The following is a 102602-nucleotide window of genomic DNA, read 5'->3' on the forward strand; positions in this document are numbered from 1 at the left end:
CTGCCCTGACGCATAACTTTTTACAAGATATAGCTTAAGTTCTGCACTATATTTAGCCATAGAAAAACCCCAAAAGGTTGGAAGGGTGTCCAACTTCTTGGGGTCAGTTCAAATTGGGACTGGATGCTTTTAGCTCCTGTCCTTTGGGTTTTACTGTGCCTATTATGGCCCAACTTTACAGTAGAGCCCGTCTGGCGTGTGCTTGCCTTCACTCTCATCGCTACCTTTTATTTACTCTTTGCCCTAAGAGAAATTCAACCGTTTTGGCGAAAAAACTCCCAGACAACCTTGCCTCTGACTATGGTGTTAATTGGCATTATCCTTTTTTATAACTATAGATTAGCCTTAACCGTTGGCGATTTTCAATTTTGGTCACTGGATCCCGATGCGGAAATCACCCTTTTCGTAGCGATGATTATGTTCATCTGTCTAAGTTTTACCACCTTAATGCTAGTACGCGGCCGAGAGGAGTATCAGCACAAGCTAGCCGCCCTACAAGATAGCCTAACCCAAATCCCCAACCGACGCGCATTATTTGATCAGGCTCCCATCACTATCCAAAAAGCAGTTAATCAACAAAAATAAGTGGCTTTGTTAATGTGTGATCTAGATAATTTTAAAAAAATTAATGATCAATATGGACATGATATTGGTGATCAAGTATTGAAACTCTTTGCTCAGGTGTTAAAAGATGTTATAGCTGAACAGGGCTATTATGCTCGTCTCGGTGGTGAAGAATTTGTTATGCTCTTTATGGCCAAAAGTCTTCCAGAGATAAACGAACTCGCTTTGAATGTTCTGCAAGAACTAGCGTGCCGTAGTAAACGTGAGCTATCAATTTGCGTAACCTCTAGTATTGGGATTGCTACCGCAACCCAGGCAGGCTATAACCTACACAAGTTACTTATCTGTGCCGATGAGGCCTTATATCAAGCAAAGGCAGACAACCGTAACTGCGTACGCATGTGGTCGTCTGATGGATTAAGTGCGTAAAGGCAACACGCAAACCACGCTATAAAACGTAAGAATTAAAGCAATTAGCGTAATAGCACTTGCTTTATTTTTATAGGTAGGCTATATTAATACTTCTGACGCGGGATGGAGCAGCATGGTAGCTCGTCGGGCTCATAACCCGAAGGTCGTTGGTTCAAATCCAGCTCCCGCAACCAAATTTGAAAGCCTCGAATATTAATTTATTCGGGGCTTTTTTTGTTTTTGCAGGCATGGCCCCACCCCCTACAAGGGTTACAAACAGTGGCTATTCGCGTCCCTTTCTTCTCTGCACTCGTAAGACCCCATTTCAAATTCTCTACAAATCCACGGACGATTTTCGTAAATAGTGCACATAAAGGTGCTACGGTCTATGGCTGAGCACCAGCCATCTTCTAAACGCAACATGGTTTCTGAACCCCACTTATCTACGGCGATATGCTCATCGGGTACTCCCGTATCACTGATGAGCAAAACCTCTAAACGACAACAATACGCTTTACAGTTTGTGCAACTGATTTCGTTTTTGAGAATATTTTTGATAGGGATGGTGCTCATAAAATAATTATTGAATCACAAAAGCCGTAAAAAACAAGTCTTGAATACGAGGAGTAGTTAAAGGGCTATTATCGTAGGATTGACTTAACGAATTTAATAAAGAATCAACTAGCTGCTGACGCCCTTCAGGTGTTTGTACATGTACGGAATTTTGCTCGGAAAGAATACGTAAAATCCGATCACGTACAAGAGGTTTATAGTTCTCTAGCAACTTCAAAGAAGCTTCATCCGCTACTTGCGGAGTAATAGCCACGTGAATAATACGTGAGCGCGATCCATCAGTAATAGTTGCTGTAAAAGGCTCTAATGTAAAAAACAACGGTTTTTCTGAAGGTATGGGTACTGACCTTGCTTCTTTTTCAATAGGCTCTATTACATTTTTTTGCGAATTTATGCCTAAACCCATAAACTCAGCACTCGCGGGCCATGTAAAATAAATGGTAGTTCCTATGCTCATTAACATCACAATAACAATAAGTAAAAGCAGCATAAGAATCCGTTTAAAACTAAATCGCTTGGCTGGCTGTTTAGATAAAGAAACTTGTTCCGTATTATTACTCGCATTACGGCCTGTTTTCGCCCTAGGCATAGATTTAAATGTAGGCATAATTGTTTTTCTAGAAACGCATAAGAAAAAGGTATTTTTAACTGTAAATAAAATTCGTCAAAGATTAGAGGAAGTTTTTTGAAAAAGCATTAAGCAAACAATGAGTGTAGAGGTGATGGAAGCTCACCCTACACTCATTGTTAAAAAACACATCATTAATTATTGCTGAAAGTGTTCTCTCAATAAATTATTAACTTGCTCAGGCAACTCTACCTCAGGAAGATGACCAATATCTTTAAAAACCTCAAGGCGACCATTAGGCAAATACTCTAAAACCGCCTCGGCCCCTTCAAGAGAATTCACACGATCCACATCGCCATGGATCAACAAAACAGGAAACGTCAGTTTAGGGCCGGAAAGCTCTGGTTGATAAGAGGAATCAAGACCTAGCCCTATACCTCCCAGAAACCCTTCCGGATTCGTCGCGCGCAATACATGACGTACTTCTTCAACAGTTTCAGGAGTAGCATTAGGCCCTAATAACGCATTTACCCGCTCGCCGAAACCGTATCCTCCACTGGATACTTGGGCCCGTCGCTGCACCATTATTTTATTCACTTCTTCCTCAGGAACGTTTCGCCCAAGGCCTGTTCCAGTAAAGGCCATTCTAATTACTTGCTCGGGATAATGCATACCAAAACATTGGGCGACGCGACTTCCAAACGAATTACCCACAATATTCACGCGCTCTAACTCTAAAGATTTAAGAAAATCTTTTAAGCTATCGGCATAATCTTTGCAGCTAGGCCGCTCTGATTTAAAACCATCTGTAAGCATATAGCCTGGCGCATTCCAACCTATAACTCGAAAATCATCACTAAGCCCATTATATTGATGACGCCAATGCATGGAATTTGCACCCACCCCGTGCAAAAAGATAATAGGAGGAGCCTCTGCGGAACCTGCCTCCATATAACTCCAGCGGTCACCTGTGTAGTTGCTCTGAGATTCTTTGGGTATTTCAGAAAATTGAAGCTCTGGTAGAGTTGAAGCTTCTACCGCTTGAGCTTGCCCTACAGCTGAAAAAGCAAAAACAACTGATGCGGTCAAAGTAGCAAGCGTTTGGAAGGTGTACGTCGTCATTTAAATCTCCTTCGTTTATGATTGACGAAAACGAAACGGAGAAATGATTAATTAATTTATTTTTCTCCGCTCCCTTCACGAGTCTAACGATTAAAATTAGCTCTCACAAGAAAAAACTGCCAAATACATATCCTATACGTAACCACATCAAAACTTTCTATATAAATCCGGACAAAATCATCATTGTAGCTAGAAACAATCTGTATTACTGAGTCTATACTGAGCTGATGAAATCTTTTTACTTATTTCTAGCTAAATGGCGCACCCCTACCACAAAGCGTTTTTCGGGTAATACCACTGAAATGTCAGCTCAACAGGCTAAAAAAATAATACAGATATTTAATCAACTAGCGATTGAAAACTACTTAAGAGACTCCTCTATTTCTCTTTTAGCTCAACAAATTAATCCATTTATAACGTGTTATTTAAGAGAAAAATCAAAGTGGCATGAAGTTCTTGACGTCATCACAGTCTATCAAGTAGAGCAAATTGTGCGGTATACGCCTATTGAGCAACATGTAGATAAATTAAGAGCACACTATGAAAAAACCACTTTAGATAAACGTCAACATTTTCACGATCAAGTCGAATCAAATCCACTTACCGAAGAACAACGTCTAGCTGTCATACGAAATAATGATCGTAATCTAGTATTAGCGGCAGCAGGCACGGGGAAAACCTCGGTGATCGTGGCTAAAGTGCTGGATTTAATTGATAGTAACAAGGCCTCTGCTACCGATATTCTTGTACTAGCTTATAACACCGCCGCAGCCCAAGAACTTAGAGAACGACTTAGCCAGCGTGCACAGCAGTTAGGTCTAGAGATGAAAAGCAAACCCCACATCATGACTTTTCATGCTTTAGGTCGCATGATACTGCAACAAGCGCAACTCCCTACCTACCTCTCTGTATTCGTCAATGATTCTTTGAAACGTGAAATATGGCTTTCAAACTGGCTTACTGAACGATTAAAAACCGACTCAAAAACCTTACTTAGTTTTATTGAAGTTTCTACAAAACCCACCAATCCTTTTAATTTTCAAAATGAAAGTGAATACCAAAAGTACATACGTGACAACGAACTTCGTACCTTACAAAACGAAAAAGTAGATAGTTATGAAGAATTATTTATAGCAAATTGGTTATTTTTGCACTCCGTTAACTACCGCTACAAACCACGTCTTATTTCAACAAAAGAAGGCACAAAAATCGGTATTCATAATACGGCTAATTTTCATTTACTAGATGGGAATAATCAAAATACATACTTCATAAAACCACGGCATTTCAAGGGAGATGAAGCTAGACTAGAGAAAAGATTGAGTTTCATAATAAAAAAAACAGGTATTAAAACGGCACCTAAACCCAGTGAGGAAGTTTTTCAAACTCTCAACAAAAATGGTTTTATTTTAGAAGGTGTGCAACTCTACCTGAAGTGCTTACAGGCCATTCGTACCGAGCAACTTAACCCCGAAAGCATCTTAGAAAGACTGCAATTAGCAAAAGTTAATAAAGCCAAGAAACAAGCGGCTTTTTTATGGGAAATAGTTGAGGCTTATAAAGCAGAGCTTTTACGCCAAGAAACCATTGATTTTGATGATATGATTCTTCGCTCTATAAAGACCCTACAGACCCAACAGTTCACCCCTGTTTGGCAACATATATTAATTGATGAATTTCAAGATATTTCTGGTGCTAGGATGGAGTTAATTAAATCGTTAATTAACTTTGGGCCAAAGCCACATCTAACTGCCGTAGGCGATGATTGGCAAGCGATCTATCGCTTTGCTGGTGGTAAGCTCGAGCTCACTACGCAGTTCGATACGTTAGTAGGCTCTAATACGAAAACCATGCTGCAAAAAACCTTTCGCTATAACAATAACATTGCGGAAGTGGCAGGCCATTTTGTAATGCAAAATCCCCAGCAATTTAAAAAACATATAAAAACCCATCATCAGGTTTCTGAACCTCAGATTTATCTGCTAGATAGCCGCACCAAAGAAAATGAAAATAAGATCGAACAGCGTGCCTTGCAAGTGATAGAGACCATTCGTAAACATGATCCTACAGGCTCTATCGCTGTACTGGCACGTTATCGATACCTTTTAAAAAATACACAAACATACATTGCTACTAAATATAGGGAAAATATGAACTACTGGACCTTTCATGGTGCTAAAGGTTTAGAGGCCGACTATTGTATTTTACTTGGTTTTTTTAAGGGTAAGGTAGGTTTCCCTAATCAAAGTAGCAATGATGCGCTGCTAGAAGCCTTATTACCTAGCTTAGATAACTTTCCGCACTCGGAAGAAAGACGCTTATTCTATGTGGCGCTCACAAGAGCCAAGAAAAAATCGTATATTATTGCCGATTCTACAGCACCTTCTGCATTTGTAGATGAACTGCTTGCGGCAGATTATGAAATTCATGTAGCGCCGCCATTCTTGAAAAAAAGCGCTCAATAGTGAGATACTCTACTAGATTAATAGCTTCATAAATTAAATACGACAAGGAAAGAGTGATGGGTTCATATTACCAATTAATAGATAAAAAAACTGAACACAAGGATAAGGGTACTGTAGTTAAAGCGCATTACCGCTCTACCCATCACGCACAAGGTGCCTGGAATCCACATGAACAACACATGGGCCCAGTCAGTGGCATCATAGCTACTGAATTAGATGCTTTTTCACCCCGCTCTGATATGCGTTTAGCTCGTCTGAGTTTTGATATTTTTGGTCTGATTCCTGCAGGTGAGTTCACCATCACAACGCGTATTATTCGGCCAGGAAAAACCATAGAATTGCTGGAAGCAGAAATGCAAGCGAATAACAGAATATGTGTGGTCGCTAGAGCGTGGCGAATGCGTGTTCAAGACAGTAAAGAAATAGCCGGTCTAGAAGATCAGCCGGTTTCTCACCCCGACAGCTTAAAGTACTGGGATGGTTTGAAACATTGGCCCGGTGCCTATGTTGAAAGCCTTATAGCAAAAACTGATGAAAATCATCGTGCAGGAAAAGGGATCGTGTGGTTAACTAATGACAAAGAAATGCTGGATAGTCAAACAACCAGTGATTTTTCTCACCTTATGGGGATGGTGGATGCCGCTAATGGCATCGCAGCTAGGCAGCAAAAGGAAATCGCATGGGGATTTCCAAATCTGGACTTGCAAATTCATATGCACCGCTACCCCACGGGTAAATGGTTAGGTTTAGAAGCTGTACAGCAATATGGCGCTGATGGTATAGGTCTCACCAGCGCCATATTGCATGATACTCAAGGGCCTTTTGGCCGCAGTGAGCAAATTTTAACCTTAAGGAAGGTTGAGTAATTAACCAAACACTTTCAAACGCTTTTCAATTGGCTCAAAAGTTTTTTCACCAGCAGGCTGCGCAATGCCACCAAATACCATTTGTGCCACTAAGCTCCAATTTGCATCCACTTCCCACGTGCTGGCTACTTGCTCGTCAATCACCGGGTTATAGTGTTGCAAGTTAGCACCAATATTTAAACTCGCTAAAGCAGTCCAGAGTACATATTGGTGCATACCACTGGTGTGATCTGACCAAGAAGGGAATTTATCAGCATAGAGTGGGGCTTGCTCTTGTAAAGCTTTGACTACGCTTTGGTCTTCAAAGAAGAGAATAGTACCTGCTCCGGCTTTAAAGCCATCAATTTTTTGCTGAGTAGGTACAAACCTCTCTTCATCATTAACGATACTACGTAGTGTGTCTTCAGTGATTTGCCATAGTTTTTGATGTTCATCACCAAATAAAACAATAATACGTGAAGACTGTGAGTTAAAAGCAGAGGGCGTATGCAAAATCGCATGCTCAACCACTTTTAAAAGCTCTTCTTTAGATACCGGTAATTGATCGTTCAGCGCATAAATGGAACGACGGGTTTCAGCAACTTGTTGTAATGTTTGTAATTTAGACATAATAATTATTCTTAAATATTAAATATTGATATATGTTAATGATTAATGGTTAATGGTTAACGGTTAATTAGTTTATTAATTTACTTATTCTTTGAAGCCTGCGGGTAACGGAGGCGCCACCAAACGTTTGAGATCAGAATCAACCTCCCCAAAACGCGGGTGGTAATTATTCCAATCAAGAATAGATTGCTCAATTTCAGCCTTGTTATCAGCAACAAAATTCCACCATAGCAATACCTTTTGTCTTAAGGGCTCACCACCAAGGAACATCAATCGGGTACCTTTTTTGGCCGTAATTTTTATGCTTTTTTGATCGCTAATATCAGCTTCGTCAAAACGCAGTAATTCATCTTGTTGATAACTCTGATCAGCAAAATCTAAAGCTCCCTGCACAACTAATACACCATACTCAAAACCCGTTTCTAAACTTAGAGTGATGCTAGCATCTGCTAAAAAATGCACATCAATACCTACCAGCTTTGAATATTGCAATGTGGGTGCCGTGTGACTCTCTCCTGAGGCCGTAGTGTAGCTGCCAGTGGTTAAAGTGAGAGCTACATCTCCTTCAGTCCAACTCGGTAATTCAGGATAATGATAGAAGCTCGCCTCAATGTCTTGATCACTGGGCAACGCTATCCATAACTGCACTCCATGTAAATCCCGTCCGGCCTCAGCAGAACCGCCTGCATTCGCAAAAGCACTTTGCTCGGTATGACTAATGCCTTGCGTGGGCCCGGTGCCTGCTGTCATCAAATTGACTTGGTTTTTGCTAATAATTTGCTCATTGCCTAAGCTGTCTTTATGCAATATTTCGCCTTCCAAGACCCACGTAAATGTTTGTAGATTAGTATGAGGATGACTACCTACTTGCATACCTGACTCTTCTCTAGCAAAGCTAGCGGGACCTATGTGATCTAAAAAACACCATGCGCCGATCGGCTGCTTGCCTTTATTGGGTAATAGTCTGGCAATAGGTATGCCACCTACATCTGCCAAGCGTGGTTTTAAGGTTTGAATACTCATGGTTTTTGCTTTATGTACTGGTATCTAGATACTAGATACCAGATACTAGATATTAAATGCTTAGTGGAACTTCCATTAATAACACATGTGCTTTCTCTACTATATCCATGGTGATATCCTCTGTATTCCATATCCCTAAACCATCTCGGGTATCTAGGGTTTGACCATTCACCACAACTTGACCGCCAATCACAAACACATACACACCATTGCTTGCATCGCGAAGCTGATAGCTTGGCGTTAGACCCGCATCAAACTCACCTAGACTAAACCAAGCATTTTGATGAATCCATACCCCCGCATCGTCCGGATTAGACGAAAGTACCTGATTAAACTGATTAGGCTGCATAATATCTGCCAAGCTCACCTGCTGATAACGAGGTGCTACATTCATCTTATTTGGAATTACCCAAATTTGTAAAAACTTTACTGGCTCAGTGGCATCGCCATTCATTTCAGAATGCGTAATACCCGTACCTGCAGACATCACTTGGATTTCACCGGTTTCTATTACCCCTTTATTGCCTATGCTATCGCCATGGCTAAGCTTACCGGATAAAGGGATACTGATGATTTCCATATCCCGGTGCGGGTGTACACCAAAACCTTGGCCACCAAGCACCTGGTCATCATTAATTACCCGTAACGCACCAAACCCCATGCGATCAGGGTCGTAATAGTTAGCAAAACTAAAGGTATGGTTGCTTTTTAACCAGCCATGATTTGCAGTACCACGAGAATTGGCAGCATGATAAATTGTTTTCATAATAAGATATCCTCAACTTGTTATTTTTATTGTTTTGTTATTTTGTTAACTCTAAACGATAAAGATATCTTAACTGTTGACCACTCATAGACAAACCGCAATAATTACAAATAATAGTTCTAATTTGGAGAACAATGATGGGACAACTAGAAGATATGGCGTTGTTTGTACGTATTGTGGATGCTGGCAGTATCACCAAAGCAGCCGAACAATTAGATATCGCAAAATCTGCGGTGAGTCGACGCCTCAAAGCGCTAGAAACGCGTCTAGATAGTCAGTTATTAAGCCGAACGACTAGACAATCAAATTTAACGGAAGCGGGTGAATACTACTATCAACGTGCAAACAGTATTTTAAGTAAGGTCGACGCGTTAAATGAGCAAACCAGTGGCTCACCTACGCGCGTTGAAGGCACATTAAGAATGACCGCACCGCTATCATTCGGCTTGATGCATCTGAATGAAATCATTCATGAATACGCGAACCAGCATCCTAATTTAGACTTTGAGCTGGATTTTTCTGATCGGTATATTGATTTGGTAGAAGAAGGCTATGAACTTGCTATTCGCATTGGCGAGCTACAAGATTCAAGTTATCAAGCTAAACGTTTGGCGCTGATTCGTTTTGTACTCTGTGCTAGTCCCGAGTATTTAAGCAAAATGGGGACGCCTAAAACCGCAGAAGACTTAGAAAACCATAAGTTTTTACAATACGGATTGAGTAAGCAAAGTACGCTAAGACTGACTGACCCCCAAGGAAAAAAACACACTGTAGTAACCAGTTCAAAAATAAAAGCCACAAATGGTGAGTTTTTAGTTGATATGGCGGTAAAAGGGCATGGTATTACTTATATGCCCACGTTTATCGCTTATCAAACCTTGGCGCGTGGTGAATTAGTCCCCTTGTTACAGCAGTATCAATTCCCCACCATAAATGCCTACGCCGTTTACCCAAAAAACCGTTTTTTATCTCAACGTTGCCGGTACTTAATAGACTTTATTGCAAAACGTTTTGGGGATAATCCGTATTGGGATCAGCTTTAAAAGCTTTTGTGTTGTTTTGTGCTGTTGTTTTTCAAAAAATGGCAAATTTTTGCAACTAAAGGAGCAACTAAAGTTGCCGTAGGAAAAGCAATTAAAAAAGCAATACCCCATGAATAAAGCCATTCTAATAAGAGACCATCCACAAACCCCATATAAATCACTGTCAACACAAATGACATGATGCACGACATAAATAATGCCATAAAAAATGGGAAGCAGAATCGATCAATTATTGTCATACAAACTCCTAATATTCCTAAAATAAATTATTCAATTATTACATTGCTCTATAAATCGTTACTATTTACGCTGTTCAATGTGAGTGAGGCGTTCTGATAAGGCTTGTAGCTTTTCCATTATTTGTTGATTACTTTTATTTTGTTCACTTTCTCTTTTTTCTAAAACCATTAACATTATTTTTTCCCGTCGAGCGATATCGTTTAGCATTTTTTGCTCCCGCTTTTCCTGCTCAGCACGTAAGGTTTTTACTGTGTCTTCTAAGAGCCTTTCTATTTCAGTCATTTATTCACTCAGTTTATTGATTAACAAGGACTTTCAAATGTTTAAAGCTAATACATTGACACGAACTCTCATGGCAAGCGTAATGGCAGGAGCCATTGCATTACCGAGTATCGCTCATGCTTGTACTTCATTACTCTATACCGATGCCAACGGCGCGCCTTATGCCGGTAGAACCATGGAGCTGCCTATGGAACTACCCTATGAGGCGACTTACTTTCCTAAAGGAACAGATTTTAGCTCTAAAGCCGACGATCAAGCTGCTTTAAATTTTCAGAGTAAATTTGGTTTTATGTCATTGACCGTTCCTGATCCAATCACTAAAGATCTAAAAGTTGTGGAAGGTTTGAATGATCAAGGGCTCAGTTTTAGTGTGCTTGCTTATGCTAGCACTGAAGGCCCTAAAGATATGCTGAAAAAAACCACTGATGTGCTAGCAGCCATTGATTTGGGAGCTTGGGCTTTATCTCAGTTTGGTAGTGTAAAAGAAGTTAAAGCCGCGCTTGAAGAACAGCCGGTATTAGTCACAGCCTTATTACCGCTGGGTATATTGAAAACTCCTTTTCATTATACGCTACACGACGCTAATGGTGACTCTCTAGTTATTGAATTCTCTAACGGCGAACAAAACGTGATTGATAATCCGATTGGTGTGATGACTAATGGTCCTGAATTTGCTTGGCACATGACCAATCTCAATAATTACACCTTTTTGAATAATAAAGATCAGTCTAAGCTTGAACTTAATGGCGTGCATTTCGAACAACCCGACTCAGGCATTGCCACCGTTGCTCTACCGGCCTCAAACACTTCCGTGGGCCGATTTGTGCGCGCTGTTTATTATTCTCAATTTGCTGAAAAAGCTAAGACTCCTGAGAAAGCCCTTAGCACCTTAGCACATGTGATGAATAACTTTGACCGCCCGCGTGGTATCACCATGGATAATCGTTTCACCGGTGAAATAGCCAACATCACTGCACCCGGTGTGGAAGGTCATCCCGTGTACACAACGGAATATACGTCTTGGACCGCCTTGTCAGACCTGCGTCAATTACAGTTCAGTGTACGCAGCTACGCTAACATGAATTATATTAATTTCGATTTGGCGGCTTTAGCGAATGAAAAAGAGAAGAAATCCATCAAGTTAGATAAGATTCCGGTAGAAATGACGGCAGGCAATCAGGCGCTACTGGCAGCAAAATAAACGCTTAGAAGCTTCACAAAAAAAGCGCTCTATATCAAGGAGCGTTTTTTTTAATCAGTAAATTTAAAACTATACTTGCAAATAAGAATCATTCGCATATCATATATCATTCTCATCTCTAATCACTCAAGGAATTCATGATGCGTTTGAACTTATCCACCGTTTTTCGAGTACTCCCTTCGGTACTAAGTCTACTCCTAGCCAGTGCCGCCTTATCAGTACAAGCAGAAGAGCTATTAACTATTAAACATGCCCAAGGAGAAACTCAAGTACAAAAACACCCTAAAACTGTGGCGGTACTCGATTGGTCTACCTTAGACACCATGGCAGTGTTAGGGCTTGAAGCCCAAGGCATCCCCAATTCTAACGTCCTACCGCCAATGTTAGAACAATATGCGGACGATCGTTTTGTAAAAGTAGGGACATTATTTGAGCCTGATTATGAAGCACTACAAAACCTTAAACCCGATTTAATTATTTTGGGGCGCCGCGCGGGTGGGAAATATAACGAAGTGAGTAAATACGGCCCTACCCTTGACCTCACCCCTGACCCAAGCGATATGCTAAATAGCGTAGTTCGTAATACGGAAATTTTAGGTCAAATTTTTGATCGTGAAGAACAATCCCATGCGTTAACGGAAAAATTGCAAAACTCAGTGCAAGAGTTGCAGACTTTAAGTGCTGATCAAGGCACAGGATTAACCTTACTGACCACTGGTGGCAAAATGAGTGCGTTTGGCATGGGGACACGGTTTGGCATGATCAATGATGTGTTTGGCGTTCAGCCTGCCGTGGCCGATTTGAAAGTCGGTAGGCATGGTCAAGCCGTGTCGTATGAGTTTTTGTTAGAAGCGAATCCTGACTGGTTATTTGTCATGGACCGAGATGCAGCCATTGGTCGCGAAGGGGTGGCATCACAGCAAATGATGGATAACGAGTTAGTGGCAGCCACAAAGGCCGGTGCCAAGGGGCAAATCGTTTATCTTGACCCTGTTAGCTGGTATTTATTAGATAACAGTGGTTTAGGCGTTATGCAAACCAGTGTGGATCATTTGTTGCAGGTGTTTGCTAAATAAAAAATCAATGCAAAACATGACGTCTTCCCCTGCACAACCCCGTTTATTCTGGTGGTTATTCGGCTTCATACTACTTGTTTTTGTACTGTCTATTATCAGTTTAAATGTAGGTGCCAGCCGTATGAAGTTGCTGCACTTGTTTACACAACCTGATGATAGGGTAACGCAGTTGCTATTTGTAAGCCGGTGGCCGCGTACCTTGGCCTTAATTTTAGCGGGAGCGGCTTTAGCAGTGTCGGGGTTAATTTTGCAAATGCTAGCTCGTAATCGATTGGTTGATCCTTCTATGGTTGGCACCGTGGATGCAGCTACGCTTGGCCTCTTGCTCTGCACACTTGCTGCACCCGGTATGGTCTTATGGCTTAAGTTTAGTGTGGTGACAATTTTTGCTGTGCTAGGCACCCTACTCTTTTTATCGGTGCTTAAACGCATCCCTTTACGTTCAGCACTACTAGTACCTTTAATAGGATTGGTGCTGGCGGGTGTAATTAGCGCAGGCAATCAGCTATTAGCGCATCAATTTGAGCTAACCCAAGCACTTAGATCGTGGAACAGTGGTGATTTCTCCGCTATTTTACGGGGTCGTTACGAACTGCTTTGGGTGGCTGCAGGCATCACGCTACTCGCTCTATTTTTGGCTGATCGTTTTACAGTGATTGGCATGGGAAAAGATTTTGCCACCAATGTAGGCGTGAACTATCAAGGACTATTAGCGGTAGGCATATTGCTGATAGCCATGATTAGCGCCAGCGTAGTTGTTATTACAGGCGCCCTACCCTTTATTGGTTTGATCGTGCCTAATGTCATTCGTTTCATTACAGGCGATAATTTGCGTAGAGCTATTCCCTTGGTGGCATTAGCCGGTTCAGCGCTCATGTTAGCCGCTGATTTACTCGGTAGGCTTTTAATTCATCCTTATGAAATCCCTTCTGCAAATATACTTGCTATCGCCGGTAGCCTCGTCTTTTTGGTTATTTTATTACGAGGGCGCAAGCAATGGGCTTAACTACACGCGGTAAATTACTCGTCGGCATCACGGCAGTGTTGGCTTTGCTCAGCATGGTGAGTTTTATGACGCTCAATGTACAAAGTGAATGGGGTTTTATTGTGCCCTATAGAGGTAGCCGCTTGCTTGGTATGGTGCTTGTGGCAGTCACCATGGGCTTAGCCACGGTGGTATTCCAATCCATTACCCATAATCGCATTTTAACGCCATCACTCATGGGCTTTGATGTGTTGTATGTATTAGTGCATGCCATCGCTTTACTATTTTGGAGTACTAAGTACGGCGCTGCTGTACCTATGGAGCTTCGATTTATCGTTGAAGTGGCCACAATGGTAGCCATTGCATTACTGCTATTTCGTCTACTATTTAACGATTCGGTACGCGGCCTGCATATGCTTATCTTATTGGGGATAGTGGGTGGCTTGTTATTTCGTGAATTAGCCGATTTAGCCTTACGTGTGTTTGACCCTAGCGAGTTTTCCATACAACAAGGCAGTGGCATCGCCAATTTTAATCGTATTAATCTCAAGTTGTTATGGATCGGTGGGATAGGTGCTATTTTATGCAGCGCGTTGTTATTTCATTGGCGTCGCCAGCTAGATGTGCTGAACTTAGGCCGTGATGTGGCGATTAATCTGGGCATTCCCTACACGAAAACTGTGACGTGGATGATGTTACTGATCTGCGTATTAATTTCCATTAGTACGGCTCTGGTGGGGCCTATGCTGTTTTTTGGTTTGCTGGTAGCAAATGTGGCGTATTGGTTAACGGGTAGTCATCTACATCGTTGGACCTTACCCACCAGCGTACTAGCGGGCATTGTTTTCCTCGTAGGCGGCCAGGTGGTGTTTGAGCATCTACTTAGTTCTAGTTTGCCGTTAGCCATGGTGATCGAGCTGTGTGGTGGTGTGTTATTTATTGTATTGCTATTACGTGGAGCCAAATAAACGATGATTGAAACGCATGCAGTAAGCAAAAAATATCAAAATACATTAGTCGTGGATGGCGTGAATCTACAAATCGCCGAAGGTGGACTGACCGCCATTATTGGTCCCAACGGCGCAGGTAAATCCACCTTATTATCGATGATAAGCCGCCTAACGCCCATGAGCGCAGGCAGTGTGGAAATTGATGGCTTGGATGTGACTCGTACTCCCGGGCCTGAACTGGCTAAACGTTTAGCCATACTACGCCAACATAACGAATCCACCTTGCGGCTAACCGTTCGGGATTTGGTTGCTTTTGGTCGTTTTCCTCACTCTGCAGGACGTTTAACCGCGGAGGATCAACAGCATATAAATGATGCCATTCATTATCTGGAGCTGGGTGAATACCAACATAGACATTTGGATGAGCTGTCGGGTGGACAACGCCAACGCGCCTATGTGGCCATGGTGTTATGCCAAGACACGCATTATGTGCTGCTCGATGAGCCCCTGAATAATATTGACATACACCATGCAGTAGGCATGATGCAATTACTACGCCGTGCAGCAGATGAAAAAGGGAAAACCATAGTGGTAGTACTGCACGATATCAACTTTGCCTCTTGCTATGCCGATCAGATTGTGGCTATGCGACGTGGCCAATTAGCCTATCAAGGCACAACTGAGGAAATTATATGTAGTGAGGTGTTAAGCGATCTTTATGAAATTCCTATGCAGGTGCATGAGTTAGATGGGCAGCGAATTTGTGTTTATTTTCGTTAAACAAAAAAGGCCTCACCATCAATTTTGATAATGAGGCCTATAACCTAAAACCGTTAATAATTATAAAACCAAGCGGTTAATTCCTAGCTTTTATAGCTGTTTTGTGCAGTAGTAAAAATCTACACACTCGTATTCACCGGACTCCATACGTTTATTCGCTTCAGCGGCTGTTGCTGCTGGTGGAACAATCACACGATCACCAGGCTGCCAGCCTTCAGGTGTGGCCACATTGTGCTCATCACTAGTTTGCATGGCATCTAGCATACGGATGAACTCAGGAATGGAACGACCATTGCTCACTGGGTAATACACCATCGCGCGCAATATGCCTTCTGGATCAATCATGAAAGTAGCGCGAACAGCTGAAGTATCATCAGCGCCTGGGTGAATCATGCCGTAAGCACGTGCTACATCCATTTTCAAATCCGCAATAATGGGAAAAGGAATATCTACACCAAACTTCTCTTTGATGTTGCGCATCCATGCAATGTGGGAATGACTGCTATCTATAGATAAACCTAATAACTCACAATTACGTTTATTGAACTCCGGTGCCATTTCAGCAAAAGCAATAAATTCAGTGATACACACTGGCGTGAAGTCAGCCGGATGAGAGAACAGCACCAACCATTTACCTTTGTAGTCATCTAAACTCTTATTACCGTCTGTAGTAGGTGCGTTGAAATCAGGGGCTCGCTCATTTAGACGGGGTAAACCATAGACCATAGTATCTGTTGTTTGCATATTCTTTTTCCTCGTTGTTTGTTTGATAATTCAATGTAACAAGATAACATCAATTAGTTAAATTCTATTTATCTATTACACTAATAGTCTCCTGCTATAACGCCTTATGCTTGACCCCGCCTACCACCACCCTGCCCTCTGCCCTGGCCTTGACCTCGACCTTTCCCCAGCCCTTGGCCACCCCTACCGCCGCCCTCTTCACCGCGGGCAACACAGCGCTGAAAAGCGGGTAAGTGACGTTCTAAGAATGCCTGTTGTAAGTTACGCAACACCTGTAAAAATATCTTCTCTGTTGGTGGCTTTAAAAAGCTCATCATACATATCACCATTGGCAACCTCACCAAAATCTCGAATCACCTGATCATACGTAGTCCATGATAAATACTCATCATCTAGGGCCGTATGGAGCGCCTTTATTTCAGCTTCAGTTAATTGTTTCATAGACATAAGAACTCCTATTCGTTTATTACTCATTTTTATGCTGCCAAATATCATTATACGTTTTTATATAATAATAGAAATGATGTGGGCATTGCGGTGATGATTAAGTTAAGCTACGGGTAGACTTTTACTATGATTTGCAGTGATTACTTCTATGTTTAAAACAACAATTAACAATATTGTGAGTGCTGTGCGAGATACACTATCGAGTCGATATCATTCCAAAGACTTCATTTTTGCCCGCAGCGAATACCTGCGCACGCGCTTAGCGACTATTTGTTTAATCTTTGTGCTCCTAACCCCTTTTTGGGCTGTTTTTGATTGGTTTTTACTCCCTAAACAAGCGTTTAATGTGGTTTTACCAGCCCGAGGAGTTATGTTTATAGGGCTTTTGCTCACCCTATGGGCTAGTAAAAAGACGAATGCATCCACTAAAATGAATTTATTTTTAAGTGGGATGACCTTAGCTTTACCTGCGTTGTTTTATGCCGTGGTGCTCATTAGCCTCTCTTTTATTATTCCCCATTCATTAATAGGTTATAGCTTCATTCCCTTTTTACTGGTGGGAATGCTCAGTATTTTTCCATTTACTTTACTCGAGTCATTGACTTTAGGCTCTGGGTTACTGCTCTTACAATTACTGTCGGGTTTTATTACTGGATCCCCTTTTGGCGCTCAAAGCCTACAAAACCTTTGGCTGCTATTTGCCTTACTCAGTGTGGTTATGACCAGTAATCATTTTCACCTGAGTTTATTACTTCGTCTTTATAGGCAAGCAACGCATGATCCATTAACAGGCTTATTAAATCGAGTTGCCCTAGATCGGCATACGATGCAAATTGAACAGCAAACTCCTCGCCCTAGCACAGCGATAGTACTGCTTGATTTAGATAAATTTAAACAGATTAACGATACACACGGCCACTCCGTAGGCGATCAGGTTTTACGCGGATTTGCTGGCATGTTAAAAGACGAAGCCCAAGAAAATGAAATGATTTGTCGTTATGGCGGTGAGGAATTTCTCGTTATCATCGTTAATATCAATAAAGAAGCGGTGATGGCTGAAGCAGAAAGAATTCGGCTCATCACAGAAAATCTAACTTTCCATACCTTGGAGGGTGCGCCTTTTCACATTAGTGTCAGTCAAGGTATCAGCATGTTACGCGCGCAAGAAACAATAAAAGACGCCATAAAACGCGCCGATGAACGACTTTATATAGCAAAAAGAAAGGGGCGTAATTGCGTGGTAGCAAGCGGATAATGGGAATGTCATTCTATAATAGTGTATTGCACTATGAAATTTCTCCTTTATGAAGCCTCAAAACGTTTATGCAGCTAACCTTACAAACTGACTATGCCATTCGCATTTTGCTTTATACGCAAAAGAACAATGAGCGTTTAGTAAATATCACAGAAATCAGTGATTTCTACCAAATTTCACGTAATCACGTAGCTAAAGTGGTAGCCAACCTAACTCAAAGGGGGTATTTACAAGGGGTACGTGGTAAAGGCGGAGGCGTCAAACTGGGGCAAGCGCCTCGAGATATTAATATAGGTATACTCGTTGAGGCGTTAGAACCCTTAGAAATAGTGGAGTGTTTTGGCTCCAACAATAACTGTGTTATTGCCCCCCAGTGCAAATTAAAGAAAGCACTTCATGAAGCCAAAAAAGCTTTTTTAGATGTACTTAAAACATATACCCTAGAAGATATTCAACTGAATGAACAATCTTTGAAAGTGTATTAAACAGCTAAATTTTTTGCTGTGATTTCCATCCCATCATAAGCAATAGCCACATGATCTGGAAGGTGGTGTTTATTTTCAATAAGCCATGCATCCATTTCATGGCCAATATGAGTAAAAAGTAATTGATCTATGGCTAAGCCTGTACACATGGCTAAGGCACTATTTACATCATTATGGTTGCGTGGTGTGGTGGGTTGCGGAGGAAAAGAGCAATCCACAATGCAGTAATTCATTTTTTTCGTCTTTAACCATTCATACGTACTTGCAGGTAAACCCACCGTATCGGTTAAATAAGCAAGACAAAATGACTCTTTTTCTATTACATAACCAAAACAAGGCCTGGAGTGATTTAAAGGGACTGCAGTAATAGCGGTATCTTGAATCATGCGTGTCTCAAATGCTTGCCAAGGTCGGGAAAAATCTAAAATACCCGGGTGCTTATAGAGATCAGCAAAGCCTACTGGATCATCGGGCCCCCACACCGGTATAGATAAATTCACACCCCAGCGCAAATGCAGTAAACCTTGAGCATGATCCGCATGATAATGCGTTTGTAAGATCCCATCTAAACTGGGAGCTGGAAACAGCTCACATAAGTCCATACGACCACTGTCAATGAGCCACTGCTGCTCCTCTAAAATTAATACGGCACTACAAGGTCGACGTTTAAATTTCTCGTTTTGTTGTGCTAAAGTGCAAGCAGGACACGAGCAATTATAAACGGGTAGCTGCGCTGAATCTCCTGTACCTAAAAAAGTTAACTTAAAGCTCATTTTGCTTCTCCTTACGGTGGTGATACTCGAATCCAAGCTTGTTTCGCCGCACTTTCCATAGAAGCCCAGCGCAGTAAACGCGCAACCACGCGTACAAAAGCGGTACGTCTTATTATGCCTACGGAGGATGGAGAATACTTAAATATAGATTGTCCCCACTTCGGAACCAAATCGAGAGCTGAGTTCAAAAAAATCGTGCCTGTAACAGAGGCATTTTTTCCTTGGCGCGCTTCCAAACAAAGAATTTTATAGACTTCCTCAACTCGGTGCCCGCCCTCTAGTAAGTGAGTTTTCGACTCTAAATAAGCTATCAAATCGGCCCAACTTTTCCATTGCACTTCTTCACCCCCTAAAGCACTGAGTACTTGTTGATATTCCTTAAGGTATTGGGCAATTTGTTTTTCTGTTAAGGCATGGGAATGGTAGCGTTGATAGGCTTGAAGGTAACCAAAACACTGTGTGGCATGTACCCAGAGTAATAATTCAGGGTCATTGGCCTGATAAGGTTTACCTTGCTCTGTAACCCCTACGACTGACTGATGAATAAAAGCAATTTTCCTCAGTAACCGTTCAGCTTCTTTTTTGGGCCCAAAAGAAACCACTGACACAAACTGCGCTGTACGCTTCAGGCGGCCAGATAAATCGTCTCTAAAATCGGAATGATCCCACACTCCAGCTAATACCTGAGGATGAATCATTTGCAAATATAAGGCGGTGATTCCACCCACTAGCATCGATGAAAAATCACCATGCACCTTCCAGACCATGGAAGTAGGGCCAAACAAGCCCTTATCACCACACGGTTCTAAAAAATTAACCGGATTTTCTTTTAAACCAACAATATTTTCTATCTTTTTTTGCAGGTGTTTTTTCAGCACGGCTACCCTTCACCTTAATTAACGTCTCATTATGGGACATATTGCTAAAAGATACAGTATTGTACCTCTCTATGGATTTTCTTTTTATTAGAGATTTTAAGCTTTAACTGATAAGATAGTAATCAATTACTATCTATTTATAAGTGTTTTTATGATAAGTCATGCCAAACACCTCCCTGCGGATGAACGCCGTGCTGTAATTGTACAGTCAGTCATAACGCTTGCTGCCACAAACAACCCGAGTGAAATCACCACAGCAGCTATTGCTAAACACATGGGACTCACTCAAGGATCTATCTTCAGACACTTTCCAAATAAAGAAGCCATTTGGCTGGCTGTGATGGAATGGGTGGCTGAAGAGTTATTACAACGAGTCGATAATTCAGCTAAAGGCATAGACTCCCCTTTAGCTGCCATGGAATCTATGTTTATGAGCCATGTGGAATTTGTATCGGCTTATTCTGGAGTGCCAAGAATTCTCTTTGGTGAATTACAACGCGCAGAAGCCACGCTAGCTAAAAACAGAGTGCAAGCCCTCATTAAAAGCTATAGTCAGCGCCTTTATGCGCACATTGAAAACGGAAAACGCTGTGGCGAGCTAGGTAGTTCACTGGATAGCTCGGCGGCGGCCCTACTATTTTTAGGCATGCTACAGGGCTTAATTATGCAGTCGCTCTTATCGGGTGATCCTGAGCATATACGTAACAACGCTCCCGGTGCTTTTACTATTTATAAACGTGGCCTAGAGAGTTCATCATGAAAAAATTACCCATCCGCGGTCGCACCTTGGCGCTTTTTGCCATCCTTTTGCCGCTACTCGCCCTTTTCATTTACACGGGATTACGCTCAGGCCCCTTAGCACCTGTAGCCGTAACGCTAATCACCGTAGAAGCGGATGAAATCCAACCAGCCCTCTTTGGCATTGGCACCGTAGAAGCCCGTTATACCTATAAAATTGGGCCCACAGTAGCGGGACGTATCAAGCAATTAGACGTACACGTAGGCGATACAGTTACCGCGGGGCAAGTCATTGGAGAGATGGAACCCATTGATCTGGACGATAAAGTACGCTCCCTAGATGCAGCCTTTAAACGAGCAGAAGCCATGTTGAGCGAGGCCAAAGCCCGCCAGGTTTATGCACAAACCCAAGCCCGGCGTTATGAGAAATTAGCAGCTGAACGCGCGACCAGTCAAGAAAATGCCGTCACTAAAAAGCATGAACTACAAATTGCCACTGCCGCCTTAACGGTGGCACAAGAGGATTTAGCACGTATTGAATCTGATCGTGCTGGTCTTGAAGCGCAACGTCATAACTTACGTCTCATTGCTCCCACTGATGGCATTGTGGCCCTACGCGATGCCAATCCTGGCACCACCATCGTTGCTGGTCAAAGCATTGTGGAAATTATTGACCCTAAAACCCTTTGGGTAAATGTGCGCTTTGATCAAAGCAGTGCTACGGGCCTGGCGGCTAAGCTACCCGCGCAGATTGTTCTGCGCTCAAGAAAAGACCACCCCTTAGCAGGTCAAGTATTCCGCATAGAACCTAAAGCCGATGCGGTCACTGAGGAGCTACTAGCCAAAGTCATCTTCAATGCCATTCCCGAACCCTTACCCCCTTTAGGTGAACTGACCGAAGTCACTGTTGCCTTAGCGGCTGTTGAGGCGATGCCTGTGATTACGAATAGCAGTATACGCAGTTATGAAGGCAAGATGGGCGTATGGAAAGTGGTGGATGGCGATACTATTTTTACACCCATTAAACTGGGTGCCAGTGATTTAAACGGCTTAGTACAAGTGCATGAGGGGCTAGAAGTCGGCGATAAAATTGTTCAGTATAGCGAAAAAGCCTTAGGTGCGAACAGCCGCATTAAGGTGGTGGATCACATCAAAGGGGTTGCACCATGATTAGTTTAGCTGGCCGCGATATCTTGCACACGTGGGGGAAGTTTGTTTTCACGGGCATAGGTTTAGGTTTGCTAATTGGCGTCACCTTGGTCATGGCAGGTGTGTATAGAGGTATGGTGGATGATGGCAAGGTGCTACTAAATAATAGTGGGGCCGATATTTGGGCCGTACAACAAGAAACCTTAGGCCCCTATGCGGAACCTTCTAGTATTAATGATGATACGTATAGATCTATTCTCACGACTCCCGGCGTAGCCAACGCAGCGAATGTTACCTACCTCAACATGCAAGTGGCTCAAGGCGATAAAGACGTACGCGCTATGGTGGTGGGTATTGCACCGGGGCAACCCGGAGCCACACCTGGTTGGCCTCCTTACCTTATCACTGGGCGCCAAATTGCCCGCAGCCATTACGAAGCCGTAGCAGACATTAGTGCTGGCTTTCAACTAGGCGATAAAATTCGGATTCGTCGTAATGAATATACGGTGGTGGGTTTAAGCAAGCGCACTGTTTCCTCCAGCGGTGATCCAATGATATTCATTCCGCTCAAAGACGCTCAAGAGGCGCAATTTCTCAAAGATAATGATGCGATTTGGCAAAGTCGGCGTCGTACTGAGGCAAATCCTGCATTAAATAGACCCAATGTGCCCGGTTTATTGGATGCCATTATCGCTTCACAAAGCACAAATACTTCTGTGAATGCCGTATTGGTGACTTTAAAACCAGGCTATGATCCTGATGAAGTGGCAACCGCTATACAGCGTTGGCAGCGCTTAACGGTTTACACTAGAGCAGAAATGGAAACCATTCTGGTCGATAAACTCATTGCCACTTCGGCCAAACAAATCGCTATGTTTTTGGTGATATTAGCACTGGTCAGTACCGCTATTGTGGCTTTCATTATTTATTCTTTGACCATGGATAAAATACGTGAAATTGCCGTATTGAAACTAATAGGGACTCGTAACCGCACCATTGCCGCTATGATTATGCAGCAATCCTTAGCCTTAGGCGTGATCGGCTTTGTGGTGGGTAAAATCAGTGCCACATTGGCCTCACCTATTTTCCCGAAATATGTACTCCTCACGCCCATGGATTCGGTGGCAGGTTTTTTTGCAGTGCTAATGATCTGTATTTTAGCCAGCGTGGTTTCTATACGTATTGCACTCAAAGTGGATCCGGCTGATGCCATTGAAGGATAGATACGATGATAAACAGTAAAAACTTTGGCGCAGGCATTCATATTGAAGGTCTAAGTAAACGTTACGGCCAAGGCAGCACCGCCGTAGATGCCCTAAAAGATGTCAATATGCACATAGCGCCCGGCGAAGTGGTTGGGTTAATTGGGCCTTCTGGTTCAGGGAAAAGTACGTTACTGAAATGTCTAGGTGCGGTGACAGATCCTACCAAGGGCCGGATGAGTTTAGGCGGTGAAGTGATTTTTGATAATGGTTGGAAGGTGCCTGATTTGCGCGCGTTAAGACGCGATAAAATTGGTTTTGTGTTTCAGTCGCCTTATCTGATCCCATTTTTAGATGTCACGGATAACGTGGCGTTACTGCCGATGTTAGCGGGGTTCTCAAACGCGGAATCACGCGCCAAAGCCTTAGAGCTACTTACCGCCTTGGATGTACAGCACCGCGCCAGTGCGATGCCCGCTCAACTTTCCGGTGGTGAGCAGCAGCGCGTGGCTATTGCACGTGGCCTCGTAAATAGACCGCCGGTGATTTTAGCCGATGAACCCACCGCCCCCCTAGACTCTGAGCGGGCGATGGTGGTCATACGTATTCTGAATGATATGGCACGTAAATATGAAACGGCAATTATTGTGGTCACTCACGATGAAAAAATCATCCCCACTTTCAAACGTATCTACCATATACGGGATGGCATTACCCATGAAGAAGTGGGGCAAGGGCTATTGCCTTGATCTTTAGGGTATAGCACTATATTTTTCCAAACTTGTCGGTGGTCAATTTCAAATGTAGCGGTTTCACCTATGATGAAACTGTTACTTCATTACTAGGAGAAAGAAATGAAAAAAGCCGTGTTTACGATGGAACCGTTTAGCTGTCCTTCTTGCATCAAGCAGATTGAAAGTACCTTAAATAGAATAGATGGTTTGGACGAAGTTAAAGTCATGTTTAACTCAGGCCGCATACGGGTGAGTTTTGATAGTAACCAAACCAACCCAGAGGTAATAGAAAGTGCTCTGACTCGCCTTGGCTACCCAGTTTTATCAACCAGAGTTTCATAATGTTTAGCTCCTAATCACTGACTCCCTCCTAAGAGTCAGTGATTACCGCCTTAGAACTATAATTAATTATCTGGGGATACATCATGTCTCAAATCAAAAACGCTTATATTGCGAGCGTGACGGGGGTCCTGTTGCTGCTTGCTCTGGCCTTTCATTTTGCTGATCTTTCGGCATTGAAAGATTATTCACTCATAGCTGGTACATTGATTGCAGGCTATTTTATCGCCATTAAGGCTTATCAGGCCTTACGCATGAAAGCTTTCAGCATTGAGTTACTTGTAACTATCGCCGTCATTGGTGCTCTTATCATTGGTGAATATGTGGAGTCAGCAGCGGTGACTTTTCTATTCATCTTTGGTGCTTATCTTGAAACACGCACCTTAGAGAGAACACGATCCTCACTGCGTGATCTAATTGATATGACACCCGTAGAGGCTACGGTGATACGACCTGAGGGTAACGTCACAATTTCAGCCGATGACTTAGTCAAGGGCGATCGCGTATTAATACGCTCCGGTGAACGTGTGGCAGTAGATGGCACCATTGTTTCGGGACAGGCCCTCATTGTTGAGGCCGCCATTACGGGTGAGTCAGTACCGGCAAATAAAGCCATTGATGATCAAGTCTACAGTGGCACCATTGTGGACAATGGCTACATAGAAGTTTTAGCTGATCGTGTGGGTGATGACACCACCTTCTCCAAAATCATTGAGATGGTAGAAGACGCGCAAGAAACAAAAACCCGCGCCCAAAAGTTCTTAGATAAATTTGCCAATATCTATACCCCATCCATTGTGGTGATGTCTGTATTGGTTTATTTATTTTCAAAAAACGTAGAACTCGCTCTCACCTTTTTAGTGATTGCTTGTCCTGGAGCTTTAGTGATCTCTGTGCCGGTATCTATGGTTGCCGGTATTGGTAACGGCGCGCGCCATGGTGTACTCGTTAAAGGTGGTGAGATTATGGAAAATTTATCAAAAATTAATCTAATTATTTTTGATAAAACAGGAACACTCACCCAAGGTAAGCCCACAGTTACCGATATCAAAAGCTGGGAAATGAACGATGATGAATTACTTCGTCTAGTGGCACAAGCTGAAACCGCTTCAGAACATCATTTGGGTCAAACCATCGTAGCAGAAGCCAAAAAACGTGAATTAGTTTTAAATGAAAAACTAGAAAATGCCCGCATCATCAAAGGCAACGGCATGGTGGCAACGGTAGCTGGTGATTATTGGGTCATTGGTAATCGTAAGCTCATGGCAGATCAAAACATCATTATTGATGAGCACATTGAATCCTATGCCACTCAACGTGAAAAAGCCGGTAATACTGCCATTTTTGCGGCCACCAATAACAAGGTAGCCGGGATCATCTCCATTGCAGACCAGATCAAACCCGAAGCCAAAATGGCACTGAAGCAGTTACGCCGTGATGGTGTAGAAAAAATGATTATGCTCACTGGCGACAACCGTCACACTGCTAAACTAGTAGGCGATGAACTGGGTCTAGATGCAGCCCACGCTGAGCTATTGCCCCAAGATAAAGTAAGCTGGGTTAATCAATTCAAAAAAGAAGGCTACCGGGTGGCCATGGTAGGCGATGGTATTAATGATGCTCCTGCCTTAGCTACCGCAGACGTTGGTTTAGCTATGGGAATTGGTGGTGCCGATATTTCTATGGAGACCGCCGATATTGTTCTTATGTCTGATCGTTTAGATCAATTTGCTCATGCTTACTCACTGGCTCAGGCCACTGTGCGCAACATGAAACAAAACACCGTAATAGCAGTAGGCACAGTGATCGTCCTTTTAATTGGGGTACTATTAGGAAAAGTATTTTTAGCTTCAGGTATGCTCATTCATGAACTTAGTGTTTTAGTTGTGATCCTGAATGCAGTAAGGTTGGTGCGTTATCGTTCACCTCAGAAAAAACTCCCACAGAGCGCAGATTCATTAAAATTAAATCATCATGAATCATAATAACTCCACTTCTCACTTTGAAAAAGCGACAGATACTACTGTCGCTTTACATTCTTTATGCGTCTCACGGGTACCCATTTTCAATCATTTACCCTATGAAGAGCTAACAGTAATCGCCGAAAAAGCCAACATGCGCACCTATGAAAGCGGGCAGTTCATACACCGCAGCGGCGAACGCGCTGAACAATTATTCATTGTGCATAAAGGCAGAGTTAAAGTTTACCGTTTATCTAAAACCGGCAAAGAGCAATTAGTACGTATTTTGCTTCCGGGTGATTTTAGTGGTGAGCTGGCGTTATTTTCAGAAACCAAGCACGACTCCTATGCGAAAGTCACTGAAACCTCACATATTTGCACCATTAATCGCGCTGACGTGAGCCAGCTTCTGCTGCAATTCCCAAGCATTAGTTTGCATGTGTTGAAAGAAATTTCAAAGCGTTTAAACACCAGTGAAAGCCAAACCACAGCGATTGCTACAGAAAGCATTAACACCCGCATTGCGCAATATTTGGCGGATTTGGTCGAGAAAGAGAACGCTTATACCTTTTCCCTGCCCATTTCCCGTAAAGATTTGGCTTCTTATCTAGGCACCACGCCCGAAACGCTAAGCCGCAGATTCAGTGAATTTGAAGCCGCGGGATGGATTGAGCAAACAGGACAGAGACAAATCACGGTTTTAGATCTAGATGCCTTGTTATTAACCTAAAAACACATTCTCATCGAAAAACTCTTCGTAATTAAAACCTTCTATTTGCGCCTCTTTAGCAAGATTATGAGTATACAAACGCCAAGCGGTGTTTTGATTAATCTCCTGTAACGCTTCACGAATGCGATCTGCCACCACTTCATACGCTAAGATTTCACCGTCAACCCGATTTTTTACTTGTAATATATGGAAACCAAAGCGAGTTTCTACTACGGCTGAATGTACCTGCCCCACCTTGGCACGGAATATCGCTTCTTCAAATTCCGGTACCGTTTGCCCTTTAGTTAAGGTGCCTAAATACCCTCCCTCTTCTGAGGAAGGACAGTTTGAGTATTGGCGTGCAAACTGAGCAAAACGTTGCGGTTCAGCTTGCACTTTTTCTAAGAGCGCTTCTGCTTTTTTTTGCAATAAATCTAAATCAATAGCAGGTGTGGACTGCAGCAAAATATGATCTACTTCTGCCGAGGCGCCTACTCGAAAATACTCTGGATTTTGCTCATAATGCCGTAGGCATTCGTCTTCGGTTAAGGTAGGCAGACTAACTTCCTGCTGCAAAATCAACGTAAAAAGCTCCTCTTCTGAGGCTGCACTTAAACCCAAGCGCTGTGCTTCATCAAGCAATAAACGTCTAATTACCAAGGTACTTACTGCCATATCCCAAGGATCTGCCGCCTCTTGATGATTTGTGAGCTCACTTAAGATATCCATCTCATGGATAGTCGTGCCATTTACTGTTATGGGTTGTATTTGCATGTTTTACCTTTATGCCTGCCTATATGCTTAATAATTAACGTGTCCTGACCAGCTGCCAAGCCCTGCCTAAATAAAACACTGTAGCAAAACCACTCCAAGCATGCACTAAGCGCGTGAAAGGAAAGATTAAGAAAAGTGTCATGCCCATAAACAAGTGGGCTTTAAATAAGAACGGTACCGCCATTAAATACTCCGCCCCTGCAAAACCACGGAAGGTCACTACATGCTGGGCCCACTGCATAAGCAGCACCATCACTCCCCCATCAGAATGCTTTGCAGATAAAAAGATAGTAGATAAACCCAATAACAACGTAATTAAGATCCAGATTAAAAGTACTTTATCCATGGGTTGAGTCACAGCAGCTAAACGTGGATTCGTTAAACGTCTATGCAGTAACAAGCCCAGTCCTACTAAACACAGGATGCCTAAAAAACCTCCAGACCAGATAGCAATGGCTTGCTTCGTACTATGAGAGATACCCAAGGTATCCCAAACAATGACAGGAGTTAACAGCCCCACTAAATGACCAAAGAACAAACCAATAATACCCACATGGAATAAAATATTACCTAAGCGCAGTGAGCCCGTATACAGCAACTGTGAGCTCTGACTTCTCCATGTGTACTGCTCTCTATCAAAACGCAATAAACTGCCCAGAAAGAATACAGTGAGGGCAATATAGGGATAAATACCAAATAAAAATAAATTAACTGTTTTCATGGCTGCTCTCCCGCAGGTTGCTCTTTAGGTTTTGGATAAAAACGTATGGCTTGCTCTCCAAATTGACCATGTAATAAGGGTTCCGTGCCTTCCTCATTGACCCCAAAGCGCTCCATCGCCTCATCCATATCGCGCACGGGCGCAATCTCTAGCTCTACCGGCTCTACGGTGGCTAGCTGCCTTAGCACCACAAAGGGTGCGGCATAGACGCTTTCGCTTTCTTCCAAGCGTATACCTATGGCTGCCATAATATGAATGGCTTCATTCAGTAAAGCTAGGGCTTCGGCTTCTGGTAATTGACTTAAAAATTCCAAAAACAAAGGAATGTAATCCGGCAATTCCGCCGAAGTTACTTCAAAACCATGGCTTTTGTACTCCTCCATTAAATCCACCATGGCCTGCCCACGGTCACGGCTTTCGCCATGAATGTGCTCAAACAAATGCAAGGAGTTCGAGGGTGTTCTATCAAAGGTGGCGACGTAATTTTCTTGCAGAGCAATTAAGCGGTTTTGCTCTAAATAATCCAATAACTCAGCTAACTCCTGTTCCGCCTCGGGCACGGTAGTTAAATGCTGCCGAATCTCCGGTAAGGCTTGTATTAAGGCCGCTTGCGGATAATCCATCAGCACAGAAAGTATTTTATAAAGAAACATGCTTCACCTCCGCTCTTACTCTATTCGGTTTGTTTGGATTAGGCTGAAGTTTAATCTCACGTGTAATCACTGTAGGCCCGGATTTCCCATCCTTAGGGCCCGGATTAGCGTGATGACGAGGTTTGCCAAATAAATTGGGCGCTGACACCCCACCACTGCAATTATTGCCAAAGGTAAAGCCACAACTACCCTGATCTTCCAAACTGTTTTCCACTATCTCTTTATGGCTGGTAGGAATCACAAAACGATCTTTGTAATCCGCAATCGCCATGATTTGGTACATGTCCTCTACGGTGCGTGCGTCTAAGCCCACATCATCAAGCACAGCCTGATCGGGCTCCCCATGCACCACCTCTGAACGTTTATAAGCGCGCATGGCTAATAAGCGTTTCAACGCATGGGTAATGGGCTGCTCTTTACCGGCGGTGAGTAAGTTCGCTAAATAACGCACCGGAATACGTAAGCTCTCCACATCAGGAATCATGCTGGCTTTACCAATGGTGGCATGAGGCATTTTGCCTGCTTCTGCCGCTGACTGAATCGGTGATAATGGCGGGATATACCAAACCATGGGCAAAGTACGAAACTCCGGGTGTAAGGGGAAAGCCACTTTCCATTCGCAGGCCATTTTGTAGACGGGTGACTTCTGCGCGGCTGTTACCCAGCTTTCCGGAATGCCTTGCTCTAGCGCCTTAGCGCGGATCTCAGGATCATTCGGATCTAAAAACACATCCAACTGCGCTTCATATAAGTCTTGCTCATCCGGCACAGAAGCCGCTTCAGCAATGCGGTCCGCGTCATAAAGTAATACGCCCAAATAGCGAATACGCCCTACACACGTTTCCGAACAAACCGTGGGCTGACCGACTTCAATACGGGGGTAGCAAAAGGTACATTTTTCTGCCTTACCACTTTTCCAGTTGTAATAGACTTTTTTGTAGGGGCAGCCAGAAATACACATACGCCAGCCTCTACACTTGTCTTGATCCACCAAGACAATGCCATCGTCTTCTCGTTTGTAAATAGAGCCCGAAGGACAACTCGCCACACAGGTGGGATTCAGGCAATGCTCACACAACCTGGGCAAATACATCATGAAGGTATTTTCAAAGGTGGAGTACATTTCCTTTTGTACATCTTCAAAGAGGTGATCTTTACTACGTGCGCTAAACTCACCCCCTAAATCATCTTCCCAGTTGGGTCCCCAATGGATTTTCTCCATTTTATTGCCGGTAATCACGGAAACTGGACGCGCGGTAGGGGGGGTACGACTTAGAGGCGCATTTTGTAGATGCTGATAATCATAGGTAAACGGTTCGTAGTAATCGTCAATCTGTGGCAGGTGCGGATTAGCAAATAAATTGGCTAAGATGCGTAATTTGCCGCCTTGTTTTGGCTTCAAGCGCCCTTTGTTATCACGCACCCAACCGCCCTTCCATTTGTTTTGATTTTGCCAATCTTTGGGGTAGCCCACGCCCGGTTTGGTTTCTACGTTATTAAACCACGCGTATTCCACGCCTTCTCTACTGGTCCAGACGGTTTTACACGTCACCGAGCATGTATGGCAGCCAATGCATTTATCCAGATTGAGCACCATACCTATTTGTGCACGAATTTTCATTAGAGCGCTCCTTCTGTTGTCTCTGTGGGATTCAGTGGCTCTTCCATCCACTCCACTTTATCGAGTTTACGTAACACCACAAACTCGTCTCTATTACTGCCTACGGTGCCGTAGTAGTTAAAGCCATAGGCTTGCTGCGCATAACCCCCAATCATGTGCGTAGGCTTTAATACGGTGCGGGTGACGGAGTTATGAATACCCCCGCGCTTTTGACTTAATTGTGAACCGGGCACATTGACGTTTTTCTCTTGAGCGTGATACATCAAACACACACCGGTAGGGATACGCTGACTCACCACCACACGAGCCGTAACCACACCATTCAGGTTAAACACCTCAACCCAGTCGTTATCCACTAAACCCGCGCGCTTGGCCTCAATTTCTGAAAGCCATACGTTGGGCCCGCCTCTGCCTAGCGTAAGCATATGGAGGTTATCGGAGTACGTACTGTGAATACCCCATTTCTGGTGCGGCGTCAGCCAGTTTAAAACCAATTCCGGATGGCCATTCGAGTGCTTATCCATCATGGGTTTTACGGATTTCATATCTACGGCGGGCTTATACACACAAAAGCCCTCGCCAAAATCCAGCATCCAACGATGATCTTGATAGATTTGCTGACGCCCTGTAATGGTGCGCCAAGGAATGAGCTCATGCACGTTGGTATAACCGGCGTTATAGCTCACCTCTTCACTTTCTACACCAGACCACGTGGGTGCAGAAATAATTTTCCGAGGTTGTGCTTGAATACTAGAAAAGTGGATTTTTTCGTGCGCGCGGCCTTCAGCAAGGTGCGTGTGCTTACGCCCGGTGATTTTCTCTAAGGCCTGCCACGCTTTCACGGCCACATGACCATTGGTTTCAGGCGCTAAGCCTAAGATCATTTCTGCCGCATCAATAGCGCTATCTAAACGCGGACGCCCTTTACTGATGCCTGCGTCCAATACGGCTTTATTTTGTTTGGCTAATTGGCCTATTTCCTCTTTGGTATCCCAAGTAATACCTTTACCGCCGTTACCCAACTCATCCAAGAGGGGGCCAGTAGAAGTGAATTTACGGTAGATTTCATTGTAATCGCGCTTCACTACTGTCATAGACGGCGCAGTTTTACCCGGAATCAAATCGCATTCGCCATACTTCCAATCCTTAGGCTCAAAGGCTTGACCTAATTCACTAGGCGTATCATGCATCAAAGGGGTTAAAACAATGTCTTCGCGCTCACCTAAGTAAGGGCCACCAATTTCAGTGAATTTCTTTGCTAAGAGTTTGTATATTTCCCAGTCGGATTTACTCTCCCACAAGGGCTGCACCGCTTCACTTAAAGGGTGAATAAAGGGATGCATATCGGAAGTATTTAAATCATCTTTTTCATACCAAGTTGCCGTAGGTAAGACGATATCACCGTACAAGCACGAGGTGCTCATACGGAAATCGAGTACCGTTAATAAATCGAGCTTACCCTCATTTTCTTCATCACGGTAGGCCACTTCTTTAGGACGAATACCGTCTTTCTCCTCGCTGAAAAGGGCATTTTGCGTACCTAAAAAATACTTCAGCATGTACTCATGACCTTTGCCACTGGAACCAAAAAGGTTGGAGCGCCAAACGAACATATTACGGGGAAAGTTAGCCGGCTCATCGGGGTCTTCACAACTCATGCGTAATGAGCCATCTTGTAGAGAATCAGCGGTATATTGCACCGGATCCATGCCCTTTTCACGGGCTTCAGCCACCACATCTAAGGGGTTACGCTCTAGCTGTGGCGCAGAGGGCAACCAGCCTAAACGCTCAGACTTGGCGTTGAGATCAATCATACTCATGCCTTCATAGGCAGACAGATCAGCCGTGGGGGATAAAATCTCATCCACATTGAGCTGCTCATGACGCCATTGGCCAGTGTGTGCATAAAAGAAGGAGGTGCCATTCATTTGACGTGCGGGACGTGCCCAATCTAAGCCAAATGCCAACGGTATCCACCCAAACTGCGGCCGTAATTTTTCTTGGCCTACATAATGCGCCCAACCGCCACCACTTTTACCCACACAACCACACATCACCAGCATGCCGATAATGGCACGGTAGGTCATGTCCATGTGATACCAGTGGTTTAAGCCCGCCCCCACGATCACCATCGAGCGCCCTTTGGTGTCGTGCGCATTTTGGGCAAATTCGCGTGCCACTTGGATGACTAAATGACGCGGTACGGTAGTGTGCTTTTCTTGCCAAGCCGGGGTGTAAGGAATGTCGTCATCGAAGCTCGTGGCAACATTATCACCACCTAAGCCGTTATCTACACCGTAATTAGCCATTTGCAAATCATAAACGGTGGCCACTTGAATGGTTTTACCATCACTGGTTTGCAGCGTACGCACTGGCACCTTGCGTAGCAATGTATCGCTATGCTCACCACCAAAATAAGGGAAAGCCACTTCGGCGACGGTATCGTGTTTTTCTACCAAACTGAGCTGTGGGTCAATCTCCCGCCCAGAGCTCACATCACGCATTTCTAAGTTCCAACGCTGCGGATGACCATCTGTGTGCTCGCCCTCCCCCCAACGCAAACCAATAGTGCCATTGGGCACCACAATTTCGGCGGTTAAACCATCAATAAGTAACGTTTTCCATTCCGGGTTATTTACCTGACCTAGATTGTTATCTAAATGGGAGGCGCGTAAATACTGGCCGGGATGCAATAAGCCGTTATGCTCTTCTAGCATCACCAGCATGGGCATGTCGGTATATTGCTTCATATAGCCGGTGAAATAATCGGATTTATTCGGTCTATGGAATTCCGATAAAATCACATGCCCCATCGCCATAGCTAAAGCGGCATCCGTGCCTTGACGTGGAGCCAGCCAAATATCACCAAACTTCACCATTTCGCCATAATCACAGGAAACGGCAACGGTTTTTGTGCCTTTGTAGCGAACCTCAGTGTAAAAATGCGCATCCGGTGTGCGCGTTTGGGGCACATTAGACCCCCACACAATGAGATAGTTTGAGTTATACCAATCGGCTGACTCGGCCACGTCGGTTTGCTCACCCCACACCTGCGGACTGGCCGGTGGTAAATCGCAATACCAGTCATAAAAACTCAAGCTGGTCCCACCTAACAAACTTAAATAACGGGTGCCTGCCGCATAACTGACCATGCTCATCGCCGGAATGGGTGAAAAGCCAATAATACGATCGGGCCCATAGTCTTTAATGGTGTGGGCATTGGCTGCGGCGATCATTTCCGTGGCCGTATCCCAATCTGCACGCACAAAACCACCCAAGCCCCGCACCGATTTATAACGGCGTGCTTTTTCTGGGTTTTCTGCAATGGATTTCCAGGCCGCGATGGGATCTAAGCTCTGACGCGCCTCTTGCCACATTTCCATCAACACCCCACGAATTAAGGGGTATTTAACGCGTTGAGCGGAATACACGTACCAGCTATAGGAAGCACCACGCGGACAGCCACGCGGCTCATGATTCGGTAAATCAGGGCGCGTAGCCGGATAATCCGTTTGCTGCGTTTCCCACGTAATTAAGCCGTTTTTTACGTAAATTTTCCACGAACAGGAACCAGTACAATTAACGCCGTGCGTGGAGCGCACGACTTTATCGTGCTGCCAGCGTGCTCTGTAGGCATTTTCCCACTTGCGGTCCTCATTGACGACCTCGCCATGCCCCTCTGAGTAAGTAGACTTCACGCGTGACATAAAATTCAAACGGTCTAGGAAATGACTCATGCTGTTGTCCTTATAAATATAATTTTACTAGCAAGGCATGGGCGCATTACGGCGAGCATAAAACCACCACGTAATTGCCATACAGCTTAGATAGAAAATAACGAAAGAAACCAAAGCGGCTTCAATACCACCGGTCATGGCAATGGAAGTACCAAAGCTGCGCGGAATAAAAAACCCACCAAATGCACCTACGGCGCCGGTGAAACCCAATACTGCGGCTGATTCTTTATTTGCGGCAAGTTTGGCTTTCTCCTGCTCTGCCTCAGATTTTCCATTTGAGAATCGAGCGTGTTTTAGTGCAAAAATCACTGGAATCATGCGAAAAGTGGAACCATTGCCAATGCCTGAAAGCGCAAATAAGGTAATAAATAACACTAAAAACAGGAGAAAACTACCGCTAGACGTTGCAGTTGGAATAACAAAAAACAGGGCGACCACAATGGCTGTCATACACGTAAAGGTATAAAGCGTAACGCGAGCTCCACCGAATTTATCGGAAATACCTCCACCGACTGAACGCGTTAATGAGCCAATCAAAGGGCCTAAAAAGGCATACGCTACGCCATTACTGTCAGGGAAAAGTAGGTTGCTGAGCATAGCAAAACCGGCAGAAAATCCAATAAAAGAGCCAAATGTACCTACATACAGCCAACACATAATCCAGTTATGTTTACGCTTAAAGATAATGGCTTGCTCTTTAAAAGACCCTTTGGCATCGGCAATGTCATTCATGCCAAACCAAGCCACTACCGAAATAATCACAATAAACGGCACCCATATAAAACCGGCGTTTTGCATCCACACGGCATCGCCATCTACTACCTGTGGGCCGCCACCTATGCCACCAAACACACTGAAACCAATGGCAATAGGAATGGCAAACTGCGCTAAAGACACACCTAAATTCCCAACTCCCGCATTCAAGCCAGTAGCTAAGCCTTTACGGGCCTTCGGAAAGAAAAAGCTGATGTTCGCCATACTGGAGCTGAAATTGCCGCCACCTAAGCCGCACAGCAACGCTAGGATCAATAAGGTGGAATAGGAGGTGCTGGGATCTTTTAAGGCAAAACCTATACCCAAGGTTGGGATAAGCAGCATGGCAGTAGAAATTGCCGTCCAACGTCTACCGCCAAAAATAGGCACGAGAAAAGAATAGAAAACACGCAGAACTGCGCCCGATAAAGAAGGTAAAGCAGCCAACCAAAACAACTGGTTAGGGGTGAAATCAAAACCGGCTTTATTTAAATTAACCGCGACAATGCTCCACAACATCCAGACACTGAAAGCCAAAACCAAAGCGGGTATAGAAATAAATAAATTTTTAGAAGCAATTTTGCTACCTTCTTGCTCCCAAAAATTAATGTCTTCTGGCTTCCATGTGGTGAGTACATATTTATTACTCATGCCTGCCCCTTTTTAAAACTAAAGTGCATCCAAATTAAGGAAATACAAACGGTACCGTAAAGCAGCATAAAACTACTTGAGCGTATGCCGGTAAGATCGACGAGGATGCCAAATAAAATAGGCAAAACAAAACCGCCTAACCCTCCAGCTAAGCCCACAATGCCGGAAACCGCACCCATATTTTCACTAAACTCATCGGATATAAACTTAAATACGGATGCCTTCCCTATGGCCATGGCGATCCCGACCACAAACATCAAAACCGTAAAAGTAATGGGGCCAAGCGCAATACGAAAAGTTTGCTCACCTTGAACCGTATTAATAGTGAAAGACGTATCGGGATAACTTAAAAGGAAAAAGGCCACCCAACACACCCACATCACCCACCACGTGGTTTTATAAGCGCCGTGCTTATCGGATATCCAACCACCCACTGCACGCAAGACACCACCAGGCAATGAAAAACACGCCGCTAAAAAAGCAGCGGTTTTAATGTTAAAACCGTACTCGCCTATGTAGTACTGCGTCATCCATAGGGAAAGCGCCACATAGCCACCAAATACCACGGAATAATATTGGCAGTAACGTAAAACACGGGGATCTTTTAACAAAACCAATTGCGATTTGATGCTGGTGGACTGGGGGGATTTATGTGCCGGATCAGTAGACGTTAGTAACCAAAAAATGATGGCCGTAATCAACAGCGCAATCGAATACACTTTAGGAAGAATAGTCCAAGCCCCTCCTGCCATCACAATTAGGGCCGGTGCCACAAATTTGGTAAGAGCCGCGCCGGAGTTTCCGGCCCCAAATATCCCCATCGCTAAGCCTTGCTTATTTTTAGGAAACCAACGGGCCACATACGGTGTGCCCACTGAAAAAGACCCACCCACTAAACCTACAAATAAAGCCAAGACTAAGAACTGCCAATACTGCGTGGCGTACGATAAGAGCCAAATGGGGATGACGGCAACCAACATGGTGAGCAAAAACACCATACGACCACCATAGCGGTCAGTCCAGATGCCTAGGGGTACGCGCACTAAGGAGCCCGTTAATACTGGCGTTGCTGCCAAAAGGCCGAATTGTGTTTCGGATAAATTTAGCTCAGTGCGGATGGGAATACCTAAGACCGCAAACATCATCCATACCGCAAAGCAAATGGTAAAAGCAAAGGTACTGCCGCCAAGTACTAGGTATGGAGAAGCTGACGATTTCCTCATTGTGACCTTCCTTTTTCCTATTGCATAAATTTAGGTAGTAGTGGATCATGAAACATGAGTATTGAACTCATTTTTCATTAATAAAAGGCTACAGGTACATTCTTTGAGATGGTTTGATTTATATCAATAAAAGACTGTTACTTTTATAAGATATCTTTCTATTTACCCTACGGAGGTTTTTATGACTGATCAATGGTTACCAACCCTAATAACAAATACCCCGCAAGAAGGGTATGAGCTGGCAATTACGCTCAGCCGTCGTGGCGTTAAATACACCCAGCCTGACCCAGAGGTTTTGCATCGATTACGCCCTGAATATGCGAATGATGCCAATGCCTTAACCGCGGCCTCGCAGGTAATTGCCATTAATTTCCAAACGGTAGCGGCAGCGAATAATTATTGGATTAAAACATAATAAAACACTAATTTAATACATGATTTAGTGACACTCTATAAAAGTCGTGTTATAACATGACTTTTATATACACCTTTAAGGAAGTTAATCATGTTATCCGCTGAGCAGCAAGCAATTATCAAAAGCACCGTGCCTTTATTAGAGGCTGGTGGTGAGCAATTAACGCAGCATTTTTATAACACCATGCTCTCCGAGTATACGGATGTGCGTGTACTGTTTAATCAGGCAGCTCAAGATTCGGGCAGACAGCCCCGGGCTTTGGCAAATAGCTTGCTTATGTATGCGAAAAACATTGATTCACCTGAAAATCTGCAAGAACTCGTGGATTTAGTCACTCATAAGCATGCCTCTTTACAGATTCTGCCTGAGCAATACATTATTGTTGGCACATGTTTATTACGTGCTATTAAAGAAGTATTAGGAGAAGAAATTGCCACCCCTGAGGTGATGGATGCGTGGAAGAACGCTTATTTTGCCTTAGCAGACCTTCTGACTCAAAAAGAGGAAACGCTATATCATGATACGGAAATGGCGGAGGGTGGCTGGCGCGGTGAGCGACTTTTTTATGTGGCCGATAAAGTCAAAGAAAGTGATGTGATTACGTCTTTCTACCTAAAACCCATCGATGGTAAACCTATAGTTAAACATAAAGCAGGCCAGTACTTAGGTTTTCGCTTCATCTTTTTAGAAGGTGAGCAGCGTAGAAACTATTCTATTTCCGATACTGCCAATGGTGAGTATTACCGCATTAGCGTTAAACGTGAACCAGAAGGTGTGGTCTCTAATTACTTGCACGACGAAGTAAAAATTGGGGATCGTTTCCGTGTTTACCCCCCTTTTGGTGTGTTTACTTTGCAAGAACCTACCCGCCCCATTGCTTTGATCTCTGCTGGGGTTGGCATTACGCCTATGGTGCCTTTACTGGAAGAAGCTCTTACTACTGATCAGCCCGTTTACTTTATTCATGCCGCTCAACACCACGGCGTAGACCCTTTTTATGATTGGTTGCATGAAAAAGCTGCAGCACATCCTAATCTGACTATCTTTAAGTGCTATGAAAACAATGAAGAAAATAAAGCCCACCATGAAGGCTTACTAGATAAAGATTTAATTGCCAAACTACTACCTAGTACCGATATGGATGTTTACTTTTTAGGCCCCACTCCTTTTATGGCGATGGTAAAGCGAGCGCTTACTGAGTTAGGTTACCCAGAAGAACAATGCCACTACGAGTTCTTTGGTCCAGCGGAAGCTTTACAATAAATTTACCCATTTCCCCATAAAAAAACCCTAGCCATTAAAAAATAGTTAGGGTTTATAGAAAAGTGCGTAAGGTTACAGATTTAGTCTTTTTTATGATCTGCAGGATTGAATGGAAAAGAGCTAAACATATTTAATGTTTGGCCTTGCATTTGATCTTGCATTTGCACGAACAAGTTTTTACTTTGTTCTATGTAATTATTCATGGCATTTTGAAGTACAGGGGTTTGTACTGCCATGAATTGTGTCCAGGCTTCAGAACCCATTTTAGGATCATACAACCCCTTAGACTGCTTACTCATACGCTCTTGAATATCAATAAACGCCTGAATATTTTTCTCTATGTAATTACCCATCAACCCCTGCATGGTACTACCGTAGAAGCGAATAATTTGTGCCAATGCATTCGCAGAAAACATAGGCATACTACCCGCTTCTTCTTCGAGAATAATCTGCAACAACACACTACGCGTAATATCTTCACCGGATTTGGCCTCGACGACTTCCAGCGTTTCATTAGCCAGTACAAGCTGCTTCACATCAGCTAGCGTAATATAGGCGCTAGTCTGGGTATCGTACAAGCGTCGATTGGGGTATTTCTTAATCAGTCGAGTCGTTTCTGGTGTATTGTCTTGTGTCATAGTTATGTCTAATCAATCTCACTAGTTCGTCTAACGACGAATTAGCTCATGTGCAGGCCGCCGTTAACGGAGAAATCACCACCGGTAGCAAAGCCAGCATCATCAGAGGCTAACCACGCCACCATAGAGGCAATTTCCTCAGGCTCACCTAAGCGACGCACTGGAATGGTGGCCACAATCTGCTCTAAAATATCCTCACGAATAGCGCGTACCATATCGGTACCGATATAACCAGGAGATACTGTATTTACGGTTACACCCTTAGATGCCACTTCCTGAGCTAAGGCTTTAGTGAAACCATGCATACCTGCTTTAGCTGTGGAATAGTTAGTTTGACCAAACTGACCTTTTTGGCCATTAACCGAACTAATATTAATAATACGGCCCCAGCCTTTTTCTAGCATGCCATCTACCACTTGCTTAGTTACATTAAAAATGCTGTTTAAGTTTGTGTCTATCACGGCACGCCAGGCTTCTAGATCCATTCTACGAAACTGACCATCACGTGTGATACCAGCGTTATTGACTAGTACATCTACCGGACCAAATTTCTCTTTAACTTTATCAAAAGCAGCCACGGTAGAGTCCCAGTCTGTGACATCTACAGAGGAGGCATGAAAGTCAAAACCAAGTTTTTTCTGCTCATCTAACCACTCTTGGGGGTCACGATTAGCGCTGCAACCCGCAATCACGGTAAAGCCATCCTTAGCTAAACGCTGACAAATGGCCGTTCCGATTCCACCTGTACCACCTGTTACGTAGGCAATTTTTTTTGTCATAAGATTCTCCTAATATTTAATCTTTGATATTTGATATTTAAATAGCTATTACTATTCATTGACTGCTTTAGTCATTTACTGCTTTAGTCATTTACTGCTTTGGTTTTCACGTACTGGCCGGGAGCAGGCTCAATCTCTGGGTAGTTTTTATTACCCAAGGCTTTAGGTGCATTTTTCTTTTTACCAGACTGCTTAACAAGCCACGCACTCCAATCAGGCCACCAGCTACCTTCATGCTTTGGTGCCTGCTCTAGCCAATCCTCAGCTACACCTGGAAAATCCGCTTTCTCAGCCGCATCATAAGCCCAGTAATGGCGACGGTTCGCCGCAGGCGGATTAATCACGCCAGCAATGTGACCAGAAGCTCCTAATACAAAGCGCTCTGCTCCTGGCACAATAGCTGTGCTACAGTAAGCCGTTTTCCAAGGCACAATGTGGTCATCAATGGAACCGTACATATAAGTAGGAAGCGTTAGTTTCTTGAAGTCTATGGGACTGCCATCCACTTTAACTTTACCACCTACTACGAGGTTATTTTCTAGGTAGGTATTACGGAAATACCAGGTGTAAAAAGGCCCAGGTAAGTTTGTACCATCTGAGTTCCAGTACAAAATATCAAAGGCTGGTGGTGTCTCACCTTTGAGGTAATTGCTGGAAACGTAATTCCAAACCAGCTCCGAAGGACGTAAGAATGAAAAAGTAGTAGCTAAGTCTGAGCCTTTCATAAGCTTAGAACCAGACAACATCCATTCACGTAATACCGCTAAACCTTCATCTACAAACACACCCATAATGCCTACATCGCTGTAATCCAGCATGGCGGTGAGTAGTGTCATGCTGCTGGCGGGGTTTTCACCTCTGTCTTTAGCAATACTTAGTGCCGAGGCTAATAAGGTACCCCCCACACAAAAACCTAACGTATTAACTTTTGGGCTTTCGCTAATGTCTTGTACTACTTCTATGGCTTTTAAAACACCATGCTCTAAGTAATCTCCCCAAGTGGCGTCAAGGATGCCATCATCATCATTAGGGAGAGCATTACGCCAAGAAATTAAGAAAACCTGCTGGCCTTGCTCTAAAGCGTAACGCACAAACGAGTTTTCTTGTTGTAAGTCTAAAATGTAATATTTATTAATATTTGGCGGCACCACAAGTAAAGGTCTTTCATAGACTGACGCTTGTTGTGGCTGATAATGAATGAGCTGAAAGAGCTCATTTTGATAAACTACGGCACCGGGTGTGACCGCTAAATTTTCACCCACGGCAAACTGGGACTCATCCGTTTGCTCCATACGCCCTCTTTGAGCGTCTTTGAGAAAGTTTTGTGCTCCTTTCAGCAAGCTTTGACCTTGAGTCTCTACCGCTGTCTGCATAGCATCAGGGTTGGTAATTAGATAATTAGCGGGAGATAAGGCTTCAGCCCATTGCATAGCAGCAAAGGCCAGCTGCTCATGAATTTTTGGACTATCTGTAACGGTATATGCCATACGATTTAAGGTATCTGCATATAGCTCCCATAGATGAGCGCTAAGCAAGGATTGCTGATTTTGCGCCCAAGCATCTCCACGGAAGCGGCGATTACGCGGTGGCTCTAGCTCACCTTTTTGTGCCTGTACGTTTAACTCTTGCCATGTACGCAAGAACTCTTGCTGGATTTCTCCCAGTTTTTCTTGATCTAGCAAAGAAAGACTTTGCCAGTTATTAGAGCTAATTTGACTCACTCTACACACCTTAGAAAATAAATGAATAAATAAAAACTTATATCTGCGTGTACCTATACTATATTTTGTTATTTAGTAGTTATTTTATTTGATAGTTATTTTTTAATAGTTATATAGCTATATTAATACTATACACAATTCGAATCTATTTTGTGAACACAATTAGACTAACCAAGCCAATGTGGCCATTCTGCCGGTAGAAGCTTGCCGTCTATATGAATAATACTTGTTTTCTTCTGTATAAGTACATGCATGACTAAAATTAATAATTATTTTATCTTTAGCTAGATCAAGGAGTTGATGGGCGGCTAAACCAGCTAAATCAGCAAGGTACTTATTAGGTATTGAGGTAGAGATAAAATAACGCGTTAAAGCGTGGCTTTTTTGTGTAAACATATCATACACCTCTTGTCCTACCTCAAAATGCTTTTGACTAATAGCTGGTCCTATCCAAGCTTGCCAATGCGCTTCTGTACCTACTTGCTGCTGCAACTGCAAAAATAAGCGTTTAATCACACCTGCAGTTAAACCACGCCAGCCCGCATGCGCCACGCCCACCACTGTACCTTGGCTATCAGCAAGCACTACCGGCAAGCAATCTGCTGTAAGTACAGCAATCACGGTGTTAGGCACGTTGGTCCAGCTCGCATCGGCCAACGGCGCCTGATCATAATTTAAGCCAACCACTTTTTGAGCTGGTTGCAACGCTCTGTAAATATGCGTGCTGTGCACTTGTTGCAACCAATGCGGTTCACTAGGTAAAAGTCTATTAAGTAAAATTCGGTTCTGCTCAACGTGCTTTGGATTATCACCACAATGCTGCCCTAGATTTAAGCCAGCCCAATCACCCTGACTGCAACCGCCCATTAGAGTCGTAGTAAAATAGCGTACCCCTGACCATTTAGGTCCAGAAATTGTTTTTAGGTGTTTTTCCATTGAATTTGCTCGTAAATCTCATTGAAATCAGTGGGTGGCGCCATGGTGAAAGTCACGATTTTTTTAGTGCTAGGATCTTCAAACGCTAAAGCTCTGGCATGCAACATTTGACGATTAGCTCCAGCTAACGGTTTACCACCGTAGATTTCATCGCCTAATAAGGGATGGTTCTGACTACTAAGATGTACACGTATTTGATGTGTGCGGCCGGTTTCTAAGCGGCACTGTACCGCAGTAACGGCCTCCCCACGTCCTAACAACCCGTGTTCTAGGGCTTGATAATGCGTACGCGCAGCTCGTGCTGCCGTGGGATTTTTGGTGGTCATGCGTATAGGTACACGCGCATCCCGACCTATGGCTAAATCAATACTGCCTTCACCGTATAAAAACCCATGGCATAAAGCCATATATTCTCTTTTAACCGTACGCTCTTGGAGTTGACGCACCAAATGAGTTTGTGCTATTTCAGTTAAAGCCACTACCATTAGCCCAGAGGTATCTTTATCTAAGCGATGGACAATTCCTGCTCGCGCTACTTGTGTAAGCTGCGGATAATGATGAAGTAAACCGTTTAATAACGTGCCGGTCCAATTACCCGCTCCAGGATGCGTAACTAGCCCAGCTGGCTTATTTATGACCACCCAGGCATCCGTTTGCTCTACTATCTCTAAGGGAATATTCTCTGCCTCATAGGCTAACTCTTCGGGCCTAGCCTGCGGCCAAACTTTAATATGATCCCCTGGCAAGGCTCTATAGCGTATACGCAGTACGGCTTGCTCATTTACAAATACGTGGCCCTGTTCTATCCAGTCTTGAATACGGCTACGGGAATGCTCGGGCATGAACTGAGCTAACACTTTATCTAAGCGCTCAGGTAGAGCACTTAGGCTAATTTGATAGTGCAGTGCTTGATTATTGTCGTGAGAAATGGCTGTGTTCATGATAAATGGTCTAACCTTGGGTAATGAGGATGGGGTAAATTTTGGCATGCTTAAATTGCTCTGTACAGAATGATTGGCCTAGAATCACTTTAGCATTGTAAAATGCTTTATTATTCAAACTTATTGCCTACTGCATACTGCAAAGGATGCTCTTGTGACGCGCTTAACATCACCCATAAAACAATCGCCTTATATTCAACGCATTGGCCGCACGCTATCCATTGCATGTGCTTGCTTAGTTTTAGCAGCTTGCGGTTCAGTCAAAACAGAAGTAGACCCTACTGCTGGTTGGACAGCTGAACGCATATACCAAGACGCCAAAGAAGAAATGGCTGCAGGTAACTGGAAGCAAGCCAGAACCCGCCTAGAAGCCGTAGAAGCCAGATATCCTTTTGGGATTTATGCGCAACAAGCGTTAATTGATCAGGCTTATATTAACTGGAAAGACGAAGAACCCGAGCAAGCCTTAGCCGCCATAGACCGCTTTCAAAAACAATACCCGAATCACCCCGGTAGTGATTACATGCTTTACCTTAAAGGTTTAATTTCCTTCACTCCGCCCAGTGCTAGATTGATGAATTTCACTATGCAAGACCCCAGTGAGCGTGATCCAAAAGGTCTTAGCGAGTCTTATGATGCTTTCACGCAACTCATTGAACAATACCCAGACAGTCGCTACGCAAATGACGCCCGTCTACGTGCACGCTGGCTTGTGAATATTGTGGCGCAAAATGAAGTGCACGTAGCCGAATACTATTACACGCGTAAGGCCTATGTAGCCGCGATTAATCGTGCCCAACGCGTTATTACAGATTTTGATGGCGTGCCCATTGCTGAGAGAGCGCTTTATATTATGTATGCCTCTTACGATAAACTCGGAGAAGAAAGCTTACGCGATGACGTAAAACGTATTATGGAGCAAAACTACCCCGATACGGAGTATTTTGAAAAAGGTCTTAAATCTGACAAAAATTACTGGAACCCAATAAACTGGTTCTAAAATTAACAATCATTAACAAAATATAACAGTTATCCCCTACAATCCTAAGCACTACTAATAATTTTAAAGGTGTTTGGGGATAACACGATGAAGATTTCGACTAAATTTTTACTTGCTGTCATCAGCTTAGTATTTTTTCTAGCAGTGATAGTAACGGTGGTTGCATTACATACTGAGCGCACTGTAATACTTCAAAACTTAAATAATACAGTAGATGAAACCTTGGCTCGTAAAGCCCGTTTACTCACGGTACTAGATAACCTCATGAAAACCCGAGTAAATGGCAGTATGCAGCTACTCAAGCAAGAAGGGCTACGTTACGGTAGACCTAGTTTAGGTTACGAAACTTATCTAGGTGAAACCCCTTTACCCAGCTTAATGTTAGGCGATACCCCCCAAGTAGAAAACTATCGCATTGTTGATGAAGTCACCCAGACGCAAGGCGGTACTGCCACTCTTTTCGTACGTAATGGCGATGATTTCATTCGTATTGCCACCAACGTTATGCATGAGAATCAACGAGCCGTGGGCACCCACCTCTCTCAATCGGGCGCAGCGTATAAAGCGCTTAAAAATGGCCACGATTTCTATGGTCCAGTTGATATTTTAGGCACTCCTTACTTAACTCGTTACGAACCCATGTTTAACGCTCAAGACGAAGTCATAGGTGCTTGGTATGTGGGTTATCAAACTGATTTAGACGAATTACAACAAGCCATCAAGGCACTCAAAGTGTTAGAGCATGGGTTTGTGGCATTACTGGATGATAAACAACAACTACGCATGCACTCAGAGCATGTAAATCATGATGAAGTTAATGGGGTGCTAAAAGAGGAAAACAGTAACTGGCAAGTAAAACGCCAAGCCTTTACCCCCTGGGGCTATGAAATTGTGGTGGCTTATAATAACAAAGACGTGAATCAACTCTTATTTAATAGCGCCCTACGTATAGTGAGCACAATCTTTATTGCTAGTATTTTATTGTGCTTATTAATTTATTTACTTGTATACCGGCTTGTCTCTAAACCGCTGCAGCAGGTAGTACAATCTATGCAAGACATTGCTCAAGGTCAGGGGGATTTAACCGTACGCATTCCTAGCCGCGGTAATGATGAAATAGCTCAGCTTACCCATTATTTTAATGAGTTTGTCAGTAAAATTGAATTTTTGGTGGCAGATATTCAAGTCACCACTGGTGTCATTTACCAAGCAGCAAATGAAATCGTTGCTGGTAATACTGATCTTTCTCAACGCACCGAACAACAAGCCGCTAGCCTCCAACAAACCGCCGCAAGTTTAGAAGAACTCAGTGCTTTGGTGGCAAACACCGCCAGCCACTCTCAAGACGCCAATCAGCTCACCCATTCTGTCAGTGCCATGGCAAACAGCAGTCAACAAACCACCGAGCAAGTGCTGCAAGCGATGAGTGGTATCAAAGCGAGCTCAGGGCAAATCATGGAAATTACCAATCTCATTGACTCCATTGCCTTTCAAACGAATATTTTAGCCTTAAATGCTGCGGTAGAAGCAGCTAGAGCCGGAGAAGCTGGGCGCGGCTTTGCGGTAGTAGCATCAGAAGTGCGTGGTCTAGCCCAACGCTCTGCTGCAGCTGCAGGGGAAATTCGAGAGCTTATAGATACCTCCGTTGAACGTATTGCTGAAGGTAATACCCTCACTCACAAAGCCGCTGATACTATGACAACCTTAGTTAATTCGGTGTCTGAAGTCACAAAACTTATTGATGAACTCACACGTTCAACCACAGAGCAAAATCAAGGCATTGGCCAAGCCAGCATCGCGATTAATCAAATGGATGGCATCACTCAGCAAAATGCAGCGTTAGTAATCGAAGCTACCACTGCAGCCCAAGCCTTAGAGCAACAAGCCCATGATTTAGCAGATGCCGTAGCTGCCTTCAAAATCAACCCAGCCCTGGTACAACAAAGCCAATTAGCGCCTAAAGAGAAACTGACTTTTTCTGATAAAACGCCAGCGCTTGAGCAGCATCTCTAGTACGAGTAAATGGGGGTAAGCCGCGCCACATCACTTTGCCATAAGGTTTTTCAACTAGGCGCGCATCCCCCATAATCAATACACCCCAGTCTTTTTCGGTACGTATTAAACGCCCCGCCCCCTGTTTTAACGTAATAGCAGCCTCAGGTAACTGATACTCTACAAAAGGATTGCCACCACGGTCTCTACAGGCTTTGATGCGTGCCTCTAAAACCGGATCATCTGGGGGCGCAAAGGGTAGCTTATCTATGGCCACTACCGTTAAAGCATCGCCTGGCACATCAATACCTTCCCAAAAACTCGCACTCCCCACTAATATCGCGTTCGGCTTTGCTCTAAACTCATCGAGTAATACCTGTCTAGACCTCTCGCCTTGACGCATCAGATTTCGTGTTAGCCCTAGATTTTCCAAACGGTCTTGAAGTAAGTCTGCCATTTGATCTACACCACGCAGTGTAGTGCTGAGTATTAATACTCCCCCTTTGGTCTCTTTAATGAAAGGCATAAGCACATTAATAAAAGCAGGATAAAAAGCCGGGCTACTGGGTAAAGGCAAATCTTTAGGCACATACAGCAAGGCCTGTTCTGGGTAATCAAAAGGCGAAGGCCACACTTCTACTTTGGCATCCCACAAGCCTAATTGGTGCACAAAATGATTGAAATTTCCATGCACCGATAAGGTGGCGGAAGTAAATACCCAACTTTGTTCATCGCCTTTATAGCGAGAAAACAACTGCGCTACAGATAAGGGCGCGCGGTGCAAACGTAGATAACTACCACCATGCTCTACCCAACGCACAGACTCTTGTTCCTGTTGATCAATGGTGGCTTGGTCTGCATCCAATAATAAGGTGTTTTTTCCGCTACGGTCTGGCTGGGTCCATACATAGATTTGAGCGCGTATTTGTAGCGCCGACTTATAAGCTGCCGTTAAATCCGGGTGATGTTCTTTTAATAAATCCAGCAGCTTAATGACTTTATCTAGCTTTTTTAAAAGATCCTCTAAAGCTTCATCAAAGGCTTGGGCATTGGGTAGGTCTATGAAGGTGCTTTTTTGCCCATTTAGCTTTTGAATGGGGGCGGCCTGTAGTCTTAACTCTTGGACGCACTGCTTAATAGCTCCCGCTACCGCGCTCCAATCGGTGGTACCTTTAGCATGAGCTAGACCCGCCACCTCTACTAAATGCGCTAAATCATTCACCTGCGCCATAGATACCGTGCTGCCTAAAAAACGAGTAGCTACATCAGGTAATTGGTGTGCTTCATCAAATACCACCACATCCACTTCAGGTAATAAATCCGTGATGCCCTCACCGCGCAAAGCCAAATCAGCCATGAACAAGGCATGGTTAACGACCACTATGTCGGCTTCTTGCGCTTTACGGCGCGCTTTCAGCACAAAGCACTCATTAATATAAGGACAGTCTTGGCCTAAGCAGTTTTCACGCGTAGAAGTAACGCGGTGCCAAACTGGAGCTTCTTCAGGGACTTCGATTAATTCACTTTTATCACCCGTTTTGCTGCGCTCTATAAAGGTTTGAATATGGCGCATTTGCGCCACTTCCGCTCTGGAGCTAAAACCCCGCTCGTCTTGCTCGTACTTTTCAAAATAATAATGACACACGTAATTACTGCGCCCTTTAAGCAAGGCCACACTTAAAGAGAGGGATAACGCTTTACGTAAATGGGGTAGATCGCGCCTAAATAGTTGATCTTGTAAGGTGCGCGTACCTGTGGAAATTAAGGTTTTACGGCCACTTAAAAACAAGGGCACTAAATATGCCCAGGTTTTACCTGTACCGGTGCCCGCCTCTGCGACTAAAATAGATGGCGCTTCTACCGCCTGCTGTATGGACTGCGCCAAGGCTAGCTGCTGAGCACGAGGAAAATAATGGTCTACCGAAGCGGCTAAAGGACCGTCAATGGCAAAAACCTGGTCTAAGTCCTGCAAAAGCATGGTGAATTCAATTTCAGTAAATAACAAATCATACTACACTGCTACACTTATGTTCGATACAAGCGCTGTATCGTTATATGTAATTAGGCTTTATTTCTTGGACGCCATGACAAATACCTCAACCTTAGACCCATTCCCCATAATCCGACTACTGGCCAGTGAGCTTTCTATACGTGAAAATCAAGCTGAAGCTGCTGTGGCTCTATTAGATGATGGCGCTACCGTACCTTTTATTGCTCGCTATCGTAAAGAGGCTACCGGTGGTTTAGACGATACGGTGTTACGTAACCTAGAAGTGCGGCTGCTGTATTTGCGCGAACTGGAAGCGCGCCGTCAAGTCATCTTAGAGAGCATTACAGAACAAGAAAAACTCACTCCTGAATTAGAAAAAGCACTCCTGGAGGCTGATAGCAAGCAGCGCTTAGAAGACTTATACGCCCCCTACAGGCCAAAACGCCGCACCCGCGCACAAATTGCCTTAGAGGCGGGTTTGGACGCACTAGTAGAAGCTATTTTGGCAGATTCAACCTGCGATCCGCTACTCTTAGCAGAAAACTATATGAATGCCGAAGCCGGTTTTGAAGATGCGAAAAAAACCCTAGATGGCGCACGTGAAATATTAGCGCAACGCTATGTAGAAGATGCAGATCTTCTAGAAAACATGCGTAGCTATATCTGGCAACAAGGCCTGCTTTACGCCTCGGTGGTAGAAGGCAAAGAAGCTGAAGGGGATAAGTTCCGTGATTGGTTTGATTTTTCCGAGCGTCTTAGCACCCTACCTTCACATCGTGTCCTAGCGCTATTAAGGGGTCGTCAACAAGGTGTACTTAGTCTACGCATAGGTTTAAAGCCCGACCTTGAGGAGCTGCACCCGCACCCCTGTGTGGAGCGTATTGCAAAGCTCATGTCTTGCCCCGCAGACTTTAGCCCTGATGCGACGCCACAAGCCAAATGGCTGGCTGACGTGTGCCGTGTGGCTTGGCGCGTGAAATTACTCACCTCCTTTGAGACTGAACTTGTAGGGCGTCTACGTGAAGAAGCCGAAGCCGAGGCCACCCGAGTCTTTGCTGCGAACTTACGTGATCTTTTACTAGCCGCCCCCGCCGGCAATAAACGGGTGCTGGGCCTAGACCCGGGTATTCGCACGGGTGTTAAAGTGGCCGCCATCGATGAAACCGGTAAAGTTATTGCTACCGATACCGTTTATCCTTTTGGTGGCCGTAAAGATGTGTCTGGCACCATTAATACCTTAAGCGCTCTCATTACAAAACATCAATTGCAACTCATCGCTATTGGTAATGGCACAGCCTCGCGTGATACCGAGCAACTGGTTAAGGCCATGTTAAAAGATAACGCTAATTTTGCCGCAGTGCAACATATCGTCGTCTCAGAAGCGGGAGCTTCGGTGTATTCCGCCTCTGAGCTGGCCAGTCAGGAGTTTCCCGATTTAGACGTTAGCCTACGTGGTGCGGTGTCTATTGCCCGTCGTCTCCAAGATCCGTTGGCAGAACTCGTTAAAATTGAACCCAAAGCCATTGGTGTGGGCCAATATCAGCATGATGTAAACCAACGCGAGCTAGAGCGCTCACTTGCAGCGGTAGTAGAAGATTGTGTAAACGCGGTGGGCGTAGATGTAAACACGGCTTCCTCGGCATTACTAGCCCGTGTTTCGGGTTTAAATAAAACCTTAGCCGAAAATATTGTGGAATGGCGTGATGAGTTTGGTGCCTTTCCCGACCGTAAAACCTTATTAAAAGTGAAACGTTTCGGGCCTAAAACCTTTGAACAAGCGGCCGGTTTTTTACGTATTCCTCATGGCACGAACCCCTTAGATGCTTCAGCCGTACACCCTGAGGCTTATCCTGTAGTAGAACGTATACTAAAAAAGATTCAAGCCGACGCCGCCGCAGTAGTGGGTCAAGCTGAAGCCCTCAAAGGCTTATCACCCAAAGAGTTTACCGACGAACAATTTGGCTTACCCACCGTGCAAGATATTTTCACTGAAATTGAAAAACCCGGTCGCGACCCCCGCCCTGAGTTCAAAACAGCCACGTTCATGGATGGTGTTACTGAAATACGTGATTTACACGTAGGTATGATCCTAGAAGGGGTGGTGAGTAATGTGGCCAATTTTGGTGCCTTTGTAGATGTGGGCGTACAACAAGATGGCCTAGTCCATATTTCTGCATTAGCCAATAAGTTTGTGCAAGATCCTCGTGATGTAGTACGTGTAGGCCAAACCGTTAAAGTCAAAGTACTAGAAGTCGATGAGGCGCGTAAACGTATTAGTCTAAGTATGCGCCTTGATGATGAAGGCACGCCCACTTTGAAAAAATCTGCAACACCTAAAAATGCTCGTCCGGCACAGGGGAAAAACAAACCCCAGCGCCCCGCACCCGATGCCAGTAACAGTGCGATGGCTGCCGCTTTTTCTAAACTTAAAAAATAGGAATAAAACTATGTCTATCTCTATCTTTAAACCCGTATTAAAACGTAGTGTTATGGCCTTAGCCGCGCTAAGCGTCTCTGCAGCAGCTTTCGCACAGCAAGATGTAATTAAACTCATTGTGCCCTTTGCTCCTGGTGGCCCCGTAGATGTAAGCGCCCGCGTACTCGCAGATGGTGCCAAAGAAGAGTTAGGTACGATTATTATTGAAAACAAACCCGGTGCTGGCGGTAATATTGGCTCAGCCATTGTGGCCAAAGCCGAACCAGATGGCAAAACCTTAGGTATAGCTACCCTAGCCTCTCATGCCGTCAACCCTTCACTCTACGCCACTATGCCGTATGATGCTGACAAAGACTTCACCGGTGTTAGCCTAATGGTGTATGTGCCTAACGTGCTAGTGATGAATGCCGAACACGCCGATAAGCTAGGCATCAACACCTTAGAAGACCTCATTGTGTACGCCAAGAATAACCCCGGTAAGCTTAATTATGGCTCGGGTGGTAATGGCAGTGGCGGCCATTTAGCGGGTGAATTTTTTAAAAAACAAGCCGAACTCGATGTAGCGCATATCCCTTATAATGGAGCAGCACCTGCGCAAATGGCATTACTGTCTTCAGAAGTGGATTTTACTTTTGATAATCTGGCAACCGTCGCTAATAACATTAATAACGGTAAGCTTAAGGCCTTAGCTGTGACTACCGATGAGCGCTCCGATATGCTGCCTGATGTGCCCACGGTAAAAGAAGGCGGCTTAGACGATTTCTCTATTGCCACTTGGTGGGGCGTGGTAGCACCAGCCGGCACGCCTGAGGCTGAAATTGAAAAACTAAATGCTGCCTTCACCGCAGCCATGAACAGCGAAGCAGCCAAGGAGCGTTTTGCTGGTTTAATGGTTACGCCCACACCAAGCAGTGCTGCAGAATTTGACACTCTCATGCGTAAAGAGCGTGAGCGTTATGTGGAAATTGTAGAAACTGCCGGTGCGCAAGTAGACTAATACTGCCTACTTTTATTTAATACGCTCTCTTTACAGGCCCCAAGCTCGTATTAGTTTGGGGCCTGTTTATTGATGTATTGCATACGTGCAATGGCTTTATCCATAAAAAGCTCCATTAACTCCGGAAAAACTCGCCCCTGCATCACTTGAACTTGTACAAGTCGGGCATGCATTTCTGTATTACGTATAGGTATGGCCACTAACTGCGTAAAATCCAATCGACCTGCCACCGAAATATAGCTCGCAAATAATATAGCTTGAGTATCACGTACATACACATGCAAAGTTTCAGCATGATTGCTATAGACCGCAGGCTCTACCCATTGCCCAGTCATATTGCAAGCAGATTGATAAAGCTTAAACGTAGAAGTGCTTTCATCAGTTAAGGCTAAAGGATAGTTTTGTACCTCATGCAAATACAAGCGCTGACGTTTAGCTAACACATGGTTTTTTGACATCACTGCTAAAGCAGGAGCACGACAGGTATAACGCACCTCTACACTATCCGTTGCACTAGTACTAAAAGTAATAGCAATATCCGCTTCACCCGTAGCCACTCTTTGGGTAGCGACTTCGGCACTGCTTACATAAATTCGGAAGCGACTTTGAGGATACTTCTGGGAAAACTCTGCTATTAAACTAGGAACTAAATCTTGCGCCACTCCTTGGGTACACGCAAGGCGAATGGGTTGTTTCTCAGGACTATGCAGCTCTGCAATAGCATGCAGCGTAGCATCTGTTTCTAAGTGAACTCTACGTACATGCTTTAGTAACAACTGCCCCGCTGCTGTGAGCTCCATGCCTCGTGCACTACGTAAAAATAAAGGTGAGCCTACTCTATGCTCTAAATGATTTATCTGTCGACTCACTGCCGACACGGCCACGTGTAAGACCTCAGAGGCTGCGCTTAAACTTCCTTGTTTTGCCACCTCATAAAAATATTTAAATGCTAAAGATTCCACTGTTAACCTATTGATTTTAAATAACTATCATAACTCATCAACCACCCCAGCCACTAGGGTTTTCCCTGACCAAGGCTTTCTAAAAATAGCAAACCTATCTCTCAATCTTATTATTGTATAGAAAGAATCTGCTCTATATACTCAAATTTAAACAATTAACAATTAACAGTTAATAATTATTTCATCAGGAGATAACCATGCTTCCAACTTTTACAGCAAGAACCTTAGCCCTCAGCCTAGCGTGTGCTTTTGCTTCTACCGCCTTTGCCCAGACCTTGAAAATTGGTTTGGCCTCTGAGCCCACGGGCATTGACCCCCATTACCATCAAACCACACCCAATGAGGCCCTGATTTATCACATTTTTGAACCTTTAGTAGCCATGAGCCCAAAAATGGAAATGCAACCTGCTTTAGCGAAGTCATGGAAAGCAGAAGATGAAAACACATGGGTTTTTGATTTAGACGAAAAAGCTAAATTTTCTAATGGTGAACCCTTTACCGCCGATGATGTGATTTTAACTTTCTGCCGTATTCTACATAACGAAACCGCTATTGGTGGTGGCTTTACCAACGTAGCTAGCCGTATTAAAAGCATAGAAGCTCCTGATGCAAAAACCGTAAAACTCACCACTACTGTTCCTTACCCTATACTGCCTAACGAACTCGCTCGCGTGCCCATGATCTGGAATGGTATTGTTGAACACAATGACTTAACTTTTGATCCTGAAAACAATTGTGGTGTAACTAGCGCCTGGCCAAATGTAAATGATTTCAATCAAGGCGACTTGGTCATAGGCACCGGGCCTTATTTATTAAAATCATATGTAAAAGGCTCAGGTATTGAGCTAGAACGCAACGAAGATTACTGGGGTAAAAAGCCGGACTGGAAAGACGTACGGTTTACGGCCGTGCCTAGTGCTGGCCCACGTTTAACCGGTTTACTTGCTGGCGATTTTGATTTAATTGAGAATCCAGCGGCTAGAGACCTAAAACGTATCACGGAAGCGGGCTTTGAGCACACCATCACCCCTTCAGTACGTATTATGTTTTTGCAGCTTGATGCAGGCCGTGAGCAAAGCCCCTTTGTAAAATCCCCTAAAGGCGATAACCCCTTACAAAACAAAAAAGTGCGTCAAGCCATCTCTATGGCTATAGACCGTGAGGCCATCATCGAACGCATTATGGATGGAGTGGCACAGCCTGCGAATCAATATTTACCAGAAGGTATGTTTGGCTCCATTGAAGGGGCAGAAAAGCTAGAGTACAACCCCACTAAGGCCAAAGAGCTACTGGTAGAAGCCGGTTATCCCGATGGCTTTGAGCTCACTTTATCTGCCACCAACGATCGCTACATTAACGACGCCCAATTAACACAAGCTATGGCGCAATACCTGTCACGTATTGGCATTAAAACCAGTGTAGACACCATGACACGCTCTGTGTATTTCCCTAAACGTGCCAAGCGTGAGTTTAGTGCTTCCCTAGGTGGCTGGGGTTCAGAAACCGGTGAAGCCAGTAACTTCATTCAGTATTGGATAACCAGCACAAACAAAGATCTCGGTATAGGCAGTAGCAATTACGGTGCTTACTCTAACCCTGAATTAGATAGCGTGTACTTGGAAGCAATTGGCACCTTAGATGATGACAAACGCAGTGAGCTATTACAGCAAGCCGTGAAGTTGTCTCTGGATGATATGGCGCATATTCCTCTGCACTTTGAAAATGGTGTTTGGGCTTATCGCGATAACATCGAATACGTAGGTCGTGCAGATCAACGCACTATGGCCACTCAAGCCACCTTAGTCAAATAACTTCATTTTCCAACAAAGCAATAGCTAACAAGGAGTCTTGTTTTGGTCGTTTTTATTTTTCGCAGATTGCTGCAAAGCGTAGTGGTATTGTTAGCGGTTTCTGTAGTGGTGTTTTTTGCAGTCTACACCGTAGGCGACCCAATCGAGCTACTTGTTAGCCCTGAAGTGAGTGAAGATCAGCGCAATGCGTTGATCGCCCGTCTAGGCTTAGATCAACCGTTATGGCAACAATATCTAAATTTCCTCTGGCGTGCGTTGCACGGTGATTTAGGCAATTCATTTGTGCACGGCATGTCAGCCGTACAGCTCATTTTACAACGCTTCCCAGCCACTTTAGAGCTTGTCGTCGTTGCCATTGTGCTGACTTGTATTCTAGGTATCCCTCTGGGTTTAATTGCGGGTTTACACCGCAACAATCTCCTGGGGAAAAGCATTATGAATAGTTCTGTACTTGGCTTTTCATTGCCTAATTTCTGGCAAGGTATGGTGTTTATTTTGTTGTTTGCCGTTTGGTTAGGGTGGTTTCCTGCTTCAGGAAGAGGGCCAACGGTTAATGTGTTTGGCGTACCTTTAAGTATTTTCAGTATTGATGGATGGCGTCACATCACGCTACCTGCTGTTAACTTAGCCATCGCAAATATCGCACTTATACTGCGTATGACAGCTTCTGGCGTGAGCGAAGCACAAAGCCAAGACTATGTACGCTTTGCTAGAGCTAAAGGTGTTAAACCCGCTCGCATAGTACACCGCCACATTTTGCGCAACATCATGATTCCTGTGGTTACGGTGATAGGCATGGAGTTTGGCTCGTTAATTGCCTACTCAACTATTACCGAAACCGTCTTCTCATGGCCGGGAATGGGTAAGCTTTTAATCGACAGCGTTTATCAACTTGACCGCCCCGTTATTGTGGCCTATGTGATGCTAGTCACCTTACTGTTTGTCATCATCAATCTCATCGTGGATATTCTCTACGCCATCTTGGATCCTCGCGTACAACTCTTGGAGCCTAGCGCCTAATGACTACTCAACACCCTGTATCCACGGTTAAACCGTTACAAAACACCCCGCAACGCAAGAAAATCCTCAAGCAGTTGCATAGTCGCCCTTCAGCTAAACGCTCTTTATTGCTGTTATTGCTGCTGATTGTGGTGGTGCTGAGTGCGCCTTTTTTCGCACCGCAAGACCCTTATGACCTCATGATGCTAGACATCATGGACGGCAGACTGCCGCCGGGCTCTGAAAACATTGAAGGTAAAACCTACTGGTTAGGCACGGACTCCCAAGGTAGAGACATGTTTAGCGCCATTCTTTATGGCTTACGCATTAGTCTTTTAGTGGGTTTAAGTGCGGTATTACTGTCTGCTCTTATTGGCATGATCATGGGGCTAATTGCTGCTTATCATGGAGGATGGGTAGATAGTTTGGTGATGCGTATTGTGGACTTTATTTTGGGCTTTCCCACTATTTTAGTCGCACTAGTACTGTTGGCTGCACTCGGTCGAGGTATTGATAAAGTTATTTTTGCTTTAGTGATTGTACAGTGGGCTCATTACGCGCGCATTATGCGAGGCAGAGCCTTACAAGAACGGCGTAAAGAGTACATTGAAGCCGCTGTTAACTTAGGCTTTTCTCCAGGCCGTATTATGTTCAAACACCTTATGCCCAACTGTTTTGGCCCTATTATGGTGTTTGGTACCATTCAAATTGCGACCGCTATTATCCTAGAAGCCACGCTATCTTTTTTGGGTGTGGGCGTACCCATTACTGAACCGTCCCTAGGACTACTTATTGCCAGTGGTTTTGAGTACCTGCTATCGGGAGATTACTGGATTAGTATTTTTCCCGGCTTAGCCTTGTTGTTTTTAATTCTTTATATCAATATCGTAGGCGACCGTCTACGTGAAAGCTTGGACCCACGACGCTAATGACAGATTCAAATTTACTAACAGTAGAAGGTTTGCAAACCGCCTTTCATACAGTAGAAGGCGCTTGGTTGGCCATAGACGGTGTAGATTTAACCGTTAAGCGTGGGGAGATTGTAGGATTAGTAGGTGAGTCGGGCTCAGGAAAATCGGTTACTGGTTTCTCTTTAATTGGCCTAATTGACCCACCCGGAGAGGTAGTAGCCGGACGTATTCTCTTTAATGGCATGGACTTACGCCAACTTAGTGAAGAGCAACTACGCCAATTACGAGGAGATCGTATTGCTATGATCTTCCAAGATCCTCTCATGACCCTTAACCCCGTATTGCGCGTGGGCGAGCAAATGATGGAGGCCATACTGACTCATCACCCCGACATCAGCAAAGCCATTGCCAGACAGCGTTGTTGTGACGCCTTAAAGCAAGTCGGTATCCCCGCACCTGAAACGCGTTTAGATAACTATCCTCACCAATTCTCAGGCGGTATGCGCCAACGGGTAGCTATTGCTATAGCCATCTTAAATAAACCGGAGCTTATCATTGCTGATGAGCCCACCACAGCCTTAGACGTGACGATTCAAGCGCAGATTTTGTATGAAATGCAAAAACTCTGTCGCGAACAAAATACCGCACTCATCTGGATTACCCACGACTTAAGTGTAGTCGCTGAGTTAGCCGATAATGTGGCGGTCATGTACGCCGGAAAAATTGTTGAATACGGCGCTGTTAAAGACGTACTAAAAAATCCTATTCATCCCTATACCGAAGGTTTGCTAAATTCCATGCCCGGTGCAGCCCTACCCGGTTCGCGTTTACATCAAATTGATGGCATGGCCCCTACCTTAACGGGTCGCGAACAAGGCTGTACCTTTAGACCGCGCTGCGCTTATGCCCAAGCTAGCTGTGCTGAAAGAGCCCCTGAGGTGTCTACTATCCCAGGACGTCAATTTCGCTGCTACTTCCCTCGTCTTCAGGAGCAAGAATAATGTCGTCGACTTCCATTATTGACGTAATCGATCTGCATAAAAGGTTTAGTCAATCCCCTGACTTGGCGCACCGACTACTACAACTCACTGGAAAAGTTAGCGCACCACCTACCGTGCACGCCGTAACGGATGTCAATCTAACTATTCGTAAAGGAGAAGTGGTGGGTTTAGTGGGGGAGTCTGGCTGTGGTAAATCCACCTTAGGCAGAATGGTTGCCGGCTTGATCAATCCCAGTGAAGGCAGTGTTCACTTTGAGGGCAAAGACATAAAAAGCCTGCGTGGCGCAGAAAAGCTCGCGTACATATTAGGCGTGCAACTTATCTTCCAGGATCCTTTGGCCTCACTAAATCCAAAACAAAAACTGGGAGATATCATTAGTGAAGCTTTGCAAGTACACAAACTTGTGCCAAAAAACGAAATATCTGATCGTATTAATCAGGCGCTAAAAGAAGTGGGGCTAGAGCCAGAATACCGTGATAGATTGCCGCACCAGATTTCAGGCGGCCAACGCCAGCGCATAGGGATAGCCCGTGCACTGATGGTCAATCCAAAGTTTTTGGTTTGTGATGAGCCCGTAGCGGCGCTAGATGTGTCTATACAAGCCCAAGTAATAAATTTATTCATGGATTTACGTGATAGACATGAATTAACGTATTTATTCATCAGTCATGATTTAGGTGTAGTTAGACATATCTCAGACCGAGTGGCCATTATGTATTTAGGTCGCATTGTGGAGTTGGCTGATAGCGCGGAAATTTTCAGTCACGCTGCTCACCCCTACACTCAGGCATTACTTGCAGAAATGCCAAGTATCCATAAAGAGAACCGTCATTTTACACCCATTAAAGGTGAAATCCCCTCACCCATTCATCCTCCTAGTGGCTGCACCTTTCACCCTCGTTGCCCACTTGCTATAGATAAGTGCAAACACAGTATTCCAGAGATCAAAACTATTGCTCCGGGGCATCAAGCCGCCTGTCATTTAATTTAATCTAATTCGATTTCGTAAAGGATAACACCACCCATGAACCAAGCAGACCTCGATGAGCTAAATGAAACCTTACGCCTACAAATCATACGCTGGGTAGAGTTAGAGTCACCTTCGCACGACCCTCAAACCTTAGAGGCTATGGCAAACCTCATTCTTAGCGAAATTAAAGACAGTGTCTTGCAAGTGGAGCAAATTGAGCTGTCCTCAGAAACCGGACCGCTACTGCATATTCATAACCGCGCTCCTAATGACTCTCGCTCAGGTATTTTAGTGTTAGGTCACTATGACACCGTGCACCCCGTAGGCACCTTAGAGCAAAACCCATGCCGCCAAGAGGGGGATCAGCTCTTTGGCCCGGGCATTTATGATATGAAATCGGGCGTAGTCTTGGCCTTATCTGCTTTAAAAGAACTAGCACAACCTACTAGCACGCAGCTTCCCATTGATCTAGTATTAGTCCCAGATGAAGAAACCGGCAGCCATTATTCACGTGATCACATTGAAGCTTTTGCGAAAAAAGCCAAATACACTTTAGTTTGTGAGCCAGCCCGCGCAGAAGAAGGACGTTGTGTCACCGCCCGTAAAGGCACCGGCAATATTGTCATTAGCGCGCACGGTAGACCCGCTCACGCCGGCATTCAACATGAAAAAGGCCGCAATGCCATTGAAGAGATTGCACATCAAGTGCTAGCACTTGAAAAGCTAACAGATTACGAGCGTGGCATAACAGTAAGTGTGGGGGTAATTAAAGGCGGTACCACCTCAAATGTGGTGCCTTCATGGTGCCAAATCACCGCCGACTTCCGTGTGCCCAACGCAGAAATGGCACAACGTTTAGAGCAGCAAGTCAGCCAACTAAAAAATGTAAACCCCGACATAACACTAGAGGTGGACTTTATACTGAACCGCCCCGCTATGCCTAGAACTGAATCCACAGCAGCACTATTAAAACAATGCCAAGCTTATGCCTTACAGGCCGGCTTTGAACTTAAAGAAGCCCCCATGACAGGTGGTGCCAGTGATGCAAACTTTACTGCAGCATTAGGTATCCCTACCTTAGATGGTTTAGGAGCTGATGGTAATGGCGCACATACATTAAAAGAGCACATTTTAGTTTCTACTCTAGCGCAGCGCAGACAGTTTTGGCTGCACACCTTAGCTCAACTTAACTAAAGCTAAAGTAATACAGCCATTATACTCTCTACAAGGCCGCTATAAAGCGGTCTTGTTGCTCTTTATCTAACTCCGCCACTTGCATATCACCTACAAACACATGATAGCGATCTTCAATTTGATCAATGGTGTACTCAGCCGCCTGTAAGCGTTTAATCAGCTGACCGGCTTCTTTGGGATCAGCAAATGGCAACGATAAAAACACCTCCTTATCAGCCGCATCAAACATACGAAACTGGAAGCCTTCTTCGCCTTTAAAGCTGGCAAAACGCGCTGTTTTAATCTTCTCTTTTTCTACTGCCGCCTCAGGCGTTTGTTCAGCAGCTGCGCGTAAACCTACCGCCGCACGCAACTCTTGAATTAAAGGCGCTGAAATACGACGCGCTTTTGCTGCCCCAGCCAAGAGTATTTCTTCAATCTGCTGAGGGTTTGCCATGAGGGCATTATATTTTTCGCGCATAGGTGCAATTTCAGCATTAATGCGTTCAAATAATTGCTTTTTTGCCTCTCCCCAACCTAAACCACCTTGTAATTGCGCTGCAAAGGCTTGAGCCTGCTCAGGCGTAGCAAATACTTCGTACAACTCAAACAAATGGCAGTCTGTGTCTTTAGGCTCACCGGGTTGCTTAGAGTCTGTAACAATACGATTAATAGCGGCCTGTAATGCTTTTTCACCCCCCTCAAAGAGGGGGATGGTATTGTCATAGCTTTTGGACATTTTACGCCCATCTAAACCGGGCAAGGTGGCCACAGACTCATCGATAAGCTCATAGGGCAGCACAAAAAACTCTTTACCTTGGCCATACAGATGATTAAAACGCTGGGCAATATCACGCGCCATTTCAATATGTTGAATTTGATCACGCCCTACCGGCACCAAATGCGCATTAAACATTAAAATATCTGCCGCCATTAATATGGGATAAGAATATAAACCCATATTAATGCCATCATCAGGTTCTACCCCTTTGGCGTTATTTTGATCTACTGAGGCTTTATAGGCATGTGCCCTATTCATCAGTCCTTTATTCGTCACGCAGGTCAACATCCAAGAGAGCTCTGGAATTTCAGGTATGTCTGACTGACGATAGAAGGTAACTTTTTCCGGATCCAAGCCTGCCGCTAACCATGTAGCAGCAATTTCAAGGCGGGATCGGGCTACACGCTGGGGATCATCGCATTTAATCAAGGCGTGATAATCCGCCAAAAAGAAAAAAGCATCGGTATCAGGCTGTACACTGGCACGCACCGCGGGACGAATAGCCCCCGCATAGTTACCTAAGTGGGGGGTACCTGAAGGGGTGATCCCCGTAAGAACTCGTTTTGTCATAACACACTAAACCTAAAAAATAATACTGCCCAATTTTATAACACCGCGGCTTGCCTGCGCTCGGAGTCTAAGTACTCCTTGGATTGCATTTCCATCAAGCGTGACTCAGTACGATGAAATTCACCTGACATCACACCTTCAGTGTATAGCTCTGTGGCTTCCACCTCGGCTGACATAATTAATTTAACTTTATGATCATAAAGCACATCGATTAACCACGTAAAACGTCTAGCGGCTGAAGCATCGCGCGCTGACATTTTAGGCACATCAGATAATATAACGGTCTCAAAACGACTCGCTAAGTCTAAGTAATCATTTTGCGAACGTGGCCCCACGCATAAGGTTTCAAAATCAAACCACACAACATTGGTTTCACAACCTATAACAGGCAATTCTCGGTGCTCTAACTCAATGGTACCCCTGCTAGGTTTAGCTCCAGCTAAACGGGTAAAAGCATCGCTTAGCTCGTGTTGAGTTTGCTCGGTAATAGGGCTTAGATAAAGGCGCACTTGCTCCAAACTGCGTAAACGATAATCCACACCCGTGTCTACGTTAACTATATCCATACGCTGTTTGATTAAATCAATAGCAGGTAATATACGATCACGGTGCAAGCCATCAGTATAAAGTAAGGAGGGCTCGTAGTTTGATGTCATCACAAAGCTCACCCCTTGCTCAAATAACTCCAAGAGCAATTTATGTAAAATCATGGCGTCAGCAATATCGGACACATGAAACTCATCAAAGCAAATCACCTCATAGCGCTCAGCGATGGTTTTAGCTACCGCCTCTAATGGGTCCGATTGGCTGCGTAATTGGCGCAGTTGCTCATGCACACCACGCATAAACTCATGAAAGTGCAAACGTGCTTTACGCTTTATAGGAAGACTACTGTAGAAAGCATCCATAAGAAAGCTTTTACCACGCCCTACACCACCCCATAAATATACCCCTTTAGGCGGGGTTTTATCTTTTGATTTACTAAAAAGCCGCTGAAAAATGGACTGATTGGCTTCTTCTCGATAAATCATTATTTCGTTAAAAAGCTGTTGCAAGCGCTCTACAGCCTGTTGCTGCGCGACATCAGATTCATAGCCTTTTTCTTTTAAGGCATGTTTGTAATAGTTAATAACGTCCATAAGGGGACCAATAAAAAGACAAGGGGGGTTATTAATTAATGAATAAATAAATAACAGATAAAAAAGGGGCTGACGAATGTCGGCCCCTTTTTATGCTTTAGCTTAAATTAATTCAAATGAAATTAAATTTAAAAGTTTAAGGCGCGCTTATGTACCGCTAAAGCCGCTTCTTTCATGGCTTCAGAAAGAGTAGGATGTGCATGACAAATACGTGCAATGTCTTCGGCTGCACCACGGAACTCCATAATAACCACCGCTTCAGCAATAAGCTCAGAAGCCGTTGGGCCTACAATGTGTACGCCTAGGACTTCATCTGTTTTCGCATCAGCTAACACTTTCACAAAGCCAGTGGTATTACCTAAAGCACGGGCCCGACCATTCGCCATAAAGGGGAATTTACCGGCGTTATACTCGCGGCCTTCGTCTTTGAGTTGCTGCTCAGTTTGACCTACCCACGCCATTTCTGGTGAGGTGTAAAGTACCCAAGGAATGGTGTTGAAGTTAATGTGTGGTTGCTGCCCCGCAATGCGCTCAGCTACCGCAACGCCTTCGTCTTCGGCTTTATGTGCCAACATGGGACCACGAACCACATCACCCACCGCCCACACATTAGGCAGATTCGTACGACAATTCTCGTCCACCTCAATAAAACCACGCTCATCAAGTTTAAGGTCTACGTTTTCCACACCTAAGCCTTCGGTATGAGGCACGCGGCCAATGGAGACAATGAGTTTATCAAATTTCTCTTTCTGCTCTTCATCTTTGGCGTCTTTGTATTTCACTTTAACGCCTTTATCAGAAGCTTCTACTTTCTCTACTTGAGCGCCTAGTTGGATCTCTAAGCCTTGTTTAGTTAAAGCAGATAATGCTTCTTTAGCCACATCACGATCAGCGGCAGCTAAGAACTCAGGCGCCCCTTCAAGTATGGTTACCTCAGCACCTAAACGACGCCATACACTCCCTAACTCTAGGCCGATAACACCAGCACCAATCACACCTAGTTTTTTAGGAACTTTCTTCAAGCGTAAGGCGCCATCATTAGAAAGGATGGTTTCTTCGTCAAAAGGTACACCGGGCAACTCACGTGCCGAGGAGCCCGTGGCAACCACTACGTGTTTAGCGATTAACTCTTCCGCTTTTTTACCATCAACGGCAATCACCCAACCGGCATCTGTTTTTTCTTTAAAAGAAGCTTTACCATGGAAAAAATCAACCTTGTTTTTTCTAAATAAAAACAAAATACCCTGGTTGTTTTCCTTAACCACTTTGTCTTTACGACCAAGGAAGGTATCCATGTCCAAGTCTAAGCCTTTGACCTTAATACCATGGTCCTTGAAGTGATGCTCAGCCTGCTCATAATGCTCTGAAGACTGCAACAAGGCTTTGGACGGAATGCAACCTACGTTAGTACACGTACCACCAGGTAAAGGCTGGCCTTTCTCGTCAGACCACGCATCTACACATGCTACCGACATGCCTAACTGTGCTGCTCGAATAGCAGCTATGTACCCACCTGGGCCTGCACCAATTACAACTACGTCAAAATTTTTCGCCATTATGTATCCCTTATTAAATGTCTAACAGTAGACGCTGTGGATCTTCAAGGGCGTCTTTCATAGCCACTAGGCCAAGCACAGCTTCACGACCATCAATGATGCGGTGATCGTAAGACATAGCTAAGTAATTCATAGGACGAATCACAATTTCACCATTCTCTACTACTGGACGCTCTTTAGTGGCGTGAATACCTAAAATAGCAGATTGTGGTGGATTAATAATGGGGGTAGATAGCATGGAGCCAAACACACCGCCATTGGAGATAGAGAAAGTACCACCAGTGAGCTCTTCTAGTGTGAGCTTACCGTCTTGGGCACGACGACCAAAATCAGCAATCTGAATTTCGATTTCAGCCATGGTGAGCTGGTCAGCATTACGCAATACAGGCACCACCAAACCACGGGGGCTACCTACGGCAATACCAATATCAAAATAACCATGATAAATAATGTCTTTGCCGTCGACGGAAGCATTTAGCACTGGGTATTTCTTCAAAGCAGCTACAGCGGCTTTTACAAAGAAAGAAGTAAAACCAAGTTTTACGCCATGCTCTTTTTCAAACTCATCTCTGTACTGTTTACGTAAGTCCATAACCGCTTTCATGTTGACTTCGTTAAAAGTAGTTAAGATGGCGTTTTCTTGTTGAGACTGCAACAAACGCTCAGCCACGCGAGCACGTAAACGGCTCATGGGTACACGCTGCTCTGGGCGGCCATCAAGTGAGGTTTGTACAGGCACTGGGGCGGCTGCAGGCTTAGCAGCACCTCCTGCCTTAGCTGCCACTGCATCCGCCTTAGTAACACGACCATCGCGACCACTGCCTTTTACATCGGCAACGTCAATGCCTTTTTCAGTCAGGATTTTATTTGCAGCGGGTGAAGCTGCAGTAACAGTAGAAGTAGAGTCTGCTGCAGCGGCAGGAGCCGCTTCAGTGTCTTCTGCTGCGGCCTCTGGGGCCGCAGAGGCTTTAGCTTCGGTGTCTATGCGTGCTAACACCTCGCCTGCTGTAACTGTGCTGCCATTTTCTTTGAGGATTTCAACAATGACTCCCGCAGAAATGGTGGGCACCTCTAAAACCACCTTGTCTGTTTCTACATCAATTAAGATTTCATCTTGCTCCACGGCTTCGCCAACTTGCTTTTTCCACTCAAGCAAGGTGGCTTCGGAGACAGATTCTGAAAGCTCTGGTACAACAATTTCAATAATAGCCATAGTATTTTCCGTGTAATAAGTGTGTTTTTAAATTTCTTTAAATGTATATTTATGCGTTGTGTATGTTATTTAACTAAGGAAAAACCTTTAATGTTTTCTGCAAAGGCTTGTTCGATGAGTGCTTTTTGTTGCTCATTATGCTTAGCTAAATAACCCACTGCTGGCGAAGCTGAAGCCGCACGACCCGCATAGCTCAGTTTTTGATTCGCAGTCATGTTTTCAACCAAATGATGCTGTATATAAAACCAAGGACCTTGGTTTTGTGGCTCATCTTGTACCCAAACGATTTCGGTTGCGTTCACATACTTGCGTAGTTCTTCTTGAAAAGCTTTATGGGCAAAAGGATAAAGCTGTTCTATACGAACAATGGCGATCTCTTCACGCTCGCGCTCTGTGCGGGCATTAACTAGTTCATAGTAAACCTTACCCGAACACACTAATACACGTTTTACTTTCTCAGCGTTGATACTGCTATCTACTTCCCCAATTACTGGCATGAAATGACCTTCAGCCAAATCAGTCAATGGTGAAGTAGCCGCCTTGTTACGTAATAATGACTTCGGTGTTAGTAACACTAAAGGTTTACGGAAGGGGCGCAGCATTTGCCTACGTAAAACATGGAAAATCTGTGCACCTGTAGTAGGTTGAATCACTTGAATATTATTATCAGCACAAAGCTGCAAAAAACGCTCTATTCGTGCTGAAGAGTGCTCAGGACCCTGGCCTTCATAACCGTGCGGCAACATCATTGTTAAACCACAATGACGCCCCCACTTGGCTTCACCAGAGGTAATGAACTGATCAATTACTACCTGTGCGCCGTTAACAAAGTCACCAAACTGGGCTTCCCAAATAGTTAAAATATTGGGTTCAGCAGAAGCATAACCATATTCAAAACCTAATACTGCCTCTTCAGATAATACGGAATCAATAACGGTAAAATTCGCCTGACTGTCTGATACGTTTTGTAGAGGAATATACGAACCATCATCCCAACGCTCACGATTTTGATCATGCAATACCGCATGACGGTGCACAAAGGTACCTCGTCCCGAATCCTGACCGGTAATACGCACCGCATAACCGTTTGCCACCAAAGTGGCATAGGCTAAATGCTCACCCATACCCCAGTCTACGTTCATCTCACCACGAGCCATAGCACGACGATCATTGAGCATGCGTTTAACGAGCGGGTGCACGCTGAAACCTTCCGGCACTGTGGTGATTTTTTCACCAATGCGAGTAAGCTCGGCTAAAGGTAAGCCCGTGTCGGCGTGATCAGTCCATTTAGCATCTAAGAAGGGTGTCCAGTCAATGGCGTATTTGTTTTTATAATCAGTGAGCACAGGCTCAACGGTACGCTGACCGTCTTCCATCAGCTGACGATAACTTTTTACCATTTCATCTGGCTCATCAGCAGATAAAACACCTTGAGCCACCAGCTTATCAGCGTAAAACTTACGTGTGCCGGGGTGTTGCGCCACCGCCTTATACATGAGTGGTTGGGTTAAAGCGGGCGTATCTTGCTCGTTATGACCCAATTTACGATAACAAACAATATCCACCACCACATCATGGCGGAACTTTTGACGATAATCTAAAGCCAACTGGGTAACAAAAGCCACAGCTTCAGGATCATCACCATTCACGTGAAATACAGGTGCTTCGATCATTTTAACTACATCTGTACAGTACAGTGTAGAACGAGAATCCCGTGGATCTGAAGTGGTAAAACCAATTTGGTTATTAATCACAATGTGCAAGGTGCCACCCGTACCATAACCGCGTGTTTGCGCCATGTTTAGGGTTTCCATCACCACACCCTGACCAGCAAAAGCCGCATCACCATGTACTAATACCGGCAACACTTTTTCACCAGTAGTGTCTTGACGACGGTCTTGACGAGCCCGTGTGCTCCCTTCTACTACCGGATTCACAATCTCTAAGTGAGAGGGGTTAAATGCTAAGGATAAATGAATGGGACCGCCACGCGTGGATAAATCACTGGAGAAACCGTTATGGTATTTTACGTCACCATCAGTGAGGTCTTCAGGCTGATGCCCTTCAAACTCAGCAAACAAATCAGCGGGCATTTTACCCATGATGTTTACCAACATATTTAAACGACCACGGTGAGCCATGCCCACAATGACCTCTTGAATACCTAAGTCGCCACTGTGATTAACCACTTCATCCATACAAGCAATAAAACTTTCCCCCCCTTCAAGGGAGAATCGTTTTTGTCCTACATACTTTGTATGCAAGAAGCGCTCTAAGCCCTCTGCCTCAGTAAGTTGCTGAAGAATATTACGTTTTTGATCCACAGTGAAATCCATACGACCATGCACGGATTCTAAACGCTCTTTAATCCAGCGCTTAGCCACTGGATCAGACATATACATAAATTCAGCACCAATAGACTGACAATACGTTTCGCGCAATGCTTTAAGCATGTCGCGTAGTGTCATGGTGTCTGATTTGGTGAAAAATGTAGTAGTAGCAGAATAAGTTTGATCTAAGTCTGCTTCAGTAAGACCATAAAAAGCCGGGTCTAGCTCCTCATAGGAAGGACGTTCACGACGTTTTAGCGGGTCTAAAGTAGCTATATTGGCACCTAAGGTGCGGTAGGCCTCGATTAAAGACTGTACTGCCACTTGCTTATTGGCTACAGATAAATCTAAATTAGGGCCACGCGACATGAGCATGTTCGCTTTAGCCCGTTCAGCAAAAGATTGAATAATTGGACTATGCGCTTGATCGCGCGTGGTTTCTTTACCATCAGTTGCAGGCTGATGTTGAAGTTGATCAAAATAATCACTCCACTCGGCGGGTACCGAAGCGGGATTATCTAGATACATCTCATACAGCTCTTCGACATAAGCGGCGTTAGAACCGTATAGATAAGAAGTCGATTGTAGTTCAGTTTGCGATGACATAATTTTTAATGCTTCACCTATATGAGTGTTTCACTCATCTCGAGATGCAGGAAAACCTTCCGCGACACGGCTTCACCGGTTAGCGGATAGCAGAGCAGAAGGCTACGTAAAACGCCTTTCACAGCGATACCTTTAAGTATAGCGCTCAATGGCGTTACTTGCATCCTATCAAAGAAAAAGCGCTTTAATGACAATTACTTGTTGGGATTTACGAACATTTACGAATGCTGCGCTGCGGCATGCGTAAATATATAATTTACGCTATAAATGATGAATTAGATATAAAATGTAATGTCCCCTTTTTGTTTTCGAATTATTCTCAGGAGCACCCCACGATGGACGCCAAAGCTGATCTGGCAAAACGTGCGCTAGACTATCACGCCAGCCCTACCCCAGGTAAAATCTCTGTAACCCCAACTAAAACCTTAGCTGATGCTGACGATCTCTCTCTCGCTTATTCTCCCGGAGTGGCTTATGCGTGTATGGCTATTCATGAAGAAGGTGACGAAGCCGCAGCAAAATACACCTCCAGAGCCAATTTAGTGGGAGTTGTTACTAATGGTACTGCTGTTTTAGGCTTAGGTAATATTGGCCCTTTAGCCTCTAAGCCAGTCATGGAAGGTAAAGGCTGCCTGTTTAAAAAATTTGCTGGCATTGATGTTTTTGATATTGAGCTCGATGAAAATGATCCCAAAAAGCTGGTAGATATCATTGCAGCCATGGAGCCCACCTTGGGCGGCATTAACCTCGAAGACATTAAAGCTCCCGAATGCTTCTATGTAGAAGAAGAGCTACGCAAACGCATGAAAATCCCCGTGTTTCATGATGATCAACACGGCACGGCTATTATTTCTACTGCCGCCATTCTTAATGGTTTACGCGTAGTAAATAAAAAACTCGATGAAGTGCGTTTGGTTTGCTCGGGCGCAGGTGCGGCTGCTATTGCTTGCTTAAAGCTCTTAGTCAGCATGGGTATGCCACGTGAACACATATTCGTCTCCGATTCACGCGGCATTATCTGGAAAGGCCGTGAAGACAATATGGAGCCAAATAAAGCGGAGTTTGCGCAAGAAACGGAATTTCGTACCTTAGACGAAGCCCTCGTGGGCGCCGATATCTTTTTAGGCTGTTCTGCACCTGGCATCTTCACTGCAGAGATGCTTTTAAGCATGGCTGAACAACCGTTGGTACTCGCCTTAGCTAACCCAGAACCAGAGATTCGCCCTGAAGTGGCTAAAGCGGCACGTGCCGATGTGATTATCGCCACCGGGCGCTCAGACTACCCGAACCAAGTAAATAATGTATTGTGCTTTCCCTTTATTTTTCGGGGCGCACTTGATTGTGGCGCCACAGAAATTAATGAGGCCATGAAACAAGCTTGTGTGCATGCTATTGCAGATTTGACACACGAAGAGCAATATAATGACGCGGGCAGCACTCCAGATAGCGACTTAGGCTTTGGTCCAGAGTACATCATTCCTAAACCTTTTGATCCCCGCTTAATGTCTAGAATCGCCCCTGCAGTGGCTAAAGCTGCTATGGATTCGGGTGTGGCCAGTCGCCCCATTGAGGACCTAGAGGCTTATCGTCAAAAGTTGCTTGCCATGACTTACCGCTCTGGCACCCTCATGCACCCGCTTTTCAAACAAGCCAAAGACGCTCCGCAAATAAAACGCATTATTTATGCGGATGGTGAAGATGAGCGTATCTTACGTGCTGCTCAAACAGTAATTGATGAACGAATTGCTCACCCTATTCTCATCGGCCGGCCCTCCGTAATTGAAATGCGTATTAAACGTTACGGCTTACGCTTAGCAGCAGGTATAAACATTGAAATTGTGGACCCTGAAGATGATTACCGCTATAACGAAACCTGGCAAGCTTACTACAAATTAAAAAGCCGCCAAGGCGTGACTCCCGATGTGGCTAAGGCATTAGTGCGCAAGCACAATACGCTTATTGGGGCCATGCTTATTTTACGCGGTGATGCTGACGGCATGATTTGCGGTGTGGGCACGCGCTTTTACCATCAGCTTTCTCATGTTCAAGACATTATTGGTCTTAAAGAAGATGCTTCTGTTTTAGCTGCCATGAATGTGCTCATGTTACCCACTCAAAACCTTTTTGTGTGTGACACGCATGTGAATGAAAACCCCTCAGCTGAAGAAATAGCGAACATCACGCTTATGGCTGCAGAAGAAGTGCGTAGATTTGGCGTTATACCACGTGTAGCCTTACTCTCCCATTCCAACTTTGGCAGTCGCTCTACGGAATCCTCTCGCAAGATGGCAAAAGCACGCGAGCTAATAGTGGCTGCTGATCCCAACTTAGAAGTGGATGGAGAGATGCACGCTGATACGGCGCTGTCTAATAGTATCCGCGCTAAGGCTCAACCTGACTCTACATTACTAGAGCCAGCTAATCTGCTTATTACCCCCAATCTAGATGCCGGTAATATCACTTACAACATCTTAAAAATGACGGGTAGTAACGGTGTAGCCATGGGCCCTATATTACTCGGTGCTGCCCGCCCAGTACATATTATGACTACGAGCGCAACCACGCGCCGCATTGTTAACATGACGGCCGTAGCAGTATTAGATGCCACCGAAGAGGATAAAAAGAAACAGCAAAAAACCAAGTAATCAAGTAATTACTACACCATATGTTAACAAAAAGGCTGGGTTTGATTTTTAACAAACCCAGCCTTTTCTTACCACTCATCACACATCACATTTCATACTAAAAGTAGAAATAAAAGTAGTAATAAATAATAATGATTACTTATTGATAGTACGCAATGTGTGTCCTGTGTATAACTGGCGTGGACGGCCAATCTTATAAGCGGGATCAGAAATCATTTCGTCCCACTGAGATATCCAACCCGCGGTACGTGCCAAAGCAAAAATACCTGTAAATAGTTCAGTAGGAATACCAATGGCACGCTGCACAATACCCGAATAGAAGTCTACGTTTGGATAAAGCTTACGTTCTACAAAATAAGGATCCTCTAAAGCAATGCGCTCTAATTCCATCGCAAGCTTAAATAACGGATCATTATGTAAACCAAGGGCGTCTAGCACTTCTTTACATGTTTCTTGCATCAACGTAGCACGAGGGTCGTAGTTTTTGTAAACGCGATGACCAAAGCCCATCAAGCGTACGCCGGAGCTCTTGTCTTTCACTTTCTCCATAAACTCGCCAACTTTAGCCACGCCCCCTTCTGCTTGCAATCTTTCAAGCATGTTTAAGCAAGCTTCATTCGCACCACCATGTGCAGGGCCCCATAAGCACGCAATCCCCGCTGAAATAGCCGCATAAGGATTAGTACCAGAAGAGCCACAAAGGCGAACGGTGGAAGTGGATGCATTTTGCTCATGATCCGCGTGCAAAATAAAGATACGGTCTAAGGCGCGCTCTAACACGTCATTTACCTGGTAATCTTCACATGGCGTACCAAACATCATACGCAGAAAATTACCGGTATAAGACAGATCATTTTGCGGATACATAAAAGGCTGACCAATGCCGTGTTTATAGGCCATAGCCACTAAGGTAGGCATCTTCGCAATAACACGTATGGCAGATAATCTACGATGCGCTGCATTTGTGATGTCAGTGGAGTCGTGATAGAAAGCAGCCATGCCACCTACCATACCTGTGAGTATGGCCATGGGGTGAGCATTAGCTTGAAAACCACGCATAAAGCTTTGCATCTGCTCTTTAACCATAGTGTGCTGCATGATGGTGCTATCGAAGGCTTTGGCCTCCTCAGCATTTGGCAGCTCACCATTGAGTAGCAAATAACACACCTCTAAAAAATCACAGTTTTTGGCTAAGTCATCTATTGCATAACCACGATACAATAGCTGGCCTTTATCGCCATCAATATAGGTAATTGCAGACTCGGTAGAGGCTGTTGCCATAAAGCCGGGATCATAAGTAAACCTTCCCGATTGACCATAAAGCTTACCAATATCAATTACATCAGGACCAATAGTTCCTTTGTATATAGGAAGCTCTATCGCAGGGGTATCGTCAGAAAACGACAATGTCGCTTTTGTATCGGACAGTTCCATTTTGCTTTTTCCTTAAAAATCACAGCGATCGCATCATTGCGACCAAACGATGAATATCGGGGCTGTCATACTCGCCCTGAGGCTCAGAGCGGCCTAACAACACGTCTAAAAACTCATGGTCACTCATTAAAAACAAGTGATCCAAGGCTGCGACGTCAACGTCAGTTAGCTCTGCTTCATACTGATCTAAAAATTTCGTAATGATGAGATCATTTTCCAATAATCCCCGGCGCGCACGCCAGCGTAAGCGCGCACGTTCTAACTGCGTTAACGTTTTCATTTTTTTGATCTACTTTTAGACAGTACGACGTACTAGCATTTCCTTGATCTTGCCAATAGCATGTGAAGGATTTAAACCTTTAGGACACACGTCCGTACAATTCATAATTGTATGACAACGGAATAAGCGATAAGGGTCTTCAAGGTTATCTAAACGCTCTGCAGTCGCCTCATCACGGGAATCAGCGATAAAACGATACGCTTGTAAAAGACCAGCTGGCCCTACAAACTTATCTGGATTCCACCAAAAGGAAGGGCAAGCAGTAGAACAACAAGCGCATAAAATACACTCGTACAATCCGTTAAGCTCATCACGAGCCTCAGGAGTTTGTAAGCGTTCTTTCTCTGGTGGTGGCGTGGTGTTAATCAAATACGGTTTGACCGAATTATATTGATCAAAGAACTCTGTCATATCCACAATTAAATCGCGGATTACCGGCAGGCCGGGTAAGGGACGTAATACCACCGGCTCTTGTACCTCATTTAAGTTTGTTGTACAGGCTAAGCCGTTTTTACCGTTGATGTTCATGGCATCTGAGCCACATACACCTTCCCTACAGGATCGACGCAACGATAAACTATCGTCTACGTCATTTTTAATACGCACTAGCGCATCTAGCAACATTTTATCAGTGGGTTGCAGCTCGACCTCAAGCTTTTGCATATAAGGACGCTCATCCTTATCAGGATCGTAGCGATAAATTTCGAACTTCATTACACGTTTACTCATCGTAGTACCTGTTTAGAAAGTGCGTGGCTGAGGCGCAATAGATTCAACATCGGCAGAAATAGGGTTCATCTGTACCGGCTTATAAATTAACTTGCTGCCTTCAGAGAACCAGACCGAGTGTTTTAACCAGTTATCATCATCGCGCTCAGGGTGATCATCTAAAGCGTGAGCACCACGGCTTTCTGTACGGTTAACCGCAGATTTAGTGGTGGCTCGTGCCACTTCAATCATATTTTCAACTTCAAGCGCTTCTATACGTGCGGTATTGAAAACTTTAGATTTATCCTCGAAATAAATTTCATTTACTTCAGGCACCAAGCCATTAATGAGCTCCTCACCTTTTCCTAGTAAATCTAATGTACGGAATACACCACAGTGTGCTTGCATAGTTTGACGAATTTTCTCAGCTACCTCTTGAGCGCGTTGACCTGATTTACGTGACTCTAGACGGTTTACACGGTCTAATGACTTCTGAATTTGCTCTTCAGGAATATTCGCATGACTGTGCGTACGCTCAGGGTGCGATTCCACAATGTGATTACCCGCAGCACGACCAAAAACAATTAAATCGAGCAGTGAGTTTGTACCTAGACGGTTAGCGCCGTGTACGTTGGTAGCAGCACACTCACCTACAGCATAGAGGTTATTCACAATGCTGCTATTACCTGCGTCATCTACAGTAGTGACTTGACCGTAGTAATTAGTGGGTATACCACCCATTTGGTAATGAATAGTAGGCACCACAGGAATGGGATCTTTAATGGGGTCAACGTTACCAAACTTCATCGCAATTTCACGAATAGAAGGTAAACGTTTATTAATGGTATCGGCCCCTAAGTGGTCTAGTTTTAACACCACATAGCTACCATCTGGCCCACAACCACGTCCTTCTTTAATCTCTTGGTCCATAGAACGGGAAACAAAATCACGAGGCGCCAAGTCTTTAAGATTTGGAGCATAACGTTCCATAAAGCGTTCGCCGTCTTTATTGAGCAAAATACCGCCCTCGCCACGCACACCTTCCGTAATTAACACCCCAGCGCCTGCTACGCCAGTGGGGTGAAATTGCCAGAACTCCATATCTTGCAAAGGCACACCAGCACGCGCTGCCATACCTAGGCCATCACCTGTATTTATGAAGGCGTTAGTGGAAGCCGCCCAAATACGACCTGCACCACCTGTGGCTAATACCGTGCGCTTGGCTTCAAGCACAAAGATCTCACCGGTTTCCATCTCTAATGCGGTCACTCCAAGTACATCACCTTCTTCGTTACGCAGCAAATCTAATGCCATCCATTCAACGAAGAAATTAGTACGTGCCGCCACGTTACGCTGATAGAGAGCATGGAGCATGGCGTGACCGGTACGGTCAGCCGCCGCACAGGCACGCTGTACTGGTTTTTCACCAAAATTTGCAGTATGACCACCAAACGGACGTTGATAAATAGTGCCGTCCGGATTTCGGTCAAAAGGCATGCCAAAATGCTCGAGCTCATACACCGCATTGGGTGCTTCTCTACACATGTACTCAATGGCGTCTTGATCTCCTAACCAGTCAGACCCTTTTACGGTGTCGTACATATGCCAATACCAATGGTCTTCGCTCATATTACCTAGAGAAGCGCTCACGCCGCCCTGAGCGGCCACGGTATGAGAACGCGTGGGAAATACTTTAGACAACACTGCCACAGATAAGCCGGCTTCGGCTAACTGTAGTGAACAACGCATACCGGCACCGCCGGCGCCAACGACCACCACATCAAACTGGCGGCGTGGTATAGAAGTTTTAATAGCAGCCACGGTTACAGGCTCCAAATAATTTGTGTGAAGTAAACAATACAAGCAACCAACCAAAGTACAGTTAATGACTGTAAGATCAGACGTAGACCTGCTGGTTTGATGTAATCCATCCAGATATCACGCACACCAATCCAGGCATGCCACGCTAGTGATAAAAAGAAAAGAGAAACAAGAAGTTGTCCGGCAGGAAAAGTGCCAAACAGTTTGAAGTTAAAAAGATTACGCCATCCTTCGTAATTTAGCTCAGAAGTAAATAACACCCCTACTAAAAAAACTAGCGTGTAGATAATCATAATAACAGCGGTCATACGCTGCACAATGAAGTCCAACGTGCCGTAGTGCGCGCCTACGACTAAGCGTTTCGTCCCGATACGTTCTTCAGCCATTAGAATACCCCAAACAATTTAAGTGCAAACACGGCAGTTAATGCTAAAGCGATGACAATAACCGACAGCGCGGATTTATGCGCTGTGTACTTTTCATTACCTTTACCCATATCGAGAAAAAGAAATCGAATACCAGCACAAAAGTGATGTAAGTAACCCCAGATCAACACCAGCATAACCAGTTTGACGATTGGATTAGCCATCACATTACTTAAGGCGGCAAAACCTGCCGGTGAGCTCAAGCTCATAGCAAGTAACGGTAAAATAAGCACAGGCAAAGCGAGAAATAATAACGCACCACTAATACGATGCAGAATAGACGCTTTTGCAGAGTGTGGCAGACGGTAAGATAAAATCTGCGGCACGCTGATATTGCGATACTGCGGGCGCTTTTTTTCGGCGGTATCAGACATATTGGCCCTCAAGGTTAAAAATTAAATAGCGTTACAACAATTAACAAATAAAAAAATATACAAGTTTTAACTATTTTGACCTATTTAGAAAAATTACGCATGTGTACACAGCCTTTTTTAGTTCAAACTGTTTCTATAATGAAAATGATCCGTAATATATAGACCTTGACGCACTTCCATTGGACGCTCTCCATAAGTATAAGCAACCCTTTCCACCTGCAACAACGGCGAGCCTAGAGGCACATGTAAACGCTGCGCTGCAGCATCATCGGCGGCCACTGCGCGGATACTTTCATCAGCTCGCACCATATTTACACCGAACTGACCTTCAAACCAAGCGTATAAAGGTTCTTTGTTTTGCATCACAGCGTCAGAGCTCAACCCTTCAAACACATTGGCTGGTAGCCAAATGGTATCCAAGATGGTGGGTTTATCATCAAACGATAATAATCGCTGTATATTAATCACTGTGTCCACAGAACGTAACATTAACAATGCAGCAATCTCTGCCGGTGCTTTCATGCGCTCACAGGAAATTATCTCGCTATGGCGCCTAGGCTGATGACCATCATCAGGCGTTAAACGTAAAAATCGATAGCGCACCTTCGCTTCATTGTGGGTAGAAACAAAGGTACCTTTACCTTGGCGTCTTATTAATAAATTATCTGCAGCAAGCTCATCAATGGCTTTGCGCACCGTACCTTGGCTTACTTGGAAGCGTGCAGCTAATTCCAACTCACTAGGAATGGATTCACCCGGTTTCCACTCCCCCTCATCTAGACTTTGGAGCAATAACGCTTTGATCTGCTGATACAGGGGACTATAAGCGGCACTGCGCTCAGAGGAAGGCCCCAACACGGGACTAGATTCAGACATAATTAAAAAGACAGCCTAATAAAATGCTAATAGCAAAAAAGTAAAGATAGCTTATTTTCGCATGCTACGTACATTCTGTCTAACACTCTTATATCTTATATAAGATGTAAGTCATTTGACGTAGAATTCATTTTGGTCTACGGTGCAAAAAGTATTAAACTTAATTTTCTTGTAGCACTTTGTTTTCCAACCATTGGAGTCAACACTCATGAGTAAACCCGCAATGCGCGTTGCCGTTACTGGCGCCGCAGGTCAAATTGGCTACGCCCTTTTATTTCGTATCGCTTCTGGCGAAATGTTAGGCAAAGACCAGCCAGTCATTCTACAACTACTTGAAATTCCTGACGAAAAAGCCCAACAAGCTCTAAAAGGCGTCATGATGGAGCTAGATGATTGTGCTTTCCCTCTACTACAAGGCATGACGGCGCACAGCGACCCACGCGAAGCATTTAAAGACATTGATATAGCGCTTCTAGTGGGTGCCCGCCCTCGTGGCCCTGGCATGGAGCGTAAAGATTTACTCGCTGTAAATGCGGAAATTTTCACGGTACAAGGCAAAGCCCTGAATGACGTTGCAAGTCGCGATGTAAAAGTATTGGTAGTGGGTAACCCCGCTAATACTAATGCCTATATTGCCATGAAATCAGCGCCTGATCTGCCCGCAAAGAACTTCACAGCTATGCTGCGTTTAGATCATAACCGAGCCTTGTCTCAGCTGGCGGACAAAGCCGATATAGCTGTGGCTGATATTGAAAATCTTATCGTTTGGGGCAATCATTCCCCCACCATGTATCCAGACATCCGCTTTGCTACGGTAAATGGTGCGAGCTTAAAAGAAAAAATTAACGACGACGTTTGGAACAAAGACACCTTCATTCCTACTGTAGCTAAACGAGGCGCTGCCATTATTGATGCCCGCGGCTCATCTTCCGCCGCTTCAGCCGCTAATGCCGCTATTGATCATGTGCGCGATTGGGTATTGGGCTCCAAGGGCAAGTGGGTCACCATGGGTGTGCCCTCCGATGGTTCCTATGGTATTCCTGAAGGGATTATTTACGGTGTGCCTGTGACCACAGAAAATGGCGAGTACAAGCGCGTAGAGGGTTTAGAGATAGATGAATTCTCACGTGAACGCATGGACCACACGCTAAACGAGCTCCTTGAAGAGCGCGATGGCGTTAAAGATCTCTTGCCTTAATTATTAATACATTGTTCGCCAAAGCCCGAGATCCTCGGGCTTTTCTCACTTCTCGCCTTTATTCTCTTATTATTAATCGAATTTAATCCGATTTTGATTGAGAAAACAAACAAAAAGGAATCATCTACTGTATGACTTTACCCATTCAACACAACACTGCCGCTTCCCGCTTTGAATACACGGAAAACAATTTACTTTGCCACTTAGATTATGAACTAAACGGTAATCTCATGGCTGTAACTCATACCATGGTGCCTCAAGAATTAGGCGGGCGTGGTATTGCTGGCGAGCTCACTGAGGCGGCTTTTGCTTGGGCCAAAGAAAACAACTTGAAAATCAATCCTATTTGTAGCTACACCGCAGCGTATTTTAAACGTCATCCTAAGCATAGTGAACTAAAAGCCTAAATCAAGGCAATAAAAAACACTAACAGCCCTATCAGTCTTATGTCTTATATAAGACCATTGCTTAGGTGTCTAGTTCGTTCTACAATACGTATATATTTATAAACATAGTTATATTGACTTTATGACCTATGTTTCATTCACTCAACTAACCTCAATAGGCCTGCAACATGCTGGAAAATTATCGCCAACACGTTGCCGAACGCGCTGCGTTAGGCATCCCCGCGCTACCCCTTACTGCGCAACAAACCGCCGAGTTAATCGAACTCATTAAAAACCCACCTGCAGGCGAAGAAGATTTCTTGCTTGAGCTATTCGTACACCGCGTCCCTGCAGGGGTGGATGATGCAGCTATGGTTAAAGCCTCTTATTTAGCCGCTGTCAGTTTAGGTAAAGAAACGAATCCGCTCTTTGACAAAGTACGTGCCACAGAACTACTGGGCACCATGCTAGGTGGTTTTAACATTGCTCCCCTCATCGAATTACTGGATAATGAAGAACTCGCCCCCGTGGCAGCTGAAGCTTTAAAACACACGCTATTAATGTTTGACGCCTTCCACGACGTTAAAGATAAAGCCGATGAAGGCAACAAATACGCCCAAGAAATCATGCAAAGCTGGGCAGATGCGGAATGGTTCACTAGCCGACCTGAAGTGCCTGAAAGTCTAACCCTCACGGTTTTTAAGGTAAGCGGTGAAACCAACACGGACGACCTTTCTCCTGCACCGGATGCTTGGAGCCGCCCCGATATTCCTCTGCATGCCCTAGCCATGCTCAAAAACCCACGTCCTGGTATTGAGCCCGATGAGCCAGGTAAAATTGGCCCCATTAAGTTGCTTGAGTCCCTTAAAGAAAAAGGTCACCTCATTGCTTATGTAGGCGATGTAGTAGGTACTGGATCCTCACGTAAATCAGCCACCAATTCTGTTTTATGGTACACAGGGGCCGATATTCCCTTCGTCCCAAACAAACGCTTTGGCGGGGTGTGTTTAGGCGGCAAGATTGCTCCTATTTTTTATAACACCATGGAAGACGCAGGGGCTTTGCCTATTGAATTAGATGTATCGCAAATGAATATGGGTGATGTTATTGAACTACGCCCTTACGAAGGTAAAGCACTTAAAGACGGTGAAGTCATTGCCGAATTTAAAGTAAAATCTGAAGTATTGTTTGACGAAGTACGCGCTGGTGGCCGCATTCCTCTTATTATTGGCCGTGGCTTAACCACTCGCGCTCGCGAAGCCTTAGGTTTAGGCCCCACCGATTTATTCCGTTTACCTGTAGCACCTCAAGAGTCGGATAAAGGTTATACCTTAGCGCAAAAAATGGTAGGCCGCGCCTGTGGTTTACCTGAAGGTAAAGGTGTACGTCCTGGTACTTACTGCGAACCCCTCATGACTACCGTAGGTAGCCAAGACACCACCGGCCCCATGACGCGGGATGAGCTGAAAGACTTAGCTTGCTTAGGTTTCTCTTCTGATCTGGTGATGCAGTCTTTCTGCCACACATCGGCCTACCCAAAGCCTGTGGATGTAAAAACGCACCACGAACTGCCTGACTTTATTAGTACACGTGGTGGAGTTTCCTTGCGTCCTGGTGATGGCATCATTCACTCTTGGCTCAACCGTATGTTGTTACCTGATACCGTGGGTACCGGTGGTGATTCACACACACGTTTCCCTATAGGCATTAGCTTTCCTGCCGGGTCGGGCTTAGTGGCTTTTGCAGCCGCTACTGGTGTGATGCCTTTAGATATGCCTGAATCCGTATTAGTACGTTTCAAAGGTGAAATGCAGCCTGGCGTAACCTTACGTGATTTAGTGAATGCGATTCCTCTGTACGCGATCAAACAAGGTCTACTCACCGTAGAAACCGCCGGTAAGGTTAACATTTTCTCAGGTCGTATCTTAGAAATTGAAGGATTACCTAACCTTAAAATTGAACAAGCCTTTGAGCTGTCTGATGCCTCCGCTGAGCGTTCTGCCGCCGCGTGTACCGTACGCTTAAACAAAGAGCCCATTATTGAATACCTAAACAGTAATATCACTCTACTGAAGTGGATGATTGCAAATGGTTACGAAGATGAGCGTACCTTAGCTCGTCGTATCAAAGGCATGGAAGCATGGTTGGCTGACCCGCAGTTACTTGAGCCGGATGCAGATGCAGAATACGCCGCTGTGATTGAAATTGATTTGGCTGATATTCACGAGCCCATCGTCGCTTGCCCGAATGATCCAGATGATGTGAAAACCTTGTCTGAGGTTTCAGGCACTCCTATTGACGAAGTGTTTATTGGTAGCTGCATGACCAACATCGGTCACTTCCGTGCCGCCTCTAAATTACTTGAAGGCAAACAAGACATTCCTACTCGCCTATGGGTGGCTCCTCCTACTAAAATGGACCAAGCTCAGCTCACTGAAGAAGGCCATTACGGTGTACTTGGTGTAGCAGGTGCTCGTATGGAGATGCCTGGTTGCTCTTTATGTATGGGTAACCAAGCCCGTGTACGTGAAGGCGCGACGGTGATGTCTACTAGCACCCGTAACTTTCCGAACCGTTTAGGTAAAGATGCCAATGTGTTCTTGGGTTCTGCGGAGCTAGCTGCTATTTGCTCACGTTTAGGCCGTATTCCCACTAAAGAAGAATACTTAGCGGATATGGGGGTACTCAAAGCAGATAGCGATAACATCTATCGCTATATGAACTTTGATGAAATCGAAGAGTACCAAGAAATTGCGGATACGGTTGGCTAAGAGGTCAATAAGTTAAGAGTAAAAATACTCTTTAACGCATAACTTTCCGCATAACCTCTTGGGTGTTAAACACATCCAAGAGGTTTTTTCATCGCCACACTCTATGAGTACAGGTACACTAAGTGCTTTGCTCGTTTGTTAGGATTAATACCCCATGGTTGATTATGTTGTATCCCCTGCCGTGCTGCATCATAAGGCGCACGATTTACTTGCGCTCATCGAAGCACTCAACCAGTCTGGCTCACGCTTAGAAGATGAGTTCTGGGAAAAGCAGCTTAGCGAAACGGTTAAAACGTTATTTACTGACCTTAACAGCACTATTTTAGAGCAGTTATTAGACTATTTAGCTGCTACCTATCAGCCCGATTTATATGATATTTTAGCAAGTACCATAGAAGGTTTAGCAGAAACTGCTGTTATTAATTATAAAAAGAAAAACTATAATGTGCTTTTAGTCACCGCTCCACTGACTGTCTGGACGCGCTATCAATTACCTGATGGCGAACTTAACAGCAGCCAACACGACAAACTCCTAAACCTCATGAAATCCTATGCCGGCAGTCAAGCGAAAGTGGCTGTTTTAGGCCAACTTTTAAGCTTTGATCAACTGCCAAAAAATTTCGCTCAAACTCACGAACTCTGCGTTCAACTCGGTCAATTAGCGCTAGATGCTAAACCGGCTTCTATAGAAATCGATCAACGCGATGATGGCATTAATTTATTAGCCGATGCCAAATTTATTGTGGCCGCTATCGCTGTCCCTGTAGGAGCCGAGATTTTTAGCTGGCAAGAAACCGCTACCCCCATGGCTGCCTTACAACAAGCCGAGCAACAATGGAAAGAACAATGCGAACAAATTCTTAGCACTATGTTTGCTGGCTGCCAGACTCAGTATTTACCGCCCGATGGTTATTTTTATAATAATAGAGAAAGCGATAAGTACATGCGACCTTTAGCGATTAAGGCCGCTGTACATTGGTTAGCCATGGTAACGGATAGCCCCCTAGAAGATATTACGGCCACCATTGCACGCTGTGGCGAAGAAGATACCGAAGAGTTTAGAGTGGGTCTAGGCGTAGAGGCGAATTCTGATATTTTATATGGCTGTGTATGGCCTATTTTTAGTAAAGATGAAATTGATATTTCCAGCCCACACTATCAAGATACTGCGTTAATATTGCAAAATATTCTAACGGATTTAGGCATAGAATCCATACGTTTTTTAGCGGGACTTTTCGAGCCAGAATTTTGTGATGACTGCCATGCTCCGCACTTCCCCAACGCTGAAGGTGAATTACAGCACCCGCACTTACCGGGTAACTTAGACCTCAGTCCAGCTGCTGTGCATTAAACTCCTACTATGCGCATAGATATATTTTGCCAAGTCATAGATAACTATGGAGACATAGGGGTGTGTTGGCGTTTAGCTCAACAGTTATCGCAAAAAAAAACAGTATCAGTAAGTCAAATACGGTTGTTTGTCGATGATATGTCGGCATTTAACCGTATTGAACCCCGAGTACGGCCGCAGCTAAAGCAACAGCAAATCGCAAACATTACCCTATGTGACTGGTCTGAAGCCACAGCTACAACACCAGCGACGATGGTAATTGAAGCCTTTGGCTGTGAGTTACCTACAACCTATGTGGCGCAAATGCCATCTCATACGCAACTTTGGTTAAACCTAGAATACCTTAGTGCTGAAGACTGGGTAACAGACCTTCACGGCATGCCCTCTCCTCAATCCAATGGCATGATTAAGTATTTCTTTTTTCCCGGATTTACTGAAAAAACCGGAGGACTACTACGGTCAGAAACATCTCAACGCTTGCCACCTGATGCCGCATTTTGGTCTCGAATAGGCATTACCTCCCCCCATACCGATGCCGTTGCTTTTGTATTTTCTTACCCAAATGCTCCTTTAGAAACCCTGTATGCCGCCTTAGAAAATGACGCAGCATCATGGACTGTTCTGTTGGCCGCCACAGTGCCCCCTCCCAAAAATGCGGTCCTGCCTGTAGAACGCCTACCTTATTTATCACAAGCTGATTTTGATATACTACTGGATTATGCTGATTTAAATGTAGTGCGTGGCGAAGACTCTTTTGTGCGTGCCATCTGGGCCGCTAAGCCTTTTATTTGGCAACCTTATATACAAACTGAGCAAACGCATTTAACCAAACTTAATGCCTGGCTAACGCAAACCCCTTTTAGTGCCGCAGTGCAACATGCTATGCGGGCTTGGAGCCAAGGCAGCGTAAAAGTCACTGAATTGCAGCAGCTATTACAACACCGACCTCACTGGCAGCAACAATGCGCTGCTTATGCTCTACAGCTGTATAAGCACAGCGATTTAGCCACACAGCTACTTGATTTTTTTCGTGAACATAACAAAAAGCGCTAAAATAGCGCCTTAAACTTATCTTGGAGTATTTACACTTATGAAAACCGCACAAGACGTACGCGTTGGCAATGTTATTATGCTAAATGGCGCCCCCTTAGTAGTGCAACGCACCGAATACAATAAATCAGGCCGTAATAGCGCTGTTGTTAAATTAAAATTCAAAAATCTACTTACAGACAGCCCAAGCGAAGCCGTGCACAAGGCCGATGAGAAATTTGAAATAGTACAACTAGAGAAAAAAGAATGTACTTACACCTACTTTGCTGACCCCATGTACGTATTCATGGATGCCGACTACAACCAATACGAAATTGAAGCGGATAATATGGGCGATGCGCTCAATTACCTCGAAGATGGTATGACTGCTGAAGTGGTATTTTATGAAGACAGTGCTATTTCAGTAGAGCTACCTACCACCATAGTACGTGAAATCATCTATACCGAGCCGGCAGTACGCGGCGACACCTCTGGTAAAGTGATGAAACCAGCACGCTTAGCCACGGACTACACTATTTCCGTGCCTATGTTTTGTGAAATTGGTGACAAAATAGAAATCGACACGCGTACCAACGAATACCGTAGCCGCGCGAACTGATGAGCTATAACTAGTTCAATCTAGGCACAGAGTGCAATAACTGCTGCGTTACGGCGTGCTGAGGGCTAAACAACACCTCTTGCGCCGTACCCTGCTCCACAATTACCCCACTATCCATAATAGCTACATAGTCAGCAATATATTCCACCACGCCAAAGTTGTGCGTAATAAACAAATACGCTAACCCCGTTTGCTGCTGCAAACTCAATAACAAATCTAATATCTGTCTTTGCACAGACACATCTAAAGCGGAAGTGGGTTCATCACAAATCAACACTTGAGGCTCTACTGCCAAAGCTCTGGCAATAGCTATGCGTTGACGCTGGCCACCAGAGAACTCATGAGCATAGCGCTGCGCACTATTTTTAGGTAAAGCCGTTAAATCTAAAAGCTTATCAATGCGCTGCTGGCGTTGCGCGGCTGATAAATCAGGCTGCAAACTGATTAAACCCTCAGATAAAATATCACCCACCATCATGCGCGGATTTAAGGAAGCAAAAGGATCTTGAAAAACAATTTGAATGGCATGACGTTGCTTTTTTAATACTTCACCCTGGCTCTGAAGTAAATCCTCATGCAGTAATTGTGCCTGCCCAGACACAAGAGTTTGATCATCGATTAAACGTAACAATGACTTGGCAATGGTACTTTTGCCACAGCCTGATCCACCCAACAAGGCTAAGGTTTGCCCTTTTTGCAAATTAAAACTAGCACCTTTCACCACATCAATAGTTTGCAATGACTTAAATAAGCCCCCTTTTTGCTTATAGCTAATGTGTAGATCTTGTACTGTTAATACCGCCTTCGCTTCAGCATCAATTTGCTGTCGCTGCTTACGCTTAGAAAAGCTGGGAATAGCCGCTAACAAGTGTTGGGCATACTCATGCTCGGGATTAGCAAAAAAATCTGCCGTGGTTGCTATTTCTACGATTTCACCGTGTCGCATTAGCGCTACGGTGTCAGCCACCTGTTGCACTACCGCTAAATCATGGGTGATAAGCAAAACGGTAAGACCGATTTCTGCTTGAATATCAGCCAAGAGTTGTAATATTTGAGCTTGTACCGTCACATCTAAAGCCGTAGTAGGCTCATCGGCAATAAGCACATCCGGCTCAGCAGCTAGAGCCATAGCAATCATAATGCGTTGACGCTGGCCGCCAGAAAACTGGAAAGCATAATCATTAATGCGTTGAGACGCATCCGGAATACCCACCTTTTCTAACCACCAGACAGCACGCTCACGTAATGCCGCACCCCGGTATGTGGTATGTAAGCGTAAGCTTTCTATGATTTGATCACCAATACGTAACACAGGGTTTAAGCAAGTGGCGGGCTCTTGGAAAATCATCGCTACTTTGCCGCCACGCACGCTACGCATTTGCACTTCACTGAGGGCAAATAAATCAAGGCTATCTACCTCTACTTGACCGCCTTGGATATGTATAGCTTCGGGTAATAAGCGTAGCATGGCTAAAGCCGTCATACTCTTGCCACTGCCCGACTCCCCGACTAAGGCAAAGGTTTGACCTTTAGCCACGTCAAAACTCACGTTATTGACGATCCGCTGCTCAGAGCCTATTAGTCCAACACTGAGATTTTTAATCTTAAGCATTGGCAGCCACCTCAGCGGGACGAGCCGGAGCTACACGACGTGCACGCGGATCAAAAGCGCGTTGTACGGCATCAGCAAAGATATTAGCCGCCAATACCAAGGCTAATAAGAACACAAAAGCTCCTAATAAATTCCACCAAATTATAGGATCACGCGACATTTCTAAACGCGCAGCATCAATCATGGTGCCAAAAGAAGGCATGCTTGGGTCTACCCCTATGCCTAAATAAGACAAAACTGCCTCATAAAGCACTAAACCTGAAAACTCCAGCACCATAGTAATTAATACCAAATGCATCAAATTAGGTAATAAATGTTTGCGCATAATACCCCAATGACTTACCCCAAAAGCACGAGCCGCTTGTACGTATTCCAGTTCTCGTAGCTTTAAGGTTTCTGCGCGCAAAAACCGACATAAGGTGGCCCAACCTGTGAGGCCTAAAATTAAACATAACATCACTAAACGCGAATCCGCCCGTGAAGCTACCGTATCAAAATACTCGGGATGGGTATCCATATACACTTGCATCATCAATACACTAGCTGCAATTAGCAGCACGCCTGGTATTGACGTCATAGTGGTGTAAATGTACTGAATCACATCATCTACCCAACCTTTGAAATACCCCGCGGCAATACCAAAACCAAGAGCTGGTGGCAACATTGCTAAAGTAGTTAAAGTCCCTATCACTAATGCCGTACGTACACTTTTTAATGACTGAAAAATCACATCATTACCCGAACGATCAGTACCTAATAAATAATAAAAGCGACTAAAAATAGCAATCATTATTACTACACTTACTAATAAACTAAGACTGAGCCATAAACTACGCCACGGGAAAACCGGCTGTTTTTTATAGCCCTGCCTACACCCCCACCCCACCACAGCAAACACTGCTAGAACTGCCGCCGCACTCCAAGCACTGAGCTGTAGTAAATCATAAGGGTGCTGCTCAAGCTGTTGTAAATGAGTCGCTCCATATTCTAGGCGCGGAAAGTCACGCTTAGCCTCGCCGTCTATGATTTGGCTTTCTTTAAAAAATAAATGTGTGGCCAAAGGAGAGGAGTAACTGCGCTCTTTTTTAGCCAAATGAGTGGCTTCCAACACATCATCTAAAAGGGAACGCGCTACGGGTTCATAGCGTGTTTCAGTTTGCCCTGCCACCATGGGCAGCTCTGTTCTATAGTGCACCGAGTCCAACACCCCCACCACTACAAAAAAACTCAGTATGACCGCAGAGGCCACCGCCGAAGGCGTATAAAACACACTACGCCAGGCGCTGCGTAGAGCCGGATTACGGCGCACATGCCACACATAAAAAAGAGCGGCCAGCACCATCAGCCAAACAAAAACATCAGTCCACAAAACGGTTAATTTAGGCATAGCAACTCTTACTCAAAACGCACACGTGGGTCGGCAATGGTGTAGGAAATATCAGCCATCAGTAAACCCACTATATAAAGTGCAGAGCCTAAAAAAACCATGGCTCGCACTATAGATAAATCTTGGGAATTAATAGCTTCAATGGTGTAACTCCCTAAGCCGGGAATACCAAAAAACGATTCGGCAATTAAACTTCCCATAAACAATAAAGGAATGGCTGATACCGCCCCCGTTAAAATGGGTAGCATGGCATTACGTAATAAATGCTTAAATAAAATGGCATATTCAGACAATCCTTTAGCGCGAGCGGTGCGTATGTAGTCTTTATTGGCTTCTTCTAAGAATAAACTACGATAAAATCGCGCTTCAGGCCCCAGCCGCGAAATGATGCCAATAAGCACAGGTAGTATTAAAAAACGACTGGCATCCAAACCTTGGGTCCAGCCCGAATAAGGCACTAAGGCTAATACCTTCGCAAATAACCATTGGCCCGCAATAATATAAAACAGCCCAGAAATAGAAAGTAGCACCACACAAAATACAATGCCGTAAAAATCAATGCGCGTATGCTTAAAAAAGACCAAAAATAAAGCAAAAGCCACAGATACCGCTAATCCCAAGAAAAATGTAGGCACGGCGAGAGCTAAACTGGGCCACATCCGGGTTTTAATCTCATGGCTAATATCATGACCACTGTCTGAAAAACCGAAATCAAACTTTAATAAAGGCACAGAGCGCTCATAGAAAATGGTGTCTTTTACACTAGCCACCCCCGATTTTTCAGTATTAATAAATAAGGGCTTGTTATAACCGTGTAACTCCTTCCACTGATCAATGGCTTCTACAGAAACACGTTGCCCCCCAATGGCTAAACGCGCCATATCATCGGGTGTATTGACGGCAAAAAACAGCATAAAAGTGAGTAAATTTACCCCCAACAGCACCAAAGCACCATAAGCAAAACGGCGGAATATATAGCGCAGCATTAACTCTGACCCCCTTTGATGGTTTTAAGCTCACGCAAACGCACGGCTCGCCAAGCCAATACAATCACCACTAGTAGGCCAATAATTAATAACCACACTGGCCACCACACCGGTTGATTCCATGCTGCCTGCTTTTGAGCCCGCAGCTCTGGGTCTATACGCAGATACTGTAAGGTATTACGCACCATTTGCGTGGGTTTCGCATTATGCACCCATTGTTGATAAACTCCACCCGAATTCGGTATATAACCAAACATCCAGGGCGCGTCTTTTTGCACGATTTGCAGCATATCGGCAATCACACCGTCTTTTTCATCGCCATCATCTAAGTAACGCATTTGCTCAAAAAGCGCATCATAGGCAGCGTTTTGATAGTTAGCGGCGTTTTCACCGCCTCCTTTGGCACGCGCATGGGGACCATACAATAAAAACAAGAAGTTTTCAGCATCTGGGTAATCGGCCACCCAACCCCACATAAACATTTGTGCCACTCCGCGCTGCATTTTGTCTTGGAAGCGATTGTAATCCGTTGCGCGAATTTCTAACTGCACGCCTAGCTGTTGCAATTGACGACGCATCCAATCCAGCATAGCACTGGAGCCCATGCCGCCGGCAGAATCAAAATAAAGAATTAATGGATCGCCCGTTTCTGCATCACGCCCGTCGGGATAACCCGCTTTTGCTAATAAGGCTTTGGCTTCGTCTATGGATTTACGCTGTAATTGTGTGTCATTCACTTTGTCATATACATACGGGTTATAGCCTTCAGGTAAAGGCTGGTAACCTCGTACTCCTGGAGGTAGCGGACTATGTGCCACTTGGCCTTGATCATTTTGGAAAATCGTCACGTATTGCTCCCAATCAAAAGCAATACTAATGGCTTGACGTAAATAGCGGTTTTTTTCTGCCTGCTCTGGTGTATCACCACCGCCCACCACAGGATCTAGCCAATTAAAACCAAAATAATACAATTGCGACTCTGCTAAGGTGCGTAAATCTAAGCCCCGTTCTTTATATAAGGCCGCCTTATCGGGAGAGTCTTCCGCTGCTACAGTGAGCGCTACGCCATAATCCCCCCTCTCCACCTGTGGAATGTCGTAATAGCCTTGTAAGAATTTACCTAATAATGGGACTGACTCTTTTTCTAAGCTAAAAACCACCTCATCAATAAAAGGCGTGGGCTTACCACAATCCACTAATAATCCAGCAGCTTCATCACCTGGCTCGCCCTCACAAGGATAAGGATCTCCTCTGAAATGTGGATTTCGACTCAATACATGACGTCTATTGCGTATAGACTCCGTAAGCATATAGGGGCCCGTACCCACTGGCCAAGTATTGAGCGATAAATCATGTGCCGCCATTTTGGGCTGATGATAGAAACGCTCGACCTCCCACGGGATGGGCGCGGTAAAGGTCATGGCGAGCCAATAGGAAAACTGCGGATACTTACCCATAACGCGTATGCGTAAGGTGTGGTCATCCACGGCTTCTACCCCTTCAAAGGCATAATCCCGTAAATCTAGCCACTGCGCTTTATCTCTCTTTTCATTGATTTCACGTAGCTGATCTCCGTACGCCTGCATACCGACAATATGATCAGCAAAAAAAGCATAAATGGGCGAAACCACCCGTGGGCTGGCCAAGCGCCGTATGCCGTATACATAATCGTGCGCAGTAAGCTCTCTGGTGCCCATGCGTTCAAAGTCCGTAATGGCATATTTATCACTTAACTGTTCGGGATCTATGGGGTAATACACATAGTCGCCGGCTCCGTTTTTCGCAAACGCGGGATGCGGTTGAAATAATACGCCTTTTTTAAGAGGAATCTCATACACACTTTGCTCAATATCTGCACCATCGGCATCGTCTGGCAGCCTATGACCTTCTTTATCTAAATAATAGGGCTGCACTACCCTTTCTGCGGCTCTAGTGGTCAACTGATAAGGCCGCATTAAGTATTCATAGCCATACAGCGGTTCATAAATAGAGTACGTAAAGGGCGTTTCATCTGAGGAATACGAACTGGCTGGATCCAAATACTTCGGCGAGCTTTGGGTAAAGGCGGTATACAGAATATTTTCTTTGGCCTGATCAACAGGATATGGACTATTTACCGCCTTTTGCCCGCAAGCACTCAGCCATAACACCATTATCAACATCAGAGGAGCTGTTCTCATATTTCGTATTCCAACAGTCTTTGCGCCACGTCCAAGGCGCAATGGGGTTTTTTTGCTGCCACAAACCTAAGCCAGCTGCTTTGGCTTTAGCTTGTACGTTTTTTAAATTTTTATCACGTAAATAACGCTCATTACTGCCGGTATAGGCCCAAGCTAGGCCTTGAGCTACTAGCGCCTCATTAGCAGTGGTGCCATTATAAGGAATATTACACACATGGCGGCCATAATGGTCTTTTTCAAAGCAATGCAAAGTCAAAGTTTTATTCGCCACCATCGCTGCTAAGGCCGCAGTGGATTCATCCGCATAGGGCTGCCCAGGCCTATCAGAGCGACCATAATTTTCTGGCGCATCTATATTTGCTAAACGAATACGTTGCTTTTCACCATTCACATACAAATTAATAGTATCACCATCGGCCACATGACTGACTTTACCGTATAAATCATAAGGCCCTTGTCTAGGGGCAGAGGTAGAAGGACCGCTAGTAGGCCTAGATCCAAAAATATCTATGTATTCATTAGGCGCAATACCCAAAAAAGTTAACACCACAACAGCGGCTATACCAACCACCATACCTTTAGGACTACGTAAGAAAGCCTTCACTTTCCTATTTCGTAATAATTTTCGTAATTGTGTAGTGAGTAGTTTTTTATGGGAAGAATTAAGCTCTCGTTTTGAATTTGGTCTTCTTGATGCCATAACTTGCCTAAACCGTACTGCTAAGTGTTAATCTTGAAAGTCTTGATTATATATACTTAAGTTCATAGGTCATGTACATAAGTACTCACCGTAAAGAGATTTTTGATGAATACTTCGCTTCAGTGCGCAATAGCGGCTTTTTTATTGTTTATTGGTGTGGCCACCGGTGCCTTTGGCGCCCATGCGTTAACCGGCTTAGTTGATGTGGGCATGATGGCGGTATGGCATACCGCCGTGTTATATCTACTAATACATGGCTTAGGGCTTTTTGTAGTAGCCGTTGCCACCCCTTATTTAGTGGTGCGCTTACAAAATTTAGCCTATAGCCTACTACTTATCGGCACTATGCTGTTTTCAGGTAGTTTGTTTCTATTAGTACTCAGTGGTCAAAGCTGGTTAGGCGCCATCACCCCTATTGGTGGCATATTTATGTTGGGGGGTTGGATACTAGTAGGGGTTGCTGCGTTGCAAAAGCTACGTCAAAATACGTAGCTCCTATTGAAAAATAAGGAGATATTATGGGTTTGTTGGTAAATGGCCAATGGCAAGACCAATGGTATGACACCGATAAAACGGGTGGTAAATTTGAGCGTGAAAGTGCTCAATTTGAGGCGTGGGTAGAGCCAAATAGTAGCCAACGCTATAGATTATATGTGAGTTTGGCCTGCCCGTGGGCCCACCGTACGCTCATTATGCGAGAGCTCAAAGGTTTACAAAAGCATATAGACGTGGTGGTAGTTAGCACCTTAATGGGTGAAAATGGCTGGAGTTTTGCCCCCAGTGAAGGTGCGGATGAAGACCCCACACTAGGGGCTAAATATGTATACGAACTCTATCAAAAAGCCAACCCTACTTACACTGGGCGGGTGACTGTGCCCATACTTTGGGATCTGCAAGAGCAAACCATCGTGAATAACGAGTCTTCTGAAATTATGCGCATGTTTAATAGCAGTTTTAGCGCATTGCAAAGTAATGATTACGATTACTACCCAGACACGCTCAAAGCAGACATAGACGAAATCAATGAACTGGTATATCACAATATCAACAACGGCGTCTATAAAGCGGGTTTCGCCACCACTCAAGCGGCCTATGAGGAAGCAGTAAATAGCTTATTTACTGCCTTAGATACCGTAGAAAAACGCCTACAAAACCAACGTTATTTGTGTGGCGAGACCATCACAGAAGCTGACTGGCGCTTATTTACTACTTTAGTACGCTTTGATTCGGTATATCACGGCCACTTTAAATGCAATATACGCCGTGTTGTGGATTACCCGGCTTTATGGGGCTACCTGCGGGATTTATACCAGCAGCCAGGCATTGCGGATACGGTAAATATGGATGCCATTAAAAATCACTATTACCGCAGCCACCCTAGCATTAATCCCAACGGTATTGTGCCAGCAGGACCAGACATTGACTTCACCACCCCACATCACAGAGATCAACTCTAAACCTCTCTTTTAAGTACGATCAAAGATCGTCGGGTTTAGCAAAATCTGACGATCCACTTCGTTAATGCTGTTTTTACCGCATAAAGCCATAGAAACAGAGAGCTCATTTTGAATAATCTCTAAACAGCGCTCAACCCCTGCTTGTCCTGCCGCACCTAAGGCATACAGAAAAGCACGGCCAATCATGGTGCCATCAGCCCCTAACGCCATCGCTCGTAATACGTCTTGACCACTACGTATGCCGCCATCTACATAAATTTCTGTTTTGCCTTTTACGGCTTCAACTATAGGCACAAGGGCGGAAATAGAGGAAGGAGCCCCATCAAGCTGCCTGCCACCGTGATTCGACACAACAATAGCATCAGCACCGGCATCTACCGCATGTTGAGCATCTTCAGGCTCCATAATCCCTTTTAAGATAAGCTTGCCACCCCAACGGGCTTTAATCCAAGCGATATCATCCCAACACAAGGTGGGGTCGAACTGCTCTGCTGTCCAAGTGGCTAAAGAGCTTAGATCACTCACCCCTTTAGCATGGCCCACAATGTTGCCAAAACTACGGCGCTTAGTTTGTAGCATTTGTGCGCACCAATAAGGCTTAGTGGCTAAATTAATAATATTACGTAACGTGGGCTTAGGGGGCGTAGAAAGCCCATTTTTAATATCTTTATGGCGTTGACCTAACACCTGTAGATCTAAAGTCACCACTAAAGCTGAACAATTTGCCGCTTTCGCTCTATCTATTAACGCTTCCATAAAAGATCGATCACGCATTACATATAACTGAAACCAAAAAGGCGCTTTGGTATGCGTAGCAATATCTTCCAAAGAACAAATACTCATGGTGGATAAGGTAAAAGGCACTCCGAGTTTCTTAGCGGCTTGAGCAGCTAAAATTTCACCGTCTGCATATTGCATACCCGTTAAGCCCGTGGGCGAAAGTGCTAAGGGCATCGCTGCTGTTTGTCCTAAGAGCTGGCTTTGTGTGCTTCTTTGTTCAATATTTACCGCCACTCGTTGCCTAAACAATAACTGCTGTAGGTCTAATTCATTTGCCCTGTAGGTGCTACCCGTCCACGACCCCGAATCCACGTAGTCGTAAAACATTTTAGGCACCCGCCTACGCGCTTTGTGCTGAAAATCGCCAATGTGCGTTATTTTTTTTAAATCCATTACCTTTTTTCTCCAAAGGTGATATACTAGCATCTTTGCATGATTAAGCATGCAGTGATTTTGCGAGTTACTAACATACACAAGCATAATCAAAACTATAAAATATACGTCTTTTTAAAAAAAGCTTGACACAGTTAAAAGACAAGGTTATAGTTTAATACTTCAGCGGCTGTAGCTCAGTTGGATAGAGTACTTGGCTACGAACCAAGGGGTCGTGGGTTCGAATCCTGCCAGCCGCGCCATATATTTAAAAAAGCCTCATCTTCGGATGGGGCTTTTTTATTGGCTTACAGCGGGTTTATGGGTTAAAAGTATACCTTTTAAAGCAGAACGTTTTAGGTGGTCTTTTTGGGGTGTGGGGATTTTAAGCCAAATAATCCCCATACCTATGTTTGCTCAACTCGTGACTTCAACTTCGCCTGTCGTAATAAAGTTAGTAAATCCATAGATTCCTCATAATCTCCTTTCTTAGAAATAAGTTCTAAAGCATCATAGATTTCTCTAATCTGGGCAGCAGCATAATGAGATGACATACCGCTATTGCTATGCCATAGAATCTCGTCTTGAGTACGTTCAGCTACGCCAGCCATACGCAATCGCATACCTACGGTATGACGTAAATCATGCACATGCAGATCATCTAGCCCTACCTCTCGTCTCACCCTTTGCCAGGCTGTATTGTGTAAAGAGCGAATGGGTTTATAAGTCGGTTTAGTATCCTCTTTGGTTACCCGATAAAAAGTGAATACGAATTCATCATGCCTGCCTCTTTGGTTATCAATAACTTGTTGAGCAACTGAGTTGCAAACAATTATCTTTTCCTGCTCTTTCCAACTGATAGGACGAGGAGGACGTTGGTCATTCAATTCTAATAATGTAATCACCGGCCTGTGTTCTAACCACGTCATCCCGTTAGGAAGACGCCAAGAGCTAGACGCTAAATTACATATGTGACGCACTACCCCTAGGTACTTAAATCTTAATGCCATTTTAAGCGCTATCAATGCTTCCTCTCTTTTAAGAGGGTTCATTTTCTTAATATTCATGAGCTTCCATTTAATAGCGGGTAAATCTTTTATATGATCAAAATCCAGGTATTGCCACTTTTGATCTTTTTCATACATGCTACAAAGAAACTGTTTCTCTTTATCAGTTAAATCGAAAAGAATGCGCTGTAATGCGTTTTTAGTTGCTTGCTCTACGGTTTCCATTGTTTCTCTAAGCGTAGGCGTAAATACCGTCCCTCTTAACACAGGTGACAGCTCGACTTTCACGGCGTCATCTTGAGTAACAATTAAACGTAGTGCATCTATTTTGCTTTATTTATAATAACTACTACTTTTATCCATAAAATTCTTCTGGTACTGTAATGTTATATCTTTTATCGAGTCTTCCACCTACGATAATACTTCGCTTACCAGATCCAAGATCATAGTTTTCCGGCTGTATTTTTTTACGCCATGAGTACTCGTATCGATCTGCAAAAAAGAAGAATAAACGCTTGGCTCTAATATGATTACAGGCTCTTAAAACGGCATCTAATCGTCGTGGGGAAAGATTTACCATTCCCTGCATTAAGCTATCAGCATACTCAAAGCTAAACGTGTTAGGCACAGCAACTAGCACTTCAAAAATGGCTTGCTCTGCTGATGCCATTAACCAATGGCCATTATTTATTTCATTTTTTCTAAAACTATTAGCCATTAATAAACAGGGTATGTCCCAAAGCCTTCTTGTGCTGTGCCAGATTAATTCCGTTTCCAACCCGATCTTATTTAACCAGCTGGGTGATGGTTTAATTAAAAGCAAATAGACGGCGATTATCGCCGTCTATATTAGAAAAAATGAACTAAAGGGTTAAGTACTTTTTATTAAAAAAAACTTCCAACGTTCAATAAAGTCAGCACACCTAGCACGGCAAAAATGAATGCAGCGGTACCATGAATGAGTTTCATCGGAATACGTTTTGCGATTAAATCACCTAAAAACACCACGGGCACATTTACTAGCATCATCCCTAAGGTTGTACCTGCTACCACAGCAAACATCGCGTCATAACGTGCCGCTAGCGCAATGGTAGCAATCTGTGTTTTATCACCCATCTCAGCAATAAAAAACATAATCGTTGTTGCGCCCAGCACGCCAAAGCGCTGCAAAGGACGAGGCATCGTATCGAGCTTATCAGGGATGAGTAGCCATAAAGCCATGGCTAAAAAAGAAATACCTACTACCCAGCGTAAGGTATCAGCAGAGATAAAGTGGGCAATGCCCACGCCCAATGCGCCCGCAAGCGCATGATTAGCTAAGGTAGCAAGTAAGATCCCCCAGCAAACAAGCCAAGGACGTTTGAAGTGAGCCGCAAGTAAGATCGCCAGCAGTTGGGTTTTATCACCCATTTCGCCAAGGGCAACTACGCCAGTTGAAACAAGAAAAGCATCCATGAAAATAACAACATTTGGGGCAGACATGACTACAACTACCTACGGCCCCATGCGGACAGGTGGTTGCAGTCAAAGGTCTCGCCAGGCAAATGCTGCAAGCGCCATGGTCAGCCGACCAAGTATGTTGACGCAAGCCTTTGCAAAGTATGCAAAGCGGCTACTCCCCAATGACGTGGGACGCAAACTATAACAGCCTTTTAGTCTTATATCAATTTTTCTGTAGTGGCTGATCACCATATATCAGCTCAAACTCATCCCCATCGGTACAATCTCGCTGGCTGGCCCATCGATCTCCATTACGGCCCTCAAGGGTAGAAGCTAAGCCCCGGTAGAGTCATAAGTAAAGTCTTGCTGTAGCTTGGGTAATATAGAATCTAAAGCGGACTTTAAGACCTCAGTAACTTTTTATTAAAAACTCAGCTATACTGTTTCTCACTTTGGGTTGATCACCCTATTACCGTGTGTCATGTATGACTACGAGGAGAAATAACCATGGATCGTCGAAGTTTTATGCTAGCGCCCCCTGCCCTAGCTCTTAGTTCACTCATTTTACCTTCAACTAGCTTCTCTGCTTCCCCTGCCATTCATAATAAAATGCAGCTGCTACCCGCTAACAGCAAAGGTCCTCGCATTGTTATTTGTGGCGGTGGCTGGGGTGGCATGACCGCAGCGCGCTACCTGCGCAAACTGATTCCTAACGCTCAGGTGGTACTCCTAGAACGTAACCCTACCTTTTGGTCAGGGCCTATGAGTAACAAATGGCTGATTGATATTGTTAATACGGATTTCGTTAATCACGATATGCTAAGCCCAGCCAATAAATACGGCTACACCCTCATTAATACAGAAGTCACTGGCTTTGATAGAAACAAAAAAACCGTACATACAGCTCAAGGCGAGCTCACTTACGACTTTTTAATCTTATCAGGTGGCATCCGTAACGCTTATGATGCATGGTTTGGCAACGATTTATACGCCGCCGAGTACACGCGCACACATTTCCCTAATGCGTACATTCCCAATGCGGAAATGTTTGCCCTTAAAGACAAGCTTAAAAACTTTAAGGGTGGCACCATCGTCATGACCTTACCGCCACCGCCACATCGCTGCCCCCCTTCTCCGTACGAGCGGGCTTGCTTAATGGCTTGGCACATAAAAACCAACAATATCCCAGGCAAGATTATTATTCTTGATCCTAAACCCAATATAGCGCCTATAGGTGAAGGTTATAGAGCCGCGTTTGAAGAGCTTTATCCTGATATTATTACGCATGTACCTAACGCCGTCGTTAGAGAGGTGGACCCCTTTAAAAAACATATTAAAACCACCGCGGGCGATTTCGATTTTGATGATGCCGTGCTCATGCCTCCGCATCAGGCAGCAGATATGGTCTGGTATGCTGATTTAATAGGCAAAGGCCCCGATGGGAAGCCCACAGGCTGGGCAGATATTCACCCTCGCTTTTTCACTGCCATGGATGACGAAGATGTCTACGTGGTGGGTGATGCCATGGGCTTTATCTCTGATCAATTTGGTCATTACCCAAAGAGCGCTCATGTAGCCCATGCTATTGGTAAGATCGTTGCACAAAATATTTCCGAACGAGTGGCAGACAAAGAGGTGGTGCCTGTTTTACCCGATAACCTCTGCTACATGATGGTTAATGGTGACCCGCAAGAAGAAATATCGGTAGTGTTTGAGTACGAGCTTGATCCTACAGGCAAGGTTTTACAAACCCAAATTGATATGGATGTCCGTACTAACGACCTTGTTAAAAAGGATTTTGATTGGATACAGAGCCGTTTTAATGATTTCCTCTAATTTCCCCCCCGCCCAATTTGCTCCACGCCGCGCCTTTATGCTGACAGCAATGGTAGGGATCAACGCCGCGCTGCTGCCTATACCGCTCTATGCCCAAGAGGTATTAAACCAGCTCCTTAAGCCCGCTACCCCCGATCAGGTCAAAGCGGTTATTGACGGTTTTCTAGATGGTGCACAGCCTGTAAAGCAAGGCCTTAAGCTAGTGATGCCAGTGTTGGGCGATAACCCTGCTGCCGTACCGGTTAAGGTGGTATTTGAGATGCCTATCACGCCACAGCTATATTGTGAAGAGCTCATTATTTTAGCAGAGGGTAACCCTTATCCTTTAGCGTGTAGGTTTAACTTTACTCCCTTAGCAGGCACTACCGAAGTTGCAGTACGGCTACGGCTCATTGAGTCTCAATCAGTTAGCGCCGTAGCTCGTATGAGCGATGGTCAATTTATCCTAACCCGTCAAGCCATCACCGTTACGGCTGGCGGCTGTGGTATGTAATTAAAGGTCTATTATTATGAGCAAACCTCGTACCTGGATTAGCAACGCTAATCCAGCCGCAGGCGAAGTCGTTCGTGTGCGCGCACTTATTGAGCACCCTATGGAAAGCGGTCTACGTCTCGATGCAGAAGGCAAGGAAATCCCACGCAATATAGTTAATACCTTTGAAGCTGCCCTAGACGGTGAGCTACTTTTTAATTGGCAGCCTGAAACCGCTATCTCTCAAAACCCTTATATAGAATTTACCTTTACGGCCCGCAGCTCAGGAGAATTACAGCTGAAATGGTTAGACGACGAAGGAGCGGTTATTACCGATGCGCTCCCTATCAGTCTGGCCTCCTAGCCTAACTAAAATTTAAATAAAGGACACCATGCGTACTGGTCTTATCTTCTCTTTGGCTCTTATCAGCCTTAGTGGTCTTACTCCGTCTATAGCTCACGCGCAAATCACCGTAGATATTTCTATTCCCGCCAATACTTGCCTTAATTGTCATATGACGGACGCTAATCCTGCTCGCGCTATCCCTCCTATCGCGGGCCAGCCTGAGGCAGTCTTACGCGCACAGCTCAGGGCGTTTAAATCTGAAACGCCCCCGCCTCACACAACTATTATGGATCGGCTAGTTAGCGGTTTTGATGATGATGAACTGACAGCACTGGCGCAATATTTCTCTCAGCTACCTGTTAGCTCCACCACTGCTAAAGGAGCCGTTAACCCATGAAACATACTATGAATGCTTCGCGTCGCCGCTGGCTGAGTCAAGTCGGTCAACTAACGGCTGCAGGGACGCTACTGCTCAATGTACCTGCTTATGCACGCTCTAAGAGCGCCGCAGCCAATGTCGTCGTGGTTGGAGGCGGCTTTGGTGGTGCAACAGCAGCGCGTTATCTTAAGCAAAACAACCCAAATCTAAACGTCACTTTAGTCGAGCCTGCTGAAATTTTTTACACTTGCCCCTTTAGTAACTTGTACTTAGCTGGGCTGCGTACTTTTGAACAACAAGGTCATGGTTTTGACGATTTACGTGCGCTAGGGATTAATGTGATCCATGACTATGCCACGGCTGTTGACTCCGGCACTAAACAAGTCACCTTAAGTCAGGAAAGAAAACTTCCTTACGATAAGCTCTTGCTGTCTCCTGGCGTGGATTTCCATTGGGATGCCCTAGAGGGCTACGATGAAGCTGCTTCACTGCTTGCACCTCATGCTTGGAAAGGGGGTGCACAAACCAAACTGCTTAAGCAGCAATTAGAGGCGATGCCTGACGGTGGTACCTTTATTATGGTGGCACCTGAAAACCCATTCCGTTGCCCTCCTGGGCCCTACGAACGAGCTAGTATGGTGGCGCATTACTTTAAAAACCACAAACCCAACTCTAAGATTCTCATCCTAGACGCCAAAGATGCCTTCTCTAAGCAAGCGCTATTCCAAGAGGGTTGGCAACAGCAGTATGGCGATATGATCGAGTGGGTACCTCTGTCGCAAGATGGTAAAGTGGCGCGTGTAGATGCTGCTCAACTCTCAGTAGAAACTGAATTTGGGGAAACTCATAAAGCCGATGTGCTGAATGTGATTCCTCCCCAAAAAGCAGGCGAAATAGCACATCAAGCAGGCGTGACAGACGCAAGCGGTTGGGTACCTATTAACCCTCAAACCTTTGAGTCTTTACTCGTGCCAGACATCTATGTAGTTGGTGACGCTACTATTGCTTCCCCTATGCCTAAGTCAGGTTTTTCAGCTAATGCTCAAGCCAAAGTGGCAGCTAATGCTATCGTCAACGCGCTAGCCGGCAAAGCCTCAGCCGAGCCTTTTTTCGCTAATACCTGTTACAGTCTGATTGCCCCAGAGCATGGAATTTCTGTGGCTCATCTGTATCGCATGGATAACGACAAATTAGTCGAAGCCTCTGGCGGCGTAAGCCCTTTAGGTGCTAAAGCTGATTTCCGCAAGCGAGAAGCCCAATACGGCGCAGACTGGTACGAAGCCATCTCTCAAGACATTTGGGGCACTAAAGCACAGCGATGATTCCATCTGAACTGGTATTGTGGGCTGGGTTAGCCCTAGGATTAATTTTTGGCTGTAGCAATCAAGTCTCTGGCTTTTGTTTATATCGTGGCCTATCAGAGCGTTGGTCAGGTCACTCTAGTGCAAAACTACAAGCCTTTGCTCTCGCCTTAGCCATTGCTCTAGCAGGCACCCATCTAATTCATAGTTGGGGCTTAGTGGATATGAAGCAATCCATCTACCTAAGCCCTTCTTTTTCTTGGCTGTTAATCCCTCTAGGAGGAATTATATTTGGCTATGGGATGGGCTTAGCCAATGGCTGTGGCGCACGAGCTTTAGTTTTACTAGCTCAGGGCAACTTAAGATCGCTTCTAGTGTTGCTCTGTTTAGGCGTTGCAGCCTACATTACCTTAACAGGAGTGTTAGCACCCTTACGCCTATATTTGCATTCTTTAACCACCGTCACCCTACCACAGTCTAGTTTGGCAGAAGGCACAGTACGGTCCGTAATCATCGTGATCATCGTTGGAGTTTTAGGTTTTTTTGCTCTAAAGCCATCCGATAAACCCAGAAGCGCCGTTGATTTAATAGGGGGTGTAATTGTGGGGTTACTAATAGTAGGAGGCTGGCTCACTACCGGCTGGTTAGGTGCAGATCCGTTTGAGCCTGCACCGCTAACCTCTCTTAGTTTTGTCGCCCCGGTTGGGGATACTATCCAATACGCCATGCTTTCTACGGGACTCAGCTTACGGTTTAGCACGGTGGTAGTTTTAGGTGTAATCGTAGGCGCTTTTTTAACAGCGCTACTACGAGGCCGTTTACAGCTAGAAGGTTTTAATTCTGCGACACAGATGGCAAGATATAGCTTAGGTGGAATATTGATGGGAGTAGGAGGTATCTTGGCTCTAGGCTGCACTATAGGCCAAGGGCTCAGTGGTTTATCTACCCTTTCCTACTGCTCAATCATCGCCATTTTTAGTATTATGATAGGGGCTCGCCTTAGTCAACTAACCGGGCGTGTAAATCGTGGGGTTAACGGTACGTTGTAATTCTCACTGGGCTTCCTCTAATAGCTGCATGACTTCGCTATAACTCAAATCATAACCCGCTACATCACTCTGCATACTCAGTGCCCTTCGCTATGAAACCATAAACAATAAGACTGCGTCCAGCCCTTGCGTTTTCGTAAGGAGCGCAGCATCAAGGCTAAATGATTGGTAATGAGTATGTAACTACCCTAAATCCAAACTATTTTTCTCCGAACCTCGTTTTACTTGCTGTCTATCAAACCTCTCTTGCCCTTTAGTCCTAACATCCGTCTGCTCCAACCCCTTCGCCAGCTCACTAATCATCTTCGCCTCCACTTTCAGCCCCTCATCATACAATCGCTTCGCTAAAAACCGGTACTCACCCAAAATCAAATCCCTAGTTTCCAACTGTTCTTTCAAATAAGGATTCGTAGGACGTTTTTGAGTTTTGATGGCCTGCAGTAACTCATTCACCTCTTTTTGACGCACTGTGGAGTAACCACCTCTTTTAGTAATATGACTCACTGTGCCATTTATCCCTTTCTGTGTAACGCCTCTGTGTTGGCGTCGCGTAGCGGCACAGGATTCTTTATACTTACTCTGCTCTGGAATACCCTGTCGCTGCCATTCCTTGATCACGTTTTCACGTAGAGCCGCTTTGCCTTTAATCTGCTCTCCATCTTGGTTCTCAACTGCTAACTTTCCATTGCGGCTGATGTAGTCAATATGATTTGCTGCCGCCTTAAGACCTGTAGCCTTACCGGTACGCTTAGGGATTTTGACCATCACTTCTGGCTTCTTGAGGGCTGCTGCTTTTAGATTAGTCAGACCAATGTCTGGTTTAAAGTTATGAGGTGCTACTCCAGCCAGAGTTTGTCGTCTATAAAGACTGCACTCATGGCCTAAGAACCAGTTATCTAGACGATGAGTAATACTTATATTTCTCTCCTGACGAACTATCCGTAATTTGCGGATAGTTGGTTGTCGATCAAGTTCGCCTTCAGAAAATACATTACCATTTTGTAGCTGATCTAAATCATGTTGATCCAAAAGGATTTCCACGCGGTTTGTTTGACCCGCAAAGGGCTTTATTTCCTACTCTTTGGTCTGCAGCTGCTGAATCGCATTAGCGTGTTCCCGCTCTAACTCCTGTTTCAATTCTTCTTCCGTAGGTAAGTAAGGCAGGTACTTGGCGGAAA

95 protein-coding genes, 2 tRNA genes and 1 riboswitch are annotated in these 102602 nt (G+C 44.6%); of the genes, 48 read left to right on the plus strand and 49 right to left on the minus strand.

Annotated elements, in window-relative coordinates:
* The first annotated feature begins 123 nt into the window (after positions 1–123).
* The 3 genes from AC2UZJ_RS09875 to AC2UZJ_RS09885 all read left to right on the plus strand — a co-directional run bounded on the left by AC2UZJ_RS09875 (position 124) and on the right by AC2UZJ_RS09885 (position 1169).
* Positions 124–585: a hypothetical protein gene (locus tag AC2UZJ_RS09875; RefSeq protein ID WP_486949985.1), complete on the plus strand. Its 462-nt coding sequence runs from the start codon at positions 124–126 to the stop codon at positions 583–585.
* Between the two features lie 12 nt (positions 586–597).
* Entirely contained in the window at positions 598–993 is a 396-nt protein-coding gene (locus AC2UZJ_RS09880) for a GGDEF domain-containing protein (protein WP_486949986.1), read from the plus strand.
* A 99-nt stretch (positions 994–1092) separates the two neighbouring features.
* Positions 1093–1169, plus strand: a tRNA-Met gene (locus AC2UZJ_RS09885).
* Positions 1170–1245: 76 nt separating this feature from the next.
* On the opposite strand, the gene AC2UZJ_RS09890 is transcribed toward AC2UZJ_RS09885, so the two are convergent.
* From AC2UZJ_RS09890 to AC2UZJ_RS09900, 3 genes are all read right to left on the minus strand, one after another.
* Positions 1246–1548 (minus strand): YkgJ family cysteine cluster protein, encoded by a 303-nt coding sequence (locus AC2UZJ_RS09890; RefSeq protein WP_486949987.1) that lies wholly within the window; start codon positions 1546–1548, stop codon positions 1246–1248.
* Positions 1549–1555: 7 nt separating this feature from the next.
* Positions 1556–2155 carry a flagellar basal body-associated FliL family protein gene (locus tag AC2UZJ_RS09895; RefSeq protein WP_486949988.1) on the minus strand — a complete coding sequence of 200 codons (600 nt, stop codon included), beginning with the start codon at positions 2153–2155 and terminating at the stop codon, positions 1556–1558.
* A 159-nt stretch (positions 2156–2314) separates the two neighbouring features.
* Positions 2315–3238, minus strand: coding sequence for an alpha/beta fold hydrolase (locus AC2UZJ_RS09900; protein ID WP_486949989.1), 924 nt, complete (start codon positions 3236–3238; stop codon positions 2315–2317).
* Positions 3239–3465: 227 nt separating this feature from the next.
* Between AC2UZJ_RS09900 and AC2UZJ_RS09905 the strand changes: the two genes are divergently transcribed.
* Both AC2UZJ_RS09905 and AC2UZJ_RS09910 read left to right on the plus strand, forming a co-directional pair.
* Positions 3466–5703, plus strand: coding sequence for a UvrD-helicase domain-containing protein (locus AC2UZJ_RS09905; protein ID WP_486949990.1), 2238 nt, complete (start codon positions 3466–3468; stop codon positions 5701–5703).
* A 56-nt stretch (positions 5704–5759) separates the two neighbouring features.
* The gene (locus AC2UZJ_RS09910) at positions 5760–6569 is read left to right on the plus strand and encodes a thioesterase family protein (RefSeq protein WP_486949991.1); all 810 of its coding nucleotides are present in this window, start codon (positions 5760–5762) and stop codon (positions 6567–6569) included.
* Here AC2UZJ_RS09910 and AC2UZJ_RS09915 read toward each other — a convergent pair whose 3' ends face one another.
* The 3 genes from AC2UZJ_RS09915 to AC2UZJ_RS09925 form a co-directional block, all read right to left on the minus strand.
* Positions 6570–7178 (minus strand): nitroreductase family protein, encoded by a 609-nt coding sequence (locus AC2UZJ_RS09915; RefSeq protein ID WP_486949992.1) that lies wholly within the window; start codon positions 7176–7178, stop codon positions 6570–6572.
* 84 nt (positions 7179–7262) lie between these two features.
* Entirely contained in the window at positions 7263–8201 is a 939-nt protein-coding gene (locus AC2UZJ_RS09920) for a pirin family protein (protein WP_486949993.1), read from the minus strand.
* 52 nt (positions 8202–8253) lie between these two features.
* Entirely contained in the window at positions 8254–8967 is a 714-nt protein-coding gene (locus AC2UZJ_RS09925) for a pirin family protein (protein ID WP_486949994.1), read from the minus strand.
* A gap of 134 nt (positions 8968–9101) precedes the next feature.
* Between AC2UZJ_RS09925 and AC2UZJ_RS09930 the strand changes: the two genes are divergently transcribed.
* The gene (locus AC2UZJ_RS09930) at positions 9102–10010 is read left to right on the plus strand and encodes a LysR family transcriptional regulator (RefSeq protein ID WP_486949995.1); all 909 of its coding nucleotides are present in this window, start codon (positions 9102–9104) and stop codon (positions 10008–10010) included.
* On the opposite strand, the gene AC2UZJ_RS09935 is transcribed toward AC2UZJ_RS09930, so the two are convergent.
* On the minus strand, positions 10007–10249 hold the full coding sequence (locus AC2UZJ_RS09935; RefSeq protein ID WP_486949996.1) for a DUF2798 domain-containing protein: 243 nt from the start codon (positions 10247–10249) through the stop codon (positions 10007–10009). The genes AC2UZJ_RS09930 and AC2UZJ_RS09935 overlap by 4 nt on opposite strands.
* Positions 10250–10310: 61 nt before the next feature.
* Positions 10311–10532, minus strand: coding sequence for a hypothetical protein (locus tag AC2UZJ_RS09940; protein ID WP_486949997.1), 222 nt, complete (start codon positions 10530–10532; stop codon positions 10311–10313).
* Positions 10533–10569: 37 nt separating this feature from the next.
* On the opposite strand from AC2UZJ_RS09940, the gene AC2UZJ_RS09945 reads away from it, so the two are divergent.
* The 5 genes from AC2UZJ_RS09945 to AC2UZJ_RS09965 all read left to right on the plus strand — a co-directional run bounded on the left by AC2UZJ_RS09945 (position 10570) and on the right by AC2UZJ_RS09965 (position 15524).
* Positions 10570–11733 carry a linear amide C-N hydrolase gene (locus tag AC2UZJ_RS09945; RefSeq protein ID WP_486949998.1) on the plus strand — a complete coding sequence of 388 codons (1164 nt, stop codon included), beginning with the start codon at positions 10570–10572 and terminating at the stop codon, positions 11731–11733.
* Between the two features lie 137 nt (positions 11734–11870).
* Positions 11871–12809, plus strand: a complete 939-nt coding sequence (locus tag AC2UZJ_RS09950; RefSeq protein WP_486949999.1) for a siderophore ABC transporter substrate-binding protein — start codon at positions 11871–11873, stop codon at positions 12807–12809.
* A 16-nt stretch (positions 12810–12825) separates the two neighbouring features.
* Positions 12826–13815 (plus strand): ABC transporter permease, encoded by a 990-nt coding sequence (locus tag AC2UZJ_RS09955; protein ID WP_486950000.1) that lies wholly within the window; start codon positions 12826–12828, stop codon positions 13813–13815.
* Complete coding sequence (locus tag AC2UZJ_RS09960) at positions 13806–14762, plus strand: iron chelate uptake ABC transporter family permease subunit (RefSeq protein WP_486950001.1); 957 nt, start codon at positions 13806–13808, stop codon at positions 14760–14762. Before AC2UZJ_RS09955 ends, AC2UZJ_RS09960 begins: the two co-directional genes overlap by 10 nt.
* Before the next feature lie 3 nt (positions 14763–14765).
* Positions 14766–15524, plus strand: coding sequence for an iron ABC transporter ATP-binding protein (locus AC2UZJ_RS09965; RefSeq protein ID WP_486950002.1), 759 nt, complete (start codon positions 14766–14768; stop codon positions 15522–15524).
* 90 nt (positions 15525–15614) lie between these two features.
* Here AC2UZJ_RS09965 and AC2UZJ_RS09970 read toward each other — a convergent pair whose 3' ends face one another.
* The 3 genes from AC2UZJ_RS09970 to AC2UZJ_RS09980 form a co-directional block, all read right to left on the minus strand.
* Positions 15615–16268: a peroxiredoxin gene (locus AC2UZJ_RS09970; RefSeq protein WP_486950003.1), complete on the minus strand. Its 654-nt coding sequence runs from the start codon at positions 16266–16268 to the stop codon at positions 15615–15617.
* 104 nt (positions 16269–16372) lie between these two features.
* A complete protein-coding gene (locus tag AC2UZJ_RS09975; RefSeq protein WP_486950004.1) occupies positions 16373–16537 on the minus strand; it encodes a hypothetical protein in 165 nt (54 codons plus the stop codon).
* Positions 16530–16715, minus strand: a complete 186-nt coding sequence (locus tag AC2UZJ_RS09980) for a hypothetical protein (RefSeq protein WP_486950005.1) — start codon at positions 16713–16715, stop codon at positions 16530–16532. The genes AC2UZJ_RS09975 and AC2UZJ_RS09980 overlap by 8 nt, the downstream gene beginning before the upstream one ends.
* Positions 16716–16863: 148 nt before the next feature.
* On the opposite strand from AC2UZJ_RS09980, the gene AC2UZJ_RS09985 reads away from it, so the two are divergent.
* The gene (locus AC2UZJ_RS09985) at positions 16864–17970 is read left to right on the plus strand and encodes a GGDEF domain-containing protein (RefSeq protein WP_486950006.1); all 1107 of its coding nucleotides are present in this window, start codon (positions 16864–16866) and stop codon (positions 17968–17970) included.
* A 68-nt stretch (positions 17971–18038) separates the two neighbouring features.
* Positions 18039–18455 (plus strand): Rrf2 family transcriptional regulator, encoded by a 417-nt coding sequence (locus AC2UZJ_RS09990; protein ID WP_486950007.1) that lies wholly within the window; start codon positions 18039–18041, stop codon positions 18453–18455.
* Here the strand turns inward: AC2UZJ_RS09990 and phnP are convergent.
* Positions 18452–19228, minus strand: coding sequence for a phosphonate metabolism protein PhnP (gene phnP, locus AC2UZJ_RS09995; RefSeq protein WP_486950008.1), 777 nt, complete (start codon positions 19226–19228; stop codon positions 18452–18454). The two genes, AC2UZJ_RS09990 and phnP, sit on opposite strands and share 4 nt — an antisense overlap.
* Before the next feature lie 11 nt (positions 19229–19239).
* A complete protein-coding gene (locus AC2UZJ_RS10000) occupies positions 19240–20106 on the minus strand; it encodes an oxygenase MpaB family protein (protein ID WP_486950009.1) in 867 nt (288 codons plus the stop codon).
* Between the two features lie 151 nt (positions 20107–20257).
* Here AC2UZJ_RS10000 and AC2UZJ_RS10005 point away from each other — a divergent pair, with 151 nt between their 5' ends.
* The 7 genes from AC2UZJ_RS10005 (at position 20258) to AC2UZJ_RS10035 (ending at position 26959) form a co-directional block, all read left to right on the plus strand.
* On the plus strand, positions 20258–20866 hold the full coding sequence (locus AC2UZJ_RS10005; protein ID WP_486950010.1) for a TetR/AcrR family transcriptional regulator: 609 nt from the start codon (positions 20258–20260) through the stop codon (positions 20864–20866).
* Positions 20863–22014: an efflux RND transporter periplasmic adaptor subunit gene (locus AC2UZJ_RS10010; protein ID WP_486950011.1), complete on the plus strand. Its 1152-nt coding sequence runs from the start codon at positions 20863–20865 to the stop codon at positions 22012–22014. Before AC2UZJ_RS10005 ends, AC2UZJ_RS10010 begins: the two co-directional genes overlap by 4 nt.
* Entirely contained in the window at positions 22011–23216 is a 1206-nt protein-coding gene (locus tag AC2UZJ_RS10015; protein ID WP_486950012.1) for an ABC transporter permease, read from the plus strand. The genes AC2UZJ_RS10010 and AC2UZJ_RS10015 overlap by 4 nt, the downstream gene beginning before the upstream one ends.
* A gap of 5 nt (positions 23217–23221) precedes the next feature.
* Positions 23222–23944 (plus strand): ABC transporter ATP-binding protein, encoded by a 723-nt coding sequence (locus AC2UZJ_RS10020; RefSeq protein WP_486950013.1) that lies wholly within the window; start codon positions 23222–23224, stop codon positions 23942–23944.
* Between the two features lie 105 nt (positions 23945–24049).
* The gene (locus tag AC2UZJ_RS10025; RefSeq protein WP_486950014.1) at positions 24050–24271 is read left to right on the plus strand and encodes a heavy-metal-associated domain-containing protein; all 222 of its coding nucleotides are present in this window, start codon (positions 24050–24052) and stop codon (positions 24269–24271) included.
* Positions 24272–24354: 83 nt separating this feature from the next.
* The gene (locus AC2UZJ_RS10030) at positions 24355–26253 is read left to right on the plus strand and encodes a heavy metal translocating P-type ATPase (protein WP_486950015.1); all 1899 of its coding nucleotides are present in this window, start codon (positions 24355–24357) and stop codon (positions 26251–26253) included.
* Positions 26243–26959 carry a Crp/Fnr family transcriptional regulator gene (locus AC2UZJ_RS10035; protein WP_486950016.1) on the plus strand — a complete coding sequence of 239 codons (717 nt, stop codon included), beginning with the start codon at positions 26243–26245 and terminating at the stop codon, positions 26957–26959. The genes AC2UZJ_RS10030 and AC2UZJ_RS10035 overlap by 11 nt, the downstream gene beginning before the upstream one ends.
* Here AC2UZJ_RS10035 and AC2UZJ_RS10040 read toward each other — a convergent pair.
* The 7 genes from AC2UZJ_RS10040 to AC2UZJ_RS10070 are packed head-to-tail and all read right to left on the minus strand — an operon-like array spanning position 26951 to position 37071.
* A complete protein-coding gene (locus AC2UZJ_RS10040; RefSeq protein WP_486950017.1) occupies positions 26951–27712 on the minus strand; it encodes a peptidylprolyl isomerase in 762 nt (253 codons plus the stop codon). The two genes, AC2UZJ_RS10035 and AC2UZJ_RS10040, sit on opposite strands and share 9 nt — an antisense overlap.
* A 34-nt stretch (positions 27713–27746) precedes the next feature.
* A complete protein-coding gene (gene narI, locus AC2UZJ_RS10045) occupies positions 27747–28433 on the minus strand; it encodes a respiratory nitrate reductase subunit gamma (protein ID WP_486950018.1) in 687 nt (228 codons plus the stop codon).
* Positions 28430–29086, minus strand: a complete 657-nt coding sequence (gene narJ / locus AC2UZJ_RS10050; RefSeq protein ID WP_486950019.1) for a nitrate reductase molybdenum cofactor assembly chaperone — start codon at positions 29084–29086, stop codon at positions 28430–28432. Before narJ ends, narI begins: the two co-directional genes overlap by 4 nt.
* On the minus strand, positions 29073–30707 hold the full coding sequence (gene narH, locus AC2UZJ_RS10055) for a nitrate reductase subunit beta (protein ID WP_486950020.1): 1635 nt from the start codon (positions 30705–30707) through the stop codon (positions 29073–29075). The genes narJ and narH overlap by 14 nt, the downstream gene beginning before the upstream one ends.
* Positions 30707–34444: a nitrate reductase subunit alpha gene (locus AC2UZJ_RS10060; RefSeq protein ID WP_486950021.1), complete on the minus strand. Its 3738-nt coding sequence runs from the start codon at positions 34442–34444 to the stop codon at positions 30707–30709. Before AC2UZJ_RS10060 ends, narH begins: the two co-directional genes overlap by 1 nt.
* 27 nt (positions 34445–34471) lie before the next feature.
* Positions 34472–35848, minus strand: coding sequence for a NarK family nitrate/nitrite MFS transporter (locus tag AC2UZJ_RS10065; protein ID WP_486950022.1), 1377 nt, complete (start codon positions 35846–35848; stop codon positions 34472–34474).
* Positions 35845–37071, minus strand: coding sequence for an MFS transporter (locus AC2UZJ_RS10070; RefSeq protein ID WP_486950023.1), 1227 nt, complete (start codon positions 37069–37071; stop codon positions 35845–35847). Before AC2UZJ_RS10070 ends, AC2UZJ_RS10065 begins: the two co-directional genes overlap by 4 nt.
* A gap of 181 nt (positions 37072–37252) precedes the next feature.
* On the opposite strand from AC2UZJ_RS10070, the gene AC2UZJ_RS10075 reads away from it, so the two are divergent.
* Both AC2UZJ_RS10075 and hmpA read left to right on the plus strand, forming a co-directional pair.
* Positions 37253–37486, plus strand: a complete 234-nt coding sequence (locus AC2UZJ_RS10075; RefSeq protein ID WP_486950024.1) for a hexameric tyrosine-coordinated heme protein — start codon at positions 37253–37255, stop codon at positions 37484–37486.
* Positions 37487–37576: 90 nt separating this feature from the next.
* A complete protein-coding gene (gene hmpA / locus AC2UZJ_RS10080) occupies positions 37577–38749 on the plus strand; it encodes an NO-inducible flavohemoprotein (protein WP_486950025.1) in 1173 nt (390 codons plus the stop codon).
* A gap of 80 nt (positions 38750–38829) precedes the next feature.
* On the opposite strand, the gene phaR is transcribed toward hmpA, so the two are convergent.
* The 5 genes from phaR to AC2UZJ_RS10105 all read right to left on the minus strand — a co-directional run bounded on the left by phaR (position 38830) and on the right by AC2UZJ_RS10105 (position 43767).
* The gene (gene phaR / locus AC2UZJ_RS10085; RefSeq protein WP_486950026.1) at positions 38830–39387 is read right to left on the minus strand and encodes a polyhydroxyalkanoate synthesis repressor PhaR; all 558 of its coding nucleotides are present in this window, start codon (positions 39385–39387) and stop codon (positions 38830–38832) included.
* 41 nt (positions 39388–39428) lie between these two features.
* Complete coding sequence (gene phbB, locus AC2UZJ_RS10090; RefSeq protein ID WP_486950027.1) at positions 39429–40166, minus strand: acetoacetyl-CoA reductase; 738 nt, start codon at positions 40164–40166, stop codon at positions 39429–39431.
* 83 nt (positions 40167–40249) lie between these two features.
* Positions 40250–41887: a PHA/PHB synthase family protein gene (locus AC2UZJ_RS10095; protein ID WP_486950028.1), complete on the minus strand. Its 1638-nt coding sequence runs from the start codon at positions 41885–41887 to the stop codon at positions 40250–40252.
* Between the two features lie 162 nt (positions 41888–42049).
* Positions 42050–42823, minus strand: a complete 774-nt coding sequence (gene pgeF / locus AC2UZJ_RS10100) for a peptidoglycan editing factor PgeF (RefSeq protein WP_486950029.1) — start codon at positions 42821–42823, stop codon at positions 42050–42052.
* Positions 42808–43767 carry an RluA family pseudouridine synthase gene (locus tag AC2UZJ_RS10105; RefSeq protein WP_486950077.1) on the minus strand — a complete coding sequence of 320 codons (960 nt, stop codon included), beginning with the start codon at positions 43765–43767 and terminating at the stop codon, positions 42808–42810. Before AC2UZJ_RS10105 ends, pgeF begins: the two co-directional genes overlap by 16 nt.
* A gap of 217 nt (positions 43768–43984) precedes the next feature.
* Here AC2UZJ_RS10105 and AC2UZJ_RS10110 point away from each other — a divergent pair, with 217 nt between their 5' ends.
* Together AC2UZJ_RS10110 and AC2UZJ_RS10115 are read left to right on the plus strand one after the other, a co-directional pair.
* The gene (locus tag AC2UZJ_RS10110; RefSeq protein ID WP_486950078.1) at positions 43985–44764 is read left to right on the plus strand and encodes an outer membrane protein assembly factor BamD; all 780 of its coding nucleotides are present in this window, start codon (positions 43985–43987) and stop codon (positions 44762–44764) included.
* Positions 44765–44851: 87 nt separating this feature from the next.
* Positions 44852–46777 carry a methyl-accepting chemotaxis protein gene (locus tag AC2UZJ_RS10115; protein WP_486950030.1) on the plus strand — a complete coding sequence of 642 codons (1926 nt, stop codon included), beginning with the start codon at positions 44852–44854 and terminating at the stop codon, positions 46775–46777.
* Here the strand turns inward: AC2UZJ_RS10115 and yoaA are convergent.
* Complete coding sequence (yoaA, locus tag AC2UZJ_RS10120) at positions 46722–48734, minus strand: DNA repair helicase YoaA (protein ID WP_486950031.1); 2013 nt, start codon at positions 48732–48734, stop codon at positions 46722–46724. The two genes, AC2UZJ_RS10115 and yoaA, sit on opposite strands and share 56 nt — an antisense overlap.
* Before the next feature lie 106 nt (positions 48735–48840).
* On the opposite strand from yoaA, the gene AC2UZJ_RS10125 reads away from it, so the two are divergent.
* Positions 48841–51183, plus strand: a complete 2343-nt coding sequence (locus AC2UZJ_RS10125) for a Tex family protein (protein ID WP_486950032.1) — start codon at positions 48841–48843, stop codon at positions 51181–51183.
* Positions 51184–51193: 10 nt separating this feature from the next.
* On the plus strand, positions 51194–52180 hold the full coding sequence (locus AC2UZJ_RS10130) for a Bug family tripartite tricarboxylate transporter substrate binding protein (protein WP_486950033.1): 987 nt from the start codon (positions 51194–51196) through the stop codon (positions 52178–52180).
* A 50-nt stretch (positions 52181–52230) separates the two neighbouring features.
* Here the strand turns inward: AC2UZJ_RS10130 and AC2UZJ_RS10135 are convergent, their stop codons facing one another.
* Positions 52231–53142, minus strand: a complete 912-nt coding sequence (locus tag AC2UZJ_RS10135) for a LysR family transcriptional regulator (RefSeq protein ID WP_486950034.1) — start codon at positions 53140–53142, stop codon at positions 52231–52233.
* A gap of 197 nt (positions 53143–53339) precedes the next feature.
* Between AC2UZJ_RS10135 and AC2UZJ_RS10140 the strand changes: the two genes are divergently transcribed.
* Genes AC2UZJ_RS10140 through AC2UZJ_RS10165 form a run of 6 tightly spaced genes read left to right on the plus strand, consistent with a single transcriptional unit; the run spans position 53340 to position 60029 of the window.
* Complete coding sequence (locus AC2UZJ_RS10140) at positions 53340–54953, plus strand: ABC transporter substrate-binding protein (RefSeq protein ID WP_486950035.1); 1614 nt, start codon at positions 53340–53342, stop codon at positions 54951–54953.
* A gap of 42 nt (positions 54954–54995) precedes the next feature.
* Positions 54996–55973 (plus strand): ABC transporter permease, encoded by a 978-nt coding sequence (locus AC2UZJ_RS10145; protein WP_486950036.1) that lies wholly within the window; start codon positions 54996–54998, stop codon positions 55971–55973.
* On the plus strand, positions 55973–56881 hold the full coding sequence (locus AC2UZJ_RS10150) for an ABC transporter permease (protein WP_486950037.1): 909 nt from the start codon (positions 55973–55975) through the stop codon (positions 56879–56881). The genes AC2UZJ_RS10145 and AC2UZJ_RS10150 overlap by 1 nt, the downstream gene beginning before the upstream one ends.
* Complete coding sequence (locus AC2UZJ_RS10155; RefSeq protein WP_486950038.1) at positions 56881–57864, plus strand: ABC transporter ATP-binding protein; 984 nt, start codon at positions 56881–56883, stop codon at positions 57862–57864. Before AC2UZJ_RS10150 ends, AC2UZJ_RS10155 begins: the two co-directional genes overlap by 1 nt.
* The gene (locus AC2UZJ_RS10160; protein ID WP_486950039.1) at positions 57864–58856 is read left to right on the plus strand and encodes an ABC transporter ATP-binding protein; all 993 of its coding nucleotides are present in this window, start codon (positions 57864–57866) and stop codon (positions 58854–58856) included. Before AC2UZJ_RS10155 ends, AC2UZJ_RS10160 begins: the two co-directional genes overlap by 1 nt.
* 33 nt (positions 58857–58889) lie before the next feature.
* Complete coding sequence (locus AC2UZJ_RS10165) at positions 58890–60029, plus strand: M20 family metallopeptidase (RefSeq protein ID WP_486950040.1); 1140 nt, start codon at positions 58890–58892, stop codon at positions 60027–60029.
* Positions 60030–60057: 28 nt separating this feature from the next.
* On the opposite strand, the gene AC2UZJ_RS10170 is transcribed toward AC2UZJ_RS10165, so the two are convergent.
* The 5 genes from AC2UZJ_RS10170 to AC2UZJ_RS10190 all read right to left on the minus strand — a co-directional run bounded on the left by AC2UZJ_RS10170 (position 60058) and on the right by AC2UZJ_RS10190 (position 68203).
* A complete protein-coding gene (locus tag AC2UZJ_RS10170; RefSeq protein WP_486950041.1) occupies positions 60058–61359 on the minus strand; it encodes a tryptophan--tRNA ligase in 1302 nt (433 codons plus the stop codon).
* A 35-nt stretch (positions 61360–61394) separates the two neighbouring features.
* The gene (gene zapE / locus AC2UZJ_RS10175; protein ID WP_486950042.1) at positions 61395–62498 is read right to left on the minus strand and encodes a cell division protein ZapE; all 1104 of its coding nucleotides are present in this window, start codon (positions 62496–62498) and stop codon (positions 61395–61397) included.
* Between the two features lie 128 nt (positions 62499–62626).
* On the minus strand, positions 62627–64054 hold the full coding sequence (gene lpdA / locus AC2UZJ_RS10180) for a dihydrolipoyl dehydrogenase (protein WP_486950043.1): 1428 nt from the start codon (positions 64052–64054) through the stop codon (positions 62627–62629).
* A 13-nt stretch (positions 64055–64067) separates the two neighbouring features.
* The gene (gene odhB, locus AC2UZJ_RS10185; protein WP_486950044.1) at positions 64068–65267 is read right to left on the minus strand and encodes a 2-oxoglutarate dehydrogenase complex dihydrolipoyllysine-residue succinyltransferase; all 1200 of its coding nucleotides are present in this window, start codon (positions 65265–65267) and stop codon (positions 64068–64070) included.
* A gap of 65 nt (positions 65268–65332) precedes the next feature.
* The gene (locus AC2UZJ_RS10190; RefSeq protein WP_486950045.1) at positions 65333–68203 is read right to left on the minus strand and encodes a 2-oxoglutarate dehydrogenase E1 component; all 2871 of its coding nucleotides are present in this window, start codon (positions 68201–68203) and stop codon (positions 65333–65335) included.
* Positions 68204–68538: 335 nt separating this feature from the next.
* On the opposite strand from AC2UZJ_RS10190, the gene AC2UZJ_RS10195 reads away from it, so the two are divergent.
* Positions 68539–70848: an NADP-dependent malic enzyme gene (locus AC2UZJ_RS10195; protein WP_486950046.1), complete on the plus strand. Its 2310-nt coding sequence runs from the start codon at positions 68539–68541 to the stop codon at positions 70846–70848.
* A 135-nt stretch (positions 70849–70983) separates the two neighbouring features.
* Here AC2UZJ_RS10195 and gltA read toward each other — a convergent pair whose 3' ends face one another.
* The 7 genes from gltA to AC2UZJ_RS10230 form a co-directional block, all read right to left on the minus strand.
* Positions 70984–72282 carry a citrate synthase gene (gltA, locus tag AC2UZJ_RS10200; RefSeq protein ID WP_486950047.1) on the minus strand — a complete coding sequence of 433 codons (1299 nt, stop codon included), beginning with the start codon at positions 72280–72282 and terminating at the stop codon, positions 70984–70986.
* A 19-nt stretch (positions 72283–72301) separates the two neighbouring features.
* Positions 72302–72562: an FAD assembly factor SdhE gene (locus tag AC2UZJ_RS10205; protein ID WP_486950048.1), complete on the minus strand. Its 261-nt coding sequence runs from the start codon at positions 72560–72562 to the stop codon at positions 72302–72304.
* A 15-nt stretch (positions 72563–72577) separates the two neighbouring features.
* Complete coding sequence (locus AC2UZJ_RS10210) at positions 72578–73291, minus strand: succinate dehydrogenase iron-sulfur subunit (RefSeq protein ID WP_486950049.1); 714 nt, start codon at positions 73289–73291, stop codon at positions 72578–72580.
* Positions 73292–73303: 12 nt separating this feature from the next.
* The gene (gene sdhA / locus AC2UZJ_RS10215) at positions 73304–75091 is read right to left on the minus strand and encodes a succinate dehydrogenase flavoprotein subunit (RefSeq protein ID WP_486950050.1); all 1788 of its coding nucleotides are present in this window, start codon (positions 75089–75091) and stop codon (positions 73304–73306) included.
* Positions 75092–75093: 2 nt separating this feature from the next.
* Positions 75094–75477, minus strand: a complete 384-nt coding sequence (gene sdhD, locus AC2UZJ_RS10220; protein ID WP_486950051.1) for a succinate dehydrogenase, hydrophobic membrane anchor protein — start codon at positions 75475–75477, stop codon at positions 75094–75096.
* Positions 75477–75890, minus strand: a complete 414-nt coding sequence (gene sdhC / locus AC2UZJ_RS10225; RefSeq protein ID WP_486950052.1) for a succinate dehydrogenase, cytochrome b556 subunit — start codon at positions 75888–75890, stop codon at positions 75477–75479. The genes sdhD and sdhC overlap by 1 nt, the downstream gene beginning before the upstream one ends.
* Positions 75891–76007: 117 nt before the next feature.
* Positions 76008–76766, minus strand: coding sequence for a GntR family transcriptional regulator (locus tag AC2UZJ_RS10230; RefSeq protein ID WP_486950053.1), 759 nt, complete (start codon positions 76764–76766; stop codon positions 76008–76010).
* A 208-nt stretch (positions 76767–76974) separates the two neighbouring features.
* On the opposite strand from AC2UZJ_RS10230, the gene AC2UZJ_RS10235 reads away from it, so the two are divergent.
* From AC2UZJ_RS10235 to efp, 6 genes are all read left to right on the plus strand, one after another.
* Positions 76975–77964 (plus strand): malate dehydrogenase, encoded by a 990-nt coding sequence (locus AC2UZJ_RS10235; protein ID WP_486950054.1) that lies wholly within the window; start codon positions 76975–76977, stop codon positions 77962–77964.
* Positions 77965–78095: 131 nt separating this feature from the next.
* The gene (locus tag AC2UZJ_RS10240; RefSeq protein ID WP_486950055.1) at positions 78096–78371 is read left to right on the plus strand and encodes a GNAT family N-acetyltransferase; all 276 of its coding nucleotides are present in this window, start codon (positions 78096–78098) and stop codon (positions 78369–78371) included.
* 167 nt (positions 78372–78538) lie between these two features.
* Positions 78539–81121, plus strand: coding sequence for a bifunctional aconitate hydratase 2/2-methylisocitrate dehydratase (gene acnB, locus AC2UZJ_RS10245; protein WP_486950056.1), 2583 nt, complete (start codon positions 78539–78541; stop codon positions 81119–81121).
* Between the two features lie 154 nt (positions 81122–81275).
* Entirely contained in the window at positions 81276–82472 is a 1197-nt protein-coding gene (locus AC2UZJ_RS10250) for a DUF2863 family protein (protein ID WP_486950057.1), read from the plus strand.
* 9 nt (positions 82473–82481) lie between these two features.
* Positions 82482–83525 (plus strand): elongation factor P maturation arginine rhamnosyltransferase EarP, encoded by a 1044-nt coding sequence (earP, locus tag AC2UZJ_RS10255; RefSeq protein ID WP_486950058.1) that lies wholly within the window; start codon positions 82482–82484, stop codon positions 83523–83525.
* Between the two features lie 37 nt (positions 83526–83562).
* Complete coding sequence (gene efp / locus AC2UZJ_RS10260; protein ID WP_486950059.1) at positions 83563–84120, plus strand: elongation factor P; 558 nt, start codon at positions 83563–83565, stop codon at positions 84118–84120.
* Positions 84121–84130: 10 nt separating this feature from the next.
* On the opposite strand, the gene AC2UZJ_RS10265 is transcribed toward efp, so the two are convergent.
* The 5 genes from AC2UZJ_RS10265 to AC2UZJ_RS10285 are packed head-to-tail and all read right to left on the minus strand — an operon-like array spanning position 84131 to position 90889.
* Positions 84131–85732: an ABC transporter ATP-binding protein gene (locus tag AC2UZJ_RS10265; protein WP_486950060.1), complete on the minus strand. Its 1602-nt coding sequence runs from the start codon at positions 85730–85732 to the stop codon at positions 84131–84133.
* A complete protein-coding gene (locus tag AC2UZJ_RS10270) occupies positions 85725–87119 on the minus strand; it encodes an ABC transporter permease (RefSeq protein ID WP_486950061.1) in 1395 nt (464 codons plus the stop codon). Before AC2UZJ_RS10270 ends, AC2UZJ_RS10265 begins: the two co-directional genes overlap by 8 nt.
* Positions 87120–87127: 8 nt before the next feature.
* Positions 87128–88105 carry an ABC transporter permease gene (locus tag AC2UZJ_RS10275; protein WP_486950062.1) on the minus strand — a complete coding sequence of 326 codons (978 nt, stop codon included), beginning with the start codon at positions 88103–88105 and terminating at the stop codon, positions 87128–87130.
* The gene (locus AC2UZJ_RS10280) at positions 88105–90285 is read right to left on the minus strand and encodes an ABC transporter substrate-binding protein (RefSeq protein ID WP_486950063.1); all 2181 of its coding nucleotides are present in this window, start codon (positions 90283–90285) and stop codon (positions 88105–88107) included. Before AC2UZJ_RS10280 ends, AC2UZJ_RS10275 begins: the two co-directional genes overlap by 1 nt.
* A complete protein-coding gene (locus AC2UZJ_RS10285; RefSeq protein ID WP_486950064.1) occupies positions 90215–90889 on the minus strand; it encodes a thermonuclease family protein in 675 nt (224 codons plus the stop codon). Before AC2UZJ_RS10285 ends, AC2UZJ_RS10280 begins: the two co-directional genes overlap by 71 nt.
* Before the next feature lie 201 nt (positions 90890–91090).
* Here AC2UZJ_RS10285 and AC2UZJ_RS10290 point away from each other — a divergent pair, with 201 nt between their 5' ends.
* Both AC2UZJ_RS10290 and AC2UZJ_RS10295 read left to right on the plus strand, forming a co-directional pair.
* Positions 91091–91477: a DUF423 domain-containing protein gene (locus AC2UZJ_RS10290; protein ID WP_486950065.1), complete on the plus strand. Its 387-nt coding sequence runs from the start codon at positions 91091–91093 to the stop codon at positions 91475–91477.
* Positions 91478–91503: 26 nt separating this feature from the next.
* Positions 91504–92442 (plus strand): glutathione S-transferase family protein, encoded by a 939-nt coding sequence (locus tag AC2UZJ_RS10295; RefSeq protein ID WP_486950066.1) that lies wholly within the window; start codon positions 91504–91506, stop codon positions 92440–92442.
* A gap of 9 nt (positions 92443–92451) precedes the next feature.
* Here the strand turns inward: AC2UZJ_RS10295 and AC2UZJ_RS10300 are convergent, their stop codons facing one another.
* Positions 92452–93615, minus strand: a complete 1164-nt coding sequence (locus AC2UZJ_RS10300; RefSeq protein WP_486950067.1) for an alpha-hydroxy acid oxidase — start codon at positions 93613–93615, stop codon at positions 92452–92454.
* Positions 93616–93780: 165 nt separating this feature from the next.
* Here AC2UZJ_RS10300 and AC2UZJ_RS10305 point away from each other — a divergent pair.
* A tRNA-Arg gene (locus AC2UZJ_RS10305) sits at positions 93781–93857 on the plus strand.
* A gap of 144 nt (positions 93858–94001) precedes the next feature.
* Here the strand turns inward: AC2UZJ_RS10305 and AC2UZJ_RS10310 are convergent.
* The 3 genes from AC2UZJ_RS10310 to AC2UZJ_RS10320 form a co-directional block, all read right to left on the minus strand.
* Positions 94002–94889, minus strand: a complete 888-nt coding sequence (locus AC2UZJ_RS10310) for a tyrosine-type recombinase/integrase (protein WP_486950068.1) — start codon at positions 94887–94889, stop codon at positions 94002–94004.
* A 67-nt stretch (positions 94890–94956) separates the two neighbouring features.
* Positions 94957–95424: a type IV toxin-antitoxin system AbiEi family antitoxin domain-containing protein gene (locus tag AC2UZJ_RS10315; protein WP_486950069.1), complete on the minus strand. Its 468-nt coding sequence runs from the start codon at positions 95422–95424 to the stop codon at positions 94957–94959.
* Between the two features lie 62 nt (positions 95425–95486).
* Positions 95487–96056 carry a TMEM165/GDT1 family protein gene (locus AC2UZJ_RS10320; protein ID WP_486950079.1) on the minus strand — a complete coding sequence of 190 codons (570 nt, stop codon included), beginning with the start codon at positions 96054–96056 and terminating at the stop codon, positions 95487–95489.
* Positions 96057–96065: 9 nt separating this feature from the next.
* A riboswitch (yybP-ykoY riboswitch) is annotated at positions 96066–96234 on the minus strand.
* Positions 96235–96548: 314 nt separating this feature from the next.
* On the opposite strand from AC2UZJ_RS10320, the gene AC2UZJ_RS10325 reads away from it, so the two are divergent.
* Genes AC2UZJ_RS10325 through AC2UZJ_RS10350 form a run of 6 tightly spaced genes read left to right on the plus strand, consistent with a single transcriptional unit; the run spans position 96549 to position 101424 of the window.
* Positions 96549–97877, plus strand: coding sequence for an FAD-dependent oxidoreductase (locus tag AC2UZJ_RS10325; RefSeq protein WP_486950070.1), 1329 nt, complete (start codon positions 96549–96551; stop codon positions 97875–97877).
* The gene (locus AC2UZJ_RS10330; RefSeq protein WP_486950071.1) at positions 97864–98370 is read left to right on the plus strand and encodes a thiosulfate oxidation carrier protein SoxY; all 507 of its coding nucleotides are present in this window, start codon (positions 97864–97866) and stop codon (positions 98368–98370) included. Before AC2UZJ_RS10325 ends, AC2UZJ_RS10330 begins: the two co-directional genes overlap by 14 nt.
* Before the next feature lie 16 nt (positions 98371–98386).
* A complete protein-coding gene (soxZ, locus tag AC2UZJ_RS10335; protein ID WP_486950072.1) occupies positions 98387–98713 on the plus strand; it encodes a thiosulfate oxidation carrier complex protein SoxZ in 327 nt (108 codons plus the stop codon).
* A 28-nt stretch (positions 98714–98741) separates the two neighbouring features.
* On the plus strand, positions 98742–99092 hold the full coding sequence (locus tag AC2UZJ_RS10340) for a c-type cytochrome (protein ID WP_486950073.1): 351 nt from the start codon (positions 98742–98744) through the stop codon (positions 99090–99092).
* A complete protein-coding gene (locus tag AC2UZJ_RS10345) occupies positions 99089–100396 on the plus strand; it encodes an NAD(P)/FAD-dependent oxidoreductase (RefSeq protein ID WP_486950074.1) in 1308 nt (435 codons plus the stop codon). The genes AC2UZJ_RS10340 and AC2UZJ_RS10345 overlap by 4 nt, the downstream gene beginning before the upstream one ends.
* Positions 100393–101424: a YeeE/YedE family protein gene (locus AC2UZJ_RS10350; protein WP_486950075.1), complete on the plus strand. Its 1032-nt coding sequence runs from the start codon at positions 100393–100395 to the stop codon at positions 101422–101424. Before AC2UZJ_RS10345 ends, AC2UZJ_RS10350 begins: the two co-directional genes overlap by 4 nt.
* A 183-nt stretch (positions 101425–101607) precedes the next feature.
* Here the strand turns inward: AC2UZJ_RS10350 and AC2UZJ_RS10355 are convergent, their stop codons facing one another.
* Complete coding sequence (locus AC2UZJ_RS10355; protein ID WP_486950076.1) at positions 101608–102453, minus strand: hypothetical protein; 846 nt, start codon at positions 102451–102453, stop codon at positions 101608–101610.
* Positions 102454–102602: the final 149 nt, after the last annotated feature.

The organism is Paenalcaligenes sp. DL 309 (assembly GCF_057475285.1).

What these genes read in the sequence shown, in the direction of transcription:
- AC2UZJ_RS10325 (WP_486950070.1), top strand. Translation starts at nt 96,549, where the DNA reads ATGGATCGTCGAAGTTTTATGCTAGCGCCCCCTGCCCTAGCTCTTAGT.
- phnP (WP_486950008.1), bottom strand. Translation starts at nt 19,228, where the DNA reads ATGAGCTTTAAGTTAACTTTTTTAGGTACAGGAGATTCAGCGCAGCTA.
- AC2UZJ_RS10300 (WP_486950067.1), bottom strand. Translation starts at nt 93,615, where the DNA reads ATGGATTTAAAAAAAATAACGCACATTGGCGATTTTCAGCACAAAGCG.
- AC2UZJ_RS09960 (WP_486950001.1), top strand. Translation starts at nt 13,806, where the DNA reads ATGGGCTTAACTACACGCGGTAAATTACTCGTCGGCATCACGGCAGTG.
- narJ (WP_486950019.1), bottom strand. Translation starts at nt 29,086, where the DNA reads ATGTTTCTTTATAAAATACTTTCTGTGCTGATGGATTATCCGCAAGCG.
- AC2UZJ_RS10240 (WP_486950055.1), top strand. Translation starts at nt 78,096, where the DNA reads ATGACTTTACCCATTCAACACAACACTGCCGCTTCCCGCTTTGAATAC.
- efp (WP_486950059.1), top strand. Translation starts at nt 83,563, where the DNA reads ATGAAAACCGCACAAGACGTACGCGTTGGCAATGTTATTATGCTAAAT.
- earP (WP_486950058.1), top strand. Translation starts at nt 82,482, where the DNA reads ATGCGCATAGATATATTTTGCCAAGTCATAGATAACTATGGAGACATA.
- AC2UZJ_RS10040 (WP_486950017.1), bottom strand. Translation starts at nt 27,712, where the DNA reads ATGCAAATACAACCCATAACAGTAAATGGCACGACTATCCATGAGATG.
- AC2UZJ_RS09935 (WP_486949996.1), bottom strand. Translation starts at nt 10,249, where the DNA reads ATGACAATAATTGATCGATTCTGCTTCCCATTTTTTATGGCATTATTT.
- AC2UZJ_RS10160 (WP_486950039.1), top strand. Translation starts at nt 57,864, where the DNA reads ATGTCGTCGACTTCCATTATTGACGTAATCGATCTGCATAAAAGGTTT.
- AC2UZJ_RS10170 (WP_486950041.1), bottom strand. Translation starts at nt 61,359, where the DNA reads ATGACAAAACGAGTTCTTACGGGGATCACCCCTTCAGGTACCCCCCAC.
- odhB (WP_486950044.1), bottom strand. Translation starts at nt 65,267, where the DNA reads ATGGCTATTATTGAAATTGTTGTACCAGAGCTTTCAGAATCTGTCTCC.
- AC2UZJ_RS10290 (WP_486950065.1), top strand. Translation starts at nt 91,091, where the DNA reads ATGAATACTTCGCTTCAGTGCGCAATAGCGGCTTTTTTATTGTTTATT.
- AC2UZJ_RS09990 (WP_486950007.1), top strand. Translation starts at nt 18,039, where the DNA reads ATGCAGCTAACCTTACAAACTGACTATGCCATTCGCATTTTGCTTTAT.
- hmpA (WP_486950025.1), top strand. Translation starts at nt 37,577, where the DNA reads ATGTTATCCGCTGAGCAGCAAGCAATTATCAAAAGCACCGTGCCTTTA.
- AC2UZJ_RS09915 (WP_486949992.1), bottom strand. Translation starts at nt 7,178, where the DNA reads ATGTCTAAATTACAAACATTACAACAAGTTGCTGAAACCCGTCGTTCC.
- AC2UZJ_RS10165 (WP_486950040.1), top strand. Translation starts at nt 58,890, where the DNA reads ATGAACCAAGCAGACCTCGATGAGCTAAATGAAACCTTACGCCTACAA.
- AC2UZJ_RS10140 (WP_486950035.1), top strand. Translation starts at nt 53,340, where the DNA reads ATGCTTCCAACTTTTACAGCAAGAACCTTAGCCCTCAGCCTAGCGTGT.
- AC2UZJ_RS10155 (WP_486950038.1), top strand. Translation starts at nt 56,881, where the DNA reads ATGACAGATTCAAATTTACTAACAGTAGAAGGTTTGCAAACCGCCTTT.
- AC2UZJ_RS10320 (WP_486950079.1), bottom strand. Translation starts at nt 96,056, where the DNA reads ATGGATGCTTTTCTTGTTTCAACTGGCGTAGTTGCCCTTGGCGAAATG.
- AC2UZJ_RS10345 (WP_486950074.1), top strand. Translation starts at nt 99,089, where the DNA reads ATGAAACATACTATGAATGCTTCGCGTCGCCGCTGGCTGAGTCAAGTC.
- lpdA (WP_486950043.1), bottom strand. Translation starts at nt 64,054, where the DNA reads ATGGCGAAAAATTTTGACGTAGTTGTAATTGGTGCAGGCCCAGGTGGG.
- AC2UZJ_RS10205 (WP_486950048.1), bottom strand. Translation starts at nt 72,562, where the DNA reads ATGAAAACGTTAACGCAGTTAGAACGTGCGCGCTTACGCTGGCGTGCG.
- AC2UZJ_RS09945 (WP_486949998.1), top strand. Translation starts at nt 10,570, where the DNA reads ATGTTTAAAGCTAATACATTGACACGAACTCTCATGGCAAGCGTAATG.
- AC2UZJ_RS10275 (WP_486950062.1), bottom strand. Translation starts at nt 88,105, where the DNA reads ATGCTGCGCTATATATTCCGCCGTTTTGCTTATGGTGCTTTGGTGCTG.
- pgeF (WP_486950029.1), bottom strand. Translation starts at nt 42,823, where the DNA reads ATGGAAAAACACCTAAAAACAATTTCTGGACCTAAATGGTCAGGGGTA.
- AC2UZJ_RS10210 (WP_486950049.1), bottom strand. Translation starts at nt 73,291, where the DNA reads ATGAGTAAACGTGTAATGAAGTTCGAAATTTATCGCTACGATCCTGAT.
- AC2UZJ_RS10130 (WP_486950033.1), top strand. Translation starts at nt 51,194, where the DNA reads ATGTCTATCTCTATCTTTAAACCCGTATTAAAACGTAGTGTTATGGCC.
- AC2UZJ_RS10195 (WP_486950046.1), top strand. Translation starts at nt 68,539, where the DNA reads ATGGACGCCAAAGCTGATCTGGCAAAACGTGCGCTAGACTATCACGCC.
- AC2UZJ_RS10150 (WP_486950037.1), top strand. Translation starts at nt 55,973, where the DNA reads ATGACTACTCAACACCCTGTATCCACGGTTAAACCGTTACAAAACACC.
- AC2UZJ_RS09925 (WP_486949994.1), bottom strand. Translation starts at nt 8,967, where the DNA reads ATGAAAACAATTTATCATGCTGCCAATTCTCGTGGTACTGCAAATCAT.
- AC2UZJ_RS10280 (WP_486950063.1), bottom strand. Translation starts at nt 90,285, where the DNA reads ATGAGAACAGCTCCTCTGATGTTGATAATGGTGTTATGGCTGAGTGCT.
- zapE (WP_486950042.1), bottom strand. Translation starts at nt 62,498, where the DNA reads ATGGACGTTATTAACTATTACAAACATGCCTTAAAAGAAAAAGGCTAT.
- AC2UZJ_RS09950 (WP_486949999.1), top strand. Translation starts at nt 11,871, where the DNA reads ATGATGCGTTTGAACTTATCCACCGTTTTTCGAGTACTCCCTTCGGTA.
- soxZ (WP_486950072.1), top strand. Translation starts at nt 98,387, where the DNA reads ATGAGCAAACCTCGTACCTGGATTAGCAACGCTAATCCAGCCGCAGGC.
- AC2UZJ_RS10025 (WP_486950014.1), top strand. Translation starts at nt 24,050, where the DNA reads ATGAAAAAAGCCGTGTTTACGATGGAACCGTTTAGCTGTCCTTCTTGC.
- AC2UZJ_RS09930 (WP_486949995.1), top strand. Translation starts at nt 9,102, where the DNA reads ATGATGGGACAACTAGAAGATATGGCGTTGTTTGTACGTATTGTGGAT.
- gltA (WP_486950047.1), bottom strand. Translation starts at nt 72,282, where the DNA reads ATGGAACTGTCCGATACAAAAGCGACATTGTCGTTTTCTGACGATACC.
- AC2UZJ_RS09895 (WP_486949988.1), bottom strand. Translation starts at nt 2,155, where the DNA reads ATGCCTACATTTAAATCTATGCCTAGGGCGAAAACAGGCCGTAATGCG.
- AC2UZJ_RS10070 (WP_486950023.1), bottom strand. Translation starts at nt 37,071, where the DNA reads ATGAGGAAATCGTCAGCTTCTCCATACCTAGTACTTGGCGGCAGTACC.
- yoaA (WP_486950031.1), bottom strand. Translation starts at nt 48,734, where the DNA reads ATGCTTTTGCAGGACTTAGACCAGGTTTTTGCCATTGACGGTCCTTTA.
- narH (WP_486950020.1), bottom strand. Translation starts at nt 30,707, where the DNA reads ATGAAAATTCGTGCACAAATAGGTATGGTGCTCAATCTGGATAAATGC.
- AC2UZJ_RS09910 (WP_486949991.1), top strand. Translation starts at nt 5,760, where the DNA reads ATGGGTTCATATTACCAATTAATAGATAAAAAAACTGAACACAAGGAT.
- AC2UZJ_RS09940 (WP_486949997.1), bottom strand. Translation starts at nt 10,532, where the DNA reads ATGACTGAAATAGAAAGGCTCTTAGAAGACACAGTAAAAACCTTACGT.
- AC2UZJ_RS09905 (WP_486949990.1), top strand. Translation starts at nt 3,466, where the DNA reads ATGAAATCTTTTTACTTATTTCTAGCTAAATGGCGCACCCCTACCACA.
- AC2UZJ_RS10340 (WP_486950073.1), top strand. Translation starts at nt 98,742, where the DNA reads ATGCGTACTGGTCTTATCTTCTCTTTGGCTCTTATCAGCCTTAGTGGT.
- sdhD (WP_486950051.1), bottom strand. Translation starts at nt 75,477, where the DNA reads ATGGCTGAAGAACGTATCGGGACGAAACGCTTAGTCGTAGGCGCGCAC.
- acnB (WP_486950056.1), top strand. Translation starts at nt 78,539, where the DNA reads ATGCTGGAAAATTATCGCCAACACGTTGCCGAACGCGCTGCGTTAGGC.
- AC2UZJ_RS10125 (WP_486950032.1), top strand. Translation starts at nt 48,841, where the DNA reads ATGACAAATACCTCAACCTTAGACCCATTCCCCATAATCCGACTACTG.
- AC2UZJ_RS10030 (WP_486950015.1), top strand. Translation starts at nt 24,355, where the DNA reads ATGTCTCAAATCAAAAACGCTTATATTGCGAGCGTGACGGGGGTCCTG.
- AC2UZJ_RS09965 (WP_486950002.1), top strand. Translation starts at nt 14,766, where the DNA reads ATGATTGAAACGCATGCAGTAAGCAAAAAATATCAAAATACATTAGTC.
- AC2UZJ_RS10010 (WP_486950011.1), top strand. Translation starts at nt 20,863, where the DNA reads ATGAAAAAATTACCCATCCGCGGTCGCACCTTGGCGCTTTTTGCCATC.
- AC2UZJ_RS09980 (WP_486950005.1), bottom strand. Translation starts at nt 16,715, where the DNA reads ATGTCTATGAAACAATTAACTGAAGCTGAAATAAAGGCGCTCCATACG.
- AC2UZJ_RS10270 (WP_486950061.1), bottom strand. Translation starts at nt 87,119, where the DNA reads ATGCCTAAATTAACCGTTTTGTGGACTGATGTTTTTGTTTGGCTGATG.
- AC2UZJ_RS10065 (WP_486950022.1), bottom strand. Translation starts at nt 35,848, where the DNA reads ATGAGTAATAAATATGTACTCACCACATGGAAGCCAGAAGACATTAAT.
- AC2UZJ_RS10190 (WP_486950045.1), bottom strand. Translation starts at nt 68,203, where the DNA reads ATGTCATCGCAAACTGAACTACAATCGACTTCTTATCTATACGGTTCT.
- sdhC (WP_486950052.1), bottom strand. Translation starts at nt 75,890, where the DNA reads ATGTCTGATACCGCCGAAAAAAAGCGCCCGCAGTATCGCAATATCAGC.
- AC2UZJ_RS10265 (WP_486950060.1), bottom strand. Translation starts at nt 85,732, where the DNA reads ATGCTTAAGATTAAAAATCTCAGTGTTGGACTAATAGGCTCTGAGCAG.
- AC2UZJ_RS10295 (WP_486950066.1), top strand. Translation starts at nt 91,504, where the DNA reads ATGGGTTTGTTGGTAAATGGCCAATGGCAAGACCAATGGTATGACACC.
- AC2UZJ_RS09890 (WP_486949987.1), bottom strand. Translation starts at nt 1,548, where the DNA reads ATGAGCACCATCCCTATCAAAAATATTCTCAAAAACGAAATCAGTTGC.
- AC2UZJ_RS09875 (WP_486949985.1), top strand. Translation starts at nt 124, where the DNA reads ATGCTTTTAGCTCCTGTCCTTTGGGTTTTACTGTGCCTATTATGGCCC.
- AC2UZJ_RS09920 (WP_486949993.1), bottom strand. Translation starts at nt 8,201, where the DNA reads ATGAGTATTCAAACCTTAAAACCACGCTTGGCAGATGTAGGTGGCATA.
- AC2UZJ_RS09970 (WP_486950003.1), bottom strand. Translation starts at nt 16,268, where the DNA reads ATGCAAACAACAGATACTATGGTCTATGGTTTACCCCGTCTAAATGAG.
- narI (WP_486950018.1), bottom strand. Translation starts at nt 28,433, where the DNA reads ATGAAAACAGTTAATTTATTTTTATTTGGTATTTATCCCTATATTGCC.
- AC2UZJ_RS10005 (WP_486950010.1), top strand. Translation starts at nt 20,258, where the DNA reads ATGATAAGTCATGCCAAACACCTCCCTGCGGATGAACGCCGTGCTGTA.
- AC2UZJ_RS10250 (WP_486950057.1), top strand. Translation starts at nt 81,276, where the DNA reads ATGGTTGATTATGTTGTATCCCCTGCCGTGCTGCATCATAAGGCGCAC.
- AC2UZJ_RS09880 (WP_486949986.1), top strand. Translation starts at nt 598, where the DNA reads ATGTGTGATCTAGATAATTTTAAAAAAATTAATGATCAATATGGACAT.
- AC2UZJ_RS10230 (WP_486950053.1), bottom strand. Translation starts at nt 76,766, where the DNA reads ATGTCTGAATCTAGTCCCGTGTTGGGGCCTTCCTCTGAGCGCAGTGCC.
- AC2UZJ_RS10015 (WP_486950012.1), top strand. Translation starts at nt 22,011, where the DNA reads ATGATTAGTTTAGCTGGCCGCGATATCTTGCACACGTGGGGGAAGTTT.
- phbB (WP_486950027.1), bottom strand. Translation starts at nt 40,166, where the DNA reads ATGACAAAAAAAATTGCCTACGTAACAGGTGGTACAGGTGGAATCGGA.
- AC2UZJ_RS09955 (WP_486950000.1), top strand. Translation starts at nt 12,826, where the DNA reads ATGACGTCTTCCCCTGCACAACCCCGTTTATTCTGGTGGTTATTCGGC.
- AC2UZJ_RS10035 (WP_486950016.1), top strand. Translation starts at nt 26,243, where the DNA reads ATGAATCATAATAACTCCACTTCTCACTTTGAAAAAGCGACAGATACT.
- AC2UZJ_RS10060 (WP_486950021.1), bottom strand. Translation starts at nt 34,444, where the DNA reads ATGAGTCATTTCCTAGACCGTTTGAATTTTATGTCACGCGTGAAGTCT.
- AC2UZJ_RS09985 (WP_486950006.1), top strand. Translation starts at nt 16,864, where the DNA reads ATGTTTAAAACAACAATTAACAATATTGTGAGTGCTGTGCGAGATACA.
- AC2UZJ_RS10075 (WP_486950024.1), top strand. Translation starts at nt 37,253, where the DNA reads ATGACTGATCAATGGTTACCAACCCTAATAACAAATACCCCGCAAGAA.
- AC2UZJ_RS09900 (WP_486949989.1), bottom strand. Translation starts at nt 3,238, where the DNA reads ATGACGACGTACACCTTCCAAACGCTTGCTACTTTGACCGCATCAGTT.
- phaR (WP_486950026.1), bottom strand. Translation starts at nt 39,387, where the DNA reads ATGACACAAGACAATACACCAGAAACGACTCGACTGATTAAGAAATAC.
- AC2UZJ_RS10235 (WP_486950054.1), top strand. Translation starts at nt 76,975, where the DNA reads ATGAGTAAACCCGCAATGCGCGTTGCCGTTACTGGCGCCGCAGGTCAA.
- AC2UZJ_RS10020 (WP_486950013.1), top strand. Translation starts at nt 23,222, where the DNA reads ATGATAAACAGTAAAAACTTTGGCGCAGGCATTCATATTGAAGGTCTA.
- AC2UZJ_RS10115 (WP_486950030.1), top strand. Translation starts at nt 44,852, where the DNA reads ATGAAGATTTCGACTAAATTTTTACTTGCTGTCATCAGCTTAGTATTT.
- AC2UZJ_RS10330 (WP_486950071.1), top strand. Translation starts at nt 97,864, where the DNA reads ATGATTTCCTCTAATTTCCCCCCCGCCCAATTTGCTCCACGCCGCGCC.
- AC2UZJ_RS10350 (WP_486950075.1), top strand. Translation starts at nt 100,393, where the DNA reads ATGATTCCATCTGAACTGGTATTGTGGGCTGGGTTAGCCCTAGGATTA.